Raw genomic sequence first — 114,674 nt, 5'->3', positions numbered from 1 at the left:
AGCTGGCAGTCTCTTTGGGCGACTCGATGCGCCCCAGCTTGTGATAGACACCGGCATAAGGGAACTGCACCATGTCGGCCTGGGCATCATAGGTGATGGCCAGCAACTCTTCCCCGCACTGATACTGGCTGTATTGATACTGGGTCGGCTGCGGCATGCTGCAGGCGGCCAGACCGAACAGGGGAAGCAACATCATCATTTTTTTCATCGCACTTTCCTTATGTCATGGCGTTATCGACGGGACAAACTATAGCGGTCAACCCTCAAGAATTTGATAACTATGGGTAATTTCTACCGCTTTTTCCAACATCAGGGAAACTGAACAATATTTTTCCATGGACAGATCCACCGCACGGGCGACCTGCTTCTCCGCCAGCCCCTTGCCGGTCACCACGAACTTGAGGTGGATCTGCTCAAATACCCGGGGAACGGTATCGGCGCGGGTCCCTTCCAGTTCGACATGGCAGGCGGTCACTGACTGACGGGCCTTCTCCAGAATGGAGACCACATCGATGGAGCTGCAACCGCCGACAGCCAGCAGGATCATCTCCATCGGGCTGGCACCTTCACCCGGGTTGGCGCCATCCAGGGTCACCTGATGACCGGACTCGCTCTCCCCCACAAACTTCATGCCTTCCACCCAGCTGACCTTGGCTTTCATCTCTCACTTTCCTCTCAATGACGACGGTTCTAACGCCCATAGCATACCTCAAGCCGGGGTCGAGTGGCACATGCGCCAGGATCTTGCCCGTTCCCGACGATAAAGCCCCGTTTTGCGGCGACAAGCCTCTCCTGCGAAACGGACGACGACCCAAAGGGAAATAGATCGAAATCAACATCCGACCTCCTCTTCTTGCCTAGAATGCCCCGGACGACGTAGCAGATGGCGGCTCACCGGTGGACGGCAAAACCCCAAAGCCTTGTCAGCACAGGCAAAGGCTCTTATTCTACTGCGACCAAAGAGTAAGGAATGGCAAGCTTGGCAACTTGCCTGGACGCACAGTCCATAAAAATGACACTACAGAGGAAGTCTCATGATCATTGGCAAACCGCAAAGCGATCCCACCCTTGAGTGGTTCTTGTCGCATTGCCACATTCATAAGTATCCCGCCAAGAGCACCCTGATCCACGCCGGTGAAAAAGCGGAAACCCTCTACTACATCGTCAAGGGCACCGTCGCCGTCCTGATCAAGGATGACGAAGGCAAGGAGATGATCCTCTCCTACCTGAATCAGGGGGATTTCCTGGGCGAGATGGGGATGTTCGAAGAGAACGAGAATCCGGAGCGTTCCGCCTGGGTGCGTGCCAAAGGCGCCTGTGAAGTCGCCGAGATCTCCTACAAGAAGTTCCGCCAGCTGATCCAGGTCAACCCGGACATTCTGATGCGTCTATCCGGTCAAATGGCCAAGCGCCTGCAGCACACCAGCCAGAAGGTCGGCAACCTCGCCTTCCTGGACGTGACCGGCCGCATTGCCCAGACCCTGCTCAACCTGGCCAAACAGCCGGATGCCATGACCCACCCGGATGGCATGCAGATCAAGATCACCCGCCAGGAGATCGGCCAGATCGTCGGCTGCTCCCGTGAAACCGTCGGTCGCATCCTCAAGATGCTGGAAGAGCAGGAGCTCATCTCCGCCCACGGCAAGACCATAGTGGTGTTTGGTACCCGCTGACCGGGTTCCGCCGACGGCGCCCGCACAGCGCCGTTGGATAAAAAGGCTGCCCATGGCAGCCTTTTCCGATCCTCTCCCCTATAATCCCGAACGCCCCGCCGTCATGGCCTTCGCCAAGAGAACTCCTATGCACCTTCAATGCCCCCTTTGCCGCAGCCCCCTGCACCTTCATGCCGCCTCCCGCGGGGTCTATTGCGACAACAAGCACCACTTCGATCCCGCACCGGAAGGCTATCTGGACCTCATCCCCGGCAAGAAGAACCCCAAGGACAGCGACAGCCGGGCCCTGCTGCGCGCCAAGCGCCGCTTCCTGGAACAAGGCCACCAGCTGCCTCTGGTGGACGCCATGGCGAACCTGCTCGCTCCTCTTGGCGAGCGCGAGCTTGTCCACCTCGGCTGTGGCGAGGGGTACTACTGCCGTGCCCTGGCTGAGCGGCTGCCCGGCTGGCAGGTCGGCGGTTTCGATCTGGCCAAGAATGCCATCTTCGCCGCCAACAAGGCGCAACCGGAAGGCCAGTTCGTCATCGCCGACCCGGCGCGCGCCCCGCTGCTGCCTGGCACGGCCCAGGTGCTGCTGGTCAACGACCTCAAGGTCAAGACGGAACTCCTGGTCAGCTGGCTGGCGCCGGGCGGCTATCTGCTCCACGTGCAGCCAGGCCCTCGCCATCAGTGGCAATTGCGCGTCAGCCTCAATCCGGTGAGCATGGAACATCCCCTGAGCTGGCCCGCCTTCACCGGGCTTGTCAATGTTGCCCAGCAACGCGCCCAGTTCAGTACGGCGCTGGATCAGGGCCTGCGCGAGCACATTCTGGAGACCAGCCGCCTCGGCTGGCGTGCCAGCGGCGAGCAGCGCCATGCCTTCACCCACCAGGGGCCCGACGCCCTCGAGCAGGATCTGCTGCTCAGCCTGTGGCAAAAACCGCTGTGAACCGGTGACATACCATGAAAAAAGGCCCTGACGGGCCTTTTTGACAAAGCGAGTGCGCCTTTCCCCTGACAGGGAAGAGACACCCGACCACGCAACAAGACAAAAATGGGGCCCTCGGCCCCATTTTTCATCACGGCAGATCAGTTGCAGCTCGCCGCGCCCTGATCGACCCAGACGGCGGCCTTGCCGGGCTCATCGCCCTTGGTCCAGTACTGGGCCTTCCACTTGCGGCCGTTGTGGCTGGTGACATCACCACCGTTGTAGACCACTCCGGCATCCCAACCCAGTTGCACCTGGCTCACCAGTTTCCACTGATCGGCGGTGCGGCTCGGCTCGTTGCCCTGGGTCCAATACTTGGCCTGCCACACCAGTTGCTTGTGGCTCACCTTGTCATTGGTGTTGTAGACGGTACCTGCACTCCAGGCCGGGTGGTTGGCTGCATCCGGATCGCTGGCCTCGCAGCCACCACCTGTACTGGCCGGCTTGACGGTCAGGCGGGTAACGGCTGTGGCATCCAGCGCCCCGTCGGTGACCACCAGGGTCAGATCGTAGGCCGTGTCACTGGCCACGTTCGAGCCCGTGACCACCAGGGTCGCGCTGTCCAGACCGGTGGCGCTAAGACCGGCCGGCACTGTCCACTGATAGCTCAGGGCATCACCATTGGGATCGGAAGCGGTGGCCTTGATGCTCACCTGCTTGCCGGCCTCGACGGCCGCACTGGCCGGTACGCTGACCACGGGGGGCAGGTTCGGCTGCGGCGCCTTGTTGGTGACCACCACCTGATCCTTGGCCGAGAGCCCCTGATCGTCGGTCACGGTCAGCTCGAACACCAGATTGATGTCGCTGCTGACGGCATCCAGTACCACACGGGCCTTGGCCTGGGTGGCATCCAGCAGGCTGGCCTGGGGTCCGGAGACCTGTTTCCAGCTGTAGGTCAGCGCCCCGTTTTCCGGATCGTGGGAGGCACTGCCGTTGAGGGTCACCTCGGCCGGGCCGGTGGCACTCAGATCGCTGCCGGCATTGGCAACCGGCGGCTTGTTGACCGGCGGCAGCGTACCCTCGCCGTGGCCCAGCCCCTCGTGCATGGCGTTGAGGATGTCGCCGTTGTCCGCATCAATTTCCCAGGCGAACAGACCGCCAAGCTGGTTCGCCAGCACGTACTGCCCCTTGGCCTTGACCGAGCGGTCGTTGTCGAAGGTAATGAGGTCACCACTGCTGGCGTTGAAGACATAGGGGGCCTCGGCCGACTCGTCATAGCCCTGCTCCCAGCCTGCGCCCATGCGGTTGTTGACGATGTCGCGGTAATCCACCACGCCATTTTCCCAGGTACCGCTCACCGGTCCGGTGGCGGTGCCGGTGAAGGGGTTGCCGGCCTGGTAGTTCTTCACTCCGGTCCAGCCACGGCCATACATGGCCGCCCCCACCACTATCTTGCCCGGTGTCACCCCCTGACCCAGCAGCGCCTTGACGCCCTTGTCGGTGGTGTACTTGGTGGCCGGATCCCAGCTGGAGGCAAAGAGGTTGGTCTGGTGGGCCAGATTCGTCAGGTCGAAGGCGCCGCTGAAGTCGTAGCTCATCAGGAAGATGTGGTCCATGTACTGCTGGGCCGCCTGATAATCCACCTTGGCGATCTTGTCACCGCCGGCGCTGATGGCCGAGGTCAGCTCATACTGGCGGCCGGTCTCGGCTTCCAGTTCATCGAGCATGGCTCGCATCTCCTGCATCAGCACCACATAGGTAGCGCCGTCATTCGGGCCGCCCAGGCTGGGGTTGGCCCCCTGTCCGCCCGGAAACTCCCAGTCGATGTCCACGCCGTCGAAGAATTTCCAGGTCTGCAGGAACTCTTTGACCGAGGCGACGAAGGTATCGCGCTTGGTCTTGTCACCCAGGAAATAGAAGGGATCGGAGAGAGTCCATCCGCCGACAGACGGCAGGATCTTGAGGTCCGGGTGCGCCTGCTTGAGGGCCATCAGGTTGCCGAAGTTGCCCTTGTAAGGCTCATCCCAGGCGCTGAGGTTGCCCTGGGACATCTGGATCGCCGCCCAGGGATCATGGATGGAGACCTTGAAGTCTTCGCGGCCCGCACAGGAGCGCTGCAACGCCTCGAAGCTGCCCGAGATCTCTTTGAGGCTGTCGTTGATGCCGTTGCCACCGCAGATGGGGGTGAAGCCGTAGAGGATATGGGTCAGGTTCTGGGCCGGGATCTTGTCCACGGTGAACTTGCGACCATAGACACCCCACTCCACATAGTAGGCCCCCACCACCTTGCCGGACTTGTTGGCGTAGGGCTTGTTGTTCTCCTGCAGCGGCGCATTGAGCGGCGCCAGGTGGCTACCGTCGGTATCGGCGACCATCAGCTCCTTCTTGTCGGAGAGAGTGCAGCCATCGGCGTTGCACAGGGCCACCTGCATCTGGTAACGCCCCCCTTTGGTGACCTTGAAGTTTGCGGTACCCGCGGCGGAGGCCGGGCCTGACCACACCTCCTTGCCGTCGAGCAGTACCTTGGCGGTCTGTCCGACGTCACCGGACCAGAGGTTCCATGTCACGCTGACGGGAGCGCCATCCTTGTGGACGGTCACCAGCTGGTTGTAGGCCGAAGCGGCCTGATTGACTTCAACGATGGCAAACTTGGTGGGGCCGGAGCCAATGGTGGGTTTGCCCGGGGCAGCGGCGAAGGCGGAGGTAGTGCAAAGCCCCCCGACCAGAAGCGCCAGCAGGGAAAGTTTTGGACTTAACATATTTGAACTTCCTTATTTCGTTATTGGAATTAACAACGAAAAAGGCAACGCAACCTGCCAGGTAACGCAGACAACATCGCAACCATGGCTTGGCCCATGGACGATACAACCTGTGGTGGCCCCGCTATCCTAGGTACGCAGACCCTTAGACCGGAAGCTTTGCGTCCCGGACTTTCATCCGGTTTGCCTTTTTGCACAACTTGATTTGCGACAAAAATAATCGCCGAATGACTATAGAGGAGAGTCGCTCGGCCGCCACCTGCCAAAAGTGACACCCAGCAAGACTCAATTATCACCAATCGCGGCAAATGGCGACGAAATAGGTACCATCATCGGCGATCATGACGCCTGGGTGGCATCCAGAAAACGTTCAGCCAATGCTCGATTCTGTGAGACCAGTCACTGAACCGGCATCAGCAGGCTGTTCATCAGGGCGCGCAGCTTGAGAGGTTTGACCGGTTTGCTCACGTAGCCAAAGCCGTGCTCACGGATCTGTGCCTGCAACTCGCTCTTGCGATCCGCACTGATGATGATGCCGCCGATACCGTTGCCGTGGGCCAGCCTGATCATGTGCAGCGCCTGCAACCCGGTCTTGCCGTCATCCAGGTGATAATCCGACAGCACCAGCGCAGGCAGGAAGCCGCCGCCGATGATCTCCTCCGCCTGCTCCAGGCTCTGGGCACAGCGCACCTCGCAGCCCCAGCGTCCCAGCAGCGAGGCCATGGCGATGAGGATATCCTCCTCGTTGTCGATGCAGAGGATCCTGACCCCTTCCAGCTGGCTGTCTCGCAGGGCCGGGGTCGTCACCTGGCTGGGGATGACGGGCCGGGTCGCGAGGTTCAGGGTGATGGCAAAGACGGACCCCGCTCCGGGCCAGCTGCGCAGGGAGAGCTGATGACCCAGCACCAGCGAAATGCCGCGGGCGATGGCGAGCCCGAGGCCAAGCCCCTGCTCCCTGGCGGTGCGGGAGTGATCGAGGCGGGAAAACTCGTCGAAGATCGCCTCCTGCTTGCCCTCCGGGATGCCGGGGCCGTTATCCCACACCTCGATGCGCACCTTCTCCCCCATGCGGCGACAGCCAAGCAGCACCCGACCGCCGGGGTTGTAGCGAAATGCGTTGGTGAGGAAGTTCTGCAACACCCGCCGCAGCAAGCGCACATCGCTGTAGACCGCAAGGCGGCTCTCCACCACGGAGAACTGGATCCCACCGGCCTGGGCCAGCACGCCGAATTCCGCCTTGAGATTGTCCAGCACATCGCTCAGGGCGAAATCGAGCTTCTTCGCCTTGAACTTGCCCGCCTCGAGGCGCGAGATGTCCAGCAGATCCGTGATGAGATCCTCGGTCGCCCCCAGGGCGTCGTCGATGTGGCGAGCGATGCGAGCCGGTTCGTCCTCCGGGGGCAGCATCTCCAGCAAGGAGGAGGTGAAGAGCTTGGCCGCGTTCAGCGGCTGGGTCAGGTCGTGGCTCACCGCCGCCAGGAACCGGCTCTTGGACTGATTTGCCCTCTCCACCTGCTGGTTTACCAGCAGCAGTTGGCGGTTGAGTTCGGAGAGCTCGTGGGTGCGCTCGGCCACCCGCGCCTCCAGGTGCTCGTTCGCTTCCCGCAGCACCCGCTCCGCCGCCCTGAACGGGGTGATATCGGTGAAGGTCATGACAAAGCCCCCCGCAGGCATGGGGTTGCCCTGCATCTCGATGACCCGGCCATCGGGACGCTCCCGCGCCGAGACATGGGGGCTACCACGCTTCATGAAGGCAACCCGCCGCGCCACCTGGGCCTCGATGTCTCCCTGGCCGCACAGCCCCTGTCCGGCGTTGTAGCGGATGATCTCCTCGATGGAACGGCCCACCTGAATGAGACCGGGGGGATAGGAGAACAGCTCGATGTAGCGTCGGTTCCAGGCCACCAGCCTGAGCTCCCTGTCCACCACGGAGATCCCCTGGCCCATGTGTTCGATTGCCCCCTGCAACAGGCCGCGGTTGAAGCGGAACATGTCGGAGGCCTCGTCCACTATGGTGGCGATCTCCTCGAGCTGCATGTTGCGTCCCTGCAGGGCAGAGGCCAGCACCAGGCGGGCGGACGAGGTACCGAATACCCCCGCCAGCAGTCGCTCCGTGTGGGCGATGAGCTCCGCCGAGGCCTGCATCTGGGGCGCCAGGGTGCCTCCCCGTTCGCCCGCGAAGCGGCCGAAGGCCCGCTTGACGCGGCTGGAACCGACGAAGCGGGCCGCCAGCATCTCCAGCTCCTTCACCGAGACCCGCGCATGATAGAGCGCCGAGGTATCCCGGCTCGTCTTGCCGACGAAGTTGGCGGCCTGCAGCCGCTCACTCACCGCCGCCCGTGACAGCAGGGAGCCCGCCACATAGCCGGCGAGGTTGAGCAGAAGACTCAGGAAGAGGCACCAGGCCCCCAGACTCAGATCCCGCACCGCCGGCCAGTCTGGGGGCGCCAGCAGGGCTTCGAGGGGGGAGCCAGCCAGCAGTCCGCTCTCCGCCAGCAGGGTCACGAACCAGAGGCTGACCCCGAGGGCGAGCCCGAGATAGACGCCCTTGCGATTGCCATGACGCCAGTACAGGCCGAGCAGCAGGGCCGGTGCGAACTGGGCCACGGCCCCGAACGAGAGATAGCCGATGCGCGACAGACTGGTGAGATCCCCGAGCCAGAGATAGAGCGCCCAGGCCGCCAGCAAAATCAGCAAGATGGCCCCCCGACGCACCTGCAGCAGCAACCGCATCAGGCGCTCATCCCGCCCCTGTTGCCAGACCCGGCGCAGCAGGACCGGCAACACCAGATCGTTGCTGACCATGATGGCCAGAGCGATGGTGCAGACGATCACCATGCCGGTGGCCGCCGAGGTGCCGCCGAGGAAGGCCAGCATCGCCATGCCGTCGTAGCCGAGCGACATGGGGAGGCTTATCACATAGGTGTCCGAGGCCATGTCTGCCCCGACCCACTGCTTGCCTGCCAGCGCCAGCGGCCAGATGAAGAGCCCCATCAGGAAGAGATAGAGGGGAAAGATCCAGCGGGCCCAGTGCAGATCCTGCCCCTGGTTGTTCTCCACCACGGTCACGTGAAACTGGCGCGGCAGGCAGATGACGGCGCACATGGCGATCAGGGTGTAGATGGCGAGCTCCAGCAGGCCGCCCGGCGTCACCGCCACCACCGCATCGAGGAAGTCGCCCGCCACCAGGGTACGCGCCTCGCTCGGTCTGGCGATGATGAGCCAGAGCGCAAAGCCCCCCACCGCCATGAAGGCGAGCAGCTTGACCACGGACTCGAAGGCGATGGCCACCACCATGCCCCTGTGGTGCTCGGTGGCATCCAGGTTGCGGGTGCCGAACAGAATGCTGAACAGGGCCAGCAGCAGGGTGACCCCCAGCGCCAGCTCCGCCATGTTGCTGGTGGGGCTGACCCCCGTGCTGTTGGCCATCAGCAGATCGAGCCCGGTGACGATCGCCTTGAGCTGCAGCACCAGGTAGGGAAGTATCCCCATGACGGCGATGAGGCTGATCACCATGGCCAGGCGCTGGGACTTGCCATAACGGGCGGCAATGAAATCAGCGATGGAGGTGATGTGCTCACGCTTGGCCACCAGGATGAGGCGGGCCAGCAGGCGCCAGCCAAACAGGAACACCAGCATGGGGCCCAGGTAGATGGGCACCGGTGACCAGGGGGATTCGCTGGCCTGGCCCACGGTGCCGAAGAAGGTCCAGGAGGTACAATAGACCGCCAGCGACAGGCTGTAGAGCAGAGGCTGCCCCTTGGGGCGACGGCGCTTGTTCTTGTCCGCCACATAGGCGATGAGGAACAGCAAGCCCAGATAGGCGAGCGACAACCCGATCAGCAGCCATCCTTGGTGCATCTCTCTACTTCCCTTTTCCAGATAAGTCGGAGGCCTGCCGCGCCAGAGACCGGCAGACCAGTGTCATCGGCCCTGTTCAGGGCTCTCTTCGCGCAGCCGCAATACGAAGACCGGCAGCACTACCAGCACCATGATAAAGAAGATGCCGCCTCCCAGCGGCTCGAACAGCACGCCGCAGATCGCCATCAGAGCCGCCACCGTCATGCCAAGACCCAGGGCCGCATAGAGCGCCTGGGTGGGGATCTGCTGCTCCGCGGGCAACTGGCGGGTCATGAAGCGGATGGCGCCGAGGTGACTGACGCAGAAGGTGACCCCGTGCAGCAGCTGGCCGAGCACCAGCACCGCCAGGTCGGTAGAACTACCGAGCAGCACCCAGCGCACCACACAGCCAAGGGCCCCCACCAGAAACAGGGTCTGGGCGCCGAAGCGCTGGAGGAAACGCTTGTCCGCGGCGAACATGGCGATCTCCGCCACCACTCCCAGAGCCCAGAGATACCCGATCAGGGTGCCGCTGTAGCCAGCGCTCTTCCAGTAGATGGCGCTGAAACCGTAGTAGGCCGCGTGGCTCCCCTGCAGCAGGGCGGTGATGAGCAGGAAGCGGCGCACCGGGGCCGACCTGAGCGTGACGAGCAGCGAGGCCTTGGCCCGCTCCCCTTGCAGCTCCCGGGGGGCGGGTCGCAGCGGCAGCAGGCTGAGCCCCAGCATGATCAGCAGCCCGGCCACCATGGTGTGCAGCACCCAGTCGCTGCCAAAGTTGCCCACCAGAGCCCCCACCAGGGTGGAGGCGACGATAAAGGCAAAGGAGCCGCACAGCCGCACCTTGCCGTAGTCGAGGTGGGTCTGAACCACCATGCGGGTGGCAAGCGCCTCTCCCATGGGCATCAGGGTCGGGTAGATGAAGTTGGCCGCCAGGGTCAGCACCACCAGCCACCAGAGGCTGTGGCCCAGATAGAAACCGAGGAAGGCCAGCAGACTCAGCAGACAGAGCAGCCGGGTGACGGGCAGCAACTGGCCGGCCCCCTTGACTCGCCCCATCACCATCAGGTTGCCGGCAAAGCGGATGGCCATGCCCACCCCCAGCAACAGCCCTATCTGTTCAGTACTCACCCCGATGCCTTCCAGCCAGAGCGACCAGAACGGCAGGTAGGCGCCATAAACGAAGTAGAAGGCGCCAAAAAACAGGGCTAACCAGGAGAACGCGGGCATAGAGGCTCGGGCTGCATGACAAGGGGCACAAATGATAACCGATTTCGGGACGGGGATCCCCAGGCGGCATGACAGATAAAAACCATAAATATCAATAAAGTTGAACCTTTGTCACATCCCCCTGTCTATTGGGTAACACCGCTTCCTGATGAGTGTTGCAATCCTTCCACCCGCCCCTGGCGGGTTTCTTTTTTGCAGACGCCGACCTTCATGACAAAAGGGGCCCGAGGGCCCCTTTTCCTTCATGCTGGTCGACGACCATCAGAACACGTACTTGACCCGTGCACTGAGGTTGCGGCCAGGCTCGGTCTGCTTGCTGGTATCTGCGGTGGCGGCAAGGCCGGTGATGCTCTCGTAGCTCACGTACTCCTTGTCAAACAGGTTGAACACCCCCACGTTGAGCTGCAGGTCCTGCACCGGCTTGAACTGGGCATAGAGATCCACCACGCCCCAACCTGCGCTCTTGATGTTGTCGTTGCCTCGCGCATCCTTGCCCACCTTGTCCATGTCGTCGGCAAAGCGCAATGCGGTGTTGATGTTCCAGTTCGGCTGCTCCAGACGCACACCGACACTGCCGTTCAGGGGGCTCAGGCTGTTGATGTAGTTGCCCTCGCCATCCTTGCCCTCGATGTAGGCCAGGTTGCCCCAGACGTTGACCAGCTCGTTCAACCAGTAGTCCGCCTTGGCCTCGGCCCCCTTGGTGGTCGCCTTGTCCAGGTTCTGGTACTGATAGAGGGCGGTACGGCCTTCGGTGCCCACGGCCGTCAGCTCGATGAAGTCGTCGAACTTGTTGTAGAAGGTGGCCACTTCATAGCTGAACCCGCCACGGCTGCCGCGCACCCCCAGATCGATGCCGTCGCTGCTCTCTGGCTTGAGGTTCGGGTTGGGCTCGATGCGATAGCCATACGCCTGGTGGTTCAGGGTGGAGAAGGCGTTGTCATACATGGGCGCCTTGAAGCCGTGGCTGTACTGGGCGAACAGGTTCGCTGCCTCGTGCGCCTTGAACACCAGCCCCAGCTTGGGAGAGAACTCCCCTTCGGAGATCTTCTTCATGTTCTCGCCCGTGTAGGCGGGATCCTCGTCCGGGGTCATCTTGTAGTAGTCGTAACGCACGCCCGGGGTCAGCACCCAACGCTCGCCGAACTTGATCTCGTCAAAGGCCCAGAGCGCACTGCGCTCGCTGGTGGTGGAGGGGAAGCTCAGCTCGTTGTAGCCGACGAAGTCACCCGGAACGGTCGGCCCCTTGAAGCGGGTGCGCTCGTTGTCGGTGTGCTCGTATTCCAGGCCCCAGGCCAGACGCTGGCTGGCGAGCGCCTTGTTGAACTTCACCTGGGCGCCCAGGCTCTCCTGCTCGAAACCGTTGTGATCCAGGGAGTTCTTGGTCACATAGGGGTTGCCCGGCATGACCGGATACTTGGACGAAGCGTACTGATCCAGGGTCTGCTTGGCGCGGCTGTAGTAGATCTTGCTGTCCACGCGATCCGCCCAGAGGGCGTTCAGGGCGAGGCCATGATCCAGTACCAGGGAGAGGTTGTCGGTCTCCTTGTCGGTAATGGGCTGGTTGAAGACGGAGCCCGCCTTGGTCAGATCGATGGCATCCGGATCCTGCCCCTCGGTGAAGTAATCCACCGTCAGTTTCAGGAACTGATCATCGGAGAGATTCCACTTGCTCTTGAACAGCACGGCCTGGCTGACGATGTCGAACTCGTTCTTGTCGCCGTCATAATTCTGGGTGACACCGCCATCGCGCCAGGTGTAGCGCAGCAGGTTCTCGACTTCCCCGGTGCGCAGCGCCCCCGTGATGCCGGCCATTCTCTGGTGGCTGCTGGAGGCATAACCCGTGGTCGCATCCAGATAGCTGTCGCGGCCCTTGAGGAAGTCGCCAGCATCCTTGGTGGTGATGGCAATGACGCCTCCCAGAGCATCGGAACCGTAAGCAGCGGAGGCCGGCCCTTTGGCCACTTCCACCTGCTTGATCATGTCGGTGTCGAAGTAGGTCTGACCCACGCCGCCATTCTTGTAGGCATCGTTCAGGCGCACACCGTCCTGCACCACCTTGACCCGGTTTTCGCTCATGCCGCGAATGGTGAAGGTCTGGGCATCTCCTGCGCCTCCCTGCACGCTCACCCCGGGCTCATAGCGGAACAGATCGGCGACGTTGCTGACGACCTGCTCTTCAATCTGCGCCGAGGTAATGACGGCGATGGGACCGGAAACATCTTCCAGCTTCTGTTCCATCCGTGAGCCGCTGACGACCATGACTTCATCGGCTTTCTTGTCTGCGGCGAAAGCGGGGGAGATCAGCCCGGCCGCCACGGCGAGGGCTATCAGGGAGGGGGTGTTGTTGTGCGCCACTGCAAAGTCCTTATTGAGAATTATTATCAAGCGGAAGGCATATTACCCCGGCAGAGACAAAGATCAATAATAAAGTGAATCATTCTCATTTCACTTTGTCATCATTCCCCCTTACACTGGCGCCACTTTTTGCTCGCCATGCCGCCATCCCATGGTGCAGCCTTTTCCCATCCCCCTGTTTCTTGAGTGAGTAACCATGATCCGACGACTCCCCCTGCTCGCCCTGCCCCTGCTGCTGGCCGCCTGCGCCACCACGCCTCAGAACACCCCACCCGAGACCCTCTATCACGCACGGCTCGATACGGCCCAGGGGCAGGCGCTGACCCTCGAGCAGGCGGTGGCCCGGGTGGCGGATGCCGACATCGTGCTGGTGGGGGAGCTTCACACTCACCCGGCCATCCATCTGTTGCAGGCCCGTCTGCTGGCAGGGCTTGACGAGATGTCGCAAGCCGATGGCCGGACCCTGGTGCTCTCCATGGAGCAGTTCAGCCGCGCCGATCAGCCGGTGCTGGATGCCTACCTGGCCGGACGCATCGGCGAATCGGCCCTCATTCGAGATGGCCATGCCTGGCCCAACTACCAGAGTGATTACCGCCCTCTGGTGGAGTTCGCCAAGGCGCAGCACCTGCCAGTGATTGCCGCCAATGCCCCCAAACCCCTGGTGAGCTGCGTCGGTCAGGAGGGACCGGCCTGGCTCGACAAACTGCCGGCCAATCGCCGCAGCCAGCTTGCCCGCGAGCTGACTCTGGGGGATGACGGCTACCGCCAGAAGTTCATGGCCTCCATGCACCATGGGGATGCGGACGGCAACGCCCGTCGCTTCGCCGCCCAGACCAGCTGGGACGACACCATGGCCGAAAGCATGGTGGATTATCTGGGCAAGCATCCCGGCAGGCGCATCATGCATATCGCCGGCAACTTCCACGTTGAAGGGGGGCTCGGGATCGCCAGTCGCATCGCCAGCCGCAATCCGGCACTCAAGGTGGCACTCATCGTGCCGCAAACCGGTGACGAGACAGCTCCCGGGAGAGACGCAGACGTCAGGGTCCACATCGCTCCCCTGCCGGAACGCTGGCTAAATGCAAAGGAAATGAAGCAAGATATGGGCGCACTGCATCAATCCCGAAGCCGTGACTGCAGCCAATGGTTGCAACCCTCAAAATAGCCCAAGGATTTCATATGGATGTGTTACTCGTCATCGACATGCAACAGGGGTTGTTCGATAACCCCCGCCATCAGGATGCCCAGGTCATCGCCAACATCAATCGTCTGGCCGATCGCGTGCGGGGCCAACACGGACGGGTCATCTATGTGCAACACGACGAACCGGGTTCCGAGCTGGAACCTGGCAGTGCGGGCTGGCAACTGCACGCCGATCTGGCCCCGTCTCCCCACGACAGCCGGGTGCGCAAGACCGCCTGTGACAGCTTCCTCGACACCGAGCTCGGCTTCCTGCTGGCAGAGCAGTCGGTAGACAGACTGCTCATCTGCGGCTGTGCCACCGACTTTTGCGTCGATACCACGTTGCGCAGCGCCGCCGCCAGGGGCTTTGACGCCTTTGCGGTGACCGACGCCCATACCACGGCGGACAGGCCGCACCTGAGTGCGGAGCAGATCATCCAGCACCACCACTTCATGTGGCGGCATCTGAGCCTGCCTCAAGGCAGAAGCGTGACCCTGCTCACGACGGATGAGCTGCTGGCCACCATTCAACCCGAGCGGGCGTGTTAAGCTGCCCGTCCTGATGTGAACACCCGATTGGAGTCTTGTGTGCGTCTACTCTCTGCCGTTGCCCTCACGCTGCTGTTACCGGCGCTCACCGCCTGCTCCGGCTTGCCGGGGGCAGCACCCGATGGCCCGGCCCCCCTGTTCCACACCCATATCAGCGACGACGGGAGCAAGCGCTTCACCTTCGAGGCCGCCCCTCTCGACGTCCTGCCCACCCGGTTGCAGGAGGGAGATGACAACCGGCTGAGCCGCCGCGACAAGAGCCTGCTGGAACGCCGGGAAGCCCTGCAGGACGAGCAGCTCACCCAGATGCTGGCCACGCGCAAGTATTGCCGAAGCGGCTATATCGTCCTCAGCCAGACCTCCTGGAAGATCCGCGGAGAATGCAACGAGAGCGCCAGCCAGGCCGATCGCGATGCCTTCCCCAACCAGGCAGGCTGGCAGGAGTAACCCGGGACATAACAACAAAACGGGCAGCCCAGGCTGCCCGTTTTCTCATCTCGCTAACTGTCCCCTCAAACGGGTTCATCCGCCGGGCTGGTCAGCTCGGCGCCATTGTCGATGCGTTTGTGCCCTTCCACCAGGTGAACGAAGTCCACCAGCTCGTCGCCGGAGACACGGAACGCCTGACCGAATCCCTTGACGAACAGCCCCTGCTCGGGCTTGAGCCGAAACAGCACGAAGTCCTTGAGGTTGGAGAGCCCTTTGACTATCTCGCCGAAGCGCCCTTCCAGCGCCGCAACGGCCTTCTCCCAGCGTGCGTCGTCGCGCGCCACCACCTCGGCGACCGCATCGAAGGTCAGACGCTTGCGGGCAAACAGCTCGCGGGCACCGGTTTCGTCCTCGATCAGCATCAGCGATACCTTGGGCACCTGTTGCAGGTTGCGGGCGTGGCGAGCTATCTCGGAGATGAGCACATAGTATCCATCTTCCTGCAGCACGAAGGGGGCATAGCTGGCATTGGGGTTGCCTTCGCCATCCACAGTGGCGAGCTGCAGGGTACGGCAACCGTCGCGGAACTCGCGGATCTCCGGTTGCAGGCGGTTTTGCAGGCGCTCCTGACGTTCACTCATGCTTTCACTTCCTCTTGATACTGACGGCGCAGGGCCATGAAACGCTCCACCTGCTCAGGCAGCAGTTGACGCTGCTCGTCCCGGCCCAGGTAGATCTTGAAGATGCAGCGGCCACTGTGGCCGAAGAACTGGAAGGAGTGCCCCTCCTTGCCCATGAAGAGCTTGCTGACCAGGGCGATGCCTGCCACGTTGTCGAGCTTGAGGTGGCCGTGCAGTTCGCCGTCCCGCCCCATCAGGTTGTAGTAGCCGCGCGCGTTCTTGCCCTTGGGGAAGGGAGCCTTCACCTCGAAGATGGAGCCATCGGATTCGACGATGGTGGTCACCTGACCCCAGTTGGACAAGTCCGCCAGCAGGGCTTCGGCCTCCCCGGCCGGCACTTGCGTCATCAGGGCGGCAGGCAGATGGCGTACCACCTCCCATTCGCTGACGGCCAGCTCGGTGGCGAGGGTGGACGGGTGGGCGCTCGGGTCTTGCTCCAGCAGCGCGTGAATGCGTTGTGCAATGCTCATCGGTTCTCCCTGGATGATCTGGCGATGGTGCTCGGTGTCGCGGCGGATACTGTAATAAAGCGCCCCAAGCAACGCAATTGATAATCGCTTTCATTCTCAGTGCATTTTGATGGGCGACTTGATATTCTCGGCGGCAACCCTATTTCATTCACCCTTCGGAGGTTCGCATGGGCCGTCGTTTTGCCCTCGCATTCAGCCTGCTCGGCTGTGCCCTTTCCCTCTCTTCCCCATCCGTCATGGCGGGGGAGCGTATCGTCAGCATAGGCCCGGCCACCACGGAACTCATCCTGGCACTGGGGGGCGAGCAGAGCCTGGTCGCCACCGATGTCAGCAGTCCGGAGCCCAGAGGCGTACCCAAGGTCGGCTATCACCGTGCCCTCGCCGCCGAAGGGATCCTGAGTCTCTCTCCGACCCTGGTGGTCGGCAGCGACGAGATGGGCCCGAACAGCACGCTTGATCAGTTGCGCCGTGCCAACGTCAAGGTCGAGGTCATGGCCACAGCCCCTACGCTGGCCAACCTCAACGAGCGTATCGACACCCTGGCCCATCTCCTGGGTGACCAGGCGGCAGGGAGCAAGCTCAAGGAGGAAATTGCCGCCCAGAGCGACACCCTGGCGGCGCAGGCGAAGCAGAACAAGCCCCTCAAGGTCGCCTTCCTGCTGCTGCACAAGGGTCAGCCCACCAGCATCGCCGGTAGCAACACCACCGCCAGCGCCCTCGTCACCCTGGCGGGCGGCGTCAATCCGGTGGCTGGGCTCCACGACTACAAGCCCGTTTCCACCGAATCCCTCATCGAGCTGCAACCTGATCTGGTGTTGGTGAGCGGCCGCGACTGGCAGCAGTATCAGGATCCCGACGCCGTCCTGAGCCAGGTGCCCGCCCTGTCAGCCACCCCGGCAGGCAAGAACAAGGCCATCCACGCCATCGACGGACATGCCCTGCAAGGGGGCCTCAGCCTTCGTTCCCTGCAACAGGCAAACCAGATCGCCCAGTGGATCAAGCAGGGTTCCTGATGCGCCTGCCTCTGCCCTGGCTGCTCGCCCTGACCGGCTGCGCGCTGGCGTTGCTGCTGGTCGGGTCCCTCGCGACCGGCCCCATGTCCCTCTCCCTTGGCGAGAGCCTGCGCGCCCTGTTTGCCGGACCACAGAGCGGGATTGAGGCTCACAAATTATTGATCGTGCAGGAGATCCGTCTGCCACGAACCCTGCTCTGCATCGCCGTGGGGGGCATTCTCGGCCTCTGCGGCGCCGTGATGCAGGGACTGTTTCGCAACCCCCTGGCAGACCCCGGCATCATAGGGGTGTCGGGGGGGGCGGCACTCGGCGCGGCCCTGGCCATCGTGTTGCTCGCCCCGTTGGGCTCGCACCTGCAGAGCCTGCTCGGCCTGGGGTTGCTGCCCCTGCTCGCCTTTCTCGGCGGAGCCCTCACCACCACCCTCGTCTATCTGCTGGGTACCCGGGAAGGGGGCACCTCGGTCACCGTGATGCTGCTGGCCGGGGTGGCCATCACGGCGCTCTCCGGCGCCGTCATCGGACTGCTCACCTATCTCGCGGACGATCAGATGCTGCGCAACCTGAGCCTGTGGCAGATGGGCTCCCTGGCGGCAGGCAAGCCGGTCGATGTGACGCTGGCGCTGCTGACCCTGGCCGCCCTGCTGCTGTTGTTCATGCGCGATGCCAATCCCCTCAACGCCCTGCTGCTGGGAGAGGGAGAGGCCCGGCATCTGGGGGTGAACGTGCAGACGCTGAAGCGTCGCCTCATCCTGCTCACTGCTGCCGGTGTCGGCGTGGCGGTGGCGGTGGCCGGCATGATCGGCTTTGTCGGCCTGGTGGTTCCCCATCTGGTACGGCTGCTGGCCGGACCCAACCATGTCCGCCTGCTCCCGCTGTCTGCCCTGCTGGGGGCTGGCCTGCTGCTGGGGGCCGACATGCTGGCACGCACCCTGCTCGCACCGGCCGAGCTGCCGGTCGGCATCATCACCGCCCTGCTGGGTGCCCCCTTCTTCATCTGGCTCTTGGTCAAGAGCCGCCGAACCCTGTAACAGGAGATCGCCACTTTGCCCGGATCCCCCTCCCCCCTGCTCAGTTGCCGGGGTCTTCGCCTCAGTCGTGGCAACCGGCTTATCCTGGACAGCCTGGATCTCGACCTGCATGCTGGCAGCCTGACCGCCCTGCTCGGCCCCAACGGGGCGGGCAAAAGCTCACTGCTCAAGTGCCTGACCGGCGAGCTGGAACATGAAGGGGAGATCCACCTGTTCGGCCAGACCCGCAGGGGGTGGGCCGGCAACGCTCTGGCCCACCGGGTCGGTGTGCTGCCGCAAAGCTCCTCCTTGAGCTTCCCCTTCCTGTGCGAAGAGGTGGTGGCCATGGGTCGGCTGCCCCACAGCGAGCCTGCCAGCCGGCGCGACGAAATAGTCCGCGCCGCCATGACCCACGCCGGGGTCGACCATCTGGCGAACCGCCTCTATCCCGGCCTCTCCGGCGGGGAGCGTCAACGGGTGCAGTTCGCCCGGGTGCTGGCCCAGATCTGGCAGGCCCCGGAGGAGCCGCAGCAAGCGCGGCTGCTGCTGCTGGACGAGCCCACCTCGGCGCTGGATCTCAAATACCAGCACCAGTTGCTCGCCATGGCCCGGGCGCTGGCCGGTCGCAACACCGCCGTGCTGGTGGTGTTGCACGACCTCAATCTGGCAGCCCGCTACGCCGATAGGCTGGTGATGCTGGAGCAGGGCAGGCTGATGGCTGACGGCAACGCAGGCGAGGTGCTGACTCCGGAGCTCATCGCGCGCCTCTACGACTACCCCGCACAGGTGATCCACCACCCCGAGAGCGGCGTCCCCATGGTGGTGTGACACCCAGGGGCAGATAGCAACAGAGCGCCATCAGGCGCTCTGTCTTTTTGCGGTATCCAGCCTTGGGCTGACCAGCAGGGCAATCCCCACGGGCACATCAGGCTATCTGGTAGCGCCCCGGCTTGTGATTGAGTGTCAACACCAGATTACAGATGATGGCTGCCACCACGGAAAGCGCCAGCAGCCAGGGGGAGACCACGAAGAAAGAGGCGACGACGATGGCGCAATCCAGCCCCATTTGCAGCTTGCCTGCCCGCACACCCCATCTGTCCTGAATGAAGAGCGCCAGGATGTTGAAGCCCCCCAGGCTCGCCTTGTGGCGGAACATGATGAGCAGTCCCATGCCGATCAGGGTGCCGCCGATCAGCGCCGCATAGACGGGTTCGATCTTGCCGATTTGCAGCACGGCGTTGAGGTGATCCGTCATGAAGGAGACGGTGGCCACGGCGGCAAAGGTATTGAGGGTGAAGCGCGGCCCCATCCTGAGCCAGGCCAGGGCGTAGAACGGCAGGTTCATGGCGAAGAACAGCAGGCCGAAGCTGATGCCGGTCACCTGCTGCAGCAGCAGCGCCAGCCCTGCGGTGCCGCCGGTGAGCAGGCCGACCTGATGGAACAGGAAGATGCCGAGGGAGACGAAGCCTGCCGCGGTCAGCAGGGCGAGCACATCCTCATAGAGCGGGTGCGCAGAGCGGGGGGTGTTGTCCATAACCGGGTGTCCATGCGGAGTGAAAAGAGTGTCTGCCGCCAGCACTGGCGGTGGCGAGCCCCGTGGATCGGGACTTCGTTTATGACCACAGTGTCCGATTTCAGTGAGCCGGATCACAAGACGGTGACGATACGCACCAAAATGGTGCTCGTCAGCCCTGCGTTACAACCCCTGCACCAAGATCAGCCACTCTCCCCCGCGCCACCCTGGCCCCAGGCTGAAAAACCGGACGGATCCCGCTGTTACCGACAATGAATCGTTCTAGAATGGGGCCTCGCAAATCTCTGCCCCCAAGGAGTCGCCGCAGATGAGAGTCGCCGTATTCGGAATAGGTTATGTGGGTCTGGTCCAAGCCGCCGTGCTGGCCGAGATGGGCCACCAGGTGACCTGTGTGGATGTAGATGCCGCCAAGGTCGGCCGGCTGAAAGAAGGCATCATCCCCATCTTCGAACCCGGCCTGGCCCCCATGGTGCAGGCCAACCACCAGGCAGGTCGCCTGCACTTCACCACGGACGTGGCCGAGGGGGTGGGCTTCGCCGAGCTCATCTTCATCGCGGTCGGCACCCCGCCGGATGAGGACGGCTCAGCCGATCTGCAGCACGTGCTGGCGGTGGCGGGCACCATAGGCCGCCTGATGGAAACGGGCAAGGTGGTGGTCAACAAGAGCACGGTACCGGTCGGCACCGCGACTAGGGTGCGTCGGCACATCGAGGCCATCCTGCACCAGCGCGGCGTCTCGCTGCCGCTCGAGGTGGTCTCCAACCCCGAGTTTCTCAAGGAGGGGGCCGCCGTCAGTGACTGCCTGCGACCGGATCGCATCATCATCGGCACCGGCTCGTCCCATGCCTTCGCCTTGCTGGAGGAGCTCTATGCCCCCTTCAACCGCCAGCACGATCGCATCATCCAGATGGATGAGCGCAGCGCCGAGCTGACCAAGTACGCCGCCAACGCCATGCTGGCCACCAAGATCTCCTTCATGAACGAGATGGCCAATCTGGCGGAGAAGCTGGGGGCCGATATCGAGGCGGTGCGCAAGGGCATAGGCGCCGATCCGCGCATCGGCTACCACTTCATCTATCCGGGCTGCGGCTACGGCGGATCCTGCTTCCCGAAGGACGTGAAGGCGCTGATCCACACCGCCAAGGAGGCGGGCTGCGAGGCGCCGCTGCTGCGCTCGGTGGAGCAGGTCAACGACAGGCAGAAACACAGGCTCGCCGAGCGGCTGCACCAGCACTTCGGCGCCGACTTGAGCGGCCGCACCTTCGCGCTCTGGGGGCTCGCCTTCAAGCCCAACACAGACGACATGCGGGAGGCCCCGAGCCGGGTGCTGATGGACGCCATCTGGGCCGCCGGCGGCAAGGTGCAGGCGTACGACCCCGAGGCCATGAAAGAGGCCCAGCACCTCTACGGCCTGCGGGACGACCTGACCCTGTGCGGCACCCAGGAGGCGGCCCTCAAGGGCGCCGATGCCCTGCTCATCTGCACCGAGTGGCAGCAGTTCCGCGCCCCCGACTTCGAGCTGATCCAGCGCACCCTGAAGCAGGCCGTCATCATCGACGGTCGCAACCTCTACGATCCGGCCCGCCTGCGCCAGCGCGGCTTCACCTATTACGCCATCGGCCGAGGCGACAGCCTGGAACAGGCGCACGGTCTGGGGCAGCCGCGATGAAGTATCTCGTCACCGGCGCCGCCGGTTTCATCGGCTTTCACCTGGCTGGACGGCTGTGCGCCGAGGGCCACGAGGTGGTCGGCATCGACAACCTCAACGACTACTACGAGGTGAGCCTGAAGGAGGCGCGCCTCGCGCGGCTCGGCCCCCTGCCCGGTTTTCGCTTCGAGCGCCTCGATCTCGCCGATCGCACCGCCATGGCCGAGCTGTTCGCCCGGGAGCAATTCGAGCGGGTGATCCACCTCGGCGCCCAGGCCGGGGTCCGCTACTCCCTGGACAACCCCTTTGCCTACGCCGACAGCAACCTCACCGGCACCCTGACCGTGCTGGAGGGGTGCCGCCATCACGGGGTACAGCACCTGGTCTACGCCTCGTCCAGCTCGGTCTATGGCCTCAACGAGCAGATGCCGTTCAAGACCTCGGACGGAGTGGATCACCCTGTCTCTCTCTACGCGGCGAGCAAGAAGGCGAACGAGCTGATGGCCCACTCCTACTCCCACCTCTACGGCCTTCCCACCACGGGCCTGCGCTTCTTCACCGTCTACGGTCCCTGGGGTCGCCCCGACATGGCGCTGTTCAAGTTCGTGCGCGCCATCCTCAAGGGCGAGCCTATCGACATCTACAACCAGGGCCAGCTCAGCCGGGATTTCACCCATGTGGACGACATCGTGGAGGGGATAGTACGGGTCGCGGACAGGCCACCGGTCGGCGATGCCAACTGGCGGGGGCAGACGGATGCCAGCCCGGCCCCCTACCGCCTCTTCAACATCGGCAACGGCAGCCCGGTGCGGCTGCTGGACTTCGTGGAGGCCTTAGAGACGGCGCTCGGCAAACGGGCGATCCGCAACATGCTGCCCATGCAGCCCGGCGACGTGCTCGCCACCTGGGCCGACACAGAGGCGCTGTTCGAGGCGACCGGCTATCGCCCCAAGGTAGGGTTGACCGAAGGGGTCGAGAGCTTTGTGAAGTGGTACAGGGAGTACTACAGGATCTGACCGCACAGGATCATCCAATAGAAAGGGGCTGCCAATGGCAGCCCCTCTGTTTATCCGGCTTACTCTCCTGCCGTCCGGGCTCAGGGCCCGGGGGTATAGCTGAAGGGCGCTATCTGTGGGCTGAGACCGCGACAGGCCGGCTTGAGGGCCTCAGGCCCGGCCAGCAGCCAGTCTGTGCGGTGGCGGTTGCCGAGGCTCTCCATGCGATCTGCGTCGAAGCAGACCGCCATCAGATCGGCTGCGCCCAGCACCCAGCGACCGGGAGCGGCCGCAATCCAGGCCGCCGCCTCGCGCGCCTGCTCCCCATCCCCCATCAGATAAGGGTAATGCCGCAGGGGCCGTTGGCTGAACAGCAGGTGCTGCTCCTTGAAGCCGGCCAGCAGCAGTTCGTTCCCCGCAGGCACCCGCTCCGCCGCCAGCGCCATCACCCCCTCCGGGGTGCGCATGTCGTTGAGTTTCACGCAGATCCAGCTGGAGTAGATCAGCCAGCCCACCGCCAGCGAGCAGAGGATGGCACTGAGCGGCGCCCGGCGCAGCAGGGCGTTGATGAGCAGCAGCGCCGCCCCCATCGCCAGCAGGGGCAGCCAGGGCGCCGGGCCCAGATCCCCCAGCTTGCTCGCCAGCTTGGCGCTGAATGCCAGCGCCCCCGCCCCGCCCACACAGATGATCCCCAGCAGCCAGCCGAGCCCGCCCAGCAGGCGCGCGGGCCAGACCCGCGCCAACAGCTCGGCGACAAAGGGAGCCGTCAGCAGGGCCAGCGCCGGCGTGCCCGGCGTGACGTAGACGCCGCGCTTGCCCGGCGACACCGAGAAGAAGACGATCACCAGCACCAGATAGCCGAGCAGCAGTATGATGCGCTTGTCCTGCCCCTGGATGGCCTTGCGCCACGCCACCACCAGCCAGGGCAGCAGCAGGGAGAGCGGCAGCCAGAACGGCGGGATCACCGAGGTGAGGTAATACCAGAACGGTTTGACGTGATGCCAGGCGTTGGCATAGCGGGTCACCGTCTGGCGCAGCAGTATGTTGTCCCGATAGGCCTGCAGCACGGGATCCCCGCTCTGGGCCACCGCGAGCAACATGGGCACCAGCCACAGGCCGATGGCCAGCAACATGAACAGCGGTCCCGCCAGCCCCTTGAGCCAATCGCCCCTGGTGGCGGCCCGGATCTTCTCGCGGTGGGTCCAGATCGCCGGGATCAGGATCAGCAGGGCCAGCAGCCCCACCCCCTTGGTGATGATGCCGAGCCCGGCGGCGAACCAGCCGAGCCAGTACCAGCGCCAACCGCCACCGCAGAGCAGGAAGCGGACGAAGCCGTAGACGCCGAGGGTGATGAAGAAGGTGACCAGCGCATCGATCTGCGCCGTCTTGGCTTGCAGGGTGAACTGGACGGTAAACAGCAGCAACAGCCCGGCCAGGAAGCCGACCGAGGGGCTCCACAGGCGGCGGCCCATGTCCCACACCAGCGTGATGGTCAGCAGACCCGCCAGCAGGGAAGGCAGCAGGAACGCCACCTTGATGGAGCCGGTCAGCAGATAGCCGATGGCGATGCCCCACATAAACATGGGGGGCTTGTCCGGGTAGATCTCGCCGCCGCGCATGGGGAACAGCCACTGGCCGCTCTCCACCATCTCCTTGGCGATCAGGGCGAAACGGGGTTCATCGGCGGGCCAGGGATCCCGCAGGCCGAGGCCGGCGCCGAGCACCACCAGGGCGATCAGCAGCAACCAGCCGAATGAGCTCTGATTGAGCAGGTAACGATCATTTACCATGACGAGCCTCATAGTCGTCGACGACCTTGTCCCGCTTCCAGCCTCTGTGCTGGATATCTAGATAGAGGCTGTAGAGCGCGGTGAAGGTGGGGAAGAGGTTCTGCAACACGCCGACCGAGTCCTGCTTGGGCGAGAAGACGAAGTAGCTCAGGGTCATCAGGCTGCCGAGCACGCTCATGTACCAGAACATGCGCGGGATCACCGGCTTGCCGGCGCGCTTGGAGGCGACGAACTGCACCAGCCAGCGGCCGCCGAACATCAGCGCCCCTGTGTAGCCGATGATCTTCCAGCCGGTGACATGCAGGCCCGTCCAGTCCAGCCAGGTCAGTGGCATCGAGAGCAAGGCATCGATCACTCCAATGTCTCCCTCACCTCGACCACCTTGGATCGGCGCTGCAACCACCAGACACCGACCACGTCCACCAGCCCGACCCAGAGCCGGTTCCAGACGCCGTACTTGGAGATGCCCGCCTGCCGGGGTCTGTGATTGACCGGCCAGGGGGACATGCGGCCACCCTGGGCCTGGATCAGGGCCGGGATGTAGCGGTGCATATGGTTGAAGCCGGGCAGGCGCAGATACCAGTCGCGGCGCACCACCTTGAGGCCGCAGCCGGTATCCGGGATACCGTCCCGCAGCAGCAGATCGCGAAAGCCGTTCGCCAGCCTGGACGAGAGGCGCTTCACCCAGTCATCGCGCCGATTGACGCGATGGCCGATGAGCCCGACCTGGCTCTTGTCCGACGCGAAACGGCGCTTGGCCTCTTCCAACATGGCGGGAATGTCGGCCGGATCGTTCTGGCCGTCGCCGTCCAGCACCACCAGCCAGTCGCCGCGCCCCTGGCGCACCCCGCTCAGCACCGCCATGCTCTGGCCGACGGCCCTGGCGTGGCGCACCACCCGCAGCCTGGTGAAGCGGGACTTCAGCTCGCACAGCAGGGCATAACTGTCATCCTCGCTGCCATCATCCACGTAGATCAATTCGTACTCGTATCCGCCCCCCAGAGCGGCGTCTATTTCACTGATGAGGGGAGCCAGATTGTCCCGTTCATCCTTGGCTGGTACTACGACTGACACATCGACTGAATCACCCATATGAGCTTCCCGACAAAGAAAATAATCCAAGGGATCCTGTTGCGCACATCATGAAGAAGGTGGACTGAGCGCCAGAACCCGCACAAATACAAGGTATTACATCATGATGATCGCCGTCTATCACCCGACAACTAACAATCGCATCAACTAAGAGGGGCAGCACAACAGCGCGGCCCTGCCCGCACCTCAGGTCTTCACCACCAGCAGGATCTTCTCCCGCCTAAAAGTTCCATACCGTTTTCGTCTCTGATGACCTGACACATAACCACATGTTCCATCGTCTGGCTGGCAGCCACCCCGTGGAGAACCTATATCTTCCGGACAAGCCAACGAGGTAACCATCATGCAGAGATTCTGCGCCTGGGGCTGGGGGCTGCTCCTGCTGTTGACCACGGCATCGGCCCATGCCGATGCATTTCGCCAGGCCCCCAAGGCGATGAGCGCCCTGCGCCAGGGCGCCGCCATGGAGCGCGGCAACCCGAGGCAGGCCATCGCCCACTACTGCACCGCCGCCAGCCTGGGCAACCCGGAAGCCTACTACCGCATCGGTCGCCTGCTGGCTCGCGGCCCCCAGGGGATACGCAACGCGCGCCACGCGAACGCCTACCTGGCCATGGCCATGCGCCTCGGCAATCAGCAGGCCGCCCGCTACTACAACGAGCGGGTCGGCAACGCCCCCCTCGGCACCTGTGGCGTCGGTGGCAGCGGAGGCGGCGCCCCCTGGGTGCGGCCCAGCACCCCCTTCGATCAGGACAGCTACCTAGCCCGGCAATCCACGAGCAAGCAGCAGCTGGCCAGCATGATCCGCCAGGCGGCCAAGCGCCACAGAGTCAACCCCCAGCTGGCGCTGGCCATCGCCATCGCCGAGTCCAATCTGAACAGCACCGCCGTCTCCCCCAAGCAGGCGCAGGGGGTCATGCAGCTCATCCCCGAAACCCAGGCCCGTTTCGGCGTGACCCGGCCGTTCGACGCCCGGCAGAACATCCGTGGCGCCATGATCTACCTGAAGTGGCTGGAGAAGCAGTTTGGCCCCGACTGGGTCAGGATCAGCGCCGCCTACAACGCCGGGGAGCAGGCCGTCCTGCGCCACGGCGGCGTGCCCCCCTATCGGGAGACCCAGGAGTACGTGCAGCGGGTGCTCTACTACTCGGGGCAGGATCCGGCCAAGGAGCGCCGGCTGCCACGCTGAGCGCCACCCGACGGCCGTCTCATCCGCACGAATCCTATCGGGCCAGGCTTAAGGAAATCTTAAGACAGGGCCCGGCACGCTCCTGTTCGCTGCCGCCTCTCGGCCGCTCGCCAGCCCCCTGGCTCCCCGCTCCCCGGCTTTGCCGCCCCCTCCCCATTGGTTTACAATCGACGGGTTTTTTGGAACCGGGTTGACGGCCCGTCGACCCGGCCCCACCACGACATCAGTCTGTTAATGTCACGACATTAAACTGCTGAAAAGGAAGAGAATTAGCCAATGGCTCAATTTATTTACACCATGAACAGGGTCGGCAAGGTAGTGCCGCCCAAGCGTCATATTCTCAAGAACATCTCCCTCTCCTTCTTCCCGGGCGCCAAGATAGGCGTGCTGGGTCTGAACGGCGCCGGTAAATCCACCCTGCTGCGCATCATGGCCGGGATCGACACCGAGATCGAAGGGGAAGCCCGCCCGCAGCCCGGCATCAAGATCGGCTACCTGCCCCAGGAGCCTAAGCTGGATCCGGAGCAGACGGTGCGCGAAGCGGTCGAAGAGGCGGTGGGCGAGGTGAAACGCGCCATGGCTCGCCTCGACGAGGTCTATGCGGCCTACGCCGATCCGGACGCCGACTTCGACAAGCTGGCCCGCGAGCAGGGCGAGCTGGAGGCCATCATCGCCGCCCAGGGCGGCCACAACATGGAAAACCAGCTGGAGCGCGCGGCCGACGCCCTGCGCCTGCCGGCCTGGGATGCCCAGATCAAGCACCTCTCCGGGGGTGAACGCCGCCGCGTGGCCCTGTGCCGCCTGTTGCTGGAAAAGCCGGACATGCTGCTGCTGGACGAACCGACCAACCACCTGGATGCGGAATCCGTGGCCTGGCTGGAGCGCTTCCTGCACGACTACGAGGGCACTGTCGTGGCCATCACCCACGACCGCTACTTCCTCGACAACGTGGCCGGCTGGATCCTGGAGCTGGACCGTGGCGAGGGCATCCCCTGGGAAGGCAACTACTCCTCCTGGCTGGAGCAGAAGGACGCCCGTCTGGCCCAGGAAGCGAGTTCCGAAGCCGCCCGTCGCAAGTCCATCGAGAAGGAGCTGGAGTGGGTTCGCCAGAACCCCAAGGGCCGTCAGGCCAAGTCCAAGGCCCGTATGGCTCGCTTCGAGGAGCTCAACACCAACGACTACCAGAAGCGCAACGAGACCAACGAGCTGTTCATTCCGCCCGGACCCCGCCTCGGCGACAAGGTGGTGGAAGTGGCGAACCTCTGCAAGTCCTATGGCGACCGCCAGCTGATCGACGATCTCTCCTTCTCCATTCCGAAGGGCGCCATCGTCGGCATCATTGGCCCGAACGGTGCCGGTAAATCGACCCTGTTCCGCATGATGTCGGGTCAGGAGCAGCCGGACTCCGGTTCCATCACCCTGGGTGACACCGTGGTGCTGGCCTCGGTGGATCAGTTCCGCGACCAGATGAACGACAAGAAGACGGTGTTCGAGGAAGTCGCCGACGGCCAGGATATCCTGCGCATCGGCAACTACGAGTTCCCGAGCCGCGCCTATATCGGCCGCTTCAACTTCAAGGGTTCCGACCAGCAGAAGCGGGTTGGCGAGCTCTCCGGTGGCGAGCGCGGTCGTCTGCACCTGGCCAAGCTGCTGCAGACCGGCGGCAACGTGCTGCTACTGGATGAACCGACCAACGATCTGGACATCGAAACCCTGCGCGCCCTGGAGAACGCTCTGCTGGAGTTCCCCGGCTGTGCCATGGTCATCTCCCACGACCGCTGGTTCCTCGACCGCATCGCCACCCACATCCTGGACTACCAGGACGAGGGCAAGATCGAGTTCTTCGAGGGCAACTTCACCGAATACGAAGAGTGGAAGAAGAAGACCTATGGCGCCGAGGCCGTCCAGCCGCGCCGCGCCAAGTACAAGCGTATTGCCAAGTAAGGCGAGGCAACAGCCGCGCCGCCAGGCATGACGTCACAAGGGGAGCCGGGGCTCCCCTTTTTTGCCTCTTCTGACTTACAATCTCCACCTCTTCCCCAGCGATAGCGACCCATGACCCAAGCCTCCACCACCAGACTCACCATCCAGATCCGGCTCGAACCCGGCTGCCTGGGGCCGGATGGCAAGCAGCACATCGATACCTTCTGCGCGGCCGCCAACCGGATCCTCGCCGCCATCGAACCCCGACGGGTGCACTGGGTGCTGCTGCCCCGCCATGACAAGCAACTGGCCGAGCAGGCCTACTTCCTCGATGGCCGCCCCTTGAGCGAAACCCAGGCCACCCTGCTGCTGCAACGCATGGGGTTGGCCCTCGATCCCTTGCTGGAGCAGAGCGATGCCGTGCTGAGCCAGCTTATCGAGCGCTACCAGAAAAACCGTTGATCCTGATGTGGAAACGGGGCTCTATTGGTCCCCTTTTTTCGGCCTCCGGGGGAAAACGTTTGAATTTTTACTCTATTCATTGATCCGCCTCGCACATCCGGGGTTTGTAAACCTGGCCGCCTGTGTGAAAATGTGCGCGCTGTCACGGTATCAGGACGAGTCTGGTCACTTCACCGCCAGAATCAGTGTCCATCGCCCCGCATGGATGGGCCGGGCCCCCTGCTGCCTATTTCACGTCACCCATTGGAATCCAACATGAATCAACCACATCACGCTACCGGGCAGACCGCCAGCCCGGCTGCCGGGCAGGGATTGCTCGAGCGCCTGTTTGCCCTGCGCGGTCATGGCACCACGGCCCGCACCGAGGTGATCGCCGGCATCACCACCTTCCTGACCATGGTCTACATCGTCTTCGTCAACCCGCAGATCCTCTCTGCGGCAGGCATGGACACCCAGGCCGTGTTCGTTACCACCTGCCTCATCGCCGGTGTCGGCAGCATCCTGATGGGTCTGCTGGCGAACCTGCCCATCGCCCTGGCTCCCGCCATGGGCCTCAACGCCTTCTTCGCCTTCGTGGTGGTGGCTGGCATGGGCTACTCCTGGCAAGTGGGCATGGGCACCATCTTCTGGGGTGCGCTGGGCCTGCTGATCCTGACCCTGCTGCGGGTACGCTACTGGCTCATCGCCAACATTCCCCTGACACTTCGGGTCGGCATCACCGCCGGCATCGGTCTGCTCATCGCCCTGCTCGGCCTGCACAATGCCGGCATCGTGGTCGCGAGCCCCGCCACCATGGTGACCGTGGGCAACCTCACCTCCCTGCCCTGCCTGCTGGGGCTGCTCGGTTTCTTCCTCATCTGCATCTTCTCCGCCCGCGGCGTCCACTCCGCCGTTCTCATCGCCATCGTCGTCACCACCACCCTGGGCTGGCTGTTCGGCGATGTCACCTTCAAGGGCTTTGTCTCCGTGCCGCCGAGCATTGCACCGGTCTTCGGCCAGCTGGATCTGATGGGATCGCTGGACATCAGCCTTGCCGGGATCATCTTCTCCTTCATGCTGGTCAACCTGTTCGACTCTTCTGGCACCCTTATCGGCGTGACCAACCGCGCCAAGCTGGCGGATGACAAGGGGCACTTCCCGCGCATGAAGCAGGCCCTGGTGGTGGATAGTGTCAGCTCCGTCGGCGGCGCCTTTATGGGCACCTCCTCGGTCACTGCGTATATCGAGAGCAGCTCCGGCGTCGCCGTCGGCGGTCGCACCGGCCTGACCGCCATCGTGGTGGGCATCCTCTTCCTGCTGGCCATCTTCTTCTCTCCGGTCGCCGCCATGGTGCCGGCGTATGCCGCAGCGGGGGCCCTCATCTACGTGGGCGTGCTGATGTGCTCCGAGCTGACCCGGGTGAAGTGGGAAGACCTGACCGAAGCGGTGCCGGCCTTCATGACCGCGGTGATGATGCCGTTCAGCTTCTCCATCACCGAGGGGATCGCCGTCGGCTTCATCTCCTACTGCGTGATGAAGGCGGGCACCGGCCGCTGGCGCGAGATCAACCCCTGCGTGCTGGTGGTGGCCCTGCTCTTCGTCCTCAAGTTTGTCTGGGTAGATGCCCACTGATTTTTCTTCCATGAAAAGAAAAACCAGACTCTGAAAACAAAAATGCCCGTCATCGACGGGCATTTTTTTATGGCGGGCTCAGGGCTCAGCGAATGCCGCGGGCCTCACGGATCCACTCCCAGGCCTGCTGGATCTCCTGGGTCTTCTCTTTGGCCATCTCCATCATCTCGGGGGGCAATCCCTTGGCGGCCAGCTTGTCAGGGTGATGCTTGCTCATCTCCTTGCGATAGGCGCGCTTGATCTCCTGATCGCTGTCGCTCTCGTTCACCCCGAGCAACTGATAGGCATCCTTGAGGCGATCCCGGGAGGGGGGCTCCTGACGGTATTGCTGCCCCTGGCCACCGCCCTGCTGTTGCTGGCGGTGGAAGAAGTTCATCTGGGCCTCGGCCATTGCCAGAATGCGGGCAAGCTCGATGCGACTGAACCCCAGCTCGTCGGCGATGGTTTGCAGGATGGCCCGCTCGTTCGCCTCCACCTGACCGTCGGCGAAGGCGGCCTGCAGCTGGACCTCGAGGAAGAAGCGCAGGATGTCACGCTGCCCCAGGCTCGCCTGGCGAAACTCCGCCAGGGTCTCGCGCAGGGGGAAGTCACTCTCCTTGCCCTGGCGGAATGACTCCTGGGCCCGTACCCGCTGCTCTCCGGCCAGCCGCATCCTGTCCATCAGGTTGGACGCGACCCGTATTTCGTGCTCGGTGACCTGGCCGCTCGCCTTGGCGATGTGGCCCATGACGGCGAAGGTGGCATGGAAGAAGACGGCCTGTTGCTGCTGGCTGGGTGCCCGCTGGAAGGCCCCGCGGATCCCCATGCCCCGATCGAAGCGATGGCCGATCCACAGGCCCAGCAGCGCACCGAAGATGTTGCCGAGCAGAAAACCGAAGAAGGTGCCAAGCACCTTGCCCCAAATACGCATGGTTCAAGACCTCGTGATGTTAATGGGTGCCGGCGAGCAGTTGCTCGTCCAGCTCGCGCAGCCGATCCACTGTGCCGATGTCGCGCCACTCGCCAGCCAGCAGGCTGCCACCCACCCGTCCCAGCGCCATCCAGTCGCGCAGCAGGGGGGCCAGCTTGCGCGCCCCGCAGGGCAAGCCGGCAAAGGCGGCGGGGTGATAGAGGCCGACGCCGCTGAAGGTGAGGGCCGGGGTGTCCAGCACCCGACCCGCTTGCAGGGAGAAGTCCCCTTGCGGATGCTGGGGAGGGTTGGGCACCAGCCAGAGGTGGGCGAGATCGTCCCCAAGCGGCTGGTTCACCAGAGCGCGATAATCCAGGTCGAGCCAGGTATCGCCGTTGATCACCAGAAAGGGTTCGCAGCCCAGCAGGGGCAGCGCCTGCACGATGCCGCCGGCGGTCTCGAGCGCGCTCTCTTCGGCCGACCAGTGGATGGATACCCCGAGCGCACTGCCATCGCCGAGGGCCGCCACCAGCTTGTGTCCGAGCCAGGCGTGGTTGATGACAAGTGTGGTCACGCCGGCTGCCTTGAGTTTTTCGATATGGTGCACGATGAGCGGCTTGCCCCCCGCCGCCAGCAGCGGCTTGGGCAGCAGATCGGTGAGCGGACGCATCCGCTCGCCGCGCCCGGCGGCCAGGATCATCGCCTTCATGGTGTCACCCCGGTGCGCGCCAATCCGGGCAGCACCACCTGCTCCAGCCACTGGCCGAAGCGGGCCAGCGCCGGGTAGGTAGCGCCATGGCTGCGACAGACATCAACGACGTAGCCCAGGGTACGGGGAATGTCCTTGAGGTAGCCGGCCTTGCCATCGCGGTGATAGAGGCGGGTGAAGATCCCCGCCGCCTTGAGGTGGCGCTGCATGCCGGTGAGATCGGCTGCGCGACGAAACGCGGCATAGTCCAGATTGCCGAGCAGACCGGCCCCTTGCAGGGTGTCGAAGCCAAGTCGCATGCCCTGCTCGATCACCGCGTCCGGCCAGCGCACGTAGCAATCTTTGAGCAGGGAGACCAGGTCATAGCTCAGCGGCCCGATGACCATGTCCTGGAAGTCGATAAGGGCGAGGTCGCTCTCCTTCGGGTTCGTCCCGCCGCACACCATCAGGTTGCGGCTGTGGAAGTCCCGGTGCATCACTCCTTGTGGCTGGGCCAGGTTGCTCGCCGTGAGGCAGGCGAAGGTCTCCGCCAGCAAGTGCTGCTCTTCATCACTCAGGGCCAGTTGCAAGTGATGCCCCAGCAACCACTCGGGGAAGATGGCATTTTCGCGGGCCATGAAGGCCTCATCGAAGGGCTCGAGCTCGAGCGCCACGGCGCCGAGCCTTGGCAGCAGGGCGATGGCCTTGCCATACCAGGCCAGTACGCTCGCTTCGTTCAGGCAGCCGATAAGCTGAGTATCCCCCAGGTCCGTCACCGCCAGCAATCCCTGCTCGTAGTCGACCCCCTTTACCTCGGGGGCCAGTAGCCCCGCATCGTGCAGGGCGGCCGCATTGCGAACGAATTCATGATTTTTTTCGGTTTTCGGATTAGCATCCACCCACACCAGACCGCCGCCCCGGAAGTAGCGGCGGAAACTGGCGTCACCGGAAATAAGCGTCAACGAGAGGTTGGCGTCACCGGAAATCCGGCGAGCCCATTGCAAAAGCAGGGAAGCGCGATCGTGCATGAGTCGGGAACCAAATTGGAAAGCAGCACTTGGCTGTTAGCCCTGGCCGCAATAATGCTTTATCATTGCCGGCTAACATAAAGCAATGACATGCAATGTCAACTCGATGGATCCTGACATAAAATGCATGCCCTGAATCCACCGTTTTTACTACGGATTGCGCGAGCCTTTCACATGACAAAATGGACACTGGGATACTCCTGTCCCATCGCCCTGACCATCAGCCTTGTTCCTGCCCTGAGTCCGCTCATGGCCCAGGCAGCGCCACTCAATGCGCCACCCGCTACCGGGATCCTCGACAGCCTCTGCTATGACTATGTTCCCAAGATAGAGAAGCCCAGTGCGGACCAGGACGCCAATGCCCAGCCCGTCGAGGTGGATGCCGATCGCCTGGAGGCCAAGCAGGGCGGTACCGCCGTCTACGAGGGTGACGTCAAGGTGCGCCAGGGCGTGCGCAAGTTCGACTCCGACTATGCCCAGCTCGACCAGAAGAGCCGGGATGTCATCGCCATCGGCAACATCTATTACAACGATGGCCAGATCACGGTCACCAGCGACAAAACCCTGAAATCCAACCTGGACACCAAGAACTCCGAGCTGGAAGAGGGCAAGTATCAGGTCCATGGCTCACCGGTGCGCGGCTTCGCCGAAAAGGTGACCATGACCAACAACAACCAGAACATCACTCTGGAAGGGGCCCAGTACACCACCTGCCCACCGGGCCAGGAGGCCTGGACCCTGAAGGCCGGCAGCATCGACATCGATCAGTCCGAGGTATTTGGGGAGGCCTGGAACGCCAGCCTCTGGCTCTATGACTATCCGGTCTTCTACTTCCCTTATATCAACTTCCCCATCAAGGATGAGCGCAAGACCGGTCTGCTCTACCCGGGCTATACCCAAAGCTCCAAGAACGGTATGGACATCACCCAGCCGTTCTACTGGAACATAGCCCCCAACTACGATGCCACCATCACCTCCCGCTTCATGGACAGACGGGGCCTGATGGAACAGGTCGAGTTCCGCTACATGCCGGACCCGGCCCACGTGGGGAGCCTCTACTTCGAGAACCTGGCAGACGACAAGCAGTACGACGAGACGGCCAGCCTCAATCAGCATCTCTCTGATGGTCACCGTTACCTGCTCAGTGCCCGCCACACCTCCATGTTCATGGACAACGCCATGCGGGTGTCGGTGGACTACACCAAGGTACGGGACCAGGACTACAACTATTTCAACGACTTCACCCCCAAGGTGGGGACCCAGGTCGACAACCAGTTGCAGCAATCCCTGAAGGCGGGTTACTACCAGCAGAACTGGAACCTCGATGCCGAGGTACGGACCTACCAGATCCTGCTTGCCAGCGCCCAGCAGCCCCACGAGCTGATGCCGCGCATCAACCACAACTACTACCAGCAGGGCAGCTGGTACGATCTGGCATGGAATACCGAGCTGACCAACTTCGGCTACAACAACGATCAGGCCATCGAGCAGAACAAGGGTGAAGCCTACACCGGCACCCGGGTCTACACGGCCCCCACCCTGACCATCCCCCTCGTTGACGAGGCGGGTTACTTCCTCGACAGCCAGTACAAGCTGATGTACACCCGTTACGACCAGACGGTGCCTGACCAGATGAGCAGCACCTTCACCAATCGTTTCACCCCGAGAGAGGGCGGCGACGTCACCCTGGAAGAGGGGACCATCACCCGGGTACTGCCCTCGTTCCGTCTCAAAGGCGGCATGACCTTCGAGCGGGATCAGCAGTGGTTTGGCGAGGGTGCCAACCAGACCCTGGAGCCTGAGTTCCAGTACCTCTATGTGCCCTATAAAGATCAGGACAACATCGGCGTCTATGACTCCACCACCATGCGCCAGGACTACTACAGCCTCTTCAGCGATCGCCGCTTCGCTGGTCTGGACCGCATCAGCGACTCCAACCGGCTCTCCTTGGGGGTCACCACCCGCATTTATGATCCGGCCGGGGATGAACGAATCCGGTTGGCCGTTGCCCAAGCCTTCGACTTCGTGGCGCCCAGGGTCAAGCTTTACAGCAGCGATGAGCTGAGTACCAATACCCGCTCCCCGCTGTCGTTCGAGGGTGACGCCAAGATCAACGAGCAGTGGTATGCCCATGCGGGGGCACAATATGATATGGAACAGCGCCAGATAAGCTCTGCCAACAGCGCCCTGGAGTACCGTCACGAGAAGTTGATCAGCCAGTTGAACCACCGCTTCGTGCGGGATGCCAACTACGACCTCGACCACAAGGGGCAGGTGACGGATCTCAACCAGATCGGCCTGCTGCTGACCACCCCGCTGGACGATCGCTGGCACCTTTATGGCGGCTACTATCAGGAGCTCAATCAGAACGTCAAAGTGGACCGCAAGGTGGGCCTGAAATACGACTCCTGCTGCTGGAGCATCAACTTCAACCTGGAATGGGTCAACACGCCAGACAACGTGAACCTGACCCCGACGTCCGAGCGCAGCCTCGGCATTCAATTTGAAATGAAAGGATTGGGTAGCGTGGGTACCGGCTCCAAGGGCACCTCCCTGGACACCGAAGCACTGCCTTACATTCGTCCGTTTAACCTGCGAGACCAGTAATCGGTCTGGCAAACGCCTTGAGAGATGGATATGAAGAAGACGTTGATTTCCCTGCTGACCGCAGGCCTGTTCGGAGTCATGAGCCAGGGTGCCCTCGCCGCCCCCGAGCTGATGGACAAGGTGCTTGCCGTGGTCAACAAGGATGTGGTGCTGGCCAGTCAGCAGGAGGCCCTGGTGCAAAAGGTCAAGGCCTCCGCCCAGGAGAGCGGCCAGTCCCTGCCCGATGACGTCACCCTGCGCAAGCAGGCGCTGGATCGCCTGATCCAGGAGAGCCTGCAACTGCAACTGGCGGAGCGCCAGGGGCTCAAGATCAGTGACACCCAGCTGGAACAGGCCATTCAGAGCATCGCCGCCGACAACAAGATGAACCTGGAGCAACTGCGCGCCCAACTGGAGCGGGAAGGCCTGACCTACGCCCAGTACCGTGAGGAGGTGCGCCGCGAGATCCTGATGAACGAGGTGCGCCGCAGCCAGGTCCGCCGTCGCATCAACATCTCCGATCAGGAGGTCAAGCAGGTGGTCGAGGCCCTGAGCAAACAGGGCCAGCAACAGACGTCATATCATATCGGCCATATCCAGGTCGCGCTGCCGGACAACCCGAATGCCGAGCAGCTCAACGCTGCCAAGGCCAAGATCGAGCGCATTCTGGCGTCCCTGAAAGAGGGGGCAGACTTCCGCAAGCTGGCTATTGCCGAGAGTAACGGTCCCAAGGCGCTGGAAGGGGGTGACTGGGGCTGGTTGAGCCCGCAGGAGATGCCCACCCTGATGGCGGAAGCCGTGCAAGGGGCAGGCAAGGGTGACATCGTCGGCCCGCTGCGCTCCGGCGCCGGTCTGCACATCATCAAGATCTTCGACACCAAGGGTCAGCAACAGGTCATGCAGACCGAGGTGAAGGCGCGCCACATCCTGATCAAGCCCTCCATCATCCTGAGCGAGGAGAAGGCCAAGGGCACCCTGGACGGCATCCTGCACGACATCAAGAGCGGCAAGGCCAGCTTTGCCAGCATGGCAGAGAAATACTCCGAGGATCCGGGCTCTGCGGTGCAGGGTGGCGAGCTGGGCTGGTCTGATCCCAACGTCTATGTGCCGGAATTCCGCGACATGCTGGGGCGCCTGCAACCGGGCCAGATCAGCGAACCCTTCCGCACCAGCCACGGCTGGCACATCGTGCAGCTCGAGGATCGCCGCAGCCAGGACGCCACCGGCAAGGCCCAGGAGCAACGCGCCTACCAGCTCATCTTCAACCGCCGCTTCGCCGAAGAGTCCCAGGCCTGGCTGGATGAGCTGCGCGACGAAGCCTACATCCAGATCGAACCCAATTGATGGGCGACAAGCAGATGAACAAGGCGCATCCAGGGCACGCCGAGGCACAGCTGAGCTGCCACCGGCTTGCCATCACCCCGGGTGAACCGGCTGGCATAGGCCCGGATCTGGTCCTGCAGATTGCCCAGCGGGCCTGGCCCCATCAGCTGGTGGTGATCGCCGATCCCGCCCTGTTGCGCGAACGGGCCGCCCTGCTGGGGCTACCCGTCGAGCTTGAACCCTATGACGAAAGCGCCCCCACCCGTCCGCAGCGAGCGGGGACTCTGACCGTCTGCCCCGTGCCGCTCGGCGCCCCCGTGGTGCCAGGCAAGCTGGATGAGGGCAACGGCGCCTATGTGCTGGCTACCTTGCAGCGCGCCTGCGACGGCAACCTGAGCGGCGAATTTGCCGCCGTGGTGACCGGGCCGGTGCACAAGGGGATCATCAACCAGGCGGGCGTCTCGTTCAGCGGTCACACCGAGTTCTTCGCCCAGCAGTCCGACACCGCCGATGTGGTGATGCTGCTGGCCACCGAAGGGCTGAGAGTGGCCCTCGCGACCACCCATATTCCCCTTGCCTATGTTGCCAAGGCCATCACCGAGGATCGCCTTGGCAAGGTGATCCGCATCCTGGATGCGGATCTCAAGCGCAAATTCGGCATCGAACACCCCCGGATCTATGTCTGCGGCCTCAATCCCCATGCCGGGGAAGGGGGTCATCTGGGCCGTGAAGAGATCGATGTCATCGAACCCGCCCTGGCCGCCCTGCGCCAGGAAGGGATCGATCTGGTCGGCCCGCTGCCGGCCGATACCCTGTTCCAGGACAAATACCTCAAGGATGCGGATGCGGTACTCGCCATGTACCACGATCAGGGGCTGCCCGTGCTCAAGTACAAGGGCTTTGGCAACTCGGTCAACATCACCCTCGGACTTCCCTTCATCCGTACCTCGGTGGACCACGGCACCGCGCTGGATCTGGCAGGCAAGAACCTGGCAGACCCCGGCAGCCTCACCACCGCGATCAACCACGCCATCCAGATGGTAGAGAAAAAAAGATATGAGCAGTAAGGTGCACATGGGCCACACGGCCCGTAAGCGTTTCGGTCAGAACTTCTTGCACGACCGGTATGTGATCGACCAGATAGTGGCCGCCATCAACCCGCAACCGGGTCAGAATCTGGTGGAGATTGGCCCGGGTCTGGCCGCGCTCACCGAGCCGGTCGCAGCCCAGATGGACAAGATGACCGTGGTCGAGCTGGACCGGGATCTTGCCGCACGTCTGCGCGAACACCCGACCCTGAAAGAGAAGCTGACCGTCATCGAAGCCGATGCCATGCGCTTTGACTTCAGCACCCTAATGGGGGAAGGCAAGGGGCCGCTGCGCATCTTCGGCAACCTGCCCTACAACATCTCCACCCCGCTCATCTTCCACCTGTGCGAATTTGCCGACCGGGTGGAGGACATGCACTTCATGCTGCAAAAGGAAGTGGTGCTGCGTCTGGCCGCCGGCCCGGGCAGCAAGGCCTATGGCCGTCTGAGCGTGATGACCCAGTACTATTGTCAGGTAGTGCCGGTGCTGGAAGTGGGCCCGGGCGCCTTCAAGCCGGCGCCGAAGGTGGATTCCGCCGTGGTGCGTCTGATCCCGCACAAGAACCCGACCATCGTCGCCAAAGACATTCGTTGCCTGAACCGGGTCTGCACCGAAGGCTTCGGCCAGCGTCGCAAGACCATTCGCAACAGCTTCTCCAACTTCATCACCGACGCCCAGCTGACCGAGCTTGGCATCGATGGCAACCTGCGCCCGGAGAATCTCTCCCTCGAGCAGTTCGTCACGATCGCCAACTGGCTGGCCGACCAGCAACAGGCCTGATCCCATGACCCAAGCCCGGATAGTGGTCCGCCCCCACCCCAGCTATGTGGCGGGAACCGCAGATCCCTACCATTTTCTCTATCGCATCGAGATTGAGAACCTGGGTCCGGGCACGGTGCAACTGCTGCATCGACGCTGGCTCATTACGGATGCCAATGGCAAGATGCTGGAAGTGGAAGGTCCCGGCGTGGTCGGTGAACAACCCCTGATCGCCCCCGGCGAGACCTTTTCCTACCAGAGTGGCGTTCCCCTCGCCACACCGCTTGGCGTGATGGAAGGCAGCTACATCCTGCAGGATGAATCGGGGCAACGATTCGAAGCCCCCATCGCCCCCTTCACGCTGGCCGTCCCCAACATAATCAACTGAGGTTTCATGGCGAACTGTTTCGTCGGTGATATCCAGGGCTGCTACGACGATTTGCGCCGTCTGCTGGATCTTGCCGAGTTCGACTTCGATAACGACACGCTCTGGCTGTGCGGCGATCTCGTCGCCCGGGGGCCGGACTCCCTCAACACCCTGCGTTTCGTCAAATCACTGGGGCAGCAGGCCGTCACCGTGCTCGGCAACCACGACCTGCACCTGCTGGCGGTGGCCCACGGGGTCGCCCCGCTCAAGAAGAAAGACAAGTTGCAGGCGCTGATGGAGGCGCCGGATCGGGACGAGCTGCTGGAGTGGCTGCGTCACCGTCCCCTGCTGGCAGAACACCCCGACCTGCCCATCATGATGGTGCATGCGGGCCTCTCCCCCGCCTGGGACGCCCACACCGCCCGCAGTTGTGCCCGGGAGGTGGAGAGTCTGCTGCGCGGGGATCAGTACAGCTGGCTGCTGCACAACATGTATGGCGATCAGCCCGACAGCTGGAACGACAACCTGCTGGGCATAGAGCGTTACCGCTACATCATCAACAGCTTCACCCGGATGCGCTTTTGCTATTTCGACGGGCGCCTCGACTTCAAATGCAAGAAGGGCCCCACCGAATCGACCCCGGGCCTGCGCCCCTGGTTCGAGCAGCGCGAGCACCATGTGGATGACCCCATCCTGGTCTTCGGCCACTGGGCGGCCCTGATGGGCAACACCGGCAAATCCGATATCAAGGGACTCGACACCGGGTGCGTCTGGGGCAACAGCCTCACCCTGTGGCGCTACGAGGACGACGCCCTGATCGCCACTCCCTGCCCGGCCTATGCCAAGTAGAGCGGCTCTTTGCGGAACAAGGGAATGATCCGCCGTTGAGAGGAGAGCAATGCCCTCTCCTGCGAAATGGAGCTGAAAACAGAACGGGCCCGGCAATGCCGGGCCCGTTTTTTCATGATGAGCGGATCAGAGCCTGCGCCCCAGCCGTTTCTCGACCTGGCGCCGCTCCCATTCCGGGCCAAACAGCTTGAAGGGCTGGAACAGGTTGATGGCGTGGGCAGCCAGCCCCAGCCCCCATCCCAACATGGGCCACCAGGCCCAGATATAGTCCGGGTTGCTCAGGTAGTTGATGACAAACAGCCCCCCTATCACCAGCACATAGCTCATGAGGTGGCCGTAGAAGCCCCTGAGCCCCTCCACGAACTTCATCGCCTCCCGCTCATCCCGCGCCACCTGCACGCGTCCCCGATCTTCGCCCTCATTCCCTTTCATCTCGCTCTCCTGCAGTTGGGTCACATCGAGCTCGAAGACGGCGGCCAGGGCCTTGAGGGATTCCAGTCCGGGTTGTTGTCCCTGCTCTATTCGCTGAATGGTGCGAACGCTCAGGCCAGTGAGGGTCGCCAGCTGTTCCTGGGACCATCCCCGTTGCAATCTCAACTTCCTGACGATCATCTTGCGCTCCTTGTGGTGATTGACAGGGCCAGCATAGGGAAAGGGGATGAGAGGCGACACGACAGATGGCCGACACTCACCTGACTTCCTTTAAAAATCATAAAGTTACTACCACGCAATCGTGGCTTTTGCTCCCCGAGCAGCCAGGCTTGGCGTGCCGCTGGCGGCCAGGCGTCGCGGGGGTTACAACCCCTGCATCAGCTCGGCACCAATCTCGAAGGAGCGCAGGCGCGCCTGATGATCGACGATGGGGCCGTTGAACATCAGCTCGTCCGCTCCGGTCTCTGCCAGCAGAGCCTTGAGGCCGTGGCGTACCCGATCCGGCTCCCCCACCAGGGAGCGAGCCAGGGTCTGCTCCATCGCCATCAATTCGCGGGCAGACCACTCATCCCCCAGCGTCTGCACCGGCAGTGGCAGCTTGCCGGCATCCCCCCGGTAGAGACGCAGGAACTGCTGCTGCAGGGTGGTGAACAGGAAGCGGGCCTCACGATCGGTGTCGGCGGCGATCAGGTTGACGCACACCACCGCATGGGGTTTGGGCCAACGGGCAGAGGGACGGTATTGGGTACGGTAGATCTCCAGCGCCTGCAGCAACATGGCGGGAGCGAAGTGGGAAGCAAAGCCGAACGGCAACCCCATGGCCGCTGCCAGTTGGGCACTGTAGAGGCTGGATCCCAGCAGCCAGATGGGCACATGGAGTCCCTGACCCGGCACCGCCTGCACGGCGCCGACCTCGTCGCCAAAATAACTCATCAGTTCGCGCACATCCGCCGGGAAGTCATCCACCTCGCCGCTGCGCTGGCGGCGCAGCGCCTGCATGGTGCGCTGATCGCTGCCAGGGGCGCGGCCCAGGCCGAGATCGATGCGATCCGGATAGAGGGAACTCAGCGTGCCGAACTGCTCCGCAATGACCAGGGGGGAGTGGTTCGGCAACATGATGCCGCCAGCCCCGAGCCGCAACGTCGTGGTGCCCCCGGCCAGGTGGCCAATCAGCACCGCTGTGGCGGCGCTGGCAATGCCCGGCATGTTGTGGTGCTCCGCCAGCCAGTAGCGGTGGTAGCCCCAGCGCTCCGCATGGCGAGCCAGATCCAGCGAGTGGCGAAACGACTCGGCCGGCAGACCACCTTCGGGAACGGGCACCAGATCCAGCACGGAATAGGGGACAACAGACATGGGACACTCCATTGGTTCACAGGGCGTTTATCAGGGGAGCAATGTAGCATGAGATATCTGGACGAATCATCTCACCACAGGGCAAGGACGCAGCGCGAAGGCTGGCTGTTGATTTGGGGCTGAAGAGCGCAAGATCGAGTCCTAGGCTTTTTGTCATCCAGCAAGCACACTGTTAGGTGACCAATACGGCGATCGCCAGGGGACAAGGATCCGTCCATGACAAACGCAAGTCTCAGTCGCAGACCCTTTTACGTACACATTGCCACCCTTTTCATCCTGCTTTTCTCCTTGCTGGGGGGCGCCCTCATCGTGCTGCAGTTCCAGCAGGGCATGCAGCAGGGGCTGGAGCACGAACGTCAGAGCTTCCAGCAATACCGGGAGCAGCTTGCCCTCGCCATCAAGCTGAACCAGCGACCGGCCCGCATGTCCCTGAATCTGCTGCGCAGCGGCCAGCTGTCCGCCATGACAGACCTCGAGACGCGGCTCGCCTTCCTGCCCCAGCTGGCGGAAGTACTGGCCAACAGTACCAGTTACGGCGCCATCTATGCCGGTTACGAGGACGGCGATTTCTTTCTGGTTCGCAAGCTGACCGAACGGGCGAGAGGGGCGCTGGAGGCGCCTCCGCCCGAGAGCCGCCTGCTGGTCCAGAGCCTGCATCAGGGACAGGGAGAGTTCCTCTATTTCGACCAGCGGCTGCGGCTGCTGGAGCGGCGCCCCATGCCGGACTACCGTTTCGATCCGCGAGATCGGGGCTGGTACAAGGAGGCGCGCTGGAGCACGGGCATCATAGTGACCCACCCCTACCTCTTCTTCACTACCCGGGAGCCAGGCATGACACTGGCGGTGGAGAGCGACGATCGCCGGGCGGTGATCGGGCTCGATGCGGGCGTGGAGGGGCTCTCTTCCCTCATCGGCGAGTTGCCCCTGCCCGGTCACAGCCAGCTGGTGCTGTTTGACGAGGTCGGGACCCTGCTGGCCACGGATCCCGAGCGCCTCCCAAGCTTCGAGCAACTGAGCCGCCTGCCCATGCTGTCGGCCCTCAATCACCCCATTCTCACCAGGCTGCAACAGGAGATGGCTGCGCGGCCTGCCCTGCTGCATCACCCCGCCGAGCTGACCCTGGCAACGGTTCAGGGTCAGGAGTGGCTGGTCAACCTCTCCTCCCTCGGGGAAGAGTCCCCGTTTTATCTCGCCCTCCTGGTGCCCACCGAGGTGCTCACCGCCCCGGCGCGCCAGGATGCGCTGCACAATCTCGCCTGGGCCCTTGCCGGTCTGCTGCTCCTGCTGCCCGTCATCTGGCTGGCTGCCCGGCGCACTGCCGCCCCCTTGCTGGTATTGACCGGGGAGGCTGAGCGGATCCAGCACTTCGACTTTGGCGAAAGCCCGGGGCCGGATTCGGCGATCCGCGAAATTGACGACCTCGCCCGCGCCATGTCCAGCATGCGCCTGACCCTCGGCAATTTCATGAACATGGGCCGGGCGCTGGCGGCAGAGCATCGCTTCGATTCATTGCTCAGCCGCATCCTGCACGAGACGGTGGCGGCAGCCCAGGCCGAGGGCGGCTGCCTATTCCTGGCCCAGGATAGCGAGATGCAGGCCGTTCACGCCATCTGGCAGGGGCAGCCGCTGGCGTGCGAACAGGTACAGTGGCAGGCGGCGCTGCTCGGCGGTCTCTACCACACGGAGCGCCTCTGCCTGCCCCTCGACGAGGCACAGTGGGCCCGCTACCTCAGCGACTGGGGCCCCTTCCCCGGTGCCTGCCAACTGCTGGTCGAACCCCTTCACAACCACCGTCAGGAGCTGATCGGCTGCCTGCTGCTGATCCTGCCAGACTGCTCGGCCCGCGAACTGGCCTCGCGCATCAGCCTCATCGAAGCGCTGGCGGGCACCTCCTCCTCCGCCATCGAAAACCAGCGCCTGCTGGAGGAGCAGAAGCAGCTGCTGGAAGCCTTCATCGAGCTCATCGCCGGTGCCATCGATGCCAAGAGCCCCTACACCGGCGGCCACTGCCAGCGGGTGCCGGAACTGGCCAGGATGCTGACCCAGGCTGCCTGCGCACAGCAGACAGGGCCCTTTGCCGATTTCCGGCTCAACGAAGAGGAGTGGGAGGCCATCCATATCGCGAGCTGGCTGCACGACTGCGGCAAGGTCACCACCCCGGAGTTCGTGGTGGACAAGGCGACCAAACTCGAGACCATTTACGACAGGATCCACGAGATCCGCACCCGCTTCGAGGTGCTCAAGCGGGATGCTCACATTGAGGCGCTCTGCGCCCTGCTGCCTCCATCCGGGCAGCAGGCCGCCCTCGAGGCTGTAACCCACCTCTGGCACACCCTGGATCAGGAGTTCGCCTTCGTGGCCGAGTGCAATCTGGGGGGCGAGTGGATGGCGCCGGAGAAGCTCGCCAGGCTGGATACCATTGCCAGCCGCACCTGGTTGCGCACTCTGGACGATCGGCTCGGCATCAGTCAGGAGGAGCGCAAGCGCCACCAGGAGGCCCCCTCTCCCCTCCCCTGCCGAGAGTCGCTGCTCGCCGACAAGGCGGTCCATCTCATCCCTCGCCCCGAGCACGACAATCTCGCCCGACACAACCCATGGGGCTTCAAGGTGCGGGTGCCCACCCACCTCTACAACAGGGGGGAGCGCTACAATCTCGCCATCGGCCGTGGCACCCTCACCGAAGAGGAGCGCTACAAGATCAACGATCACATCATCCAGACCATACGCATGCTGGAGAAGCTCCCCTTCCCCCGCCATTTGCGCAAGGTGCCGGAGATTGCGGGGGGCCATCACGAGCGGATGGACGGCACGGGCTACCCGCGCCAGTTGCAAGGGGGGCAGATGAGCATTCCCGCCCGCATCATGGCCATTGCAGACATCTTTGAGGCGCTGACGGCGAGCGATCGCCCCTACAAGTCTGGCAAAACGGTCTCCCAGTCCCTGGCCATCATGGTGAAGATGGTGCAGGAACAGCACATAGACCCGGCCCTGTTTGCCCTCTTCATCGAGAGCGGCATCTGGCGGGACTACGCCAGACACTTCCTCGCCCCCGAGCAGCTGGACGAGGTCGAATGCCAGGCCCTGCTGGCAGGATCACACTGACCTTCCGCTGGCACTCGCCCATAAAAAAACGGTCAACCCAGGTTGACCGTTTTTCGTTCCACTTCGCCCCTTAGAACAGCAGGTGCGCCACACCGGCAATCACCGGCAGGGTGACCAGGGTGCGCAGCAGGAAGATGACGAACAGCTCCCACAACTTGACCGGGATCTTGCTGCCCAGCAACAGAGCGCCCACTTCCGACATGTAGATGAGCTGGGTGACCGACATGGCGGCGATCACAAAGCGGGTGATGTCGCTCTCGATAGTGGAGGCCAGCACCGCCGGGATGAACATGTCGGCGAAGCCCACCATGATGGTCTTGGAAGCAGCTTCCGCCTCCGGCAGTTGCAGCAGCTCGAGCAAAGGCACGAAGGGCGCCCCCAGCCAGTTGAACACCGGGGTGTGCTCCGCCAGCATCAGGGCACAGGTCCCGACGGCCATCACCACCGGCAGCACGCCAAACACCATGTCCAGGGCGTTTTTCACCCCTTCACGCGCCACGGCGCCGAGATCCGTCATGCTGTCGGCCTTGGTCAGGGCACGATGGTAGCCGTAGCTCAGTACGCTGTGCTGATGGGGGATGGCCTCCTGCTTGCGGCACAGGGGAGTACCGTCGCTGTAGACATCCTTCTTCCAGGAGAGCGGCGGCAGGCGCGGCACCACGATGGCGGCCACCACACCGGCCAGGCAGACGGTCAGGTAGAAGGGGACGAACATGTGCTCCAGCTTCACTTGGGAAATCACCACCAGACAGAAGGTGATGGAGACGGCGGAGAAGGTGGTACCGATGACGGCTGCTTCCCGCTGGGTGTAGAACTTGCCTTCATACTGCTTGCTGGTCAGCAGGATCCCGACGCTGCCATCACCGAGCCAGGAGGCGAAGCAGTCCACCGCAGAACGACCCGGCAGACGGAACACCGGACGCATGATGCGGGTCATCATGGTACCGACAAACTCCAGCAGACCAAAATCCAGCAGCAAGGGCAGCAGCAGGCCCGCAAAGATGAAGACGGAGAACAGTACCGGCAACAGATCATGCAGCACCAGGCCGCCGGTCGCCCCTGAGCGCAGCACCTCGGGACCGGCTTCAAAGAAGGTCAACAGCACGAAGACCCCCCCCAGCACCCGCACGCACGCCCAGAAGGGGGAGACGTTGAACAGGCTGTTGAGGAAGGGCCGTTTTACCAGGATCGCCGGTTTGAACAGCCAGGCGATCAGGGTCATCAGCATGGTGGTGGTGATGATGGCGCTGACCATGGCCACCAGATGATCGGCAAACACCGTTTGAACCAGCTTCGCCAACACGGCGACGGGAATGGTGACATTGCCGTCATAGATGACCGGGGTCATGAACAGCAGGATCCCGATCAGTGACGGGATCAAAAACATCAGCACGTTGCGGCGAGTACGGATTGCCGGTGCTTCCAGGGTCTTTTCCAACATATAAACAGCCTTAAATGTGACTTTTCCTTCAGCCGGGCCGCCTGCATACTCATGCCCTCGCCCGGAAAACGGGCGCAAGAATAACCCAAAAAACTGCACAAACAAGCCGTTAATTGATCATTTCAAGCATAAATATTTTATCAGGCGAACCATCCATAAGAACAAACCAAAACAGTCATGCATATCGATTCAATTTGAATGGTTAGCATAATGTTTCATACAGGTTACATTCAGGTGCGCAGTATAATCCGCAGCCACTGTCAGGCAATAAGAGACATGAAAAATATATCTATAGGGTGATCCCGTCGATCGTCCCATAAAAAAACCGGAGCCTGTCTGGCTCCGGTCTTGTCACGAACATGATGCTCAATCGCGAACGTAAATGACTTCGACGCCGTCGTCGTCCTCATCGTCCCAGTCGTCATCGTCCAGGCCATCATCGAAGGCCTTGGACGCCGCCAGGGCATCGGCTTCCGCCTTGGCCAGCTGGTTCTTGTGATAGTCGTCCCACTTGAACTCCACCTTCTCGATGGCGTCTCTGGCATCCTCCGCCAGCTGACGGGGCATGGTGTCCAGCAGATCCAGGATGTCGTAGCACACCTTCTTGGTGCCTTCCTTGCTGATGGCGGTGATGGCGTAGACCGGACCTTCGTGGTTGAGGGCTGCCTTGACTCTGTCCATCACTTCCTGAGCCTCTTCTTCCAGGATCAGGTCCATCTTGTTGAACACCAGCCAGCGCGGCTTGCCCGCCAGCTCGGGGCTGTATTTTTCCAGCTCCCGGACGATGGTCACGGCGTTCTCGGCAGGATCGGAACCATCCACCGGGCAGATATCCACCAGGTGGATCAGGACGCGGCAACGCTCCAGGTGCTTGAGGAAGCGGATCCCCAGGCCTGCACCCTCGGCAGCCCCTTCAATGAGGCCGGGAATGTCTGCAATGACGAAGGAGCGGGAGTTCTCGCCACGTACCACACCCAGGTTCGGTACCAGGGTGGTGAAAGGGTAGTCTGCCACTTTCGGACGGGCCGCAGAAACGGCGCGAATGAAGGTGGACTTGCCTGCGTTGGGCAGACCCAGCATGCCGACATCCGCCAGCAGCAGCAGCTCCAGCCTCAGGGTACGCACTTCACCCGGGGTGCCGTTGCTCTTCTGGCGCGGCGCCCGGTTGACCGAGCTCTTGAAGCGGGTGTTGCCAAGGCCGTGGAAGCCGCCCTTGGCAACCAGCAGCTTCTGATCGTGACTGGTCAAATCCCCCAGCAGCTCGCCGGTGTCTTCATCGGTGGCGCGGGTGCCGACCGGTACTCGCAGGATCTTGTCCTTGCCGCGACGACCGGTACAGTTGGCACTCTGGCCGTTCTCGCCACGCTCGGCGGCGTGGAAGCGCTCGAAACGGTAGTCGATCAGGGTGTTCAGGTTTTCATCGGCCACCAGATACACGTCGCCACCATCACCGCCGTCACCGCCGTCCGGGCCGCCGTTCGGGATGTACTTCTCGCGGCGGAAGCTCACACAACCGTTACCACCGTCACCGGCATCGACTCGAATCTGGACTTCATCAACAAACTTCATAGGTAACCGTCACCTTAATTCGAAAAACCGATACGCAATTATAGTGATACGGGCCCCTTCGGGCGAGGCGCATCTGGCCGATGAGGGCTGTCAGCGCCGGCTCATCCGCGTGCCGTTTTTTCGTCAAACTCATCAGAAAAACAAAAGCCCCGCCAGGTTGGCGGGGCTTCGGATCCTTGCGGTCCGTAATTACTCAGCAACGATGCTGACGTACTTACGATTCTGCGGACCTTTAACTTCGAACTGCACTTTACCGTTCGCGGTAGCGAACAGAGTGTGGTCCTTGCCCAGACCAACGTTCTCACCAGCGTGGAACTTGGTGCCGCGCTGACGAACGATGATGCTGCCAGCCAGAACTGTTTCGCCGCCGAAACGCTTCACGCCCAGGCGTTTAGCTTCAGAATCGCGACCGTTGCGGGATGAACCGCCAGCTTTTTTGTGTGCCATCTATCGGACTCCTCTAATTAAGCGCTGATGCCAGTGATTTTGACTTCAGTGAACCACTGACGGTGGCCCGCTTGCTTACGGTGGTGCTTACGACGACGGAACTTGACGATAGTCACTTTCTCGCCACGGCCGTGAGCCACAACTTCAGCCACAACCTTGCCACCTTCAACGAAAGGAGCACCTACTTTGAAAGTGTCGCCTGCAGCAACCATCAGCACTTCGTTGAAGTCGATGGTAGCGCCAGTCTCAACGTTCAGCTTTTCCAGACGAACGATTTGACCTTCGGCCACACGGTGTTGTTTTCCGCCGCTTTGGAATACCGCGTACATTTGATTAACTCCGTAAAGGCGTGTCTTTTGCTCAAGGCCAGACACGCACAAAAACCTATAACAATGGGCGGGCATTCTACGCAGAACGATTTGCCGAGGCAAGGCCAATTTAGCAAAAAGTTTATTTTGTGCGCATATCTGCCCCCGTGAATAAACGCCTAACTGTAACCCATTGTGAAATCGTGTAGAATCCCCGCCATTGCTAAAAACGCAGTAAATGCTGCCGTCACGTTACGAGACTTATGGACCAACAGACTATCCGTGCGCTCTGTGCCGCCGACATGACGGCGGTCAATGAACTGATCCTGGCGAGACTCCAGTCCGATGTCAGCCTGATCAACCAGCTGGGTTTCTATATTGTCAGTGCAGGCGGAAAACGGATGCGCCCCATGCTGACCGTGATGGCCGCACGCGCACTGGGCTATGAGGGTGAAGATCACCTGAAACTGGCCGCCATCATCGAATTCATTCACACCTCCACCCTGCTGCACGACGACGTGGTCGACGAATCCGACCTGCGCCGCGGCCGGGAAACCGCCAACGCCCTGTTTGGCAACGCCGCCAGCGTCCTGGTGGGTGACTACCTCTACAGCCGCTCCTTCCAGATGATGAGCGAACTCTCCAACCTGAAGGTGATGGAGATCCTCTCCGATGCCACCAATACCATCGCCGAAGGCGAAGTGCTGCAGCTGATGAACTGCAACGATCCGGATACCACGGAAGAGAGCTACATGACGGTCATCTACTGCAAGACCGCCAAGCTGTTTGAAGCCGCGACCCGACTCGCCGCCGTGCTGACCCATCAGCCCGAGCCCGTCGAGCAGGCCATGACCGACTACGGCAAGTACCTGGGTACCGCGTTCCAGATCATCGACGACGTGATGGACTACTGCTCCCAGAGCGAGGAGATGGGCAAGAACGTGGGTGACGATCTGGCCGAAGGCAAGCCGACCCTGCCGCTGTTGCGCGCCATGGAAGTGGGTACCCCGGAAGAGCGTCAACTGGTGCGCGATGCCATCGAGCACCGCAACGGTATGGATCACCTGGAGCGTATTCTGGGCATCCTGGATCGCACCGGAGCTCTCGAATACTCCCGCCAGCGGGCTCGGGAAGAGGCTGACAAGGCCATCGCCGCCCTCGCCATCTTGCCGGACTCCCGGCACAAGCAAGCGCTGGAGACCCTGGCCCACATGGCGGTGCAGCGCAGCGCCTGATGCCAGCCGGCGGACAATAAAAAAGAGGCCAGAGGGCCTCTTTTTTATTGTCCGAATTCCCCGTGCCACTGTCGTATCAACACAGATTCTAACGGGCCAACGCCCACAAGATGACACCACCTGCCACCACCAGACAGCCGCCGATGCGGCGCAGCTGTTCCGGCGGCAACTCCCCGAGCAGGCGCAGCATCTGCTGCCATGCCCTGGGAGCAAGCAAGGGCCCCAATCCTTCGAAGAGCAGCAGCAACCCCAGCCCCATCAACATGGATGTCAGCATCACCTCTCCTTGTCCCTGTTCCCCTGCCGGTCTGTGGCCGGCAAACAAAAGGGCCTGAATCATCAGGCCCTTGGGTCATATCAACACATGTTTACTGCTTGTTGCCGTGCGGCGACTTGAGGTAGCGGAAGAACTCGCTGTCCGGTTTCAGGACCATGAGGTCGTTCCCACCGGCGAAGCTCTTGCGATAGGCCTCCATGCTGCGCACGAAACTGAAGAACTCGGGGTCCTTCTTGTAGCTGTCGGCATAGATCCTGGCGGCTTCGGCATCCCCTTCACCACGCAGTTGACGGGCATTACTCTCGGCGTCGGCGATCATCACGGTCACCTTGCGGTCGATGTCTGCACGCAGGATCTCGGCCTGCTCGCGGCCCTGTGAACGGTGTTCACGGGCTACCGCAGTCCGCTCGGCACGCATCCGCTGATAGATGGAGCTGGAAACTTCCACCGGCAGGTTGATCTGCTTGATGCGCACATCCACCACCTTGATGCCGAGCTCGGAGGAGCGCGCCATCTTCATCAGGGCATCTTCCATCACGGTACTGCGCTCGCCGGAGACGATGTCCTTGATGGTGCGGTTACCGATCTCGGAACGCAGGCCGTTGTTGATCTTGCGCTTGAGCAGGTCTTCAGCCTGGATCTTGTTGCCACCACCGGTCGCCAGGTAGTACTTGGAGAAGTCCTCGATCTTCCACTTCACGTAGGAGTCGATGATGAGATCCTTCTTCTCGGACGTAACGAAGCGATCCGCCTGGCCTTCCAGGGTCTGGATGCGGGCATCCATCTTACGTACCTGGTCGATGAGCGGCACCTTGAAGTGCAGGCCCGGCTCGTACAGGCGCGGTTCACCGGAGTCGACCCGTTTCACCTTGCCAAACTGCACCACGATCCCCTTCTGTCCTTCATCGACGATGAAGATGGAAGAGAAGCAGACCATGGCGGCCACAGCGATGACACCAATAGCTAGCTTTTTCATCTATCAGTTTCTCCCTGTGCTGAAACGATCACCGCCACGCAGCGGGGTCGGAGTGGAGTTGGCCCCTTCGTTGGACGGCTGGGCCGCCTCGACTGCCGGGGTGCCCGCAGGACGTGCCGGTTGCACGGCATTCGCCTTGCCAGAGAGCTTGTCGAGCGGCAGGTAGATCATGCTGTTGTTGCCAGCCGGCATGTCGACCACCACCTTGTTGGCCTGCTGATAGAGCTCTTCCATGGTTTCCAGGTAGATACGATCACGGGTCAGCTCGGGCGCGGCCTGATACTGGGGCAGCAGCTCGTTGAAGCGAGCGACTTCACCCTTGGCCTTCAACACGATCTGGGACTTGTAGGCTTCGGCCTCCTGCTCCAGACGTTTGACCTGGCCACGAGCCTTGGGCTCCACTTCACGGGCATAGGCTTCCGCTTCACGGATGAAACGCTGCTCATCTTCCTGGGCGGAGATGGCGTCATCAAACGCATCCTTCACTTCTTCCGGCGGACGCGCCGGCAGGAAGTTGACGTCCACGATCTGCAGACCCATCTGATAGGGCTCGATGATGCTGTCGATCACCTGCCAGGTTTCCTGACGCACCTTCTCACGACCCGTGGTCAGCACATCGTCCATCCGGGTGTGACCCACCACGTAGCGCAGGGCGCTGTCCGTGGCCTGGCTCAGGCTCTCGTCTGCATTGGTCACGCTGAACAGGTACTGCTCGGGATCGACCACGCGATACTGCACGTCCATCTCGACCCGCACCACGTTCTCATCCTGGGTCAGCATGAAACCGGACGCCGGCAGGGAACGGACCGATTCCACGTCCACCGGGATCACCCGGTCGATGAAGGTCGGTTTCCAGCGCAGACCGGGATCCACGTTGTGGGAGTATTCGCCAAAGCGCAGCACCACGCCCCGCTCGGCTTCGCGAATGGTGTAGAAGCCGCTGACGACCCACACCACCACGGCCACCACCAAGGCAATGGAGAGGCCGAACTTGCCGACGTCACCACCACCGGATTTGCCACCACCGAGCAGACCGCCAAAACGACGGCTCACCTTGCGAAGCATCTCGTCCAGATCAGGGGGGCCCTGATTCTTGCCGTTGTTCCCCCAGGGGTCACGGTCTTTGCCATTGTTACCAGGCTCATTCCAAGCCATCAGCGTCTCCATTAATACATGCGGATGGATATCATCTCTATCGGGCCACAGAGGGGCGATGAAATCAGCAAACCAGTTATGTTCATCGACCCATCAATGCCTGATAAAGCGTTGTAAAATCTCACCTTCTTGTTTCATGAGGCGGTTCCAGTCAGCCAGTTGCAGGCGAACTTCCAGCACAAAGTCCCCCTCCTCGCTGAAACCTTCCTGCTCGATACCTTTCAGCCGATAGAGCGCACTGCGCAGTCTGGCGGCGGAAGGGGGCAGTTGCAGGGTGTGATGCACCATGGAGCCGGCCAGCAGTTCGGTCAGTGCCTGGAACAGGTATTCACTGCCCTCGCCAGTCTGGGCCGACAACCAGACTCGCACCGGTCGTCCAGCCTCATCCCGTTCAAGACCAGCCGGACGATCCCCCAGCTTGTCGATCTTGTTGCAGATCATCAGTTGGGGACGGTCATCCGCCTCGATCTCGGCCAGCACACGCTGGACCGACTCGATATTCTCCTGCATCTGTTCATCGGCGCAGTCCACCACGTGCAGCAGCAGGTCCGCTTCGCGAGTCTCCTGCAGGGTCGCCTTGAAGGCCGCGACCAGATCATGGGGCAAGTGCCGAATAAATCCAACTGTATCCGCCAGGATCACATCACCCACATCCTGGATCACCAATTTGCGCAGGGTGGGGTCCAGGGTTGCGAACAATTGGTCGGCAGCATACACGCTGGCATCTGTAAGTTGGTTGAACAAAGTGGATTTTCCGGCGTTGGTATACCCCACCAGAGAAACGGTCGGCACTTCGTTGCGGTTGCGGGCACGGCGCCCCTGCTCCCGCTGCTTGGCCACCTTGTCGAGGCGGCGCAAAATGGCCTTGATGCGCTCACGCAGCAGGCGTCGGTCGGTTTCAAGCTGGGTTTCACCCGGGCCGCGCAGACCGATCCCCCCCTTTTGTCGCTCAAGGTGGGTCCAGCCTCGCACCAGACGAGTGGAAAGATGGCGCAACTGGGCCAGTTCGACCTGCAACTTGCCTTCGTGAGTGCGGGCGCGCTGGGCGAAGATATCGAGGATAAGGCCTGTCCTGTCCACGACCCGGCACTGGAACAGACGCTCCAGGTTGCGCTCCTGGGCGGGGGTCAGGGCATGGTTGAAGATGACCACATCGGCGTCCAGCATCTGGACCTGGGACGCGATCTCTTCCGCCTTGCCGCTGCCGACAAAAAATTTGGCGCTGGGTGCGCTGCGACTGGTGGTGATCACCCCCAGTGCATTGACCCCGGCCGAGCTCACCAGCATCTTGAGCTCGTCCAGATCCTCCCGCTCGCCCTCATCGCTGAAGTTGACATGTACCAGAACGGCCTGTTCACCAGCTTCGTAACGGTCAAACAAGCGCTTGCTCCTTGACAGGTATCATGATGGATCTGAGTTGGCGAGTGGACTCGCCGCAGGATATCACGCCTCGGCTTCACCCTGCTCTTCACCGGCGGCGCCCGGGGCGTGCTGGTGATGGTTGACGGCACGGGCCGGCACCACGGTGGAAATGGCGTGCTTGTAGACCATCTGGCTCACGGTGTTCTTCAGCAGAATGACAAACTGGTCAAACGATTCGATCTGACCCTGCAGTTTGATGCCGTTCACCAAATAGATAGAAACAGGAATACGCTCACGGCGCAGCGCATTCAAAAACGGGTCTTGGAGAGATTGCCCCTTAGCCATCTTTCTTTTCCTTATAGTTTGTTGTTTTTAAACACCGGATATTCAATATAACAACCTGATTATACAGGAGTGTCAAGCCGGACCAGCTTGGGCGACGACCCTGGCCAGATTGCCAGACTCACCAGATTCCAACCAGGTCACATCAGGCCAACCGCGCAACCAGGTCATCTGACGCTTGGCCAACTGGCGGGTGGCAACAATGCCGCGATAACGCATCTCATCATACTCCACTTCCCCCGCCAGGTAGTCCCACATTTGGCGGTATCCCACGCAGCGAATGGAGGGAAGATCCGGGGTGAGATCCCCCCGCTCGTAAAGCGCCCTGACCTCCTGCTCGAAGCCGCTGCCCAGCATCTTGTCAAACCGCTGCTCGATGCGCTGGTGCAGCACGGCCCGATCCCTCGGCGCGATGGCAAACTGCAGCGCCCGGTAGGGCAGCCCCTCTCCCTGTACCTGGGTCAACTCGGTGAGGGTCTTGCCGCTGATGCGGTAAACCTCGAGCGCCCGGCACAGGCGCTGGGGATCGTTGGGGTGGATGCGGGCACCGGCCACCGGGTCGATGCGCACCAGTTCGTCGTGCAGCGCCTGCCAGCCGAGGCGGGCAGCTTCTTCCTCGATGCCGGCCCGAATGGCGGGATCGGCGGAAGGCAGTGGAGAAAGCCCCTCCAGCAGCGCCTTGAAATAGAGCATGGTGCCGCCCACCAGCAGCGGAATGCGGCCACGGTCGGCGATCTCTTTCATCTCCCGCAGGGCATCCTTGCAAAAATCCGCCGCCGAATAGCTCATGGCGGGATCCAGGATGTCGATGAGCCGGTGCGGGGCCTGCGCCAGCTCGGCTGGCGTCGGCTTGGCGGTGCCTATGTCCATGCCGCGATAGATGAGCGCGGAGTCCACGCTGATGATGTCGCAGGGCAGGGCCTGGCACAGTTCAATGGCGAGATCCGTCTTGCCGGAGGCCGTCGGCCCCATCAGAAAAATTGCAGTCGGCAAGTCAGCCACGTTAAACACTCCCTTCGGCCGCCCCTTCACGGGCGAACCGGCATAAAACTGGTCATATGGATGCAACAGACGACGAGACGCCGTCAGTTGCCATCGGCAAACTCGGCCAGCACGTTCGCCAGCGGCAACGGGCGCACCATGCGAACGTCTGCCAGTTGGTCACTGAAATCGACAACAAGTTCCGTCAACAACCGGGTGGCAGTGGCAAAATCGTATATTTTTTCGGCACTTATGCCTTGTTCCACCAACCACTGGCATAATACTCCAGCCTGCGCGTCGGCATCACTGTCAGATCCGCTCTCGACCAGTTGCAACAATTCGGGTAAGAGGCGGGCCAGATCGGTCTGGCGCAGCAGGGCAGGCACCCGAGTCAGGATCATGGTGTCGCGTCCCCCGCTTTTCAACTCCAGCCCCATGCGTTTGAGCAGGCGTTCCCGCTCCTCCACCAGGGCGACCAGGTTTTTCGGCAGCTTGAAGGAGACCGGCAGCAACAGAGGCTGGGCCGCCAGCCCCTGGCCCCAGGCATCCAGCAGCCAGTGGCGCAACAACAGACGCTCGGCACGCACCAGGGAGAGCAGCGCCAGCTGCCCCTGACGCTCCATCAGCAGATAGGCCTGCTCGACCAGGCTCAGGGCGCGCCACTCCCCCGTTCGGGCTGGCGTCTCGACGGCACCGCTCTCGGCTACGGGCCGGGATGCCGGCATCGCCACCTCGGGCAGGGTGGTGAGCAAGGCGCCCATGCCTCGCATCGCGGCCCGGCTCGGGGGTTCGGGAGGCTGGTAGTGTCCTCCCCTGCCACCACCGCCTTCCCGCACGCCGTCGCCATCTCGTGCAGGGGCAGGAGCCCGATAGCCGTGTTCGGCACCGTACCACTCGGTGCGCGGCGCCTGACCCGGATAGGTGATCTCCGGGCTGCCCGGCAGCTCGACCTGAGTCTCGGCCAGGGGTGCATCGGTGGCGCTCCCTGCCCCGTCCTGACGCAGGGCGGTAAACAGCGCCTGGAAGATGAAATCGTGGATGAGACGCGCCTGATGGAAACGCACTTCGTGCTTGGCCGGATGGACGTTGACATCTACCTGGCGGGGATCCAGCTCGATATAAAGCACATAGGCCGCGAAGCGGTCGGCGGGCAGCAGCTCGTCATAGGCCTGGCGAATGGCGTGATTGATGAGCTTGTCCCGCATCATGCGGCCATTGACATAGGTGTATTGCAGGTCGTTCTGCGGCCTGGCTCCTGCCGGGGTGGCCAGCCAGCCCCACAACCGCACGTCGCTGTGTTCGCTCGATACCGCCAGGGCATGGTGCATGAAGGGGGAGCCGCAGACGGCGGCAAGGCGGCGCTCCTGCTCCGCCACCGTGTTGGCCGCCTTGTACTGGCGCACCACCTTGCCGTTGTGGCGCAGGATCAGGGTGGCGTCGAAGCGGGAGAGCGCGATGCGGCGCACCAGTTCGTCGATGTGGGCAAATTCGGTCTTTTCGCTGCGCATGAACTTGCGCCGCGCCGGGGTGTTGAAGAAGAGATCCACCACCTCCACCGTGGTGCCCACCGGGTGGGCCGCCGGCTTGACGGTGACGCTCATCTCGCGCCCTTCCGCCTGGGCCTGCCAGGCCTCGCTCTGCTCTGCCGTACGGGAGGTGAAGGTGAGGCGGGAGACGGAGCTGATGGAGGCGAGCGCCTCCCCGCGAAAGCCCAGGCTGTTGATCCCTTCCAGATCGTCCAGGGTCGCCACCTTGGAGGTGGCGTGGCGCGACAGCGCCAGCACCAGCTCATCCCTGGCGACACCGCAGCCGTTGTCACGAATGCGGATAAGCTTGGCGCCTCCCTTGTCGATGTCGATCTCGACCCGGTCAGCCCCCGCATCCAGGCTGTTTTCCACCAGCTCCTTGACCACGGAGGAGGGCCGCTCCACCACCTCACCGGCAGCAATCTGGTTGGCCAGAATCGGCGGCAATATACGGATTGGCATCGCTTGCTCCTGCAGATGAAAAAGGGGAAGAGGTGGACCTGGCGCCATCAATGCTCACCGCCCCTCCCTGCCATCGGCAGAGAAGGGCGGCGTTCTTCACCCGCGCTATTTTCGCGGAATATAGAGCACCTGCCCTATCTGGATGTCCCGCGACTTGAGCTTGTTGATCTCCACCAGTCGCGCCTGACTCACCCCATGTTTCTCGGCGAGCCGGGAGAGACTCTGACCACGGGTGACCACGTGGCGGATCATGTTGGACTTGTCGTTGCTCTGCACGCTGGCTACCGGCGCACTCGGCTCCTGGGCTGCGACCTTGTAAGGTTTGATCACGCCGACACCGGAGGCGCTGCCGACGCTGCTGACCGGGGCGCCGCCCTCACCGACGCGATAGGGCTCGCTCGCCGGCATCCGGTTGGTCACGACCTGCTGCGTTGGCTGGGCAACCGGCTTGCTGACGGCGACCGGCTTGCTGGCAGGCGCCTGACGCGGCGGGGCGGCAACCTGGCCCTTGCCGGTGAGCATGGGCCCCTTGGTCGGATGACTGCGGTAATAGTTGCGGATCCCCTCGAAGATGGCCCGGGCCAGCTGATCCTGATAGCTGGCGGTGGCCAGCAGCTTCTCCTCGGCGTGGTTCGAGATAAAGCCCGTCTCCACCAGTACCGAGGGGATGTCCGGCGCCTTCAGCACCGCCAGACTCGCATGTTCCGGCGCCTTCTTGTGCAATCTGGCCACCCGGCCGAGCGAGCGCAGGATCTGGCGGCTGACGTCATAGCCCTCGGCCCTGGACTTGTCCATGGAGAGATCCAGGAAGGTCTGCGCCAGATAGGGGTTGGGATCGGATTCGGCCAATACCTTGCCAACGCCCCCCAGCAGCTCCCCCTGTTTCTCCTGCTTCTCGAGCCAGCTACCCATCTCGCGGTTGGCGCGATTGGTCGACAGCACCCAGACGGAGGCGCCGCGAGGAGTCGAGTTGTGGAAGCTGTCGGCATGCACCGACACCAGCAGGTCGGCCTTGGCCTTGCGGGCGATTTCGGAACGTTTGTTGAGATCGACGAAGTAGTCGCCACGGCGGGTCAGCACGGCTCGCATGCCGGGCTCCCGGTCGATGAGGGCCGCCAGCTTCTGGGAGACCGCCAGGGTCACCCGTTTCTCGTAGGTGCGGCGCGGGCCGATGGAGCCCGGGTCTTCCCCGCCGTGACCAGGATCGATGGCGATGACGATGGCCTTGCCGTGTCCCCCGACGGGAGCGGGCTGCGCCGCAGCGCTCCCCTTCTCTTCATAGGGAAGATCGATCACCAGACGGTGGCCATAGGGACCTGCCGGCGCCAACGGGAAGACCACCGGCTTGATGGCAGAGCCGAGATCCAGCACCAGTCGCAGGCCCCCCTTCTCCAGCGGCGTGCTCTCGCGGATCTTGCGCACCAGCTCGCTCTTGTTCTCGATGCGGGCCAGGTTGGTGGCGTTGCTCGCCCCTTTCAGGTCGATGACCAGACGGTTCGGACCGGTCAGGGTGAAGTAGTTGAAATTGGGGGCGCTGCTCATGTCGAGCACCACCCGGGTGTTGTCCGGTGATGGCCACACCCGCACACTCTTGAGCTGATTGGCCCAGGTGGGCAATGCCATCAGGGAGAGAACAAAAACAAGGATCACGCGCACTGAGATGACAACCGTTCCAGAATGGCTTCGCCGATAGCAGTGCGGGCATCAATCTGCACCTCGCGCTGCTCGTTTGCATAACTCAGGGTGATCTCGAGATCCGGGGCTGGCAGCCAGCCGTCGCCCTTCTCTGGCCACTCCACCAGGCAGAGGGTATCGGCGGCGAAATAGTCGCGAATGCCCATGAACTCCAGCTCTTCCGGGTCGGCCAGTCGATAGAGATCGAAGTGATAGACCTGCCACTGGGCAAGCTCATAGGGCTCCACCAGGGTATAGGTCGGACTCTTGACCTTGCCCTCATGACCCAGTCCCTGCACCCAGCCTCGGGTCAGAGTGGTTTTGCCGGCCCCGAGGGCACCGTGCAGAAATACCGTGGTGGCCTGTTGGCACGCCTTTGCCAGACGGCCACCCAGCGCCACTGTTGCTGCCTCGTCCGGCAGTGTCATCATCAAGGTTTTTGCCATGTTCTTCTTGTTACTTGTTACTGTGTCGGATTGACCAGACGACGGATCCAGGGCAGCAGATCCGATGCCAGCATGCCCCTCTCACCCTCGGCGGCGGCCAGATCGGCTGCCTCTGCGTGGATCACGGCCCCGAGTCGGGTGGCCATGCCCGCAGACCAGCCCTGAGCCAGGAGGGCGGCGATTATACCAGACAAGAGGTCACCCATGCCGCCACTGGCCATGCCGGGGTTGCCCTCGTCGCACAGGGAAATGCGCCTGCCGTCGCAGATGAGCGACCCCGCCCCTTTGAGCAACACCACACCACCGTAGCGCTGTTGCAGTCGCGAGACGGCCGCAAACCTGTCCCCCTCGACCTCGGCGATGGAGCAACCCAGCAGGCGAGCCGCCTCCCCGGGGTGGGGCGTGAGCACCCAATTATCCTGATGACGGGGGGCCTGCGCCAGCCAATTCAATCCATCGGCATCCAATACCAGTGGCACGGCGGCTCCGATGCCCTGTTCGAACCGGGCCCGGCCCCACCCATCCTGACCGAGCCCGGGGCCCAGTACCTGCACCGATGCCCACCCTTCATCCATGTCCGACGGGCATCCCATCAGCTCGGGTTGAACCAGGCTGGCCGCCGGGCAATCCGGGTGCTGGCGCAGGCGTACCAATCCCGCCCCCGCCCGCAGACAGGCCTGACCCGCCAGCAGGATGGCCCCCTGCATGCCGAGGTTCCCCCCCGTCAGCAGTACCTTGCCGCTGTGTCCCTTGTGAGCCGAGCGCCTGCGCGGGGTCAGCAACCCCTTGAGGCTGGGATAATCGATCCGCTCGGCAGCGGGAACCCGTTCCTCCCCCGGCGTCACTCCCAGGGGATCCCGATCGAGGTGGCCGACTCCGTCTACCCCGTCGGCGGTGAGCATGCCCTGCTTGATGCCGATGAAGGTGAGGGTGCGGGTGGCACGCACCAGTGCGCCCATGGCGCGGCCGGTGTCGGCATGGAGACCGGAGGGGAGATCCACCGCCAGCACGGGCGCGTTCAAGCCATTGATTGTTGCGACGATCTTTGTCATTGACGAGGAGAGGGGAAGCTGGACGCCGGTACCGAGCAGTGCGTCTATGACCAGATCCGGCGGCGGCAGCGTGGCGGGCAGCAGATCCTCGGCCATGGTCACGCCCCCCCCCGATGCGAGCCACTCTTCGGCAGCCCGCCTGGCATCTCCCCTCAGCAGGCCGGGAGCCCGGGCGGCAATCACCAGAGGTTCGAGGCCGATGCGCCGGGCAAGGCGGGCCAGCACGTAGCCATCCCCACCGTTGTTGCCAGGGCCGACGAAGATCCACCACTGGCGGCTGTCGGGCCAGTGGTGACAGGCATAGTTGCACAGCGCACTCCCAGCCCGCTCCATCAGCACATAGAGGGGCAACCCCTCGTGCTCGGCCCAGCGCCGTTCCATGCTGCGGATCTGCTCGGCCCGCCACAGGGGTTGTGCTAGACTCTCCCACTCATTTTTGCGGATAGCGTCCCCGAACACCTCTACCATGACGGCCCCCACGTTTCATCATCCCATGACCCGGCAACTGGCACGCCATATTGACGCCCTGCGCCTGCCACACTACTGCAGGCAGAGGGGAGATGCTGCATGACGGCTGCCGAACTTGCGCAACTGGCCCACGATATCAAGCTCTGGGCAAGGGAGCTAGGATTTGACCAGGTCGGCATCGCCGACACCGATCTCACCCTGGAAGAGCCAAGGTTGCAGGCCTGGCTGGATGCCGGTTATCACGGCACCATGGACTACATGGCGCGCCACGGCATGATGAGGGCCCGCCCCCACGAGCTGTTGCCGGGCACCTTGCGGGTCATCTCGGTGCGGATGAACTATCTGCCGTTCGAGGCGGGCTTTGCCGCCACCCTGCGCGATCCCACCCTCGGCTACATCAGCCGCTATGCCCTCGGCCGCGACTACCACAAGGTGCTTCGCAACCGGATCAAACAGTTGGGGGAGCGCATCGAGCTGCGGTGCGAAACCCTGTTGCAGGCGACGGGACAAACCCTGGGCGAGTGGCGCCCCTTTGTCGACTCGGCCCCCATTCTGGAACGGCCGCTGGCGGCCAAGGCCGGCCTTGGCTGGGTGGGAAAGCACTCACTGCTGATCAACGAGTCCGCCGGTTCCTTCTTCTTTCTGGGGGAATTGCTCATCGCCCTGCCGCTGCCCGTGGATGCCCCGGTGGAGAAGGAGCTGTGTGGCAAGTGCGTGGCCTGCATCAACATCTGCCCCACCGGTGCCATCATCGCCCCCTATGTGGTGGACGGACGGCGCTGCATCTCCTATCTCACCATCGAGAACGACGGCCCCATTCCCGAGGAGTTCAGGCCGCTCATGGGCAATCGCATCTATGGCTGTGACGACTGCCAGCTCATCTGCCCCTGGAACCGCTATGCCGATGCCAGCCCCGAACCCGATTTCAGTCCCCGTCCCGACCTGCATCGCCCTCCCCTGCTGGTGCTGTGGCGCTGGAGCGAAGCCGAATTTCTCAAGCACACGGAAGGCAGCCCCATCCGCCGCATCGGCTATCATCGCTGGCGCCGCAACCTGGCGGTGGCCCTTGGCAACGGGCCGGCCAGCAGCGAGGTCCTGGCCGCCCTGCAACAGGCGTTGCCTGAGGCGGCGCCCATGGTGGCCGAGCATATCGAGTGGGCGCTGGCGACCCTGGCCAGGCGTCAGCAGGAAGAGAATAAAAAGACGCGATTGCTGATCCGCTGCATCGAAAAAGGTCTGCCGGATCACGCATAAGTGATCTGGCACTTGCCGGATCGCAGCCATTTTTTCATGCTCTGCCGACCATTGAACATCGGCACAATAAAAGGAAGATTCTGATGCAGATGCTGGGAGTAGATATTGGGGGGTCCGGGATCAAGGGCTGCCTGGTCGACACCGAAACCGGGGAGCTGATTGGCGAACGCCACCGCATCGCCACACCGCAACCGGCAACCCCGGCCGCCGTGGCACACACCCTCAAGGCGTTGGTCGAACACTTCCAATGGAAGGGCCCCGTGGGGTGCGGGTTTCCCGCCACCATCCACAACGGCATCGCCAAGAATGCCTCCAACATCGACAAGAGCTGGATTGAGACCGATGCCGCCCACCTGTTTGCCGATGTGACCGGCCTGCCCTGCCATGTCCTGAACGACGCCGATGCGGCCGGTCTGGCGGAGATGCGCTTTGGCACCGGGCAGGATCGCCAGGGGGTCATCATTCTCATCACCGTCGGCACCGGCATCGGTACCGCCGTCTTCGTCAATGGCCAGTTGCTGCCCAATACCGAACTGGGTCACCTGATGCTGGAAGGCATGGTGGCCGAACACTATTGCTCCGATGCGGTGCGCAAGCGCGAGGATCTTTCCTGGGGCCGCTGGGGCAAACGTTTCAACAAATACCTGGCTCGCCTGGAGTTTCTGTTCTCCCCCGACCTCTTCATCCTGGGGGGCGGCAGCGCCGCCAAGCTCGACAAGTTCATCGACAAGATTGAGACCCGGGCTCCCCTGGTGGCGGCCGCGAACCTCAACCAGGCCGGCATCATAGGCGCCGCCCTCTATGGCGCGGCCCGGCAAGGGGGCTGACCGCCAGCAGCATCAGAAGACCCGGCCCGTGCCGGGTCTCTCTCATCCGGGCTCAGAGATCGTCGAGGCGATGAGCACCGTGTACCAGACGGGTCAGGCGGGATTGGGCCATGGAGGCCAGGGCTTTCAGCAGCGCCGCCGTGTCGGGCGTGGGGCACTCCCGGGCCAGACGTTCCAGCTCGCCGATGAGCCTCTCCTCCTGGCGTGACACCAGGGCCACTATCTCCGCGGGCTGGGTTGTGGCGGGCAGCGCCAGACGATCCCCCTCGGCCAGCAGATCCTCGCCAAACCCCTGATCCAGCCAGGTCTCCTTCACCGCGCTGCCCATCTGCTCGCGATAATCGTGCAGATGAGCCGCCGCGGCATCCTCCCGCCCTTGCAGATAGGCCAGCAACATCCTGCTGCGCTCAGCATCCACCCGGGGGATCTGGCGCCCGTAAATGCGCCCTTGCCGATGATGAAGCTCCTCGAGATAGAGCATCAGGTCCTTGATCTGTTGGAATCGCATCTCGCCTCCCTCCTGGCATCCACCTGCAGCCAGTATAGGGAGCTGGCATGTCGACACGGCCACGAACTGGTCATTTATTGTTCTGCATCAAGGAGATGGAAAAGAAAGCAGAAAAAGAGACAGCAGGAGGAAGGGGAAACCGGCAGCGATGCTGCCCGGACAACCGGGCACCTTGCCCGAAGGGAGGCATCAAATCGACGACATAAAAGATATTTACCAGCTTATATTCGGACTAAAGTCACCAAATCGGAATCTAATATTGATGCTGGTGGTGATACCTCCACACCATAGTCAAATGGCGGGAATCCTTATCCATTTTTTAGACGTCTAGACGTAAAAACATGCGTTGACACAGCCATCCGGACATCTTAGCATCATCCTCCATGATGACAGAGCTACCCAGTGAAACCTCTGCCCAATTTACCCGCCTGTAGCGCCCTGTGCTTTAAGGCTGTTAGCACGGAAGAATCCATGATTAAGTTGATCGGTCTCAACAAAGTCTACGGTAAAGGCAGTGATGCCGTGCACGCCCTGCGTGACGTGAGCCTGCATGTGCCCCAAGGCAAGATCTTCGGGGTGATCGGTGCCTCCGGTGCCGGCAAGAGTACCCTCATCCGCTGCGTCAACCTGCTGGAGCGCCCCACCGAGGGGCAGGTCATCGTCGATGGCCAGGACCTGGTCGCCCTCAGCGAGCGGGATCTGACTCAGGCTCGCCGCCAGATCGGCATGATCTTCCAGCACTTCAACCTGCTGGCCTCTCGCACCGTCTCCGCCAACATCGCCTTCCCGCTGGAGCTGGCGGGCTGGAGCAAGGACAAGATCCAGAGCCGGGTCAGCGAACTGCTGGCCCTGGTCGGGCTGGAAGCCCGTGCCCACGCCTATCCGTCCGAGCTCTCCGGCGGGCAGAAGCAGCGCGTCGCCATCGCCCGTGCCCTGGCACCGGCTCCCAAGGTCCTGCTGTGTGACGAGGCAACCTCGGCCCTCGACCCCCAGACCACCCGCTCGATCCTGACCCTGCTCAAGGAGATCAACGTCAAGCTGGGGCTCACCATCCTGCTCATCACCCACGAAATGGACGTGGTGAAGGGGATCTGCGACGAAGTGGCCATCATCAGCGACGGCCGTCTCATTGAGCAGGGGGAAGTGGCCTGGTTCTTCAGCAATGCCAAGACCCAGCTGGCCCGGGATTTCATCCACTCCACCATCCACCTGGAAGTGCCCCAGGAGTATCAGGATCGGATGAGTAGCGACCGGGTGCCCGGCAGCTATCCCCTGGTGAAGCTCGGCTTTACCGGGACCACGGTGGATTCGCCGCTGATTTCCGAGGCGAGCCGCCGTTTCAACATCGACATCAGCATCCTGAGCGCAGACATCGAATACGCCGGTGGCGTCAAGTTCGGCTTCCTGCTGGCGGAACTGTTCGGGGACGAGGCCCAGTGCGAGGCCACCCAGCAGTTCCTCATCGACAACCACATTCAGCTGGAGGTAATGGGTTATGTCCGAAGCAATGATTAATCTGCTGATTTCGGCTCTGGGCGACACCCTCATCATGGTGTTTGCCTCCGCCCTGTTCGGCTGCCTGCTCGGCCTGCCGCTCGGCGTGGCGCTGCACGTGACCAAGGCAGGGCAGATCCTGGCCAATCCGCTGCTCAACAAGGTCTTGGGCGTCATCGTCAACGTCGGTCGCTCGGTGCCCTTCATCATTCTGCTGGTCGCCATCATTCCGTTGACCCGCTTCATCGTCGGCACCAGCATCGGCACCATCGCCGCCATCGTGCCGCTGACCGTGGGCTGCATTCCCTTCATCGCCCGCCTGGTGGAAGGGGCCCTGATGGAGGTGCCTGACGGTCTGCTGGAAGCGGCCAAGGCCATGGGGGCCAAGCCCCTGCAAATCATCGCCAAGGTGCTGCTGCCCGAGGCCCTGCCGGGGATCCTCAACAGCGTCATCATCACCCTCGTCACCCTGGTGAACTACTCCGCCATGGCTGGTGCCATCGGAGGCGGTGGTCTCGGTGATGTGGGTATTCGCTACGGCTACCAGCGTTTCGATCCCACCGTCATGCTGGTCACCGTGGTCATTCTGGTGGTGCTGGTTCAACTCATCCAGAGCGCGGGTGAGCGCCTGGTCAAACAATGTGATCATCGTTAATCGTCGATTTCTGACAGGAGGTTTTTATGAAATTGGGCATCAAATCCGCAGCAGCTGCGCTGCTGGCAACCCTGGTACTGGTCGGCTGCGGCCAGAAAGAAGAGAACAAGACCCTGAAGGTGGGCGCCATCGCCGGTCCCGAGACCGAGCTGGTTGAGACCGCGGCCAAGGTGGCCAAGGAAAAATACGGCCTGACCGTCGAAGTGGTCACCTTCTCCGACTACGTCACCCCGAACGTGGCCCTGAACGACGGCAGCGTCGACGTCAACGCCTTCCAGCACAAGCCCTACCTGGATGCCCAGATCCGTGATCGCGGCTTCAAGCTGGTGCCGGTCGGCAACACCTTCGTCTACCCGATCGCCGGTTACTCCAAGAAGGTCAAGGCCCTGTCCGAGCTGAAAGACGGTGCCCAGATCGCGGTGCCGAACGATCCGACCAACCTGGGCCGTTCCCTGATCCTGCTGGAGAAGCAGGGCCTGCTGAAGCTGAAAGAGGGTGCCGGTCTGGAAGCGACCGTGCTGGACATCGCCAGCAACCCGCGCAACTTCAAGATCGTCGAGCTGGAAGCCGCACAACTGCCGCGCTCCCTGGAAGACGTGGATCTGGCCATCATCAACAACACCTTCGCCGGTCAGATTGGTCTGACCCCGACCGAGAATGGCCTGTTTGTCGAAGACAAGGAGTCCCCCTACGTCAACCTGATCGTTGCTCGCGAGAACAACAAGGACGACGAGAAGGTCAAGGAGTTCGTCCAGTCCTTCCAGACCGACGAGGTCTTCAAGAAGGGGACCGAGCTGTTCAAGGGCGGTCTGGTGAAAGGTTGGTAATCACTCACTCTGGAAAAAAGGCCACGTCAAGCGTGGCCTTTTTTTTTACCCCCGTTATCATAGCCAGAAGCACGGCAACACGAAAAACAGAACAACAATGAAGAAATGGTATCTGGCCTACTGCAAACCCAAGGAAGAGGCCCGCGCCCGCGCCCATCTGGCAGCCCAGGGCGTTGAATCCTATTACCCCATGGTCGAGATTGAAAAACTGCGGCGAGGCAAGCGCGTGCCCCAGCGCGAGCCCATGTTCCCCAACTACCTCTTCATCTACGTGGATCTGGAAGAGGTCACACCGGTCACCCTGAAATCGACCCGGGGCATCAGTCGCATCATCCACTTCGGCAAGGAGTGGACCCCCGTCAGCAGCCAGCTGATCTACCGGCTCATGAGCCGGGACGACAGCGACGAGGCGCGCGCCAGCTATGCCCGTCTACCGACCCAGGGAGACAAGGTACTTATCGAATCCGGCCCCCTCGCCGGGTTTGAAGCCATCTATCTGGAGCCGGATGGCGAAAAGCGGGCCATCCTGCTGGTCAACCTGCTCAACCAGGAGACCTGCAGCAGCTTCGAAAACCAGGCCTTCCGCCGCCTGGAGTGACCTGTCCTGCCGGCAGAAAGAGCCACAGGGAAGTACACAAGACACCATCCCCCTGCTTCCGAACGGTCAGGACCGCACCTGCGTCGTGCATTCTTCCACCACCAGGTTGTCGGGCCGAAAAAAACGGGGCAGACCCAGAGGTCTGCCCCGTTTCTCTCTCCCTTGCGTCAGGCATCCAGTTCGAATCGGCTGATGGCCGATGTCAGTCTCCCCGTCTCCCGGGTCAGGCGGGCGGCGATCTGCTCCCCCTGCTGGCCATGCTCGCTGGACTGATGGCTGAGCCCGGCAATCTCCTCCACCGTGCCCGCCACCTCCTGCGCCGCCCTTGACTGCTGCTCGGTGGCGGTGGCGATGGCGGCAAGCTGGCCGCTGAGATCCTGCACCAGCGTCGCCATCGACTCCAGGGTCTCGGTCACCGAGGCCACGGCACCGCGCCCCTGCTCCACCAGCAGGGTACCGCTGCCCACGGTATCCGCGGTCTCCCGGGTCTGCTGCTGGATGCTGGCAATGGTCTGGTTGATCTCCATGGTCGATGCGCTGGTGCGGCTGGCCAACTGCCTCACTTCATCGGCCACCACGGCAAATCCCCGTCCCTGCTCACCGGCCCGCGCCGCCTCGATGGCCGCATTGAGTGCCAGCAGATTGGTCTGCTCGGCGATGGTGGCGATCACTTCGGTGACCCTCCCCACCTGCTCGCTCTGGCTGCTGAGCTGCGTCATCGCCTGGTTTGCCTGGGCAATCATGGCACCAATCTGCGCCATGGTGGTCCCCATGCGGGCGAGGGCCTGCTCCCCCTCCCTTGCCTGTTGCTCGGTCTGGCGAGCCGCTCCCGCCGCGTCCGCAATGTTGCCCGCCACATCCCGGGTACTGACCGACATCTGCTCGATGGCGGCTGCCACCGCATCGAGCCGCTGATTCTGGCTCGCCAGATCATCCACGATGGCATTGGTGGTCTGGCCCACCTCGCGGCCAGCCCCTTCCACCTGACCGACCGCCCCCTGGATCTCCCCCACCAGCTCGCGCAACTGTGCCGACATCCGGTTGATGGAGCCCGTGAGCCCTCCCAGCTCATCCTGACGAAGCACGGGCAAGGGGGTGACGGGGAGGCGGCCATCGGCCACCAGGCCCGCCCGTTTCACCAGGCTGGCGATGTCCCGGGTCAGGCGCCGGCTGAACAGCAGGGCCACCAGGGTGCCCAGCAGGATGACGCTGGTGGTGGCCAGCAGCAGGGTGCGGTGAATGGTCTGACTGGCGGCCGCCATCTCCCCCGCCATCTTGTCCACCTCGGCACGGGTATGGGTCACCTGGGTCGCCAGCTGATCCGCCAGCCGGGTCAGGGCGGGCTCTATCTCGGTGGCCATCAGGTGGTTGGCCCTGTCCCAGTCCGGAGCCTGGCGCTTCTCGATCACCTGACCGACCAGCTCTGCAAAGGGGGCTGACATCTCTTCAAAGAGCGTCCAGAGCCCCTTTTGTGCCTCGGTGAAGTTGGCCTCTTGCTGTTTCAGCTCGGCCACCCGCTGCTGGTGGAACTGGTAGTAGTCCCGGTACTTGTCCAGGTACTCCTTCTCCCCCGAGATGAGGAAATCCCGCAGGGCGGAGAGCGCATTGCCCAGGCTGTTGTAGGCATCCCCCACCTGCTTGAGCAGCAGGCGCCTGTCACCGGGCAACGTCGCCTGGGGCGTCGCCACCTCTTCATTGGCAAAAGACTGCAACTGATCGAGGGCCGATTCCGCCAGGGGGCCGGCCTCCAGCAGCATCAGGGTGTGGGCGGGCAGGTTCTCTTCGGTGTGAGCCAGGGCCCACACCTGTGACTGTGCCCCCTTGAAATCCTTGAGTGCCCGGGTCAGGTCGGGGGTGAAACGCTGGCGATCGATGGCGTGCCAGGCCTCTTCCCACTCCTGCTTGATGCGATCACCCTGTGCCGGATCCTTGCCGAGGATGAGATAGGCCCGCAGGGATGAAACGGTGGCAATCAGGGCTTTCTGGCTCGCCTCGTCCCGCTGCAGGGCGGGCAGGGCCTGGGCCAGCAAGGCATCTTGCGAGCCTTCGATCCGGCCGAGCTGATGATAGACAAGGGCGGAGGAGAGAATGATGAGCAGGTTGATAAAACAGAAGCTCAACAACAACTTGCTTGATATTTTCATGGCCATCCTTGGAATTCGTCGGGCATCCTGCCCGGGATTAGCGTCTGATGAGCGCGGGCAAACGAGCCTGCCAACCCTGATGCCATCCCAGCAGCTCCTCACGGGGCATGGGACGGGCGGAGAAGAAGCCCTGGCATTGATCGCACCCCAGCTTCGCCAGCAATTGCCAGGTCGCCTCATCTTCGACCCCCTCGGCCACCGATTTCAAGCCCAACTTGCGAGCCAGCTCGATGCTGGACTCGATGATGGCTAGGCGAGAGGGATCTTCATAGCAGCGATCCACGAAGGATCTGTCCAGTTTCAACTCGGTAAAGGGGAGCAGGGCGAGCTGCTGCATGGAGGAGTAGCCGGTCCCGAAATCATCGATGGAGAGACCAAAACCGTGCATCCGCAAGCGGGTCAGCACCTCCAGCGACTTGCCGAGATCCTTGACGAAGGCGCTCTCGGTCACTTCGAGGGTGATGAGCTCGGGGTTGATGCTCCAGCGCTGGCAGTGGCTGAGCAGGGTGTTGCACAGATCCCCCTCGATGAGGGAGGTGGTGGAGAGGTTCATCGACAGGTTCAAGGAGAGCCCGGTCTTCTCCCACAGGTGGCCGTCCCGCAGCGCCTTGCCGATGATCACCTCGGTGAGCGGGTCGATGAGCCCGTTGTGCTCCGCCAGCGGGATGAAACGGGCCGGCGAGATAAGGCCATATTCGGGGTGCTGCCAGCGGGCAAGCGCCTCCATGCCGAGCCACTCCCCGTTGTGAAAACCCACCTTGGGTTGATACCAGGGCAGCAACTGGTCCTGATCCAGCGCCCGGCGCAGCTCATCCAGGGTCAGGTGATAACCATCCTCTTCCTGGCTGCGCACCTGCTGGGGCCGCCAGGCACCGATGAGCTGCGCGATCTGCTGGGGAGACGCGGGTTTCTCGATGCGCCCCAGCACCTGCAGGCCATAGGCCCGGCTCATGCGCAGCACGGCATCGACCACGTCATCCTCCAGGGCGCTGCACAGCACGATGCCGCCGCGGAACCCGCCAAGGGAGAGGCGGCGCAGCAGCGCCATGCCATCCATGCCCGGCATGCGCAGATCGCAGAACAGGATGTCGACCCTGTGGTGCTGGCACTGTGCCAGCGCCTCCTCCCCGTCCTGCGCCTCCAGCAGGTTGCCGTAGCCCAGCCCGCGGATCTGGTGCATCAGGGCCTTGCGCTGGAAGTTGTGATCCTCCACCACCATGATCGCCAACTCATGCCGTGCGCTATTCATCGAGCCATAACCCCGTTTCACCTCTGATAGAGTCCATCAATGCCTGTACCGCCCTGGCCAGGTCATCGAGCTTGTCCAGTTGTTTCAATCTGGCCGCCGCCTCCAGCCGGGCCGCCTCCTCTGCCAATGCCTGCTGTCCTACCATGCGCGCGGCTCCCTTGATGCGATGTGCCGTCTCCACCAGCGCCTGGGTATCCTGGCTGGCCAGCGCCAGCCTCATGTCCTCGCCATCCTGCTCGTTGGCTTCCAGGTATTCGCTGGCCATGCTGCGTGCCACCGCCTCATCCCCGAACAGGGTCAACCAGCTTATGCCTGGCAGCTGAACCCTGGCTTGCCGGGGCGCCTCCGAGGCGAGCTGTTCTTCCTGAGTCGGCAGCCAGCGCCCCAGGGTCTGGCTCAGGGCATCCAGGCTGTAGGGCTTGAACAGCATGTCGTTCATGCCGGCATCACGCATCTGCTGGCTCGCCTCCTCAGAGGTATCGGCCGTCACCCCGATAATGGGAGCACTGTCCCCGGCATCCCGCAAGGCTCGAGTGAGGGCATAGCCATCCATCACCGGCATGTGGCAGTCGGTCAGCAGCAGGGCGAAGTCCTGTCCCTGCCAGGCGCGCAGCGCCTCCTCGCCATCTTCCACCACCTCGGATTCGAGCCCCAGGATAGCGAGCTGCCTCGTCAGCAATGCCCGGTTGACGGGGTGATCATCGGCCACCAGCACCCGCCCCCTGAGCTTCTCCCCCTCCATCCCCATCGACTGGCTCGCCTGCTGGTTGAACAGTGACTGGCAGGTTTCCAGCAACAGATCGGGGTAGAGGGGCGATTGTCCCAGTCGCCACCAGGCGTTGCCCCCCATTCGCCCCCGCAGGGCCTCATGGGGAGAGAGTACTATGCCCTTGAGGTTCGAACGCTGCAAACAGGCCAGCCAGTCACTGCCAAGGGCCTGTTCCAGGTGATTCTCCTGCGCCAGCAGATGCCCCTCGAGGGGCTGCTGCCAATGGTGTGCCTCCATGCGAACCAGTCTGGCGCCCAGCCTGGCCATCACCGATTCCAGCCCCTCATCCTCCCCAAACCACCACCATACCTGACCGGTCAGGGGCGGCGCTTCCCACTGGCACTCGGCCAGGGGCAGCGTGAAGGTCACGCAGGTGCCCATTCCGGGGGTACTTTCCAGGGTCAGGCTCCCCCCCATTTTCTGGGTGAGTTGATGACAGATGGCAAGCCCGAGCCCGGTGCCGCCAAACCGGCGGTTGGTGTCGGACTCCACCTGCTTGAACGGGATGAAGAGGGTGCGCTGCTGCTCCAGGGCGATGCCTATCCCGGTATCCCGGACCCGGAAGGCCATCCGGTCGTCTTCATAATCCACCTGGATGGCGATCGCCCCCGCCTCGGTGAACTTCACCGCGTTGTTCAACAGATTGGAGATCACCTGCCCCACCCTGATCCCGTCGATGCAGGCCAGATCCGGCACCGTCTTCCCCCACCGCAGCGTCACAATGAGTCCCTTGCCATAGGCCAGGGCCGCATGTCCCCGGATGACATCGCAAATCACCGAGGTCAGGCGGCAGTGATGGGGATGCAGTTGCAACTGCCCGGCTTCCATCTTGGAGAAGTCCAGGATGTCGTTCACCAGATAGAGCAGATGGTTGGTGGAGGTCGAGATATTGCGCAACATGTAGCGCTGATCGTCGTCCAGCGCGCTCATTTGCAGCAGCTCCAGCATGCCGTGCATGCCGGAGATGGGAGTGCGAAGCTCATGACTCATGGTGGCGAGGAAGCGGCTGCGCGCCTGGGTCGCCTCCTCCGCCACCCGCCTGGCCTGGCGCAGCTCCAGCTCCTGGCGCTTGAGCTTGGTGATGTCCTGCACCACGCCGTTCAATATGACCCCTTCAAGCCCCTCCTGGTGAACGAAGTGACCACGGATCTGCAAATAGCCCGCCTCCCCCTGGCGCCGGATCTCCACCTCGAGATCCAGCGGCTGCATGCTCAGGGCATGACGATCCACCGTGGCCACGAAGTCCTGGTGCGCCTTGCCTGTCAGCCCCAGGATGGAGGCACCGGTGACCGCCATGCCGACCAGGTCCTCTTCCACCCCCACCATCTCCCTGACCCCTTGCGAGGTGTAGAGGAAGTGCCCCTTGCCCGGCCCAAGCCAGTGATACTGATAGACCAGACCCGGCATGCTGTCGGTGATCTGGGTCAGCCGGGTCTGCGCCTCCTGGGCCGCAAACCGCGCCTGCTCCAGCTCGGTCACGTCGGTCAGCACGGTCAGGATCCCGAGCCGCTTGTCATCGGGCCCCGCAAAGAGCCGCTTGGTGTAGATCATCTGGTGCAGGCGATCGTCATCAAACCGGATCTCGCCCCGTCCATGAAGCTCCTCTCCGCTCTCCCAGACGCTGGCATCCTCCTCCATCACCCTGGCACGGATCGACTCGGGCAATCGATCCTGGAGCAACCGCTCATAGGAGCCCGTCAGGTTCTCCCCGCCGAGGAACATCTGCCGATACGCCCGGTTCGTCATTGCCACTTCATAGCGCTCGTTGGTCAGCACCACCTGGTTGGGCAGGGCATCCAGCATCATCTGGACAAACACCAGCTGCTCCTCGAGCCGCCGCTCGGCCTCCCGCCGCTGGCTGATCTGGCGGCGCAACGTCCGGTTCCAGCCCATGAACAGCAAGAGGCAGAGCAGGAAGATGCCGCCACCGAGGGAGGACCAGAGCAGCACCGTCTTCGGATCCAGTCCCGTCTGTATGGTCAGGGAGAGCCACTTTTTCTCCAGGGCGGAGAGCTCGTCGGGGGGAATGGCGATCAACACCTTGGTGAGGATCTGCTGCAGCATGGGGTCCTGCAACTGGGTCGCCATGGCGATGGGTACCCGCAGGTCGCTGCCGGAGAAGACCACCTGGTAGCGGTCGCTGAATCCCTTTTGCAGCGACTGCTCCAGGGTGGTGGTGCTCATCAGCACATAGTCGACCTTCTGCTGGTCCAGCAGGGGCAGCAATTCGGCATCGCTGGCCACCGGCACGGCGATGGCCCCCACCTCGTTCAGCAAGACCTGCTCCACCGAGCCCCCCACCATGCCCACCCTGTGCCCTTTCAGTGCCCTGGCGGCGGTGAGCTCGGCCATCCCCTGCCTCGCCACGACCACCCGGTTGATCGACGCGTAGTTGGGGGTAAACCGGGCAAACTGCTGACGCTCCGCGGTGGGAGTCATGGCCGGGATGAGATCCAGCTTGCGATCCTGGAAGAGCGCCATGCTCTGGGCCCAGCTCCGGGTCGGCACCAGGGTGAACTGGAGCCCGGCACGCTGGCTCATCAGTGTCAGCAGATCGGCAATGAGCCCCTTGAGCCGCCCCCTGTCGTCCACCTCGCTCATCCCGGGCCAATCCGGAGCAACCCCGTAGCGGATGACCGGATGTGCTTGCAACCACGCCTGCTCCCGCGGATTGAAGACGATCTCCCTGCTCCTTTTCACCAGGGCGTAGTCGACGATGCCGCCCTCCTCCAGGATGCGGCGCCGCTCCAGCACAGAGATGTCGTCGAGGGCCCGGTTCAGCAGTCCCAGCAGGGGCTCCTGGCCTGGCGCGACCGCCATGGAGAGCGAGGTGTCTCTCATCCAGTCCACCGTGGTCAGCGTCATGCCCGCCATGGCTTGCAGCCTGTTCAGCATGGGCAGCTCGGCCAGATAGGCATCCGCCTTGCCCTCCTTGAGCATGAAGATCGCCTCGTCCCGGCTGTCGGCCGTGATCAGGTTCGAGATCCCCAGGCGCAGCAGCTCATCGCAGGCGCTGACACCGAAGACGCAGACCCAGCGCACCCCATAGGCCTCCTCCAGGGAGAGGCTCTCCCGTCCCCCCGTCAACAGCACGGCCCGGGGCAGTGCCATCAGCTCGGAGGTAAATTGCATCTGCAGGGTGCGGGTCGGGCTCGGAGCCACCCCGATCAACATGTCGACCTTGCCATCCAGCAAGGCCTGCTGGACCGCCGCATTGTTGGCATAGGCACGGTAGCGAAGGCTCACCCCCAGCCTGGCTGCAATCTGGGAGGCGAACTCATCCAGGGGGCCGGTGAAGTTGCCGCGCCCATCGGTATAGACATAGGGTGGCCAGGCCGCCGAAGGCATGCCGACGACCAGTTCATCATGGGTGGCAAGCCAGTGCAGTTCGTCCAGGGTGAAGTTGCTCTGGTCCAGTTGCGCCGGCGCAGCCGCAACCATCAGGCTCCAGAAAGCCAGACCACATAGCAGGATGAGACGACAGCAGCGGCGGAACATTATCAACTCCCATACGAAACGGAGGGGGATCATAGAGTGTTTGGCGCAATGTGCGACAACTAAATTGAGACAATGCTCATCAGGAAAGAAAAATGGCAGGCCCAGGCCTGCCATCCACTAGGTCGGGGGCCATGCCCCCTCCCATCAGGTTATTCGGTTCCCGAGCCGGAAACCGGTTTGAAACTCCCGCTCACGGATGTGGGCGATCTGCACATTTTGCCCTTCCAGCCCGATGTCTTTGAGCAGGGCTGGCGAAAGGTGCAGGTAGCTGACGCGACGCTCCAGCCGGGTGATCCTTTTTTGAACCAGGGTCTCTACGTGGCGCAGCAGGGCGAGTTCGATAGACATAATATTCTCCAGTTGAACGTGCGGTTCCCCCGGAGAGAGGTGATCACCCTGCGGGACAACCGCGGGTGATGAAAAAAGCAGGTGTTACCTGTCCCCTCCACGCGGCAAATAAAGAGCACGAGTCTTCGCGCTGCCAGAGCAGCGATCGAACGCAACGTTGAACTTGGAATGTTGCATGGTCGTCTCCTTACCGTGTGAAAGTTGAACAAGTTGCCGCAGTGTAAAAAAACACCGAATTTTACGCAATATCTCTCCCACCCATATGGGTGGAATGCGGCCAAAAAGAGGTTCAGTCAAATCCCTGACAACAGCCGGAACTCCTCCAGCGCATAGGTATCCGTCATGCCGCTCACATAGTCGAGCAGCAGCCGCACCCGGTAGTACCACTCCTGCTCGCTCTCCTTTTCGAAACGGGGATCCCGGCTCGCCACCGCCAGTCGATACGCCTTGAGGTGGCGGGCAGAGAGGCGGTGGAACAGCCGTCGGGCAAAGAAGAGCTCGCTCCCGCCGTTGCCTGCGAGCAGCCGCTCGAACTGGCTGGAGGGCAGGGCCAGCAGGCAGGCGTAGGTGGAGAGCACTCCGCGCAGGGCGGCATAGCCTTCCAGCTCCAGCGCCTCCACCTCCGGGCGCATGAACACCAGCTCGCGAGCCACCCGCTTGAGGGTATCGAGTACCCGGGCTGCCGGAGCCTGACCGTGCAGCAGCGCCTGGGGATAGGCCCCGCTCAGGATCTGATCGTGCTCGGCCACATAGGTATGGGCGGCCAGCGCCACCAGATCCCGGGTCAGATGCTGGCGAAAATGGGGGAAGAACCCCCGACCGGAGGCAAGCGCCTCATCGAGCAGGTCGGCCATGTAACCGCCCTCGTCCGCCTCGCGCAGGGCTGCCAGCAGCTCGCTCTGGGTGAGGATGCGCCTGTCCACTGCATCCTCGAGATCGGCGATGCAGTAGGAGATGTCGTCCGCCGCCTCCATGATGTAGACCAGCGGATGACGGCACCCCTCGGCCAGCCCCAGGCTCTGGCCGAGGGCACGATAGAGGGGTTGTTCGCTGAAGAAGATGCCGCGCTTGCTGGTCCAGCCGTGGTGCTGACCATAGCCCTGGGGATGGTGCAATCCCGGCAGGGGCTGCTGCGGGTATTTGCACAGCGCCGCCAGTTGTCCCAGAGTGAGGTTCAGCTCATGGAGGCTGTGCACCAGTCGCAGGCTCTGGGCATTGCCGTCAAACACCAGCAGATCCTGGCGAAGGGTTGCCCACTGGGGGCTCGGCAACTGGTCGTGGGCACGGGAGAAGAGGCCGTCCAGCTCCTGGGCAAGCCACTGACTCATCACCTGCTCGCCGAAATGGCCAAACGGCGGGTTGCCGACATCGTGCAACAGGCAGGACATCTCCACCAAATTGATGAAGGCCCCCTCGCACACCACTCCGGCCGGCAGCGCCGCCAGGATACGGCGACTGATCTGGCGACCGGTCTCCTGCACCTCCAGCGAATGGGTGAGACGGCTGCGCACCGAGGCTTTCACATCGAGCGGGAAGACCTGGGTCTTCTGCTGCAACCGACGCACCGGCGCCGCCTGCACGATGCGGGTGCGGTCCTGCTCCGTCGCCTCCAGCAGGTCTTCGTCTCCCCAGGGGTGAATGCGCTCGGGGGGGATCAAACGGTCATACATGTCGTGGCTCCTTGCCTGAGGCGTCGTGTCTACGAGAGCAGCCAGCGCCGCAGGCGGGCGATGTCACCCGGGTATTCCCGGCGCAGGGTTTCAATCCAGTCTTCCACGTTCTCCCACCAGGCGGGGTGATCCGGGCTCTGGATAAGCTGGGCCGTCTGCTGCAACCGGCGCAGGCCGATGGAGCCCGCCGCCCCCTTGATCTTGTGGGCCTCCTCCACCACACCGGCCTGATCCCTGGCAATCATGTTGGAGTCGAGCACCGCCATGTAGTCCGGCATCATCTTCTCGAACAGCTCGACGCTGGAGAGCAGCACCGGCTTGCCGACCGTGCTGGCGTAATCGGTGAGGAAGGGCAGATCCAGCAGGGCATCCTGATGGTGGACATCGTCCTGCTCGTCCGCCTCGTCCCCGGCGAGATCCGCAAACAGGTGGCCTATCACCTCCCGCACCGCCTTGGAGCCCAGCGGCTTGTTGATCACATCCTGCATGCCGTGATCCCGGTAGTACTGGCGATCGCCGGTGGCGTTGGCGGTGAGCGCCACCATGGGGGGCAGGCTGTCGCCGTAGCGCGCGAGCAGTTGCTCCGCCACATCGAACCCCGTCATGTCCGGCAGCTGGATGTCGAGCAGGATCAAGTCGAAATCATCCGGGTTGGCCATGGCCAGCGCCTCTGCACCATCCCGCGCCACCTTGACCTGATGGCCGAGCTTGTTCAGCAGAGCGCAGGCCACGGTCACGTTGAGCTCCACATCCTCCACCAGCAGGATGTCGAGGGAGGGCATCTCGGGCTCCGGGGCCGCGGCCTTGGGCTCGACGCAGTCCACCTCCAGCTCGGCGGTGAAGCAGGCGCCTTCGCCCGGGTCGCTGTCCACATAGAGTTGACCACCCATGGCCTGCACCAGCTGGCGGGAGACCGCAAGACCGATGCCGGTACCGGTGGCGTGCTTCTTGCCCTGCACCTGATAGTACATGGCGAAGATCTTCTCCTGCTGGGCACGGGGAATGCCCACCCCGGTGTCTTCCACCTCGAAGTGCAGCGCCAGCTTGCCCGGTTCATCAGCGGCGTGGGCGAGACAGCGTATGGTGACGCCCCCTTCATCGGTGAACTTGACCGCATTGCCCACCAGGTTCCACAGCACCTGACGCAGCCGGGTGCCGTCCGCCATCACGAACTGGGGCATGTCGCCGTCCCGGTCGAAGTGCAGGTAGAGCCCCTTCTGCTCCGCCTGGATGCGCGACAGCGTCTCCAGCTCGTCGAGGAAGGCGGGCAAATCCAGCGGAGCCGGCGCAATCTCCAGCCGGCGACGGTCGAGCTTGTCCAGATCGATGATGTCGTTGAAGATGTTGCCGAGCGTCACCGCGCTCAGGTGGATGGTCTTGAGCTGCTGCTGCTGTCTGGCATCGAGGGGCGTATCCATCAGCATCCGGCTCAGGCCCACGATGCCATTGAGCGGGGTGCGCAGCTCGTGGCTGATGGTGGAGATGAAGGTGGTCTTGTCCCGACTCGCCTTCTCCAGCTTGTCCTGGTACTGCTTGCGCTCGGTGATGTCGCGACCAAAGCCGAGCAGGCCGAGCCGCTTGCCGAAGCGGTCGAAGAAGGGCACCTTGCGCAGCTCGAAGTAGGCCTTGCGGCCATCGGGATACTCCAGCCACTGCTCATAGGTGAGCGGCTCGTTCTGGGCGAAGACCTGCTTGTCGGTCTCCACCACCTTGCTGGCGATGTCGTGCTTGTAGACATCGAACGGGGTCAGGCCGATGAGTTCCGCTTCCACCTTGCCGGTGAGCTCCTCCATGGCGCGGTTGCAACCGGAGAACTGCTCGTCCTCGTTGCGGTAATAGACCAGATCGGGGGAGCAGTCGATGAAGGAGCGCAAGAGGGCGGTACGCTCCCCCAGATGCAGCTGGGCCTTCTCCCGCTGGAACACTTCGTTCTCGAGATCCTCGATGGCTTGCTGGCGCAGGGTCTCGGCCCGGTTGGTCTCGGCGATCTGGGCGTTGAGCCGGCTGATGTTCTCCTGCAACTGGCTGTTGAGCTCGAGATCCCGCTCGCGCATGTCTTGCAACTTGCGCACCATCCGGGTCAGCCGCTGGCGGGAGTCCTCCAGCTGATCCACCACGATGGAGAGAAAATAGACGGCCCAGGGGGTCACCAGCAGGCCGAAGAAGACAGAGCGCACCAGGTCGACGATGTCCACGGTGCCGCGCAAAAACAGGGTCACCCCCATCTGGATCGACACGGCCAGCACTATGATGGCGGTGGCCAGGAACATGCTGAAGCGCACCAGTCCCAGCTTGGTCATCAGGTCGACGTAATATTGCGCCCAGGATTTGATCTGCTTCATCTCGTTGTTTTCTCCCCTTTTCTTGCGCAAACAGGATACCAGTACGGCGCCATGAACTCTTGTCCGTCGCGTATTCAATTATTGATTAACGTCACACTCCGGCTGGGGTAGCATGCCTGCCATGCCTCAGTCAGCACCGGTTCCACCGGAATACCGGGGCGCACTGTCACCCTTCTCATTCGTTATGTCAGGAGCATACCCGATGCGAAATCATGTTCTGTTGAGCCTTGGCCTGCTGGTCGCCACCACCGCCCACGCCGATCTGGGGGAGATCCCCCGCCAGACCGGCTGGTCCGGTTTTCTGCTGGGCGGGGTCAATGCCGGCAGCCACAAGTCCAACTTCTATGCCGGTGACGACAGCAACAGCCGTATCGATGATCTGGGCTCCCCCGGCCGCGAAAGCGGTCTGAGCCCGCTGCTCAATGCCGATATCCGCTACACCTTCGCCGATACCCGCACCCAGGTCTTCCTCGGCAACCTCATCCAGGACGCGGTGCGCTTCGACTTTACCCAGCAACTCGGTCTGCGCCAGGAGATGGGTGACAAGGGTATCGTCGCCACCTCCCTGGTGTTCAACCTCATGCCGGTGGAAGTGTGGAGCGATCCCTTCGCCACCGGCGTGGATCGCAGCGCCACCGATCTCACCTCAAAAGGGGTGCGCTTTGCCTGGGACAGGATCTGGGGCAGCAACGTCTACGCCACCCTGACCAGCCGGGAAGTGGAGCTCGACGAGGAGCGCAGCGGCCAGCAATATGACCTGACCCACGGCACCCACTACGCCTCCATGCTGAGCCGCAATGGCAAGGTCCACGACCTGGCACTCTCCTACCAGTACCACTTCGGCGGCGACCAGTTGCTGGAGCCCGCCTTCCTCTACAAGGAGGCCCGCCTGGACGGGAGCGCGGAGAGCTTCAAGAACACCGGTCTGCAGCTGACCTATGCCAAGCGCGCCTCCCAGTGGTCCATCGTGAGCAACCTCTACGCCGGCAAGCGCAAGTATGACGAGGCGAATCCCCTGTTCGGCCAGCGCGCCGATGCCAGCGAGTTCGCCCTCAATGGCACCTTCTTCTGGCACAACCTGTTCGGCATCAAACCCCTTGCCGCCACCTTCACCGCGGCCTACTCCAGCGCCGACTCCGACATCGACTTCTACGATGCCGAGGCGCTTCGCTTCAGTACCGGGCTGCTTTACAACTTCTGACCCGCCCCAAGCAAGAAGGCCACCCCCGGGGTGGCCTCTTCATTTGCACAACCCTCGACCATCAGATGCCGAGGGAATCCAGCAGATCGTCGTGCTCGTTGCTCGCCGGCGCGGCCGCCGGTGCCGGTTTGGCTGACTGCTTGGCCTGAGCGATCAGCTCGTCGGGATCCACCTCCTCCTGCACGCCGCCATCATGGATCCGGATAAACTCCGTCTTGTCCATGGCCAGCTCCAGATAGAAGATGTTGTTGCTGGCGGTGAAGAAGGTCACCCGGCGGGTCTCGGGATTGTCGAGGTTGGTGTCGACGCTCAGCATCACCTGCTTGTTGAGCGCCAGCATCTTGGGCTGGTTCTGGGTGATGTGGGTCTGCAGCTCGCGCCCCACCTTGGTAGTGAAGCTGCCGACAATCTGGTTCATCAGCTCGCCCATGACGTTGCTCACCTCGTCCGAGGTGTGGGAGATGGCGAGATCCTCCTTGGAGAGCCCCATGCTCAGCATGTAGCTCTGGTAGAGCTCCATGGCCGCGGCGGCGGAGAAGTTGATCACCACCAGCCCGGAGAAGCCGCCATCAAACAGCACGAAACAGCCGATGTCAGGCTTGAGGCAGGTCTTGCTGATCCGCTGCACCATGCCGGAGAAGCGCACCTGGGTCTGGGTCGCCGCACTCAATACGCTCGTCACCGAATTGCACAGGCTCAGCAGTACGTCCTCTGTGGTCAATACGGCATCATCCTCGGATCTTGTCACTATCATGGAACCTTCCTGCTGATCGAAATAATGGGGCTGTCACTCGTGTCGCCCATGTCACCATGCACCGGCGCGATACGCTAACAGATTGCGTGATCCCGGTGCCCAAAGCGCGAGCCACCTCTCACTTGACTGGATTATCAGTCAGAAATGGCTGAAATCCATCCAGGGTAGCCAGACGGGTTTGCCAACTGGCAGCCGCCCCTTGCAAGGCCTGCTCCTCATAGGGAATGGCGGGACAGGCACCCCAGATGGGACCGGGCCAGGCCGCATCCGAGCTGAAGCGGGCCACGTGGTGCAGGTGCAGCTGAGGCACCAGATTGCCGAGGGCCGCCACGTTGATCTTGTCCGGGCCGAGTGCCCGCTCCATCAGGGTGGCGACGGCGCAGGACTCCTGCATCAACTGCTGTTGCTGCTCGGGGGCCAGATGATGGATCTCCCGCAGGTTGGCGACCCGGGGCACCAGAATCAGCCAGGGATACTGGCTGTCTTTGGCCAGCAGGACGCGGCACAGGGGCAGATCCCCGAGTATCCGGGTATCCGCCTGAAGGCGGGGGTGCAATTCAAACATGGGGGCCTCGCTGATCAACATGGGCACATCGGGAATCAAAGATGTGCCCACGTTACTGCAACGGGGAGCAAACTTAAAGGCGCGGCACGGCCCAACCGATGAAGCGCTTGCGAAGCGCGGGGTCCGCCTGCAGGAAAAGCTGTTGCAACTGCCCTTCCAGGGCGCTGGCCGGCACGGAGGAGGCCCGGGGCGTCGCTACGGCGGCCGCAGCCACATCCGCCGCACCGGCGAGCACGGCAGGCCCCTCGCCACGGTTGTACTCCATCAGCCTGGCATGCCAGTCCATGCCGATCTGCATCCCCTGCACCATCATCGTATCCTGGCGCACCTCGAGGGGCTGCCCCCCCGCCACCAGGCCCAGGACAGGGGCCCTGGCGTAGCGTTCCATCCCGGCCTCGTCCGCAGGCACGGGAGCCTGCAGGCGCACCGACTGCCCGCGTGCCTCATAGCGAAGCACCTGGGGCTCGGAGCGAACCTGGCGATCGTTGTCGCTGCTGTTGCGACTCGGGATCACCCCCTCGTAGCGCACCAGCAGTTGCTGCTCTCCGTCGGCCAGCACGGCATGCTGCTCGTCCTGCACCTTGCCTGCGCTCACCGCCAGGATCTGGAAATCCCGGGGCACCTCGACCCTGACCTCGGCCTGCACACCGCCGCAGCACAGCAGCGCAACCCCTGCCCAACCCTGATGACGCTTCATTCCCTGACTCTCCTTTCGCGATGAAGGGCGCAGGGTAGCAGCCCCAGATGACAGAAAAATAACGGGATGCAGGCTCACCCCAGCAGATAATGGGGCCGCTCGGCAAACCACTGGGCCAGCACCTGCTTGAACAGCCGGATCTTGCGCGGCACCCGGCGCTGCTGGGCGTGCAGCACATGGATCGGGTGCAGGCCGGTCTGCCACTCCGTCAGCACGGCCACCAGCTCCCCTCGGGCCAGGCTGGCCTCCACCAGCATCAGTGGACACTTGGCAAAGCCCATGCCCGCCCGGGCCAGTTGCAGCAGGGTGCTGTAGTGGTTGGCCCGCACTCGCCCCTGCACCAGGATGTGCGCCTCCTCCTCCCCCTGGCGAAAGTGCCACTGCTCCCAGTCCGGGTTGTGGCCCTGCAGCAGGCAGGAGCGACCCCCCAGTTCATAGGGAGTGGCGGGGATCCCCTCCCGCGCCAGCAGGGCGGGGCTTGCCACCACCACATCCTTGAGCCTGCCGAGCGGCAGGGCCACCAGGTTGTCGGGGATCAGCTCCATGGCCCGCAGGGCGATGTCATTCTCCCCCTGGCTCATGTCGATCATGGCATTGGTGAAGTTGAGCTCGACCTGGACGCCGGGGCAGAGTTCGGCAAAACGGGCGAGCAGCTCGCTCACCATGCGGTCCCCCGTACTGACCGGGCAGGTGAAGCGCAGGCGGCCGCTGTCCTCCTCGGTCAGGGCGCGGATCCCCTCCTCCGCCTCCCGGGCCAGGGCGAAGATCTCACCGGCCTGCTGGTGAAGCACCCGCCCCGCCTCGGTCAGGCTGAGTCTGCGGGTCGTGCGCTGGAGCAGCTGGGCATTGAGGGCGGACTCCAGGGAGCTGACATGGCGACTCAGCATCCCCTTGCTCACCCCCAGGGCATCGGCAGCGGCGGAGAAACTGCCCCGTTGCACCACTTCATAGAAACTGGCCAGGTGAGTGATATCCATCATTAGCTCCAATGTGGAAACAATGGGTTCATCATAAGCGCTTTTTCTCCCTTTTTATCCCGCTATCATCAACTCATCTCAACCAGGAGCGATAGATATGAAGATTGTGATTGTGGGTGCCTCCGGCACCATTGGCGCCGCCGTCAGCGAACTGCTTGCCCAGGATCACCAGGTGATCCGGGTCGGTCACAGCCAGGGGGATGCCAGAGTGGACATGCGCGACCCCGCCTCCATCCGGGCGCTCTTCGAGCAGGTCGGGTCCTTCGATGCCCTGGTGGTCGCCAGCGGCAGCGTCGCCTTCAATGCCCTGACCGAGATGACGGACGAGCAGTGGCAGGTGGGGCTTCAGAGCAAGCTGATGGGCCAGATCAACCTGACCCGGGCCGCCATTGCCCACCTGAGTGACCGTGGCTCCATCACCCTCATCAGCGGCATTCTGAGCGAGGAGCCCATCCACTGGGGGGTGAGCGCCACCACCATCAACGGTGCTATCGAGCACTTCGTGAAAGGTGCCGCCTGCGAGCTGCCAAGGGGCATTCGCATCAACGTGGTCAGCCCCACCGTGCTGGAAGAGTCCATGAGCAAGTATGCCGACTTCTTCCCGGGCTTCGTGCCGGTACCCGCCGCCCGGGTGGCCCAGGCCTACAAGAAATCGGTACTGGGGGTACAGACCGGCCAGATCTTCCGGGTCAATGGCTGAGCGCTCCGGACAACCCAATGAAAACGGGCCCCGTCATGGGGCCCGTTTTGTCATCTGCGTTGCAAGCGCCTCCCCTGCCACCAGCAAACGTTTGTTCGCCTGCGGCAAAAAAAGCGGTCGGCCTCAGTCGATCAGGCCGTACTGCTCCCGCAGTACCTCGATGATCTCCTGCTTCGGATTGGCACTGCGTACCAGCGGCTGACCGATGATCTTCTCGGCGATCCCCACATAGGTGCGGGAGATATCCATCATCACCTCGGTGGGCAGCTTGTTGTCCCGGGCTAGGGCGAAGCGCTCGGGCATGCGGTTCTTGTTGAGCAGGATGTCCGGATCCGGGAAGTGGTTCAGCAGCCACTGGCGGAAGCCCTCTTTGGACTTCTCGATGATCTCGCCGCCGCGAAGGGCTGCGCCGTCCCAGATGCGGGAGCTGTCGGGGGTGCCCACTTCATCCATGTAGATGAGCTTCTCGCGACCGGCGGCATCGGTCACGTAACCGAACTCGAACTTGGTGTCGACGAAGACCTGATCCAGGGCAGCCAGCGCCTCGCTGATGACGTTGAAGCCCTCTTTGAGCAGCGCCTCGTAGCGGTCGATGTCCGCCGGGGAGCGGAAGCCGAAGGCCTGATGGTGGCGCTCGATGTCGCCGCGGGAGACGTTGACGTCGTCCGCTTCCGGCACGCCATCCAGCCCCTTGAGGATCCCCTTGGTGGACGGGGTGATGAGGATCTCGGGCAGCTTCTGATCCTTTTTGAGCCCTTCCGGCAGGGTGATGCCGCAGAATTCCCGCTCACCATCCTTGTAGGCACGCCACATGGAGCCGGTGATGTACTGGCGGGCAATGGCCTCGATCATCACGGGACGGGCTTTTTGCACGATCCAGACGAAGGGGTGCGGGATGTCCAGGATGTGGCTGTCCGCCAGCCCCTGCTCCTTGAACAGCTTGAACCAGTGGCTGGAGATGGCATTGAGCGCCGCGCCCTTGCCCGGCACGCCGTTCAGACCGTCCACCCCTTGCCAGATGCAGTCGAAAGCCGAGATGCGATCACTGATCACCATGAGGGCCAGGGGCGTATCGGCCGGCACATCATAGCCTTTCTCCCGAATGAGCCGGGCACTGTCTGCCGGGGTCAACCAGTAGACGCTGCGCACTTTGCCGGAATGGACAGGTTTATCGGTACGGATCGGCAAATCGTCGTTCACCGCCAATACTTGATCTGCAAGACTCATGGCTAATAACACTTCCTGTTGTGGGACTAGTTAGGCAGGGGCACCAGACCCCTGTCTGTGGGGGATTCACATCATCAGGTACTCAGGCCCGGGGCAACCGGCTCGGCACGCTGGCCCTGCGGCAACCCGGACATAACAAAACAGGGGCGCGAGGCCCCTGTTTCCATGCTTACTTCGCCCCCTGATCGGCCAAGCCCTTGGCAAAGGCCTCGGACAGGCTGATGTACATCTGGGAGATGACACCGGATGCGACAGGCTTCTTGTCCTTGTCGAACAGGGTGATGGAAGTCTTGCCGCCCGTCATCTCGCCGAGCTGGAAGCGATACTTGTCTTCCTCGATCTTGAAGGGCTCCGCTCCCTTGGCCTTCCAGAACTCGCTGTCCGGCTCATCGTACTCCACGTCGATCCAGCCCAGGGACTGCTGGGTGTCCTTGATGGTGAAACCATAGGCAGGCAGCACCTGATTGAGGCGGCGCCACACCTGGTCAAACGACCCTTCGGCAATCCAGGCGCTCAGCTCGTTGTTGTCCAGACCCAGCTCCAGCCCCATGCCATCGCTGGACTTGTGCTGTTCACGGGCCTTGAGCTGCTTGTCGTAATAGAGGGAAAACTGGTTCAGGGCGCGGGTGGCATAACGCTGGGCGTCCGCCGGCGTCAGCACAGTGCTGGTCTCGCCGTCGATGGTCTCTTCGTGATCCAGCACCCGTACCGACATCTTGATGGCGTGGCGCTGCACATCGTTGCGCAGGGTGAACTGGTAACGCTGACGGATCTTGAAGTCATCGTCATCTTCCGCCCAGCCATCGAGCACCGCGGAGTTGTCAAACCAGCCGGTCTGCAAGACGCCGTCCTGCTGGTCCAGCTTCTCGGTGGTGACCTTGTGTTCGGCCAGGAAGTTCATCAGGAAGGCCCAGGTATCGCGCTCCACGCTCTGGGAGGTGCTGAGGGCATAGAAGGCGACGGTCGGCTCGCTGGCATTGGCCACCACCTGGCTGCCGGGCACCACGGTGAGCAACTGGGCGGGCGGACGCACGTCCACCTTGGCCCCGAGGGCGCCCTCACGGCTGCTCTCGGGCAGGGCCGGAATGTCGAAATTGCTGTTAAAGGCGGGGGTACTCAACCCGGCGGGCACAAGGAAGGCGCGGCCTTCGAGGCGGCTCTCTTCATACTCGAAGCCACGGTTGGCCATTTTGCGTTCCTGGGGTGAGCTGCAGGCAGCCAGCACGGCCACCGTCGCGACACTCAGTACCAGGCGCACTGCATTTCCCTTTCCATTTGCTTTAAACACTCGCCATCAACTCCGCAGTCGTCAGTGCTCGCGCCATCGCCGCTTCCCCCTCGGGGGTGAGATCGGTCAGGGGCAGACGCAAGGTCGCCGTCGCCATCAATCCCAGCCGGGCACAGGCCCATTTCACCGGGATGGGACTCGGTTCACAGAACAGAGTCTGATGCAACGGCATCAATCGATTGTTGATGTCATGAGCCTGCCCGGCATCACCGGCCAGGGCAGCACGACACATGTCGGCCATCTGGGGCGCCGCAATATTGGTGGTGACCGAAATGACACCATCGCCCCCTTGCAGCATAAAATCACATCCGCTGGCGTCATCGCCACTATAGAGCGCAAAATCCGGCCCGCACAGTTCGCGCAGCAGCGGGGTACGGCCAAGATCGCCAGTCGCTTCTTTCAAACCTATGATGCCGGGCACCTTGGCCAGACGGGCCACCGTCTCGGGTTTGAGGTCACAGCAGGTGCGACCGGGCACATTATAGAGAATTTGAGGCAGACCACTAGCCTCGGCGATCGCACAATAGTGACGATAGAGGCCTTCCTGGGTGGGTTTGTTGTAATAGGGGGTCACCGAGAGACCCGCCACCACGCCCATGGTGGCGAAACGCCGGGAGAGGGCGATGGCGTGAGCAGTATTGTTGGAGCCGCAGCCCGCGATGACGGGAATGCGTCCGGCGGCGTATTCCACCGTCTTCTCAACCACGGCGATATGTTCCTGCTCGCTCAGGGTGACCGACTCTCCCGTGGTTCCCACGGCGACAATGGCGCTGGTCCCGGCATCCACATGATATTCCACCAGCGCTGCCAGACTGACCCAATCGATGTCGCCCGAAGGCAGCATGGGGGTAACGAGCGCAACAATACTACCGCGTAACATGGATAATTCTCCCGATTTTCAGGGGCGTAATGGTAAAGCTGCCCCTTTTGAAAAACAAGGGAGGCACGGGACAAGCCGTGTTACCATTCGGCACAAAACGTATGAATGCACGCGCGCGCAAGAGGCCTCACGGCAGGGTGCCGGCACCCGCGGTCAACGCATTCTCAATAATGGACGAGAGACGATTTATGACTCACTACCTGGTCGTAACGGCCATCGGCACGGACAGGCCTGGCATCGTCAATGAGGTGACCCGTCACGTCAGTGGCTGCGGTTGCAACATTGTCGACAGCCGTCTTGGCATCTTCGGCAACGAATTCACCTTCATCATGCTGCTGTCCGGTGACTGGAACAGCCTGATGCAACTGGAAATCAGCCTCCCACTGCGCAGCCAGGAGTGGGATCTCATCACCATGATGAAACGCACCGAGCGCCACCACTCCCTGCAATATGACATCAGCGCCAGCGCAGAGGTGCTGATCCGGGATCAGCCGGGTATCGTAAGTCAGTGCACCCAGTTCTTCAGCGATCACGGCTGGGACATCCAGGCCATGCAGACCATCACCCTGGAACAGCAACCCTTCAACCTGCTCAAGGCGAACTTTCAGTTGAATCTCTCCAAGCAGGGAGAAGAGCCCGGCTCGAAGACAGCCTTCGCCGATTTCTGTCGTGGACTGGGCGCCGAATCGTTCGAATTCATCGTCAATCACAAGTACGCCTGACGGCGTTTATCCGAGGAGACCCCATGTCACCACTAGAAGCTGGTACCCAGGCCCCCGATTTCTCCCTCTCCGATCAGGACGGCAATCAGGTTCGCCTCGCCGACCTGCGCGGCAAGAAGGTGCTGATCTATTTCTACCCCAAGGCGATGACCCCGGGTTGCACCACCCAGGCCTGCGGTCTGCGCGACGTCAATAGCGAGCTGGCTGCCCTCAATGTGGTGGTGCTCGGCATCAGCCCGGACAGCGCCAAGCGCCTGAAAAAGTTCGAGGAGCGCGACAACCTCAACTTCCGCCTGCTGGCCGATGAGGATCACGCGGTGGCCGATGCCTTTGGCGTCTGGGGCCCGAAGAAGTTCATGGGCAAGGAGTATGACGGCATCCATCGCCTGAGTTTCCTCATCGACGAAGAGGGCAAGGTTGCCCATCGCTTCGACAAGTTCAAGACCAGCGATCACCATCAGGTGGTGCTCGACCTCGTCAAGGGCTAAGCCACCAGCGGCATTGTTGCAGGGCTCGCCATGGCGGGCCCTGCTCGTTTCACCACGGCATCAGTCCCACTCTCTGGCGGCCCACCAGAGCACCTCTTCCCCCCTTTTCTCGCCAACCTCCCCTCTCAGATCAAAAAATTCATCCTGGATATGGGTTAACGTGACCCCAGATTCATTTTCCAGCGAGACAGCCCATGAACATGAGCCACACCGAACGCCTGATCCTGAGCAACCAGTACGAGATCCTGGCCAAACTCAATCCGGAAAAGGCGGCGTTTTACCAGCGTGCCAGCACCATCGTCGAGCGCGGCTACTGCCTGCAGATCCTCGAGCTGGAGAAGAGCTTCGGCCATCTGGATCTCGCCACCTGCCAGGAGGTGCTGGACACCCTGGAGCTGCACCATGCACTGGCCATCTCCTGGGGCAACCTGGATGCCAGCGCTCGGGCCGATGTCAACGAGAGCCGCCTTGCCTTCAACGGCTACAGCCGCAGCCAGGAGCGGGAACTGGCGGATTACGTCTGCTTCCTGCTGGAAGTGGACAAGCGCTTCCCCGAACTGCCCTGCCCCTGTGACGAGCTCTCCAGCGACATCGCCATGCGGGACAAGTACCAGCGCATGCTGGCGGTCTGGCGTCAGTGCCCCCGTCAGTACAAGCTCTCCATCCAGGAGATCAGCAAGGTGCTGGCCGCCTGAGAATGTGAAAAAGGCGCCTGAGGGCGCCTTTGTCGTCAGTCTGACTCCGGAAAGTCATTCGTAGAGGAAGGATTTGTCCAGCTGCTTGAAGGCGGCGTTGAGGGTATCGGCCAGCTCTTCGTAGCGGGGACGGGCCACCAGCTGACGCTGGCCCCCTTGCTCGTTCATCTTGCCGTTTATCTCCCGATACCAGGTGGCGAGGGAGGGGGGCAGCCGGGTATCGGCGCGCTGGCCGAGCCAGTAGTACCCTTGCAGCGGCAGGCTGAGCAGGAAGAGCACGGACGCCATCACGGAGGGCCAGTAATGAAGCTCGCCAAACTGGAACTGCACCATGACGCTGAGCACCGCCAGTGCCGGGATCACCTTGAGGGCGAACTCGGTGGCCCTGATCACCCGATTCTCCGGGAACATGGAATTAAGCTCGGGACGGCGCGGCCAAAGAGTCATATAATGACGGCCTTGCTGTAATTTAGTTCCAAAAATGTTCATGCTCATGCTACCTCCGAGCTCTTTTCGAACGCATTAACGGCAAAACCTCGACAATATTTGAGAGGCAATAACAAAGGTTGAGGATGACTTTGTTATTTTTCAACAATCAGGTTATCCTTTGTACGCCCATTTTTACGCAGGGGCACGGCCACTGACCAGTCAGGGACGTCTGAATTTCGGGTCTTGTATCACTATACAAGGGGCAAGCAACAGATTGCCAACCCTCATAAGGATAAGTTGATAGTTTTTGGACGCACCGCGTCCGGCGCATCCTCCAACCCAACCCAATCTGCGATAGGATTTATTCATGAGTAAGCTGGTTCTTGTTCTTAACTGTGGCAGCTCGTCCCTGAAGTTTGCTGTCATTGACGCAACCACCGGTGATGACCTGCTGTCCGGCCTGGCCGAATGCTTCAACCTCGACGACGCCCGCATCAAGTGGAAGCTGAACGGCGAGAAAGGCAACGCTGATCTGGGTGCCGGTGCCGCTCACCAGGAAGCGCTGGACTTCATCGTTCACAAGATCCTGCCGCTCAACCCGGAACTGTCCAAGAACCTGATCGCCATCGGCCACCGCGTGGTACACGGCGGCGAGCGTTTCACCTCCTCCGTTCGCATCTGTGATGACGTCATTGCCGGCATCGAAGCCGCCATTCCTTACGCACCGCTGCACAACCCGGCTCACCTGATCGGTATCCGTGCCGCCCTGAAGGTCTTCCCGGAACTGGCCGAGAAGAACGTCGCCGTGTTCGACACCGCCTTCCACCAGACCATGCCGGAAGAAGCCTTCCTGTACGCCCTGCCGTACAAGCTCTACAAAGAGAACGGCATCCGTCGCTACGGCGCCCACGGCACCAGCCACTACTACATCAGCCTGGAAGCGGCCAAGCAGCTGAACAAGCCGGTGGAAGAGCTCAACATCATCAACTGCCACCTGGGCAACGGCGGCTCCGTCTGCGCCATCAAGAATGGCCAGTCCGTCGACACCTCCATGGGCCTGACCCCGCTGGAAGGCCTGGTGATGGGTACCCGTTCCGGTGACATCGATCCGGCCATCATCTTCTTCCTGCACGACAAGCTGGGCATGAGCGTTGCCGAAATCAACACCATGCTGACCAAGGAATCCGGCCTGCAGGGTCTGACCGAAGTCACCTCCGACTGCCGTTTCGTTGAAGACAACTACGACAGCAAGGAAGAAGCCAAGCGCGCCATGGACGTGTACTGCTACCGTCTGGCCAAGTACATCGGTGCCTACGCCGCCGCCATGGACGGTCGTCTGGACGCCGTGGTCTTCACCGGCGGCATCGGCGAGAACTCCGCCCCGATCCGTGAGATCACCCTGAACAAGCTGGGCCTGCTGGGCTTTGACGTCGACCACGACGCCAACCTGAAGGCTCGCTTCGGCAAGGGCGGCGAGATCACCAAGGCTGGTTCCACCAAGGCCCTGGTTATCCCGACCAACGAAGAGTGGGTCATCGCCCACGACGCGCTGGAACTGGTCGGCGCATAAATTAGCTGTAGAGCAAGGCCGCCCCAGGGCGGCCTTTTCCTGATCCCAAAAAATGAACAAGGGGTAATAAGTGGCACGCACTATTATGCTCATCCCGGTCGGCACTGGTGTCGGCGTAACCTCCGTGAGTCTTGGCGTCGTTCGCGCCATGGAACGTCACGGTGTCAATGTCAGCTTCTTCAAACCGGTCGCCCAGCCGCGTCCGGGTGAAACCGGTACCGAGCGCTCCACCGCCGTGATCCGCGCCGCTGCCAACATCAACCCGCCCGAGCCGTTCGCCCTCTCCTACGCCGAGAACATGATCACCTCCAGCAACACCGACATCCTGCTGGAAGAGATCGTGGCCCGCTTCGAAGAGCACGTGAAGACCAGCGGCGCCGAAGTGGTGGTGATCGAGGGCCTGGTTCCGACCGACAAGCAACCCTTTGCCAACAAGCTGAACTACGACGTCGCCAAGGCGCTGGATGCCGACATGGTGTTCGTGACCCATCCGGGCAACGACTCCAGCCAGAAGCTCAAAGAGCGCATCGAGCTGGCCTGCTCCAACTTCGGTGGCGTCAACAACCCGCGCATCGTGGGCTGCGTCATCAACAAGGTGGGTGCCCCGGTTGACGAGCACGGCGTGACCCGTCCCGACCTGACCGAGATGTTCGAAGCGCACCACCACGGCGCCGATACCGGCCACAACCTGGAAGTGCTGCAGGTCTTCGGCAAGAGTCCGCTGCGCATCCTCGGCTGCATCCCCTGGAACACCCAGCTGATCGCACCGCGCGCCAAGGATCTCGCCAAGCACCTGGCCGCCAAGATCATCAACAAGGGTGAGCTGGAAAGCCGCCGCCTGCAGACCGTGACCTTCTGCGCCCGCTCCATCCACAACATGATCGAGCACTTCCGTCCGGGCAGCCTGCTGGTCACCTCCGGCGACCGTTCCGACGTCATCGTCTCCGCCTGCCTGTCCGCCATGAACGGCGTCAAGCTGGGTGCCCTGCTGCTGACCGGCAACTACCATCCGGAACCCCAGGTGATGGCCCTGTGCCAACAGGCCATGGCCACCGGTCTGCCGATCATGATCACCGGCACCAACACCTGGCAGACCGCTGTCAGCCTGCAGAACTTCAACGTCGACATCCCGGAAGATGACCGCGAGCGTATCGAGCTGGTGCAGGACTACGTTGCTGGTCACATCGACAAGCACTGGATCGAGTCTCTCTCCGCCAAGTCCACCCGCTCCCGTCGCCTGAGCCCGCCGGCTTTCCGCTATCAGCTGACCGAGCTGGCCCGTCAGGCCAACAAGCGCGTCGTGCTGCCGGAAGGGGAAGAGCCGCGCACCATCAAGGCGGCCGCCATCTGTGCCGAGCGCGGTATCGCCCGTCCGGTGCTGCTGGGCAACCCGGATGAGATCCGTCGTGTTGCCGAACAGCAGGGCGTAGTACTGACCGACCGCGTCGAGATCATCGATCCGGTTGCCGTGCGCGAGCGCTATGTGGCTCGTCTGGTCGAGCTGCGCAAGAACAAGGGCATGACCGAAGTGGTTGCCCGCGAGCAGCTGGAAGACAACGTGGTACTGGGTACCATGATGCTGGAGCGCAATGAAGTTGACGGTCTGGTATCCGGCGCCGTGCACACCACTGCCAACACCATCCGTCCGCCGATGCAGATCATCAAGACCGCCCCGGGCTCTTCCCTGATCTCCTCCATCTTCTTCATGCTGCTGCCGGATCAGGTGCTGGTCTACGGTGACTGCGCCATCAACCCGGATCCCACCGCCGAGCAGCTGGCCGAGATCGCCATCCAGTCCGCCGACTCCGCTGCCGCCTTCGGCATCGAGCCGCGCGTGGCCATGATCTCCTACTCCACCGGCACCTCCGGCGCCGGCGCGGATGTGGAGAAGGTGCGTGAAGCGACCGAGCTGGCCAAGGCCAAGCGTCCAGACCTCATCATCGACGGCCCGCTGCAGTACGATGCGGCCATCATGGAGAACGTCGCCAAGTCCAAGGCACCGAACTCCCCGGTTGCCGGCAAGGCCACCGTCTTCGTGTTCCCGGATCTGAACACCGGCAACACCACCTACAAGGCGGTACAGCGCTCCGCAGAGCTGGTCTCCATCGGCCCCATGCTGCAAGGCATGCGCAAGCCGGTCAACGACCTCTCTCGCGGCGCCCTGGTGGACGACATCGTCTACACCATCGCCCTGACCGGTATCCAGGCAGCCCAGGCCGAGTAATCGACCCGCAGTCCGATACAATGAAAAACCCGCCGAGAGGCGGGTTTTTTTATGGCTCGCGCCCAGAAATGTTGATCCGCTAGATCAGGTCGGGATCCCGTCCGGATCCACGGACAGATCCGCGTTCCGTCCTTGGCAAGGCTCGAGGGATAAGCAAACGCTCACACCCTCGCCAGGGGATTGCACAAATGCGATCCAGCCAGGATCAAATTGAAATATCCCTTTAAGATCATGCGACTAACGCCAGACACACCGCTAATCTACAGAGTTTTCCACAGCTTTTGTGGATAGTTTACCGATCATTTGAAAGAAAATGACAGGTGAAGCCCCTCCCTTCCCCCTTCTCTTTCACCCCCTCGATAACCTCCTGATGCTGTGGCCAGCATCCCTACCGGCGCCCCCACTTGCCCGCAACGCTGCCAGACACGAAAAAGGGCTCCGAAGAGCCCTTGAACAGCTATTTTCACATCCGGCCACATCAGGGACGCAGGGATTTGTCCGCCCGGGAGATGCCACAGACACCGGAGCGCACCACTTCGATGATCTCGTTGGTCTGGGCAGCCGTCTTGATGAAGGCGTCCAGCTTTTCGCTGGTCCCGACGAGCTGCACCGTGTAGAGCTCGGGGGTGACGTCGACGATCTGGCCACGGAAGATGTCCGCCAGCCGCTTCAGTTCGTCACGGGCACCACCGGCGGCGCGCGCCTTGACCAGCGCGATCTCCCGCTCGATGTGCTCCCCTTCGCTGAGATCGCACACCTTGAGCACGTCCACCAGCTTGTGCAGCTGCTTCTGGATCTGCTCCAGCACCCGTTCATCCCCCATGGTGACGATGGTCATGCGGGACAGGGTGGGATCCTCGGTGGGGGCCACCGTCAGGGTCTCGATGTTGTAGCCGCGCTGGGAGAAGAGGCCTACCACACGGCTCAGGGCGCCGGATTCGTTCTCCAGCAGAACGGAAATTATATGTCTCATCAGGTTCTCTCCGTCTTGCTCAGCCACATCTCGTCCATGGCACCAAATTTGATCTGCATCGGATAGACGTGCTCGTCCGGATCGACCGAGATGTCCATGAACACCAGTCTGTCCTTCATGGCAAAGGCCTTCTCCATGGCGCTCTCCAGCTCCGCCGGATCGCTCACCGCGATGCCGACGTGGCCATAGGCTTCCGCCAGCTTGACGAAATCAGGCAGGGATTCCATGTAGGAGTGGCTGTGGCGGCCACCGTAGAACATCTTCTGCCACTGCTTGACCATCCCCAGCGCACGGTTGTTGATGGAGATGATCTTGATGGGCACCCCGTACTGCATGCAGGTAGAGAGCTCCTGGATGTTCATCTGCACCGAGCCGTCGCCGGTGACACAGCAGACCACGGCTTCCGGGTTGGCAAACTGGGCCCCCATGGCGGCGGGAATGCCAAAGCCCATGGTGCCGAGACCGCCAGAGTTGATCCACTGGCGCGGCTTGGCAAACGGGTAGTAGAGAGCGGCAAACATCTGGTGCTGACCCACGTCGGAGGCGACGAACGCCTCCCCCTTGGTCACCTTGTAGAGAGTCTCGATGACCTGCTGCGGCTTGATCAGCGTGGGATGGGTCTCGTAGGCCAGGCAGTTGCGGGAGCGCCACTGGTTGATCTGCTCCCACCAGTCCGCCAGCGCCTGCTTGTCGTTGTCAAAACCGCACTCGCGGATCACTTCCAGCATCTGTTCCAGCACGGTTTCCACCGAGCCGACGATGGGCACATGGGCCTGTACCGTCTTGGAGATGGAGGTGGGGTCGATGTCGATGTGGACTATGGTGGCGTTGGGGCAGAACTTGCTGACATTGTTGGTCACGCGATCATCGAAGCGGGCACCCACGGCGAAGATGAGATCCGCGTTGTGCATGCTCTTGTTCGCTTCGAAGGTGCCGTGCATGCCGAGCATGCCGATGAATTGCGGATGGGTGCCGGAGAAGGCGCCCAGCCCCATGAGCGTGGTAGTCACCGGCAGGTTCAGCAGCTCCGCCAGCTTGGTCACCAGGTGATCAGCATTGGCGTTGATGGCGCCGCCACCCACGTACATGACCGGGCGGCTCGCCTCGGTCAGCAGCTTGGCAGCCCGCTTGATCTGGCCCTTGTGTCCGGCCTTGGTCGGATTGTAGGAGCGCAGGGAAACGGACTCGGGATACTGATAGGGGAACTTCTCTTTCGGATTCTGCACGTCTTTGGGCAGATCCACCACCACGGGCCCCGGGCGGCCACTGGCGGCAATGTAATAGGCCTTCTTGATGGCCTCGGGAATGTCGCTGGCTTTCTTGCACAGGAAGCTGTGCTTCACCACCGGGCGGGAGATGCCGATCATGTCGGTCTCCTGGAACGCATCCTCCCCGATCATGCTGGTCGGCACCTGGCCGGACAGGATCACCAGGGGAATGGAATCCATGTAGGCGGTGGCGATCCCCGTGATGCAGTTGGTGGCGCCGGGACCCGAGGTCACCAGCACAGTGCCCACCTTGCCGGTGGAGCGGGCGTAACCGTCCGCCATGTGCACTGCGGCCTGCTCATGCCGCACCAGGACATGCTCCATCTTGCCGTTTTCGAAGAGAGCGTCATAGATGTCGAGCACTGAGCCACCAGGGTAGCCGAAAACGTGTTCCACTCCCTGATCTTCCAGCGCTCTAACCACCATCTGGGCGCCTGATAACATCTCCATGATAAAGCCCTCCAGGCTTTGCTCCGTTAAGCGAAAGCTATCGACAGTCCGCTGCTTCCCGGCAGCGCCGATCCGAGTCTTGTTGTTGTCTGCAGGCAGATCAGGCGAGTTCGGAGCCGTCGATAGTAGAAAAATAGGGGTTTTCCATCATTCACCCGAAAAGCGGGTGAAAAACCAACTTAACCCGCCCGTGAACGCTTGTCCACGGCTTTGTCTGGCCATAACAGTCATAAATTTCAAACAGCTATTAACATTCAGTGACTTGGCCACCAGACGGGCAACAAAGAGGGGCCCTGGGGGGAACAACCAGCGGATCATGCTGCCCGCGTCGGTCAGGAACAAAATAAACGGCCCACCCCGAGGGGGTGGGCCGTCAAAAACTGGCTGGTTTCACTGCTCGTCTTCGGGTTCTGCCAGCCAGATCTGCTGATCCGGATCCGTCTCTTCGCAGACCGAGATGCTGACACCCATGTCGAGCAGCTCATGCAGGGTGAGATTGTCTGCCAGGGTCATGGTGTCGCCGTTTTCATTGGTAAAGCGCATGGTGTCCGTCCTCTCCGTGGTGGGATCGACTCAGTTTAGTCAAAGGCGCTGAGTTGGGATAACCAGGGACGCTCCTGGCCGGTACGGCTGGCAAGCTCCCCCAGGCTGTCACACACCTCCTCCGGAAAGAGAGTCCTGCCCCAGAGGCGGCGGGAGAGCGCCCCCACCTCCTCCCCGGCCCCGGCCAACAACCAGTCGGCCAGCTCTCCTGCCACATCGGGATAGCGTACCCTGCCAGGAGAAGGGGCCTCCAGCCAGCTTCGCACCGCATTGGCATCCAGGCTGTCCATCAACTGGGCCAGCCCCATCAGCTCCAGGGTCCTGCCGTTGGTCAACTGCTCGAACTGGCCACCCAGGGGTTTGACCAGCAGCTTCTTGCCAAGGGAGAGCGCCTCGGAGGCAAGCTCGAATCCCGCATTGCTGATGACCCCGCGACAACCGGCCAGCGCCAGCTTGAACCCCTCTCTGGCCTGAGGTTCAAAGCGGATGTTGCGCCACTCGCTACGCTTGCGCACCTCGGGATGGAAGCAGATGAACGACTGCGTGCTGAAACGCGACAACAGGGCCGCGATCGTCTCTGTCTGCTCGAATGGCAGATAGACCAGGATCTGCTGGTTGTCCGGCACCGGCTCGAGGGGATCGACGATGGGAGGCAGCAGGGGCTGGCCGAAATGGAACCAGTGCAGCCCCAGGGACTGGCGTACCGGCGCAAAATGGCGCATCAGCTGGCGGTTGAAGCCGCTCTCTCCCCAGCGCGGGATCGGCCAGTCGAAGCTCGCCTGATGGCTGATGGTGAGGCTGGGTTTGCCCCAGCGGCGAGCAGCATGGGCACTGAGCGGCTCGAAGTCGCTGATGACCAGATCGTACTCGCGACAATCGAGGGCACGCAGATCTTGCCAGAAACGCAGGGGAGAGAGTCCCTTGAGGGTGCGCCAGCCCGAGATGCGCCCCTGATGGCTGGCGAAAGTGATACCGGGGAAGGTGCGATAATCCCCGAACTCCCCCATCTCGAAGTAGCCGTCGGCGGCGCGCCCGCTGAACAGATAGTCCACCGCCACGCCCCTGCTCTTCAATGCGCGCGCCAGGGTCCGGCTGCGACTGATGTGGCCGTTGCCGGTCCCCTGAACGCCGAACAGTATCCTCATCCCTGGCTCCAACCCAGCGCCCAGAGGGCGCAACCACCGCCAAGCAGCGCCCCGGCCACCAGATCGCTCAGATAATGCACCCCGAGCAGCAGGCGGGAGGCGCCCACCAGCGCGGCCCAGACAAACAGCAGCGGTGCCCAGAGCGGGAAACTGGCGGCCAGTACGGTCGCCATCAGAAAGGCGGCCGCGGTATGGCCCGAGGGCAGGCTGTAACGATCCGACGGGGTGATGAAGACAGGCAGCCCTGCCGGGCGCTGGCGTTTGAGAGCATTCTTGAGCAGCAGGTAGAGCGGCAACTCGAGGGCAAACGCCCAGAGCGCCACCCTGACCGCCTCCTGCCCGGCGCTCCCCTGCCACCAGAGCAGGCAGGCCGCCACGGCATAGAGGGGGCCGTCACCGGTACGGGAGACAAGCCGGCTTATCCTGGCCTGCGGCTGATTGTAGGGGTGGAGCAGGCAGACACGGCACACCCGCAGGTCCCATTGCTGGATCTTGTTCATCACGGCCCTCCCTTGCATCCTGAGTGCAGACTAGGAGGGCGGCATGACACTTCGTTGACGCCCAGATAACAGATTGATGAAAAAAAGGGCCCAGGGGCCCTTTTTCATCCGTCATCCCGAAAAAGTCAGTTCAGGGCACCGCGCAGGCCGTTTTCCATCAGGCGGCAGTTGTGGGCCGCGAGGCGGCTCATGAAGTGCTCGTCCACCGTCAGACCAAACACCTGTTCGTAGAGATCCTTCATCACGAAAGGCTGCCACATCATGCTGAGGAAGGAGATCTTCAGCATCTCGGGGTCCAGGTTGTCCGCCAGCTGGCCGTTGGAGCGCATGGATTCGAGCAGGGCATCGAACTGGGGAAGTTGGCGATCCAGCAGGCGGCTCAGCACAAAATCACGCCCCGGGCTCTTTTCAGTGGACAATGCGCTGGAGATGGCGGAGGTCAGCTCGCTGTTGGGCGCCATCACCTGATAGTAGGTATTGAGCAGATCGGTCAGGCTGCGGTTGCTGCTCTCGTCGTGCCAGGCTTGCTCGAGGGGCTCGGCCACATCCCCCAGCACCGCCTTGTAGAGGCCTTCCTTGCTGCCGAAGTAGTAGTGGATCATCGCCAGATTGGAGCCTGCCAGCTCGGCAATCTCGCGGGTCGTCACCTTGCTGTAGGGGGTGTTGAGAAAACGTTCGCGTGCGGCGGCAAGCAGCTTGTCACGAATGTCGGAACGTCCGACTGGACGGCCAGGTCTGCGTTTTTCCATGGAATACCTCAGATAATTCAGCAAGGGCTGATAAGTCGATCTGATTGTGCGGGTGATCGAGTACAGCAGGAATGACCAGATAATCAGGCATGAACCGAATATGGGACAAGAGAATTTGCACTCCTTTACAATCCGATTAAATAAACCAGTGGATTGAACCTGTCCATTCCGGTTGACACAGCATAAAAATCTCGTTATTGGTAGTAGCGTTATCGACTGGAAGGATTGAGACATCATGCGTATTGCCGCTCCGCTACTACTGCTCTCCCTAATCGCGACTCCTCGCGCGGGATCCTTGTAGCCGGGCTAAGGCATAGCCGGAATTTACAGAAACCCGTGCACCCCGCACGGGTTTTTTTATGCCATGCAGGATGCACGCAGCGAACTTAGGAAGAGGGAAGTCACATGTCAGATCGGGTCATCATATTCGACACCACCTTGCGTGATGGTGAGCAGGCGCTGTCGGCCAGCTTGACGGTCAAGGAGAAGCTGCAGATCGCCCAGGCGCTGGAGCGGCTCGGTGTCGATATCATGGAAGTGGGTTTCCCCGTCTCCTCCCCCGGCGATTTTCAATCGGTTCAGACCATCGCCCGCCACATCAAGAACAGCCGGGTCTGCGCCCTGGCTCGCGCCCTGCAAAAAGACATCGATGCCGCCGGCGAAGCCTTGAAAGTGGCAGAGGCGTTTCGCATCCATACCTTCATCTCCACCTCGTCCATCCACGTGGAGAGCAAGCTGAAAAAGAGCTTCGAAGACGTGCTGGAGATGGGGGTCGGTGCCATCAAGCACGCCTTGCGCTACACCGATGACGTGGAGTTCTCCTGCGAAGATGCGGGCCGCACCCCGATAGACAACCTGTGCCGCATGGTGGAAGCCGCCATCAAGGCCGGCGCCCGCACCATCAACATTCCTGACACCGTGGGCTACACGGTGCCGACCGAATTCTCCGGCATCATCCACACCCTGTTCAACCGGGTACCCAACATCGACAAGGCCATCATCTCGGTGCACTGCCACGACGATCTGGGCCTCTCGGTGGCCAACTCCATCAGTGCCGTGCAGATGGGGGCCCGCCAGATCGAGTGCACCATCAACGGCATCGGCGAGCGTGCTGGCAACTGCTCTCTGGAAGAGGTCGCGATGATCCTGAAAACCCGCGCCGACCTGCTCGGGGTACACACCAACATCCGCCACAGCGAGATCCACCGCACCAGCACCCTCGTCAGTCAAATCTGCAACATGCCGGTGCAGCCCAACAAGGCCATCGTCGGCGCCAACGCCTTCTCCCACAGCTCAGGCATCCATCAGGATGGCGTGCTCAAGGCGAAGAACACCTATGAAATCATCACCCCCGAGAGCATCGGTCTCACCCAGAACAACCTCAACATGACCTCCCGCTCCGGCCGCCACGTCATCAAGCACCGGATGGAGTCCATGGGCTACGCCGAGAGCAGCTACGACCTCGACGATCTCTACGCCAAGTTCCTCACCCTGGCCGACAAGAAGGGCCAGGTGTTCGACTACGACCTGGAGGCCCTCGCCTTCTTCAGCCAGATCCACGAGGAGCCCGAGCACTTCAAGCTGGAGTACCTCGGCGTGCAGAGCGGCAGCTCGGTGCTCGCCACCGCCTCGGTCAAGCTCAAGGTAGGCCAGGATCTGGTGTGCGAGGCCGCCACCGGCAACGGCCCGGTGGATGCGGTCTACCAGTGCATCAACCGCATCACCGGCTACGAGATCCGCATCGATAAATACGAACTCAAGGGCAAGGGCGAGGGCAAGAACGCCCTCGGCCAGGTGGACATCGTCGCCGAGTACAAGGGGCGCAAGTTCCACGGCATGGGGCTGGCCACTGACATCATCGAATCCTCGGCCCAGGCCCTGGTCCACGTGATCAACAGCATCTGGCGCGCGGACCAGGTCGCCGAGCAGATGGAGCGCAACCACACCATCAAATCGGAAACCGTCTGAGCCCGCCGCCGGACAAGATGACAGCATGACATGGGGAGGACCGGGGCCAGGGCAGTGGCCCGGACCGGCCTCCCGGATGAAACGGAATCACACTATCAAGACGGAGAGAGTATGAGCAGTTATCGGATCGCAGTATTGCCGGGTGACGGCATTGGCCCGGAAGTGATGGCAGAGGCCATCAAGGTACTGGAAAAGGTGCAGACCAAATTCGGCTTCTCCCTCGACTATGACCGTCACGACGTCGGCGGCATCGCCATCGACAACCACGGCACACCGCTGCCCCAGAGCACGATCAAAGGCTGCGAAGCGGCCGATGCGGTGCTGTTCGGGTCGGTGGGTGGCCCCAAGTGGGAGCACCTGCCGCCCAACGATCAGCCGGAGCGCGGTGCCCTGCTGCCCCTGCGTGCCCACTTCAAACTGTTCTGCAACCTGCGCCCGGCCCGCATCTACACCGGTCTGGAGCAGTTCTCCCCGCTGCGTGCCGACATCTCCGATCGCGGTTTTGACATCGCCTGCGTGCGCGAGCTGACCGGCGGCATCTATTTCGGCCAGCCCAAGGGGCGTGAAGGGGAAGGCGCCACCGAGAAGGCCTTCGACACCGAGGTGTACCACCGCTTCGAGATCGAGCGCATCGCCAAGATAGCGTTTGAATCGGCCCGGGTGCGCAAGTCCAGGGTCACCTCCATCGACAAGGCCAACGTGCTCGCCTCCTCCATCCTGTGGCGCGAGGTGGTGACCGAGGTCGCCAAGTCCTACCCGGACGTGGCCCTGAACCACATGTACATCGACAACGCCACCATGCAGCTCATCAAGGATCCGTCCCAGTTCGACGTGCTGCTCTGCTCCAACCTGTTCGGTGACATCCTCTCCGACGAGTGCGCCATGATCACCGGCTCCATGGGCCTGCTCCCCTCAGCCAGCCTCAACGAATCCGGCTTCGGCCTGTTCGAGCCGGCCGGTGGCTCGGCCCCGGATATCGCCGGCAAGGGGATTGCGAATCCCATCGCCCAGATCCTCTCCGCCGCCCTGATGCTGCGTTACAGTCTCGGCCAGGAAGCCGCCGCCCAGGCCATCGAGCAGGCCGTGGCCCAGACCCTGGCAGAAGGCTATTTCACCGCCGACCTGCATCAGGCCAGCGCCACGCACCCGGTGCAGAGCACGGCCGACATGGGCAGCCAGATCGCCGCGCGCATCTGATCCCACGGCATCGATAACAAGGAAACCGAGCAATGTCCAAGACCCTCTATCAGAAAGTGTTCGACGCCCACGTGGTCCGGGAAGTGGAAGGGGAAACCCCTCTCATCTACATCGACCGTCACCTGGTGCATGAAGTGACCAGCCCCCAGGCATTCGACGGCCTGCGCGCCATGAACCGCCAGCTGCGTCGCCCGGATCTGACCTGGGCCACCATGGATCACAACGTCTCCACCACCACCAAGGACATCGCCGCCTCCGGCGAGATGGCCCGCATCCAGATGGAGACGCTCGCCGCCAACTGCAAGGCGTTCGGGGTTCGTCTCTATGACTTGAACCACAAGTACCAGGGCATCGTCCACGTGATGGGCCCCGAGCTCGGCATCACATTGCCCGGCACCACCATCGTCTGCGGTGACTCCCACACCGCCACCCACGGCGCCTTCGGGTCGCTCGCATTCGGTATCGGCACCTCCGAAGTGGAACACGTGATGGCCACCCAGACCCTGAAACAGGGCCGTGCCAGGACCATGCGTATCTCTGTCAACGGCAAGCTGGCCGCAGGTATCAGCGCCAAAGACGTGGTGCTCGCCATCATCGGCAAGGTGGGTCATGCAGGCGGGACCGGCTACGTGGTGGAGTTCGCCGGTGAAGCCATCGAGGGGCTCACCATGGAAGGGCGCATGACGGTGTGCAACATGGCCATCGAGCTCGGCGCCAAAGCGGGCATGATTGCCCCCGACCAGACCACCATCGACTACATCCGTGGCAAGGAGTTCGCTCCCAAGGGGGAGGCGCTGGAACAGGCCATCGCCTACTGGCTGACCCTCAAGAGCGACGAAGGTGCCCACTTCGACGCCGAAGTGGTGCTCAACGCCGCCGACATCGCCCCGCAAGTGACCTGGGGCACCAACCCGGGCCAGGTGATTGCCGTCAATGAGCCCATCCCTGCACCGGAATCCTTCGCCGATCCGGTGGAGCAGCAGTCCGCCCGCAAGGCCCTCGCCTACATGGACCTGCAACCGGGCCAGAAGCTCTCCGACGTGGCCATCGACAAGGTGTTCATCGGTTCGTGCACCAACAGCCGCATCGAGGATCTGCGCGCTGCCGCCGCCATCGCCCGCGGTCGCAAGGTGGCCGCCGGGGTACAGGCCCTGGTGGTGCCGGGCTCCGAGCAGGTGAAGGCCCAGGCCGAGGCCGAGGGGCTGGACAAGATCTTCATCGAGGCAGGCTTTGAGTGGCGTTTGCCCGGCTGCTCCATGTGTCTGGCCATGAACAACGACCGGCTGCAACCGGGGGAGCGCTGCGCCTCCACCAGCAACCGCAACTTCGAGGGGCGTCAGGGTCGTGCCGGTCGCACCCACCTGGTGAGCCCGGCCATGGCCGCCGCCGCCGCCGTCACCGGCCGCTTCGCCGACATTCGTGCGCTGTAACGACAAGGAGAACATGATGACAGGTTTCAAACAGCATAAAGGGATCGTCGTTCCCCTCGACAGCGCCAACGTCGACACCGACGCCATCATTCCCAAGCAGTTCCTGCAGAAGGTCAACCGCATCGGCTTTGGCAAGCACCTGTTCCACGACTGGCGCTTCCTGGACGATGCAGGGGAGCAGCCCAACCCGGAGTTCGTGCTGAACAAGCCGCAATTCGCCGGTGCCAGCATCCTGTTGGCCCGCGAAAACTTCGGTTGCGGCTCGAGTCGCGAGCACGCCCCCTGGGCGCTGGCGGACTACGGCTTCAAGACCATGATCGCTCCGAGCTTTGCCGACATCTTCTACGGCAACGCCATCAACAACGGCATGGTGCCGGTTCGTCTGAAGGAGGAGGAGGTCGACGCCCTGTTCCAGCTGGTCGCCGCCCAGCCGGGTATCGAGATCGAAGTGGATCTGGAGGCCAACCAGGTGCGTGCAGGCAGCCTCACGTTCGGCTTCGAAATCGACGAGTTCCGTCGCTACTGTCTGCTCAACGGGCTGGATGCCATCGGTCTGACCCTGCAGCACGAGGCCGCCATCAGCGCCTTCGAGGCGAAGCAGCCAAGCTGGATTTGACGAGCCTGCGACAATAAAGCGAGTAGAATCAACAGGGAGCCGAGGCTCCCTGTTTTATTGTCGGGTCGCTGTACAAAGCCCGCCACCTCTGCATGTCCGACAGGAGACACCTATGTCCGCAAGGGGCGCCCTTTCATTGCTCTGCCTGCTGCTCAGCCTCCCGGCCCTGGGCGGGCAGACCTCTTTCACCAACAGTGGCGGTCAGCTCAACGTTGGCTGGCAGGACAGGGAGGGCAAGGCGCAGCAGCTCAGCTACCGGCTGGAGGCGGGCAAGCTGCCCCCTCTCATCGCTTACCGTCCGGCCAGGATGCAGGAAGACGTACTGCAAAGCCTGCTGCAACAGGCCCCCCTGGCGTTCCCCGAGGTGCAGTTCTCCCTCGTGCGCCCCGCGATGAGCCTCAGCATCAAGAGCCGCAACGCCGACAAGGCGCGGGAAGCCTCCCAATGGGTCAAGCCCGAGCAGGCCAAACTGGAGGCTGCCTGGCTCACGCAGCACTACTTCCAGCCCTTCACTGCCCCCGACGGCGCTCCCGCCATCAAGCAGGATCATGTGCGCATCGCCCTGGAGAGCCGGGACGAACTGGCCCCGTTGATGGAGCAGCTCAAGCAGGAAGGGGCCACCGAGACCGAGGCGCGCCAGAAGACGGTGGCCCACATGCTCGACTTCATCCAGGCCATCCCCTATCAACTGCTCGACAGCCAGTCGGGCCGCTCTGGCAAGGGGTTTCTGAGCCCGCGCCAGGTGCTGGAGCAGAACCGGGGGGATTGCGACAGCAAGGTGACCCTGATGGCCGCCCTGCTGGCCCAGGGGTATCCCGATCTCAAGCAGGCCATGGTGTTCGTGCCGGGACACGCCCTGCTGGGGGTGGCCCTGCCAGCCAAACCGGGAGACGCCACCTTGAGCCGGGCGGGGGAGACCTACCTCCTGATGGAGCCGACCGGCCCGGCCCAGCTGCCCATGGGCCAGCTCGCCCCCACCAGCAAGACGCTGGTCGACAGCGGTCAGTTGAGCGTGCAGCCGGTGCAGGATGAGGGGAAATGAGACAGGCCAGCCCATGGCTGGCCTGTCTCGAGGAGGACGGGCACCCGGGTCTCAGGTGAGGGAGAGAAACTCCAGCGCCAGCAGGAGGCCGTCTTCTTCCTCCAGCACCCGCACGATGCGAGCCTGGGCCTCGAAGGGAGGCAGAAGATTGCTGCTGGTCGCCAGGCTCACCCGGATGGGCTGGGCCAGATCGAACGCGTGCTTGTTCACCTCGACGCCCATGCCGTTGGCGCTGAGATCCCGGCAGACCCCCTCCAGCACCTGCTGATGCTGGAACAGGGTGACGGGGGCATTGATGACCATGCGCTGGAAGGCACGTCTTTCCTTGGTGCTGGTGATCACTGGGGACTTCCTCCTTGGTGGTGGCTCGCACGATGCGGCCCGTGAAACATAGTGCTGGCCTCCCCCCAGGAACGCCAATACAATGCGATGCGTTGCTCAAACGGGGTGCGGTTTACCGCTGAGATTATACCCGTGAACCTGATCCAGATAATGCTGGCGGAGGAATTTGAGGCATGGCGCGCGTTTTTTGTGCCCTCATCCGCCGGCGCTCACCACACGCGAGGTGCCATTGATGAGCACCCCGATACCCACAGGAGTGCCATTGATGAAGACCCTGCTGCTGATCGCCACCAGCCTGCTCTCTGCCCAGGCGTTTGCCGCCGACACCCTCACCGTCTACACCTACGGCTCCTTCGCCGCCGAATGGGGGCCGGGTCCCAAGATCAAGCAGGCCTTCGAGAAGGAGTGCGGCTGCACCCTCAATCTGGTACCCCTCGAGGATGGCGTCGCCATCCTCAACCGCCTGCGGCTAGAAGGCCAGCACAGCAAGGCCGACATGGTGCTGGGGCTGGACGATGCCCTCATCAGCGAAGCCAAGCAGAGCGGCCTGTTCGCCCCCCATTCCACCAGGCTCGATGGCCTCAAGGTACCGGGTGGCTGGCAGGACGACACCTTTGTCCCCTATGACTACGGCTACTTCGCCTTCGTCTATGACAGCAACAAGCTCAAGCAGCCCCCCAAGAGCCTGAAGGAGCTGGTGGCACGTCCCGATATCAAGGTGATCTATCAGGATCCCCGCACCTCCACCCCGGGTCAGGGCCTGATGCTCTGGATGAAGTCGGTCTACGGGGATGAGGCACCGACCGCCTGGGCGCAACTGGCCAAAAAGACGGTCACCGTCACCAAGGGGTGGTCAGAGGCCTACGGCATGTTCCTCGACGGCGAGGCGGACATGGTGCTCTCCTACACCACCTCCCCCGCCTATCACCTGATTGCCGAGAGCAAACCCCAGTACCGGGCGGCCGCGTTCGAGGAGGGTCACTACCGCCAGGTGGAAGTAGCAGCCAAGCTCAAGGGCGCCACACAGGGCAAACTGGCTGACCAGTTCCTGCAATTCATGGTGAGCCCCGCCTTCCAGAACGAGATCCCCGGCGGCAACTGGATGTATCCGGTGACAGACGTGGCGCTGCCCAAGGGGTTCGAACAGATGATCACCGTAGCTAAGCCACTCACCTTCAGCTCTGACGAGGTGGCCGCCGACCGCAAGGGGTGGATCCGCGAATGGCTGCAAGCCGTCACCCAGTGAGTTCAGGTCGTCGCACCCTCTGGTGGCTGCCCGGCAGTGCAGCCACCCTGGTCATCCTGCTGCTCTCCATTGGGCCGCTGGTCGCCCTGTTGTGGCAGGCGGGGGCCCTCTCCCCCCGCGCCCTGCTAGGCGATCCCTACCTGCGCCACGTGCTGGGTTTCAGCCTCTGGCAGGCACTGCTCTCCACCCTGCTGAGCCTGGGGCTTGCCATCCCGGTGGCCAGAGCCCTGGCGCGACGCCGTTTCACCGGACGCCGCCTGCTGCTCAAGCTATTCGGCCTCTCCCTGGTGTTGCCGGTCATCATCGCCATCTTCGGCATGGTGGCGGTGCACGGTCGTCAGGGCTGGCTGCCGCAACTGCTGCACGGCCTGGGCCTGGATCCCGGCAACTACCTCTACGGCCTGTTCGGCATCCTGCTGGCCCATGTCTTCTTCAACATGCCGCTGGCCGCCCGCCTCATCCTGCAGAGCATAGAGAGCATCCCAGAGTCCTCCTGGCGCCTCGCCAGCCAGCTCGGCATGCGCTCCTCCCACATCTTCCGGCTGCTGGAGTGGCCGCTCATCCGCGGCATCTTGCCGGGGCTCGCCAGCCTCATCTTCATGCTCTGCTTCACCAGCTTCACCACAGTGCTGGCGCTCGGGGGCGGCCCCAAGTCCACCACACTGGAGGTGGCCGTCTACCAGGCGCTGCGTTTTGACTTCGATCTCGCCACCGCTGGCGGGCTCGCCCTGGTGCAACTGCTGCTGACCCTGGCCCTGCTCCTGCTGCAACACAAGCTGCAGACCACCCCGGCCAGTCGCCTCACCAGCCGTCGCCCCTGCCTGCGTCCCGACAGACACCAGAAGGGCAGCGCTCTGGTGGATGGCCTGGCCCTGACCATGGGGCTCGCCATCTTCCTGCCGCCCCTGCTGGCCATCGTGGTCGCCGGGTTCAACCCCGGTCTGCTGGCGGCGCTCGGCTCACCCCGGCTGTGGCAGGCAGGGGGGCAGTCCCTGGGCATAGCCCTGGCGGCAGGCTCCCTGGCCACTTTGCTCGGCGCCGGGCTGCTGCTCACCAGCCGGCATCTGAGGGTGCGGGATCGCAAACGGCGGGCCGCCGCCCTGTGGGAGGCCAGCGGCTCCATGATCCTGATGATCCCGGCGGTGGTGCTCTCCACCGGCCTCTTCATCCTGTTCATGCCCTTCACCGACGTCTTTGCCCTGGGCCCCTGGCTGGTGGTGCTGGTCAACGCCCTGATGGCGCTGCCCTATGTGCTGCGCACTCTCTCGGCCCCCATGCAACTGGTGGTGCGCCAGTACGATAGGCTGGCGGACAGCCTGGGGGTGCGCGGCCTGCATCGCCTGCGCCTGGTGGAGTGGCCCCTGCTGCGCCGTCCGCTGGCCCTGGCCATGGCGCTCTCGATGATATTGTCCCTAGGGGATCTCGGGGCCATCGCCATGTTCGGCAGCCAGACCCTCACTACCCTGCCCTGGCTGCTCTATCAGCAGCTCGGCAGCTACCGGCTGACCGAGGCGGCCGCCACCGCCCTGCTGCTGCTCACCCTCTGCTTCTCCCTGTTCTGGCTGGTGGAGCGGGGACTGGGAGGCAGGCATGTGGATCACTGATCCCCGGCGGCATTGCCGCCTCCCCGCCCCCAGGATCCGGCTGGGCACGTCCCTGGGGCGCCCCTTGGGGCAGTCACTCACGCTGCCTTTCATCAATTTTTCTTACTTGTTGTTCTATAAAACGACATTCAGGAGCCAAACATGCTGGTAATTGAGGAACTGGTCACCAGTTATCCCGACTGGCAGGTGACCTTCAGTGCGACCTTGCCCAAAGGGGAGATCACCGCCCTCATCGGTCCGAGCGGCGCCGGCAAGTCCACCCTGCTCGGCATGATCGCGGGCTTCGTGCCGGTGGAGTCGGGCACCCTCACCTTCGACGGCCAGGATCTGCTGTCACTGGGCCCCGCCGAGCGCCCGGTCACCACCCTGTTCCAGGATCACAACCTCTTCCTGCACCTGTCGGTGTTCGACAACATCGCCATCGGCCTGCATCCCGGCCTGCGCTTGAATCCGGCCCAGAAAAGGCTGGTGCAGGAGGCCGCTGACAAGGTGGGCCTGGGGGAGATGCTGACGCGCCTGCCGGAGCAGCTCTCCGGCGGCCAGCAGCAGCGGGTGGGGCTGGCCCGCGCCCTGGTGCGGGGCAGGCCGCTGCTGCTGCTGGACGAGCCCTTCTCGGCCCTCGATCCGGCCCTGCGGCGGGAGATGCTGGCGGAGGTCGCCCGCCTCGCCTGCGAGCAGGGCATCACCGTGCTGATGGTCTCTCACAACCCCGAGGATGCCCAGCTCATCGCCGATCAGGTGCTCTTCATCGACGCGGGACGCATCGCCTTGCAGGGCAAGCCGGATATTCTGCACAGCAGCGATCACCCCGGGCTGCTGCGCTACCTGGGCCGCGCGCTGGCGCCACAGTGAAGGGCTGACAAGCTGATGGTCTCTCCCTGTCGTTCCCAGGACGATGCCCAGCTCATCGCCGATCAGGTGCTCTTCATCGACGCGGGGCGCATAGCCTTGCAGGGCATGCCGGATATCCTGCACAGCAGCGATCACCCGGGGCTGCTGCGCGACCTGGGCCGACCGAAAGAGGCATGAGATAGGCGGGATCAAAAAAGGGGAAGCCGTCCGGCTTCCCCTTTCTCATGCAGAGATCCCGTCAAATCAGAGGTTTTCCTCGGCAAACGAAGCCAGCCGGCTGCGCACCACCCCGTTCAGGAAGATGTTGGCACTGCCGTCGAAATCCTTGAACCGCTCGACGATGTAGGTCAGCCCCGAGGTCACCGGGCTCAGGTAGTTGGAGTCTATTTGAGCCAGGTTGCCGGAGCAGACGATCTTGGTCCCCTCCCCGCAGCGGGTGATGATGGTCTTGATCTGGGACGCGGTCAGGTTCTGGCACTCATCCAGCAGCACGAAGGTGTTCTGGATGCTGCGCCCGCGCATGAAGTTGACCGATTTGAACTGGATGTTGGCCTTCTCCATGATGTAGCTGAGGGACCCGCTCATGTTCTCGTCCTGCTTGTGCAGCACCTCCAGGGTGTCGGTCACCGCCGCCAGCCAGGGCATCATCTTCTCTTCTTCGGTCCCGGGCAGGAAGCCGATGCTCTCGGCAATTTCCGGGGTATTGCGGGTGACGATCACCTTCTCGTAGATCCCCTTCTCGATCACCAGCTCCAGCGCCGCCGCCATGGCGAGCAGGGTCTTGCCGCAGCCCGCCGGGCCGGTCAGGATCACCAGGTCGATGTGCGGATCCAGCAGGGCATCCAGCGCCATGCCCTGATAGACGTTCTTGGGATGCACTCCCCAGGCCTTGCGGGACATCAGCCGCTCGCGGCCGAGATCTTTCAGGCGGATCTTGTTGCCGTCGTGGCTCAGCACCCGCGCGGCAAAGAAGTTCTCCTCGTCCAGGAGGTACTGGTTGACGTGGACTCCCTCCAGCAGGTTGGCATCGATGACGTGGACCGTATCGCGGCCATGGGTTTCGCTGTCGCACTCACCGACCCGCTCCCAGAAGCTGCCGGGCACCACCTGGAAGCCCTTGGCGAGCAGGCGGATGTCGTCGATGAGCTGGTCGCTGCGGTAATCCTCCACATGGGCAAGACCTGCTCCCTTGGCCTTGAGGCGCATGTTGATGTCTTTGGTGACCAGCACCACCTGACGCTTCATCTCGTGCTTTTGCAGGTAGAGGGCGGCGTTGATGATGCGGTTGTCCGCCTCCTTGTCGGTGAACACCTCGGCATCCTGGGGCAGATGGTGATCGCTGAAGATGGAGATACGGCCGCTCGCCTCGCCGGCCAGTGCCACTCCTTGCACTATCTGCTCCGGAGTCGCATCGCGGAACACATCTTCCAGGGCACGGATGGCGATGCGGGCATCACGGCTGACGTCCTTCTGGCGATCCTTGATGTTGTCGAGCTCTTCGAGCACCGTCATGGGGATGAGCACGTCGTGCTCTTTGAAGGAGTAGATGGCGAGGGGTTCGTGAAGCAGAACGTTGGTATCCAGGATAAACAGCTTTCGGTCCGTGTTGTCCATAAGCATCCTCCTTGGCACTGAAGGTGCCACGTGTGTGAATCTCAGATGTCATTGAAACCACACGGCCGTGACAGTTTTATTACCCCCAACGCTACGCCCGAATTTACCGGTGCGCAACAAATCGCTGCCATCATGGGCGTCGTTCGAACATAAAATCAGCAACGAAAAGGCCGGCATGTCGCCGGCCTTTGGTGGCAATCAGCCCCTCAACCGCACTTGGAATCCCCGCAATTGAGACAGGTCATGCAGCCATCCTTTTGCACCAGCGCCTTGGTGTGGCACTTGTAGCAGAGCACGGCACTGGGTGGGAAACCGCTGCCCGCCGGCTGTTCTTCTGCCTGTTGCTGTGCCTGCAATTGCGCCTGCTTCTCGGCCAGGAACGCCTGCTGGTGCTCGTCCAGCCCGGGCACCTTGAGCATGCCGATCTCGGTGAGATGGGTTTCGATCACGTTGCCAATTTCGGCGATGAGCGAAGGCACGTACTTGCCCTTGTTCCAGTACCCCCCCTTGGGATCGAACACGGAGCGCAACTCCTCCACCAGAAAGGTGACGTCCCCTCCCTTGCGAAACACCGCCGAGATGATGCGGGTCAGCGCCACTATCCACTGATAGTGCTCCAGGCTCTTGGAGTTGATGAAGATCTCGAACGGGCGCCGGGTCTCGTGCACCGTGCCCTCGTTGAGAATGATGTCGTTGATGGTGATGAACAGCGAGTGCTCGGAGACATGCTCCGGCGTCTTCAGCTTGTAGGTGGTGCCCATCAGCCGTTCCGGGCGCAGCACGGTTTCATGCATGTGCACCACGTCATCCTGGGGCGTCGGCGCATCTTGCGGCTCATCCCGGGTTTTTACCTTGTAGGCGACGATTTTTCTGTCGATCTTCTTGACCATGTCTCGTCCTCAGAACTTGCCGTAATAGCCTTCTTTCAAGGCGTCATAGAGGTTGGCGGCGGTGTGCAGCTCGCCATCGTATTCGATCTCCTCGTTCCCCTTCGCCGTGATGACGGTGCCATCTTCCAGGGTGAACTCGTAACTGGTGTTCTCCAGATCCTTCTCCTTCACCAGCACGCCCTGGAAGGCGGCCGGGTTGAAGCGGAAGGTGGTACAGCCCTTTAGGCCGGAGTCCGAGGCATAGAGGTAGATATCCTTGAACTGCTCGAACGGAAAATCGGTCGGCACGTTGGCGGTCTTGGAGATGGAGGAGTCAATCCAGCGCTGGGCCGCCGCCTGGATATCCACGTGCCCGGTCGGCGTGATGTCGTCCGCGGTGATGAAGTAATCCGGCAGGCGGCTACCTTCCTCCTCGGCATAGGGCATGGCGGCCGGGTTCACCAGCTCGCGATAGGCCAGCAGCTCGAAGGAGTAGACATCCACGCTCTCCTTGCTCTTCTTGCCCGGTTTGATGACATTGCGGCTGTAGTGGTGGGCAAAGCTCGGCTCGATGCCGTTGCTGGCGTTGTTGGCGAGCGACAGGGAGATGGTACCGGTCGGCGCTATGCTGCTGTGGTGGGTGAAGCGTCCGCCCACCTCGGCCAGCTCGGCTACCAGAGCGGGATCCACCTCGGCCACCTGCTGCATATAGCGGCTGTAGCGGGCATGCAACACCTTGCCCTTCACCTTGTCGCCGAGCTTGATGCCATCTGCCGCCATTTCGGGGCGCAGACGCAGCATCTTGCCGGTGACTTCGAACTCCTGCTCCATGATGGGGGCCGGCCCCTTCTCCTTCGCCAGACGCAGAGACTCCTGCCAGCCGGTCATCGCCAGCTCCTGGGAGACCTGTTCGGTGAAGGCGACGGAGGCCGCAGAGCCGTACTTGATGCGCAGCATGGTGAGGGTCGAGCCCAGCCCCAGGAAGCCCATGCCGTGGCGACGCTTGGCGGTGATCTCCTCGCGCTGCTTGGCCAGCGGCAGCTGGTTTATCTCCACCACGTTGTCGAGCATGCGGGTGAAGATGGCCACCACCTTGCGAAACGCGGGCCAGTCGAAGGCGGCCTGCTCGGTGAAGGGATCGCGCACGAAGGTGGTCAGGTTGACCGAGCCCAGCAGGCAGGCCCCATAGGGCGGCAGAGGCTGTTCACCGCAGGGGTTGGTGGCACGGATCTCTTCGCAGAACCAGTTGTTGTTCATCTGGTTCACCTTGTCGATCAGGATGAAACCGGGCTCCGCATAGTCGTAGGTAGAGGTCATGATGACGTTCCACAGCTTGCGCGCGGGCAGGGTCTTGTAGACCTTGCAGGCCACCTGGCCCAGCTCGTTGATCACCACACCCTCCTTGTTGGGCCAGTCCGCCCAGACCACCCTCGCAGGGTCATCCAGCGCGATGCCATCCTGCTCCACCTCCTTGGCTGTGTAGGGGAAGATCAGTTGCCAGGGGGCATCCTCCTTCACCGCACTGACGAACTCTTCCGTGATGAGCAGGGAGAGGTTGAATTGACGCAGGCGACCATCCTCCCGCTTGGCCTGGATGAACTCGACGACATCGGGGTGACGGATATCCATGGTGCCCATCTGGGCGCCACGACGGCCACCGGCAGAGGAGACGGTAAAGCACATCTTGTCGTAGATATCCATGAAGGAGAGCGGCCCGGAGGTATAGGCCCCCGCTCCCGAGACGAAGGCTCCGCGCGGTCGCAGGGTCGAGAAGTCGTAACCGATGCCGCAACCCGCCTTCAGGGTCAGCCCCGCCTCGTGCACCTTGCCGAGGATATCGTCCATCGAATCCTCAATGGTGCCGGAGACGGTGCAGTTGATGGTGGAGGTCGCCGGCTTGTGCTCAAACGCCCCGGCGTTGGAGGTGATACGGCCCGCCGGAATGGCACCATTGCGCAGGGCCCACAGGAAGGGTTCATACCAGGTGTCGGGTTCGCGCTCCTGCGCAGCCAGCGCGCGAGCGACACGCTGGTAGGTCTCGTCGATGGAGCCGTCGATGGGGGCGCCATCCTTGCTCTTGAGACGATACTTGCTGTCCCAGATCTCGAGAGACGTCTCCTGCAGAGGGATCTGGCGGCTGGCGGTGACGCCCTCCAGTACCGGAATGGATTTAGCCATGGTCAATCAACCTCCTGTGAATGGGACAATATCGTGACAAAAATACTACCAGTAGTAAATTTAAGGACTTAAAGCACAATATATTGTGATTTATCTGTCGTAAGGGCGCCGATTCTATCCTAAAAAAATGCCCCGGCCAGTAGATTTCTGGGCCAGGGCATTTAACCGGTTCAATTTCCGAGAGATTTAAAGCGAGAGACTATCTCAGGGTTTCTTGACGTATACGCTCGGTGTCTCACCCGCCATATTCAGATAGAACTCATAGACGCCATCCGCCTCGGGCGAGAACTTCATGTCCTCATACTTGGAGCACGGGTTGACCGGTACAGGTTCCCCGCCGAGCACGGCAACGCCATCGCTCGGGCTCTTGTAACCGAAGTTGGTGCCACAACTCCAGCCGGAGTCGGCAAACTTGAACTTGTAAGGAGCCCACTCTTTCTTGAGCGTCCCCTTGGCCATGTAGAGCTTGTCGGCAACCTTGACGACCTTGCTTTCGTCGGTGGCCATCCAGTCGTTCATCTCACCACGCAGGTAGATGGACTTGCCGCCGAAGTCGCTGTTGTCCGCCGCAGCCTGCTCTGCACCACCATTGGATGCGCAACCGCCTAATACCAGGGTTCCCGCCGCCAGCATCATCGTTACTGTTCTTTTGAACATGTGTCCATTCCTCAAATTATTGTGATTCCTTGGTCCATCGATGTGGACCCGGGAATTAAACCAGAGCAGGCATGACAAGAAAGGTAGAAGCATCACATTCTGTGCTTTTTATATCCAGAACGCGGGTCTTCGAATAGATATTGAGCAGAGACAGGCCACAAACACGTCGATATTGGCTGGGATGATGAATGCGAGTATCAGAAAACACGGCGGGAAACAGCACCATAGTGCCCGTTTGCCCTCCAGTGAGGGCTGAATTTCAGGCAATAAAAAACCCCGCTCGAGTGAGCGGGGTTTCTTGTATTGGGTG

At 62.5% G+C, this 114,674-nt stretch carries 101 protein-coding genes and 2 riboswitches (1 of these 103 running past the window's edge); of the genes, 44 read left to right on the top strand and 57 right to left on the bottom strand.

Annotated features, from left to right (window positions below):
• Together AB5Y68_RS13795 and AB5Y68_RS13790 are read right to left on the bottom strand one after the other, a co-directional pair.
• On the bottom strand, positions 1-208 hold the 5' portion of the coding sequence (locus tag AB5Y68_RS13795; protein WP_010673239.1) for a hypothetical protein. Its footprint begins 92 nt before the window's first position; only the first 208 of its 300 coding nucleotides appear in the window; it begins with the start codon at positions 206-208; its stop codon lies off the left edge, out of view.
• Positions 209-256: 48 nt separating this feature from the next.
• Positions 257-661: an OsmC family protein gene (locus AB5Y68_RS13790; protein WP_010673238.1), complete on the bottom strand. Its 405-nt coding sequence runs from the start codon at positions 659-661 to the stop codon at positions 257-259.
• Between the two features lie 373 nt (positions 662-1,034).
• On the opposite strand from AB5Y68_RS13790, the gene crp reads away from it, so the two are divergent.
• Together crp and AB5Y68_RS13780 are read left to right on the top strand one after the other, a co-directional pair.
• Positions 1,035-1,673, top strand: coding sequence for a cAMP-activated global transcriptional regulator CRP (gene crp / locus AB5Y68_RS13785; RefSeq protein WP_010673237.1), 639 nt, complete (start codon positions 1,035-1,037; stop codon positions 1,671-1,673).
• Between the two features lie 127 nt (positions 1,674-1,800).
• Positions 1,801-2,601, top strand: a complete 801-nt coding sequence (locus AB5Y68_RS13780; protein WP_010673236.1) for a putative RNA methyltransferase — start codon at positions 1,801-1,803, stop codon at positions 2,599-2,601.
• Positions 2,602-2,741: 140 nt separating this feature from the next.
• Here AB5Y68_RS13780 and AB5Y68_RS13775 read toward each other — a convergent pair whose 3' ends face one another.
• From AB5Y68_RS13775 to AB5Y68_RS13760, 4 genes are all read right to left on the bottom strand, one after another.
• On the bottom strand, positions 2,742-5,339 hold the full coding sequence (locus AB5Y68_RS13775) for a glycosyl hydrolase family 18 protein (RefSeq protein WP_039040044.1): 2,598 nt from the start codon (positions 5,337-5,339) through the stop codon (positions 2,742-2,744).
• Positions 5,340-5,450: 111 nt separating this feature from the next.
• Positions 5,451-5,537: riboswitch (cyclic di-GMP riboswitch) on the bottom strand.
• A 201-nt stretch (positions 5,538-5,738) separates the two neighbouring features.
• Positions 5,739-9,200, bottom strand: a complete 3,462-nt coding sequence (locus tag AB5Y68_RS13770) for a PAS domain-containing hybrid sensor histidine kinase/response regulator (RefSeq protein WP_039040043.1) — start codon at positions 9,198-9,200, stop codon at positions 5,739-5,741.
• Between the two features lie 63 nt (positions 9,201-9,263).
• Positions 9,264-10,406 carry a 3-phenylpropionate MFS transporter gene (locus tag AB5Y68_RS13765; protein WP_010673233.1) on the bottom strand — a complete coding sequence of 381 codons (1,143 nt, stop codon included), beginning with the start codon at positions 10,404-10,406 and terminating at the stop codon, positions 9,264-9,266.
• A 261-nt stretch (positions 10,407-10,667) separates the two neighbouring features.
• The gene (locus AB5Y68_RS13760; RefSeq protein WP_039040042.1) at positions 10,668-12,761 is read right to left on the bottom strand and encodes a TonB-dependent hemoglobin/transferrin/lactoferrin family receptor; all 2,094 of its coding nucleotides are present in this window, start codon (positions 12,759-12,761) and stop codon (positions 10,668-10,670) included.
• 196 nt (positions 12,762-12,957) lie between these two features.
• Between AB5Y68_RS13760 and AB5Y68_RS13755 the strand changes: the two genes are divergently transcribed.
• The 3 genes from AB5Y68_RS13755 to AB5Y68_RS13745 are packed head-to-tail and all read left to right on the top strand — an operon-like array spanning position 12,958 to position 14,939.
• Positions 12,958-13,926 carry a ChaN family lipoprotein gene (locus AB5Y68_RS13755; RefSeq protein WP_039040041.1) on the top strand — a complete coding sequence of 323 codons (969 nt, stop codon included), beginning with the start codon at positions 12,958-12,960 and terminating at the stop codon, positions 13,924-13,926.
• Positions 13,927-13,940: 14 nt separating this feature from the next.
• On the top strand, positions 13,941-14,492 hold the full coding sequence (locus AB5Y68_RS13750; RefSeq protein WP_039040040.1) for a cysteine hydrolase family protein: 552 nt from the start codon (positions 13,941-13,943) through the stop codon (positions 14,490-14,492).
• Positions 14,493-14,531: 39 nt separating this feature from the next.
• Positions 14,532-14,939: a hypothetical protein gene (locus tag AB5Y68_RS13745; RefSeq protein WP_010673229.1), complete on the top strand. Its 408-nt coding sequence runs from the start codon at positions 14,532-14,534 to the stop codon at positions 14,937-14,939.
• 65 nt (positions 14,940-15,004) lie between these two features.
• On the opposite strand, the gene hutZ is transcribed toward AB5Y68_RS13745, so the two are convergent.
• Together hutZ and hutX are read right to left on the bottom strand one after the other, a co-directional pair.
• On the bottom strand, positions 15,005-15,562 hold the full coding sequence (gene hutZ, locus AB5Y68_RS13740; protein WP_010673228.1) for a heme utilization protein HutZ: 558 nt from the start codon (positions 15,560-15,562) through the stop codon (positions 15,005-15,007).
• Positions 15,559-16,071 (bottom strand): heme utilization cystosolic carrier protein HutX, encoded by a 513-nt coding sequence (hutX, locus tag AB5Y68_RS13735; protein WP_039040073.1) that lies wholly within the window; start codon positions 16,069-16,071, stop codon positions 15,559-15,561. Before hutX ends, hutZ begins: the two co-directional genes overlap by 4 nt.
• A 167-nt stretch (positions 16,072-16,238) precedes the next feature.
• Here hutX and AB5Y68_RS13730 point away from each other — a divergent pair, with 167 nt between their 5' ends.
• From AB5Y68_RS13730 to AB5Y68_RS13720, 3 genes are read left to right on the top strand one after another with little or no spacing between them, the layout of a single operon-like run.
• Entirely contained in the window at positions 16,239-17,084 is an 846-nt protein-coding gene (locus AB5Y68_RS13730; protein WP_039040039.1) for a hemin ABC transporter substrate-binding protein, read from the top strand.
• Positions 17,081-18,112: an iron ABC transporter permease gene (locus AB5Y68_RS13725; protein WP_039040072.1), complete on the top strand. Its 1,032-nt coding sequence runs from the start codon at positions 17,081-17,083 to the stop codon at positions 18,110-18,112. Before AB5Y68_RS13730 ends, AB5Y68_RS13725 begins: the two co-directional genes overlap by 4 nt.
• 15 nt (positions 18,113-18,127) lie before the next feature.
• Positions 18,128-18,919 carry a heme ABC transporter ATP-binding protein gene (locus AB5Y68_RS13720; protein WP_039040038.1) on the top strand — a complete coding sequence of 264 codons (792 nt, stop codon included), beginning with the start codon at positions 18,128-18,130 and terminating at the stop codon, positions 18,917-18,919.
• Between the two features lie 97 nt (positions 18,920-19,016).
• Here the strand turns inward: AB5Y68_RS13720 and AB5Y68_RS13715 are convergent, their stop codons facing one another.
• Complete coding sequence (locus AB5Y68_RS13715; protein ID WP_279961518.1) at positions 19,017-19,625, bottom strand: YitT family protein; 609 nt, start codon at positions 19,623-19,625, stop codon at positions 19,017-19,019.
• A 307-nt stretch (positions 19,626-19,932) separates the two neighbouring features.
• Here AB5Y68_RS13715 and AB5Y68_RS13710 point away from each other — a divergent pair, with 307 nt between their 5' ends.
• Entirely contained in the window at positions 19,933-21,294 is a 1,362-nt protein-coding gene (locus tag AB5Y68_RS13710) for a UDP-glucose/GDP-mannose dehydrogenase family protein (protein WP_368207259.1), read from the top strand.
• Entirely contained in the window at positions 21,291-22,289 is a 999-nt protein-coding gene (locus AB5Y68_RS13705) for an NAD-dependent epimerase (protein WP_368207257.1), read from the top strand. The genes AB5Y68_RS13710 and AB5Y68_RS13705 overlap by 4 nt, the downstream gene beginning before the upstream one ends.
• Positions 22,290-22,369: 80 nt before the next feature.
• Here the strand turns inward: AB5Y68_RS13705 and AB5Y68_RS13700 are convergent, their stop codons facing one another.
• Genes AB5Y68_RS13700 through AB5Y68_RS13690 form a run of 3 tightly spaced genes read right to left on the bottom strand, consistent with a single transcriptional unit; the run spans position 22,370 to position 25,150 of the window.
• On the bottom strand, positions 22,370-24,058 hold the full coding sequence (locus AB5Y68_RS13700) for an ArnT family glycosyltransferase (RefSeq protein WP_368207255.1): 1,689 nt from the start codon (positions 24,056-24,058) through the stop codon (positions 22,370-22,372).
• Positions 24,048-24,413, bottom strand: a complete 366-nt coding sequence (locus tag AB5Y68_RS13695; protein WP_368207253.1) for a lipid-A-disaccharide synthase N-terminal domain-containing protein — start codon at positions 24,411-24,413, stop codon at positions 24,048-24,050. Before AB5Y68_RS13695 ends, AB5Y68_RS13700 begins: the two co-directional genes overlap by 11 nt.
• Entirely contained in the window at positions 24,410-25,150 is a 741-nt protein-coding gene (locus AB5Y68_RS13690) for a glycosyltransferase (protein ID WP_368207251.1), read from the bottom strand. The genes AB5Y68_RS13695 and AB5Y68_RS13690 overlap by 4 nt, the downstream gene beginning before the upstream one ends.
• Positions 25,151-25,493: 343 nt before the next feature.
• On the opposite strand from AB5Y68_RS13690, the gene AB5Y68_RS13685 reads away from it, so the two are divergent.
• The 4 genes from AB5Y68_RS13685 to AB5Y68_RS13670 all read left to right on the top strand — a co-directional run bounded on the left by AB5Y68_RS13685 (position 25,494) and on the right by AB5Y68_RS13670 (position 30,335).
• On the top strand, positions 25,494-26,339 hold the full coding sequence (locus AB5Y68_RS13685; RefSeq protein ID WP_368207249.1) for a transglycosylase SLT domain-containing protein: 846 nt from the start codon (positions 25,494-25,496) through the stop codon (positions 26,337-26,339).
• A 276-nt stretch (positions 26,340-26,615) separates the two neighbouring features.
• The gene (gene ettA, locus AB5Y68_RS13680; protein WP_043152583.1) at positions 26,616-28,283 is read left to right on the top strand and encodes an energy-dependent translational throttle protein EttA; all 1,668 of its coding nucleotides are present in this window, start codon (positions 26,616-26,618) and stop codon (positions 28,281-28,283) included.
• 111 nt (positions 28,284-28,394) lie between these two features.
• A complete protein-coding gene (locus AB5Y68_RS13675; RefSeq protein WP_039040029.1) occupies positions 28,395-28,724 on the top strand; it encodes a hypothetical protein in 330 nt (109 codons plus the stop codon).
• Positions 28,725-28,979: 255 nt separating this feature from the next.
• Positions 28,980-30,335 carry an NCS2 family permease gene (locus tag AB5Y68_RS13670; RefSeq protein ID WP_010673214.1) on the top strand — a complete coding sequence of 452 codons (1,356 nt, stop codon included), beginning with the start codon at positions 28,980-28,982 and terminating at the stop codon, positions 30,333-30,335.
• Positions 30,336-30,420: 85 nt separating this feature from the next.
• Here the strand turns inward: AB5Y68_RS13670 and djlA are convergent, their stop codons facing one another.
• Genes djlA through AB5Y68_RS13655 form a run of 3 tightly spaced genes read right to left on the bottom strand, consistent with a single transcriptional unit; the run spans position 30,421 to position 32,940 of the window.
• The gene (gene djlA / locus AB5Y68_RS13665) at positions 30,421-31,245 is read right to left on the bottom strand and encodes a co-chaperone DjlA (RefSeq protein WP_039040028.1); all 825 of its coding nucleotides are present in this window, start codon (positions 31,243-31,245) and stop codon (positions 30,421-30,423) included.
• Between the two features lie 19 nt (positions 31,246-31,264).
• Positions 31,265-31,933 carry an N-acetylmuramate alpha-1-phosphate uridylyltransferase MurU gene (murU, locus tag AB5Y68_RS13660; protein WP_039040027.1) on the bottom strand — a complete coding sequence of 223 codons (669 nt, stop codon included), beginning with the start codon at positions 31,931-31,933 and terminating at the stop codon, positions 31,265-31,267.
• Entirely contained in the window at positions 31,930-32,940 is a 1,011-nt protein-coding gene (locus AB5Y68_RS13655; protein WP_039040026.1) for an aminoglycoside phosphotransferase family protein, read from the bottom strand. The genes murU and AB5Y68_RS13655 overlap by 4 nt, the downstream gene beginning before the upstream one ends.
• A 174-nt stretch (positions 32,941-33,114) precedes the next feature.
• Here AB5Y68_RS13655 and lptD point away from each other — a divergent pair, with 174 nt between their 5' ends.
• The 6 genes from lptD to AB5Y68_RS13625 are packed head-to-tail and all read left to right on the top strand — an operon-like array spanning position 33,115 to position 39,913.
• The gene (gene lptD, locus AB5Y68_RS13650; RefSeq protein WP_039040025.1) at positions 33,115-35,547 is read left to right on the top strand and encodes an LPS assembly protein LptD; all 2,433 of its coding nucleotides are present in this window, start codon (positions 33,115-33,117) and stop codon (positions 35,545-35,547) included.
• Positions 35,548-35,577: 30 nt separating this feature from the next.
• Complete coding sequence (gene surA, locus AB5Y68_RS13645) at positions 35,578-36,870, top strand: peptidylprolyl isomerase SurA (protein ID WP_010673209.1); 1,293 nt, start codon at positions 35,578-35,580, stop codon at positions 36,868-36,870.
• A 50-nt stretch (positions 36,871-36,920) separates the two neighbouring features.
• The gene (gene pdxA, locus AB5Y68_RS13640; protein ID WP_039040071.1) at positions 36,921-37,916 is read left to right on the top strand and encodes a 4-hydroxythreonine-4-phosphate dehydrogenase PdxA; all 996 of its coding nucleotides are present in this window, start codon (positions 36,921-36,923) and stop codon (positions 37,914-37,916) included.
• The gene (gene rsmA, locus AB5Y68_RS13635; RefSeq protein WP_010673207.1) at positions 37,906-38,718 is read left to right on the top strand and encodes a 16S rRNA (adenine(1518)-N(6)/adenine(1519)-N(6))-dimethyltransferase RsmA; all 813 of its coding nucleotides are present in this window, start codon (positions 37,906-37,908) and stop codon (positions 38,716-38,718) included. Before pdxA ends, rsmA begins: the two co-directional genes overlap by 11 nt.
• 4 nt (positions 38,719-38,722) lie before the next feature.
• A complete protein-coding gene (apaG, locus tag AB5Y68_RS13630; RefSeq protein WP_039040023.1) occupies positions 38,723-39,085 on the top strand; it encodes a Co2+/Mg2+ efflux protein ApaG in 363 nt (120 codons plus the stop codon).
• A 6-nt stretch (positions 39,086-39,091) separates the two neighbouring features.
• A complete protein-coding gene (locus AB5Y68_RS13625; RefSeq protein ID WP_039040022.1) occupies positions 39,092-39,913 on the top strand; it encodes a symmetrical bis(5'-nucleosyl)-tetraphosphatase in 822 nt (273 codons plus the stop codon).
• Positions 39,914-40,039: 126 nt separating this feature from the next.
• Here the strand turns inward: AB5Y68_RS13625 and AB5Y68_RS13620 are convergent, their stop codons facing one another.
• Both AB5Y68_RS13620 and AB5Y68_RS13615 read right to left on the bottom strand, forming a co-directional pair.
• A complete protein-coding gene (locus tag AB5Y68_RS13620) occupies positions 40,040-40,525 on the bottom strand; it encodes a 2TM domain-containing protein (protein WP_039040021.1) in 486 nt (161 codons plus the stop codon).
• A 183-nt stretch (positions 40,526-40,708) separates the two neighbouring features.
• Complete coding sequence (locus AB5Y68_RS13615; RefSeq protein ID WP_039040020.1) at positions 40,709-41,698, bottom strand: luciferase-like monooxygenase; 990 nt, start codon at positions 41,696-41,698, stop codon at positions 40,709-40,711.
• A gap of 216 nt (positions 41,699-41,914) precedes the next feature.
• On the opposite strand from AB5Y68_RS13615, the gene AB5Y68_RS13610 reads away from it, so the two are divergent.
• Positions 41,915-44,800 (top strand): HD domain-containing phosphohydrolase, encoded by a 2,886-nt coding sequence (locus AB5Y68_RS13610; protein ID WP_039040019.1) that lies wholly within the window; start codon positions 41,915-41,917, stop codon positions 44,798-44,800.
• A gap of 70 nt (positions 44,801-44,870) precedes the next feature.
• On the opposite strand, the gene AB5Y68_RS13605 is transcribed toward AB5Y68_RS13610, so the two are convergent.
• The 4 genes from AB5Y68_RS13605 to rplU all read right to left on the bottom strand — a co-directional run bounded on the left by AB5Y68_RS13605 (position 44,871) and on the right by rplU (position 48,586).
• On the bottom strand, positions 44,871-46,241 hold the full coding sequence (locus AB5Y68_RS13605; protein WP_010673201.1) for a YjiH family protein: 1,371 nt from the start codon (positions 46,239-46,241) through the stop codon (positions 44,871-44,873).
• A 366-nt stretch (positions 46,242-46,607) separates the two neighbouring features.
• Positions 46,608-47,810: an Obg family GTPase CgtA gene (cgtA, locus tag AB5Y68_RS13600; protein ID WP_010673200.1), complete on the bottom strand. Its 1,203-nt coding sequence runs from the start codon at positions 47,808-47,810 to the stop codon at positions 46,608-46,610.
• A gap of 189 nt (positions 47,811-47,999) precedes the next feature.
• Positions 48,000-48,257 (bottom strand): 50S ribosomal protein L27, encoded by a 258-nt coding sequence (rpmA, locus tag AB5Y68_RS13595; protein WP_010673199.1) that lies wholly within the window; start codon positions 48,255-48,257, stop codon positions 48,000-48,002.
• A 17-nt stretch (positions 48,258-48,274) separates the two neighbouring features.
• A complete protein-coding gene (gene rplU / locus AB5Y68_RS13590; RefSeq protein ID WP_005304210.1) occupies positions 48,275-48,586 on the bottom strand; it encodes a 50S ribosomal protein L21 in 312 nt (103 codons plus the stop codon).
• 242 nt (positions 48,587-48,828) lie between these two features.
• Between rplU and ispB the strand changes: the two genes are divergently transcribed.
• Complete coding sequence (gene ispB, locus AB5Y68_RS13585) at positions 48,829-49,800, top strand: octaprenyl diphosphate synthase (RefSeq protein WP_010673198.1); 972 nt, start codon at positions 48,829-48,831, stop codon at positions 49,798-49,800.
• 88 nt (positions 49,801-49,888) lie between these two features.
• Here the strand turns inward: ispB and AB5Y68_RS13580 are convergent, their stop codons facing one another.
• The 10 genes from AB5Y68_RS13580 to AB5Y68_RS13535 all read right to left on the bottom strand — a co-directional run bounded on the left by AB5Y68_RS13580 (position 49,889) and on the right by AB5Y68_RS13535 (position 60,521).
• Entirely contained in the window at positions 49,889-50,077 is a 189-nt protein-coding gene (locus AB5Y68_RS13580) for a DUF2065 family protein (RefSeq protein ID WP_010673197.1), read from the bottom strand.
• A gap of 91 nt (positions 50,078-50,168) precedes the next feature.
• On the bottom strand, positions 50,169-51,053 hold the full coding sequence (gene hflC, locus AB5Y68_RS13575; protein ID WP_010673196.1) for a protease modulator HflC: 885 nt from the start codon (positions 51,051-51,053) through the stop codon (positions 50,169-50,171).
• 3 nt (positions 51,054-51,056) lie between these two features.
• On the bottom strand, positions 51,057-52,208 hold the full coding sequence (gene hflK, locus AB5Y68_RS13570; RefSeq protein ID WP_010673195.1) for an FtsH protease activity modulator HflK: 1,152 nt from the start codon (positions 52,206-52,208) through the stop codon (positions 51,057-51,059).
• Between the two features lie 93 nt (positions 52,209-52,301).
• Positions 52,302-53,588, bottom strand: a complete 1,287-nt coding sequence (gene hflX, locus AB5Y68_RS13565) for a ribosome rescue GTPase HflX (protein ID WP_039040964.1) — start codon at positions 53,586-53,588, stop codon at positions 52,302-52,304.
• A gap of 63 nt (positions 53,589-53,651) precedes the next feature.
• A complete protein-coding gene (hfq, locus tag AB5Y68_RS13560) occupies positions 53,652-53,915 on the bottom strand; it encodes an RNA chaperone Hfq (protein ID WP_011704864.1) in 264 nt (87 codons plus the stop codon).
• 72 nt (positions 53,916-53,987) lie between these two features.
• Positions 53,988-54,905, bottom strand: coding sequence for a tRNA (adenosine(37)-N6)-dimethylallyltransferase MiaA (gene miaA, locus AB5Y68_RS13555; protein ID WP_080770083.1), 918 nt, complete (start codon positions 54,903-54,905; stop codon positions 53,988-53,990).
• Positions 54,906-54,997: 92 nt separating this feature from the next.
• Entirely contained in the window at positions 54,998-56,881 is a 1,884-nt protein-coding gene (mutL, locus tag AB5Y68_RS13550) for a DNA mismatch repair endonuclease MutL (protein WP_039040962.1), read from the bottom strand.
• A 105-nt stretch (positions 56,882-56,986) separates the two neighbouring features.
• A complete protein-coding gene (locus AB5Y68_RS13545) occupies positions 56,987-58,537 on the bottom strand; it encodes an N-acetylmuramoyl-L-alanine amidase (RefSeq protein ID WP_039040961.1) in 1,551 nt (516 codons plus the stop codon).
• Positions 58,528-59,001: a tRNA (adenosine(37)-N6)-threonylcarbamoyltransferase complex ATPase subunit type 1 TsaE gene (tsaE, locus tag AB5Y68_RS13540; RefSeq protein WP_029313846.1), complete on the bottom strand. Its 474-nt coding sequence runs from the start codon at positions 58,999-59,001 to the stop codon at positions 58,528-58,530. The genes AB5Y68_RS13545 and tsaE overlap by 10 nt, the downstream gene beginning before the upstream one ends.
• Before the next feature lie 17 nt (positions 59,002-59,018).
• Positions 59,019-60,521 carry a bifunctional ADP-dependent NAD(P)H-hydrate dehydratase/NAD(P)H-hydrate epimerase gene (locus AB5Y68_RS13535; RefSeq protein WP_039040967.1) on the bottom strand — a complete coding sequence of 501 codons (1,503 nt, stop codon included), beginning with the start codon at positions 60,519-60,521 and terminating at the stop codon, positions 59,019-59,021.
• Positions 60,522-60,620: 99 nt separating this feature from the next.
• On the opposite strand from AB5Y68_RS13535, the gene queG reads away from it, so the two are divergent.
• The gene (gene queG, locus AB5Y68_RS13530) at positions 60,621-61,775 is read left to right on the top strand and encodes a tRNA epoxyqueuosine(34) reductase QueG (RefSeq protein WP_039040960.1); all 1,155 of its coding nucleotides are present in this window, start codon (positions 60,621-60,623) and stop codon (positions 61,773-61,775) included.
• A gap of 83 nt (positions 61,776-61,858) precedes the next feature.
• Positions 61,859-62,602: a polyphosphate--glucose phosphotransferase gene (gene ppgK / locus AB5Y68_RS13525; protein WP_010673187.1), complete on the top strand. Its 744-nt coding sequence runs from the start codon at positions 61,859-61,861 to the stop codon at positions 62,600-62,602.
• A gap of 52 nt (positions 62,603-62,654) precedes the next feature.
• Here the strand turns inward: ppgK and AB5Y68_RS13520 are convergent, their stop codons facing one another.
• Positions 62,655-63,110 (bottom strand): hypothetical protein, encoded by a 456-nt coding sequence (locus AB5Y68_RS13520; protein ID WP_039040959.1) that lies wholly within the window; start codon positions 63,108-63,110, stop codon positions 62,655-62,657.
• Between the two features lie 471 nt (positions 63,111-63,581).
• Between AB5Y68_RS13520 and metN the strand changes: the two genes are divergently transcribed.
• The 4 genes from metN (at position 63,582) to rfaH (ending at position 66,684) form a co-directional block, all read left to right on the top strand.
• On the top strand, positions 63,582-64,625 hold the full coding sequence (gene metN / locus AB5Y68_RS13515) for a methionine ABC transporter ATP-binding protein MetN (protein WP_039040957.1): 1,044 nt from the start codon (positions 63,582-63,584) through the stop codon (positions 64,623-64,625).
• Positions 64,606-65,259, top strand: coding sequence for a methionine ABC transporter permease (locus tag AB5Y68_RS13510; protein ID WP_029313844.1), 654 nt, complete (start codon positions 64,606-64,608; stop codon positions 65,257-65,259). The genes metN and AB5Y68_RS13510 overlap by 20 nt, the downstream gene beginning before the upstream one ends.
• Before the next feature lie 26 nt (positions 65,260-65,285).
• The gene (gene metQ, locus AB5Y68_RS13505; protein WP_010673183.1) at positions 65,286-66,086 is read left to right on the top strand and encodes a methionine ABC transporter substrate-binding lipoprotein MetQ; all 801 of its coding nucleotides are present in this window, start codon (positions 65,286-65,288) and stop codon (positions 66,084-66,086) included.
• 97 nt (positions 66,087-66,183) lie between these two features.
• Positions 66,184-66,684 carry a transcription/translation regulatory transformer protein RfaH gene (rfaH, locus tag AB5Y68_RS13500; RefSeq protein WP_010673182.1) on the top strand — a complete coding sequence of 167 codons (501 nt, stop codon included), beginning with the start codon at positions 66,184-66,186 and terminating at the stop codon, positions 66,682-66,684.
• A 167-nt stretch (positions 66,685-66,851) separates the two neighbouring features.
• Here rfaH and AB5Y68_RS13495 read toward each other — a convergent pair whose 3' ends face one another.
• From AB5Y68_RS13495 to arcB, 6 genes are all read right to left on the bottom strand, one after another.
• Complete coding sequence (locus AB5Y68_RS13495) at positions 66,852-68,828, bottom strand: methyl-accepting chemotaxis protein (RefSeq protein ID WP_039040956.1); 1,977 nt, start codon at positions 68,826-68,828, stop codon at positions 66,852-66,854.
• 37 nt (positions 68,829-68,865) lie between these two features.
• Positions 68,866-70,077, bottom strand: coding sequence for an EAL domain-containing protein (locus AB5Y68_RS13490; RefSeq protein ID WP_029313841.1), 1,212 nt, complete (start codon positions 70,075-70,077; stop codon positions 68,866-68,868).
• Positions 70,070-74,344 (bottom strand): transporter substrate-binding domain-containing protein, encoded by a 4,275-nt coding sequence (locus tag AB5Y68_RS13485; protein ID WP_039040955.1) that lies wholly within the window; start codon positions 74,342-74,344, stop codon positions 70,070-70,072. Before AB5Y68_RS13485 ends, AB5Y68_RS13490 begins: the two co-directional genes overlap by 8 nt.
• A gap of 144 nt (positions 74,345-74,488) precedes the next feature.
• Positions 74,489-74,692 carry a hypothetical protein gene (locus AB5Y68_RS13480; protein WP_080768051.1) on the bottom strand — a complete coding sequence of 68 codons (204 nt, stop codon included), beginning with the start codon at positions 74,690-74,692 and terminating at the stop codon, positions 74,489-74,491.
• Between the two features lie 293 nt (positions 74,693-74,985).
• A complete protein-coding gene (gene dgt, locus AB5Y68_RS13475) occupies positions 74,986-76,362 on the bottom strand; it encodes a dGTPase (protein WP_039040953.1) in 1,377 nt (458 codons plus the stop codon).
• Positions 76,363-76,391: 29 nt separating this feature from the next.
• Entirely contained in the window at positions 76,392-78,704 is a 2,313-nt protein-coding gene (gene arcB / locus AB5Y68_RS13470; RefSeq protein WP_039040952.1) for an aerobic respiration two-component sensor histidine kinase ArcB, read from the bottom strand.
• A gap of 202 nt (positions 78,705-78,906) precedes the next feature.
• Here arcB and AB5Y68_RS13465 point away from each other — a divergent pair, with 202 nt between their 5' ends.
• A complete protein-coding gene (locus AB5Y68_RS13465; protein ID WP_039040951.1) occupies positions 78,907-79,905 on the top strand; it encodes a DUF2860 family protein in 999 nt (332 codons plus the stop codon).
• A gap of 61 nt (positions 79,906-79,966) precedes the next feature.
• On the opposite strand, the gene AB5Y68_RS13460 is transcribed toward AB5Y68_RS13465, so the two are convergent.
• From AB5Y68_RS13460 to AB5Y68_RS13445, 4 genes are all read right to left on the bottom strand, one after another.
• Positions 79,967-80,659 carry a DUF3334 family protein gene (locus AB5Y68_RS13460; protein ID WP_029313837.1) on the bottom strand — a complete coding sequence of 231 codons (693 nt, stop codon included), beginning with the start codon at positions 80,657-80,659 and terminating at the stop codon, positions 79,967-79,969.
• A 118-nt stretch (positions 80,660-80,777) separates the two neighbouring features.
• Positions 80,778-81,224 (bottom strand): HIT domain-containing protein, encoded by a 447-nt coding sequence (locus AB5Y68_RS13455; RefSeq protein ID WP_039040966.1) that lies wholly within the window; start codon positions 81,222-81,224, stop codon positions 80,778-80,780.
• A gap of 73 nt (positions 81,225-81,297) precedes the next feature.
• Positions 81,298-81,921 (bottom strand): DUF2057 domain-containing protein, encoded by a 624-nt coding sequence (locus tag AB5Y68_RS13450; protein WP_039040950.1) that lies wholly within the window; start codon positions 81,919-81,921, stop codon positions 81,298-81,300.
• Positions 81,922-81,995: 74 nt separating this feature from the next.
• Positions 81,996-82,898 carry a LysR family transcriptional regulator gene (locus AB5Y68_RS13445; protein WP_039040949.1) on the bottom strand — a complete coding sequence of 301 codons (903 nt, stop codon included), beginning with the start codon at positions 82,896-82,898 and terminating at the stop codon, positions 81,996-81,998.
• 97 nt (positions 82,899-82,995) lie between these two features.
• Here AB5Y68_RS13445 and AB5Y68_RS13440 point away from each other — a divergent pair, with 97 nt between their 5' ends.
• Positions 82,996-83,598 carry a short chain dehydrogenase gene (locus tag AB5Y68_RS13440; RefSeq protein WP_039040948.1) on the top strand — a complete coding sequence of 201 codons (603 nt, stop codon included), beginning with the start codon at positions 82,996-82,998 and terminating at the stop codon, positions 83,596-83,598.
• A 123-nt stretch (positions 83,599-83,721) separates the two neighbouring features.
• Here the strand turns inward: AB5Y68_RS13440 and AB5Y68_RS13435 are convergent, their stop codons facing one another.
• From AB5Y68_RS13435 to dapA, 3 genes are all read right to left on the bottom strand, one after another.
• Positions 83,722-84,825, bottom strand: coding sequence for a phosphoribosylaminoimidazolesuccinocarboxamide synthase (locus AB5Y68_RS13435; protein ID WP_039040947.1), 1,104 nt, complete (start codon positions 84,823-84,825; stop codon positions 83,722-83,724).
• Between the two features lie 169 nt (positions 84,826-84,994).
• A complete protein-coding gene (gene bamC, locus AB5Y68_RS13430) occupies positions 84,995-86,113 on the bottom strand; it encodes an outer membrane protein assembly factor BamC (protein ID WP_080770080.1) in 1,119 nt (372 codons plus the stop codon).
• The gene (dapA, locus tag AB5Y68_RS13425; RefSeq protein WP_029313831.1) at positions 86,106-86,993 is read right to left on the bottom strand and encodes a 4-hydroxy-tetrahydrodipicolinate synthase; all 888 of its coding nucleotides are present in this window, start codon (positions 86,991-86,993) and stop codon (positions 86,106-86,108) included. Before dapA ends, bamC begins: the two co-directional genes overlap by 8 nt.
• Positions 86,994-87,181: 188 nt before the next feature.
• On the opposite strand from dapA, the gene AB5Y68_RS13420 reads away from it, so the two are divergent.
• The 3 genes from AB5Y68_RS13420 (at position 87,182) to AB5Y68_RS13410 (ending at position 88,898) form a co-directional block, all read left to right on the top strand.
• Positions 87,182-87,715: a glycine cleavage system protein R gene (locus AB5Y68_RS13420; protein ID WP_010673166.1), complete on the top strand. Its 534-nt coding sequence runs from the start codon at positions 87,182-87,184 to the stop codon at positions 87,713-87,715.
• Positions 87,716-87,738: 23 nt separating this feature from the next.
• Positions 87,739-88,203 (top strand): thioredoxin-dependent thiol peroxidase, encoded by a 465-nt coding sequence (bcp, locus tag AB5Y68_RS13415; RefSeq protein ID WP_010673165.1) that lies wholly within the window; start codon positions 87,739-87,741, stop codon positions 88,201-88,203.
• A gap of 194 nt (positions 88,204-88,397) precedes the next feature.
• Positions 88,398-88,898, top strand: a complete 501-nt coding sequence (locus tag AB5Y68_RS13410) for a YfbU family protein (RefSeq protein ID WP_039040945.1) — start codon at positions 88,398-88,400, stop codon at positions 88,896-88,898.
• A gap of 54 nt (positions 88,899-88,952) precedes the next feature.
• Here the strand turns inward: AB5Y68_RS13410 and yfbV are convergent, their stop codons facing one another.
• On the bottom strand, positions 88,953-89,393 hold the full coding sequence (gene yfbV, locus AB5Y68_RS13405; protein WP_039040944.1) for a terminus macrodomain insulation protein YfbV: 441 nt from the start codon (positions 89,391-89,393) through the stop codon (positions 88,953-88,955).
• A gap of 301 nt (positions 89,394-89,694) precedes the next feature.
• Here yfbV and AB5Y68_RS13400 point away from each other — a divergent pair, with 301 nt between their 5' ends.
• Together AB5Y68_RS13400 and pta are read left to right on the top strand one after the other, a co-directional pair.
• The gene (locus AB5Y68_RS13400; RefSeq protein ID WP_010673162.1) at positions 89,695-90,897 is read left to right on the top strand and encodes an acetate kinase; all 1,203 of its coding nucleotides are present in this window, start codon (positions 89,695-89,697) and stop codon (positions 90,895-90,897) included.
• 70 nt (positions 90,898-90,967) lie between these two features.
• On the top strand, positions 90,968-93,121 hold the full coding sequence (gene pta, locus AB5Y68_RS13395) for a phosphate acetyltransferase (protein WP_041214580.1): 2,154 nt from the start codon (positions 90,968-90,970) through the stop codon (positions 93,119-93,121).
• A 478-nt stretch (positions 93,122-93,599) separates the two neighbouring features.
• Here pta and ilvN read toward each other — a convergent pair whose 3' ends face one another.
• From ilvN to AB5Y68_RS13365, 6 genes are all read right to left on the bottom strand, one after another.
• The gene (gene ilvN, locus AB5Y68_RS13390; protein WP_010673160.1) at positions 93,600-94,094 is read right to left on the bottom strand and encodes an acetolactate synthase small subunit; all 495 of its coding nucleotides are present in this window, start codon (positions 94,092-94,094) and stop codon (positions 93,600-93,602) included.
• Entirely contained in the window at positions 94,094-95,812 is a 1,719-nt protein-coding gene (locus AB5Y68_RS13385; RefSeq protein ID WP_039041176.1) for an acetolactate synthase 3 large subunit, read from the bottom strand. The genes ilvN and AB5Y68_RS13385 overlap by 1 nt, the downstream gene beginning before the upstream one ends.
• Positions 95,813-96,202: 390 nt before the next feature.
• The gene (locus AB5Y68_RS13380; protein WP_010673158.1) at positions 96,203-96,355 is read right to left on the bottom strand and encodes a hypothetical protein; all 153 of its coding nucleotides are present in this window, start codon (positions 96,353-96,355) and stop codon (positions 96,203-96,205) included.
• 35 nt (positions 96,356-96,390) lie between these two features.
• Complete coding sequence (locus tag AB5Y68_RS13375; protein ID WP_029313827.1) at positions 96,391-97,500, bottom strand: MJ1255/VC2487 family glycosyltransferase; 1,110 nt, start codon at positions 97,498-97,500, stop codon at positions 96,391-96,393.
• Positions 97,497-98,000: a phosphatase PAP2 family protein gene (locus AB5Y68_RS13370; RefSeq protein WP_039041177.1), complete on the bottom strand. Its 504-nt coding sequence runs from the start codon at positions 97,998-98,000 to the stop codon at positions 97,497-97,499. The genes AB5Y68_RS13375 and AB5Y68_RS13370 overlap by 4 nt, the downstream gene beginning before the upstream one ends.
• A gap of 125 nt (positions 98,001-98,125) precedes the next feature.
• The gene (locus AB5Y68_RS13365; RefSeq protein ID WP_010673155.1) at positions 98,126-98,749 is read right to left on the bottom strand and encodes a TetR/AcrR family transcriptional regulator; all 624 of its coding nucleotides are present in this window, start codon (positions 98,747-98,749) and stop codon (positions 98,126-98,128) included.
• Between the two features lie 405 nt (positions 98,750-99,154).
• Here AB5Y68_RS13365 and leuA point away from each other — a divergent pair, with 405 nt between their 5' ends.
• From leuA to AB5Y68_RS13340, 5 genes are all read left to right on the top strand, one after another.
• Entirely contained in the window at positions 99,155-100,717 is a 1,563-nt protein-coding gene (gene leuA, locus AB5Y68_RS13360) for a 2-isopropylmalate synthase (protein ID WP_010673154.1), read from the top strand.
• 111 nt (positions 100,718-100,828) lie between these two features.
• Positions 100,829-101,914: a 3-isopropylmalate dehydrogenase gene (gene leuB, locus AB5Y68_RS13355; RefSeq protein WP_039041178.1), complete on the top strand. Its 1,086-nt coding sequence runs from the start codon at positions 100,829-100,831 to the stop codon at positions 101,912-101,914.
• Positions 101,915-101,946: 32 nt separating this feature from the next.
• Positions 101,947-103,344, top strand: coding sequence for a 3-isopropylmalate dehydratase large subunit (gene leuC / locus AB5Y68_RS13350; protein WP_039041179.1), 1,398 nt, complete (start codon positions 101,947-101,949; stop codon positions 103,342-103,344).
• 16 nt (positions 103,345-103,360) lie between these two features.
• Positions 103,361-103,960, top strand: coding sequence for a 3-isopropylmalate dehydratase small subunit (leuD, locus tag AB5Y68_RS13345; protein ID WP_039041180.1), 600 nt, complete (start codon positions 103,361-103,363; stop codon positions 103,958-103,960).
• 112 nt (positions 103,961-104,072) lie between these two features.
• Positions 104,073-105,002, top strand: a complete 930-nt coding sequence (locus AB5Y68_RS13340) for a hypothetical protein (RefSeq protein ID WP_039041181.1) — start codon at positions 104,073-104,075, stop codon at positions 105,000-105,002.
• A gap of 51 nt (positions 105,003-105,053) precedes the next feature.
• On the opposite strand, the gene AB5Y68_RS13335 is transcribed toward AB5Y68_RS13340, so the two are convergent.
• On the bottom strand, positions 105,054-105,344 hold the full coding sequence (locus AB5Y68_RS13335) for a PilZ domain-containing protein (protein WP_039041182.1): 291 nt from the start codon (positions 105,342-105,344) through the stop codon (positions 105,054-105,056).
• 91 nt (positions 105,345-105,435) lie between these two features.
• Positions 105,436-105,526: riboswitch (TPP riboswitch) on the top strand.
• An 83-nt stretch (positions 105,527-105,609) separates the two neighbouring features.
• Between AB5Y68_RS13335 and thiB the strand changes: the two genes are divergently transcribed.
• The 4 genes from thiB (at position 105,610) to AB5Y68_RS13315 (ending at position 109,223) form a co-directional block, all read left to right on the top strand.
• A complete protein-coding gene (gene thiB, locus AB5Y68_RS13330; protein WP_039041183.1) occupies positions 105,610-106,590 on the top strand; it encodes a thiamine ABC transporter substrate binding subunit in 981 nt (326 codons plus the stop codon).
• Positions 106,566-108,194 (top strand): thiamine/thiamine pyrophosphate ABC transporter permease, encoded by a 1,629-nt coding sequence (gene thiP / locus AB5Y68_RS13325; protein ID WP_042016674.1) that lies wholly within the window; start codon positions 106,566-106,568, stop codon positions 108,192-108,194. Before thiB ends, thiP begins: the two co-directional genes overlap by 25 nt.
• 141 nt (positions 108,195-108,335) lie before the next feature.
• Positions 108,336-109,046 carry a thiamine ABC transporter ATP-binding protein gene (gene thiQ, locus AB5Y68_RS13320; protein ID WP_039041185.1) on the top strand — a complete coding sequence of 237 codons (711 nt, stop codon included), beginning with the start codon at positions 108,336-108,338 and terminating at the stop codon, positions 109,044-109,046.
• 15 nt (positions 109,047-109,061) lie between these two features.
• Positions 109,062-109,223 carry a hypothetical protein gene (locus tag AB5Y68_RS13315; protein WP_200886035.1) on the top strand — a complete coding sequence of 54 codons (162 nt, stop codon included), beginning with the start codon at positions 109,062-109,064 and terminating at the stop codon, positions 109,221-109,223.
• A gap of 66 nt (positions 109,224-109,289) precedes the next feature.
• On the opposite strand, the gene AB5Y68_RS13310 is transcribed toward AB5Y68_RS13315, so the two are convergent.
• From AB5Y68_RS13310 to AB5Y68_RS13295, 4 genes are all read right to left on the bottom strand, one after another.
• A complete protein-coding gene (locus tag AB5Y68_RS13310; RefSeq protein ID WP_010673145.1) occupies positions 109,290-110,660 on the bottom strand; it encodes a PhoH family protein in 1,371 nt (456 codons plus the stop codon).
• 206 nt (positions 110,661-110,866) lie between these two features.
• Complete coding sequence (locus tag AB5Y68_RS13305; protein ID WP_039041186.1) at positions 110,867-111,550, bottom strand: NrdJb; 684 nt, start codon at positions 111,548-111,550, stop codon at positions 110,867-110,869.
• 9 nt (positions 111,551-111,559) lie between these two features.
• Entirely contained in the window at positions 111,560-113,707 is a 2,148-nt protein-coding gene (locus AB5Y68_RS13300; RefSeq protein ID WP_010673143.1) for an adenosylcobalamin-dependent ribonucleoside-diphosphate reductase, read from the bottom strand.
• Between the two features lie 204 nt (positions 113,708-113,911).
• Positions 113,912-114,364, bottom strand: coding sequence for a pullulanase (locus tag AB5Y68_RS13295; protein WP_029313820.1), 453 nt, complete (start codon positions 114,362-114,364; stop codon positions 113,912-113,914).
• Between the last annotated feature and the right edge of the window lie 310 nt (positions 114,365-114,674).

Source organism: Aeromonas sp. R6-1 (genome assembly GCF_040908165.1).
In the GTDB taxonomy this organism is placed as follows: domain Bacteria; phylum Pseudomonadota; class Gammaproteobacteria; order Enterobacterales; family Aeromonadaceae; genus Aeromonas; species Aeromonas caviae.
The sequence above is the reverse complement of the archived record's forward strand: the minus strand, read 5'-3'. Positions and strand labels throughout refer to the sequence as shown.

Bases quoted from the DNA above. Each gene is read 5' to 3' on its own strand.
- AB5Y68_RS13770 (WP_039040043.1), bottom strand. From the start codon at position 9,200: ATGCACCAAGGATGGCTGCTGATCGGGTTGTCGCTCGCCTATCTGGGC.
- AB5Y68_RS13655 (WP_039040026.1), bottom strand. From the start codon at position 32,940: ATGCACGATCGCGCTTCCCTGCTTTTGCAATGGGCTCGCCGGATTTCC.
- AB5Y68_RS13765 (WP_010673233.1), bottom strand. From the start codon at position 10,406: ATGCCCGCGTTCTCCTGGTTAGCCCTGTTTTTTGGCGCCTTCTACTTC.
- AB5Y68_RS13490 (WP_029313841.1), bottom strand. From the start codon at position 70,077: ATGAATAGCGCACGGCATGAGTTGGCGATCATGGTGGTGGAGGATCAC.
- leuC (WP_039041179.1), top strand. From the start codon at position 101,947: ATGTCCAAGACCCTCTATCAGAAAGTGTTCGACGCCCACGTGGTCCGG.
- AB5Y68_RS13440 (WP_039040948.1), top strand. From the start codon at position 82,996: ATGAAGATTGTGATTGTGGGTGCCTCCGGCACCATTGGCGCCGCCGTC.
- hflC (WP_010673196.1), bottom strand. From the start codon at position 51,053: ATGAAAAAGCTAGCTATTGGTGTCATCGCTGTGGCCGCCATGGTCTGC.
- AB5Y68_RS13730 (WP_039040039.1), top strand. From the start codon at position 16,239: ATGGGCCGTCGTTTTGCCCTCGCATTCAGCCTGCTCGGCTGTGCCCTT.
- AB5Y68_RS13400 (WP_010673162.1), top strand. From the start codon at position 89,695: ATGAGTAAGCTGGTTCTTGTTCTTAACTGTGGCAGCTCGTCCCTGAAG.
- ilvN (WP_010673160.1), bottom strand. From the start codon at position 94,094: ATGAGACATATAATTTCCGTTCTGCTGGAGAACGAATCCGGCGCCCTG.
- leuB (WP_039041178.1), top strand. From the start codon at position 100,829: ATGAGCAGTTATCGGATCGCAGTATTGCCGGGTGACGGCATTGGCCCG.
- AB5Y68_RS13340 (WP_039041181.1), top strand. From the start codon at position 104,073: ATGTCCGCAAGGGGCGCCCTTTCATTGCTCTGCCTGCTGCTCAGCCTC.
- AB5Y68_RS13295 (WP_029313820.1), bottom strand. From the start codon at position 114,364: ATGTTCAAAAGAACAGTAACGATGATGCTGGCGGCGGGAACCCTGGTA.
- AB5Y68_RS13300 (WP_010673143.1), bottom strand. From the start codon at position 113,707: ATGGCTAAATCCATTCCGGTACTGGAGGGCGTCACCGCCAGCCGCCAG.
- AB5Y68_RS13615 (WP_039040020.1), bottom strand. From the start codon at position 41,698: ATGTCTGTTGTCCCCTATTCCGTGCTGGATCTGGTGCCCGTTCCCGAA.
- dapA (WP_029313831.1), bottom strand. From the start codon at position 86,993: ATGTTACGCGGTAGTATTGTTGCGCTCGTTACCCCCATGCTGCCTTCG.
- thiB (WP_039041183.1), top strand. From the start codon at position 105,610: ATGAAGACCCTGCTGCTGATCGCCACCAGCCTGCTCTCTGCCCAGGCG.
- leuD (WP_039041180.1), top strand. From the start codon at position 103,361: ATGACAGGTTTCAAACAGCATAAAGGGATCGTCGTTCCCCTCGACAGC.
- AB5Y68_RS13685 (WP_368207249.1), top strand. From the start codon at position 25,494: ATGCAGAGATTCTGCGCCTGGGGCTGGGGGCTGCTCCTGCTGTTGACC.
- leuA (WP_010673154.1), top strand. From the start codon at position 99,155: ATGTCAGATCGGGTCATCATATTCGACACCACCTTGCGTGATGGTGAG.
- murU (WP_039040027.1), bottom strand. From the start codon at position 31,933: ATGAAGGCGATGATCCTGGCCGCCGGGCGCGGCGAGCGGATGCGTCCG.
- AB5Y68_RS13520 (WP_039040959.1), bottom strand. From the start codon at position 63,110: ATGCGATTCCAACAGATCAAGGACCTGATGCTCTATCTCGAGGAGCTT.
- metN (WP_039040957.1), top strand. From the start codon at position 63,582: ATGATTAAGTTGATCGGTCTCAACAAAGTCTACGGTAAAGGCAGTGAT.
- ispB (WP_010673198.1), top strand. From the start codon at position 48,829: ATGGACCAACAGACTATCCGTGCGCTCTGTGCCGCCGACATGACGGCG.
- AB5Y68_RS13380 (WP_010673158.1), bottom strand. From the start codon at position 96,355: ATGCGCTTTACCAATGAAAACGGCGACACCATGACCCTGGCAGACAAT.
- AB5Y68_RS13580 (WP_010673197.1), bottom strand. From the start codon at position 50,077: ATGCTGACATCCATGTTGATGGGGCTGGGGTTGCTGCTGCTCTTCGAA.
- AB5Y68_RS13690 (WP_368207251.1), bottom strand. From the start codon at position 25,150: ATGGGTGATTCAGTCGATGTGTCAGTCGTAGTACCAGCCAAGGATGAA.
- AB5Y68_RS13305 (WP_039041186.1), bottom strand. From the start codon at position 111,550: ATGGTCAAGAAGATCGACAGAAAAATCGTCGCCTACAAGGTAAAAACC.
- AB5Y68_RS13370 (WP_039041177.1), bottom strand. From the start codon at position 98,000: ATGAACAAGATCCAGCAATGGGACCTGCGGGTGTGCCGTGTCTGCCTG.
- hutX (WP_039040073.1), bottom strand. From the start codon at position 16,071: ATGAGCATTGCACAACGCATTCACGCGCTGCTGGAGCAAGACCCGAGC.
- queG (WP_039040960.1), top strand. From the start codon at position 60,621: ATGACGGCTGCCGAACTTGCGCAACTGGCCCACGATATCAAGCTCTGG.
- AB5Y68_RS13710 (WP_368207259.1), top strand. From the start codon at position 19,933: ATGAGAGTCGCCGTATTCGGAATAGGTTATGTGGGTCTGGTCCAAGCC.
- bcp (WP_010673165.1), top strand. From the start codon at position 87,739: ATGTCACCACTAGAAGCTGGTACCCAGGCCCCCGATTTCTCCCTCTCC.
- AB5Y68_RS13450 (WP_039040950.1), bottom strand. From the start codon at position 81,921: ATGAAGCGTCATCAGGGTTGGGCAGGGGTTGCGCTGCTGTGCTGCGGC.
- AB5Y68_RS13310 (WP_010673145.1), bottom strand. From the start codon at position 110,660: ATGGACAACACGGACCGAAAGCTGTTTATCCTGGATACCAACGTTCTG.
- AB5Y68_RS13460 (WP_029313837.1), bottom strand. From the start codon at position 80,659: ATGATAGTGACAAGATCCGAGGATGATGCCGTATTGACCACAGAGGAC.
- arcB (WP_039040952.1), bottom strand. From the start codon at position 78,704: ATGAAGCAGATCAAATCCTGGGCGCAATATTACGTCGACCTGATGACC.
- crp (WP_010673237.1), top strand. From the start codon at position 1,035: ATGATCATTGGCAAACCGCAAAGCGATCCCACCCTTGAGTGGTTCTTG.
- dgt (WP_039040953.1), bottom strand. From the start codon at position 76,362: ATGTATGACCGTTTGATCCCCCCCGAGCGCATTCACCCCTGGGGAGAC.
- AB5Y68_RS13755 (WP_039040041.1), top strand. From the start codon at position 12,958: ATGATCCGACGACTCCCCCTGCTCGCCCTGCCCCTGCTGCTGGCCGCC.
- AB5Y68_RS13750 (WP_039040040.1), top strand. From the start codon at position 13,941: ATGGATGTGTTACTCGTCATCGACATGCAACAGGGGTTGTTCGATAAC.
- thiP (WP_042016674.1), top strand. From the start codon at position 106,566: ATGGCTGCAAGCCGTCACCCAGTGAGTTCAGGTCGTCGCACCCTCTGG.
- ettA (WP_043152583.1), top strand. From the start codon at position 26,616: ATGGCTCAATTTATTTACACCATGAACAGGGTCGGCAAGGTAGTGCCG.
- hflK (WP_010673195.1), bottom strand. From the start codon at position 52,208: ATGGCTTGGAATGAGCCTGGTAACAATGGCAAAGACCGTGACCCCTGG.
- AB5Y68_RS13365 (WP_010673155.1), bottom strand. From the start codon at position 98,749: ATGGAAAAACGCAGACCTGGCCGTCCAGTCGGACGTTCCGACATTCGT.
- AB5Y68_RS13535 (WP_039040967.1), bottom strand. From the start codon at position 60,521: ATGGTAGAGGTGTTCGGGGACGCTATCCGCAAAAATGAGTGGGAGAGT.
- AB5Y68_RS13510 (WP_029313844.1), top strand. From the start codon at position 64,606: ATGTCCGAAGCAATGATTAATCTGCTGATTTCGGCTCTGGGCGACACC.
- cgtA (WP_010673200.1), bottom strand. From the start codon at position 47,810: ATGAAGTTTGTTGATGAAGTCCAGATTCGAGTCGATGCCGGTGACGGT.
- tsaE (WP_029313846.1), bottom strand. From the start codon at position 59,001: ATGGCAAAAACCTTGATGATGACACTGCCGGACGAGGCAGCAACAGTG.
- AB5Y68_RS13455 (WP_039040966.1), bottom strand. From the start codon at position 81,224: ATGTTTGAATTGCACCCCCGCCTTCAGGCGGATACCCGGATACTCGGG.
- apaG (WP_039040023.1), top strand. From the start codon at position 38,723: ATGACCCAAGCCCGGATAGTGGTCCGCCCCCACCCCAGCTATGTGGCG.
- AB5Y68_RS13775 (WP_039040044.1), bottom strand. From the start codon at position 5,339: ATGTTAAGTCCAAAACTTTCCCTGCTGGCGCTTCTGGTCGGGGGGCTT.
- AB5Y68_RS13445 (WP_039040949.1), bottom strand. From the start codon at position 82,898: ATGGATATCACTCACCTGGCCAGTTTCTATGAAGTGGTGCAACGGGGC.
- rpmA (WP_010673199.1), bottom strand. From the start codon at position 48,257: ATGGCACACAAAAAAGCTGGCGGTTCATCCCGCAACGGTCGCGATTCT.
- rplU (WP_005304210.1), bottom strand. From the start codon at position 48,586: ATGTACGCGGTATTCCAAAGCGGCGGAAAACAACACCGTGTGGCCGAA.
- mutL (WP_039040962.1), bottom strand. From the start codon at position 56,881: ATGCCAATCCGTATATTGCCGCCGATTCTGGCCAACCAGATTGCTGCC.
- ppgK (WP_010673187.1), top strand. From the start codon at position 61,859: ATGCAGATGCTGGGAGTAGATATTGGGGGGTCCGGGATCAAGGGCTGC.
- AB5Y68_RS13385 (WP_039041176.1), bottom strand. From the start codon at position 95,812: ATGGAGATGTTATCAGGCGCCCAGATGGTGGTTAGAGCGCTGGAAGAT.
- lptD (WP_039040025.1), top strand. From the start codon at position 33,115: ATGACAAAATGGACACTGGGATACTCCTGTCCCATCGCCCTGACCATC.
- metQ (WP_010673183.1), top strand. From the start codon at position 65,286: ATGAAATTGGGCATCAAATCCGCAGCAGCTGCGCTGCTGGCAACCCTG.
- AB5Y68_RS13410 (WP_039040945.1), top strand. From the start codon at position 88,398: ATGAACATGAGCCACACCGAACGCCTGATCCTGAGCAACCAGTACGAG.
- AB5Y68_RS13315 (WP_200886035.1), top strand. From the start codon at position 109,062: ATGGTCTCTCCCTGTCGTTCCCAGGACGATGCCCAGCTCATCGCCGAT.
- djlA (WP_039040028.1), bottom strand. From the start codon at position 31,245: ATGCGTATTTGGGGCAAGGTGCTTGGCACCTTCTTCGGTTTTCTGCTC.
- AB5Y68_RS13780 (WP_010673236.1), top strand. From the start codon at position 1,801: ATGCACCTTCAATGCCCCCTTTGCCGCAGCCCCCTGCACCTTCATGCC.
- thiQ (WP_039041185.1), top strand. From the start codon at position 108,336: ATGCTGGTAATTGAGGAACTGGTCACCAGTTATCCCGACTGGCAGGTG.
- hfq (WP_011704864.1), bottom strand. From the start codon at position 53,915: ATGGCTAAGGGGCAATCTCTCCAAGACCCGTTTTTGAATGCGCTGCGC.
- AB5Y68_RS13605 (WP_010673201.1), bottom strand. From the start codon at position 46,241: ATGTTGGAAAAGACCCTGGAAGCACCGGCAATCCGTACTCGCCGCAAC.
- AB5Y68_RS13375 (WP_029313827.1), bottom strand. From the start codon at position 97,500: ATGAGGATACTGTTCGGCGTTCAGGGGACCGGCAACGGCCACATCAGT.
- hutZ (WP_010673228.1), bottom strand. From the start codon at position 15,562: ATGAGTGAACGTCAGGAGCGCCTGCAAAACCGCCTGCAACCGGAGATC.
- rsmA (WP_010673207.1), top strand. From the start codon at position 37,906: ATGAGCAGTAAGGTGCACATGGGCCACACGGCCCGTAAGCGTTTCGGT.
- yfbV (WP_039040944.1), bottom strand. From the start codon at position 89,393: ATGAGCATGAACATTTTTGGAACTAAATTACAGCAAGGCCGTCATTAT.
- AB5Y68_RS13420 (WP_010673166.1), top strand. From the start codon at position 87,182: ATGACTCACTACCTGGTCGTAACGGCCATCGGCACGGACAGGCCTGGC.
- AB5Y68_RS13670 (WP_010673214.1), top strand. From the start codon at position 28,980: ATGAATCAACCACATCACGCTACCGGGCAGACCGCCAGCCCGGCTGCC.
- AB5Y68_RS13480 (WP_080768051.1), bottom strand. From the start codon at position 74,692: ATGTCTATCGAACTCGCCCTGCTGCGCCACGTAGAGACCCTGGTTCAA.
- AB5Y68_RS13625 (WP_039040022.1), top strand. From the start codon at position 39,092: ATGGCGAACTGTTTCGTCGGTGATATCCAGGGCTGCTACGACGATTTG.
- AB5Y68_RS13620 (WP_039040021.1), bottom strand. From the start codon at position 40,525: ATGATCGTCAGGAAGTTGAGATTGCAACGGGGATGGTCCCAGGAACAG.
- AB5Y68_RS13435 (WP_039040947.1), bottom strand. From the start codon at position 84,825: ATGAGTCTTGCAGATCAAGTATTGGCGGTGAACGACGATTTGCCGATC.
- surA (WP_010673209.1), top strand. From the start codon at position 35,578: ATGAAGAAGACGTTGATTTCCCTGCTGACCGCAGGCCTGTTCGGAGTC.
- AB5Y68_RS13790 (WP_010673238.1), bottom strand. From the start codon at position 661: ATGAAAGCCAAGGTCAGCTGGGTGGAAGGCATGAAGTTTGTGGGGGAG.
- AB5Y68_RS13705 (WP_368207257.1), top strand. From the start codon at position 21,291: ATGAAGTATCTCGTCACCGGCGCCGCCGGTTTCATCGGCTTTCACCTG.
- rfaH (WP_010673182.1), top strand. From the start codon at position 66,184: ATGAAGAAATGGTATCTGGCCTACTGCAAACCCAAGGAAGAGGCCCGC.
- AB5Y68_RS13610 (WP_039040019.1), top strand. From the start codon at position 41,915: ATGACAAACGCAAGTCTCAGTCGCAGACCCTTTTACGTACACATTGCC.
- AB5Y68_RS13495 (WP_039040956.1), bottom strand. From the start codon at position 68,828: ATGAAAATATCAAGCAAGTTGTTGTTGAGCTTCTGTTTTATCAACCTG.
- AB5Y68_RS13465 (WP_039040951.1), top strand. From the start codon at position 78,907: ATGCGAAATCATGTTCTGTTGAGCCTTGGCCTGCTGGTCGCCACCACC.
- AB5Y68_RS13715 (WP_279961518.1), bottom strand. From the start codon at position 19,625: ATGGACAACACCCCCCGCTCTGCGCACCCGCTCTATGAGGATGTGCTC.
- AB5Y68_RS13485 (WP_039040955.1), bottom strand. From the start codon at position 74,344: ATGTTCCGCCGCTGCTGTCGTCTCATCCTGCTATGTGGTCTGGCTTTC.
- AB5Y68_RS13700 (WP_368207255.1), bottom strand. From the start codon at position 24,058: ATGGTAAATGATCGTTACCTGCTCAATCAGAGCTCATTCGGCTGGTTG.
- AB5Y68_RS13675 (WP_039040029.1), top strand. From the start codon at position 28,395: ATGACCCAAGCCTCCACCACCAGACTCACCATCCAGATCCGGCTCGAA.